This window comes from Phaeodactylibacter sp., assembly GCF_022763345.1.
In the GTDB taxonomy this organism is placed as follows: domain Bacteria; phylum Bacteroidota; class Bacteroidia; order Chitinophagales; family Saprospiraceae; genus Phaeodactylibacter.
This window is the reverse complement of sequence record NZ_JALEGS010000012.1, coordinates 57,672-145,930: the sequence shown is the minus strand read 5'-3', so window position 1 is coordinate 145,930 and position 88,259 is coordinate 57,672. Positions and strand designations below refer to the sequence as shown.

The following is an 88,259-nucleotide window of genomic DNA, read 5'->3' as shown; positions in this document are numbered from 1 at the left end:
TCCGCACCTATGAGAAGGGGTTGCCACTAACCGATATTGCCCAAATCGCAGAGCTGTCCGTCGAGCAGGTTGAGCAGATCATACAAACCTACGAAGCTGAGAAGTGAGTATCAGAGAAAGCTATGGGAATCGAAGAAGCTATCCTAAAGGAAGTGCGTGAGCAGAGCCTTGAGCAAGGCATCGATCAAGAAAAGCAGCTGTCTGTTATTAGAGGGTTCGAAAACGGAGTTGCTGTAGAGTTAATTGCAAAGATAGTAGACTTGTCATTAGATGAAGTCAAACATATCATTGCATCCTATATAAATAATGATACTGTAAATTGATCACTCTTTCGGGCTAGAAGAAGCTATTTTCAAGGAAGTGCAAAAAAAACCTACCACCCCTCCTTTTCCGCCTGCAAGACCACCTTCGTATCACCACCCAAATGAACAAAAGCGATAATCGAGCAATCGTCCGCTTTGTATTTTTCTTTAAGGGTAATGGCAAAAGACTGCTGCACAAAACTGCCGGTAGTGACCTCCTCCTGAATAAGATTGCCCGCCGCACTGGTGAGCACGTCCCTGAAAACATGCTTGTGCACGTAATTGGGGTCAGGCTCTGAGCTCTCCGGAGTAAGCTGAAGGTCGACCACATTATTCTCTATGAGCATTACGGTCAGGAAAACCGACTCTTCGACGCTAAGGTCGTCCATCATCTGCAGGGTAACGCAGGTTTCCAGTTCGCGAGTGGCTTCGTCGTAGTTATTTTTGATATCAATCAGGACGCGCGGGTCTTCCTGCAGTTCCTGTTCGATAGCGCCCGGCCAGCCATTACGGGGCAACTGTAAATTGAAGCCACCGGGAAATTTCTTGCGGTTGACCACTGCGGTGGGATACCCGAGGGGCTCCCCTACAAAACTCAAAATTTCTTCCCCTTTGACCGTACGCAAAGTATCGAAACTCTCCGGGTAAGGCGGCGCAAAAGAACCGGCATGAATGGAGACCGCAACCAATTGGTCGCCGTGCTGCCCTATGAGCTCTTCCAGCGCGGCACTACCTGCCGGGCAGTTCACGCAGCGAACGCCAGTAAATTCCTCAACCAACACCTGCCGCTGCTGATCGGTAATGGGTGCAGGTTCATCACAAATGCTCTCGACCTGCATGACCGGAGTGATGACCGGAGGAATTTCTTCACAGCCAAATGAAAGAACGACGATTGCGAGTAGGATGCTTAATCTTTTCATGTCTTCAATTTTTAAAAACTAGAGTTAACCGTAAAACGCACGCCGCTGAAAGCGGGTTCAAGGCGGCAAATCCCACCGGTACAGACCACACCTTCCACCTGCTTGATGTAGCTCAGGGAGAAACGGTTGGACCCGTGCGTATAAAATACATCAAAACGTGGATAATGCAAAGCTGCTTTCTCCCCACTGTCGTCAATTGGCGAAGCTTTGCCTGGGTCAATGTTGTACATATCAGAAACCGTGAAGGTCCAGCTGGGGGCAATACTAAACTCCACCAGCCCGAAGAGCCAGCTACCGTAGTCATGGCCCTCTCCTTTGTCGTCCTTACCGGCAATCATGTACTGCCCCTCAAAACGGATGGACTTGCGGCGGGAAAACTTGTAAAGAATATCGAAGTAAGGCGTGACCGTTTCCACGATCGGCGCATCCGGCTTGAACTCAAAGACTTCCTGATTGTACCGCTGTATTTGCAGGCCGGCCAGGAATTGCCAGGTGCGCTTGTACTTGTAAGTGAGTTCAGTATACAGCTCCCGATACAAAAGGTTGTTGTCCAGGTCGGTTATGTTGGAGGCGTTGACGTTGACCCCAAACTTGCGCTTATAATTGTAGCGTATATCCGCCTGCACCGCCATTTCGCCCAGGAACTGCGTGGCTGCATTGTAACGCGCCGTCATCCGGTAAGTATTGACCCGGGCCATTGGCGGAAGGAAATTCACCAAGCCCCGGTTGAGCTGTTCCTGCGGGCGTACCCGGAAGTCGAAATTCTCCGTGCGCTTGCCCTCCACAGAAATGCCCAGCCCGCTTTTGGCGTAGCTCAGACTGCTGTAGAATACGGTACCCGGGGCTTTGTAAAGCTTGTCGCCCACCACCACGCTTGAATCCGAAAGCACAAACTCTCCAAAGGGATCGCTCAGGTTATCCTCCGTCTTGTAGGCGGCCTCCACATACCAGGTCCACGGCCCGGCCGAAAGGGTGTTGTAAGCCGAGAAGGCATAAGTATTGTACACCGGCACAAAAGCATCCTCCTTGGTATAAGTGTTGACTGTAGCGACAATAGAGTTCATGGAGGCGTCATCAAGCGTCCGGTTGACCACGCCAAGGCCAGGTGCGATTGCCCAGAATTTCCCTTCTTCCCCAAAGCTCAGATAGCCATCGATGGCACCGCCTTTAATCACCGGCTCGTATATATCGAATTGCTGCTTCTGCCTTCCGGTGAAGCCTTTGATCTGCCAGTTTTCACCAAGGTCATAAGCCAGGCGGGCACCATAGAGGGCGTTGTCAATCAGCAGAGGGCGCTGCTCAAATGCCCGGAAGATGATCCCACTGCCGATCTGGTCGTAGAGGTAGCCCACCGAGATATCAAATTTGTCCACTTTCTTGTGCACGTACCACCGGCCAATACCCTCTCCGGTGAAGGACCCGGTAGGGTTAAGCAGGTTGGAATTGTTGAAGAGGTCGAAGCGAAGCCCAAAGTCGAAGCCCCAGTTGTTGTACGAAAGGTTGAGCCAGGCATCTGCTCCATACAGCTGCCGGTCGTACTGTGGGGTGTTGGCCGCTCCAATAAGGCTGTCGCGGATGAAGAAGTTGCCGTTAGCTTCAAGGTTGCCCGATAAGGTGCCTCCATTATTATTTTGGCTAAAGCCAGTCACAGCCCCGAAGACGATCAGTGCGCCAGCGGTGAGTGTTTTTCGAAAAATCTGCAATAGGTCCATTCGTTTCGTTGTGTACTGAGGGGTGTGTATTCCTAAAGTTGCGTTAAGGCCGGCCTTTGGGTATACCAGATGGTGGCCATTTGGTAGTTTTACGTCCGGATGAGACCAACCGTTTCCTAAAATTGGCAGCAAAAATCCTGCGAATTGCCGGAATAATGAAATTTTATGCAAAATTAGTCATTCGACGAACAAATATGAAGCCTCCGGCAGGCTGTGTAGTGGGACAAAAAGAAAGTGCACAACTTTCAGAAAGCTTTTGCCCCAACATCTTGCAAAACCCGCCCTTTGGTTGGTTTTGTAAGACATTGGCACAAAACCAGTTGTGCATTTTCTTTTTCGAGAAGCCCTATGCCACTCCCCCCGGAAGTTTTATCTTTGTCCACCATTTTGAAAAATATCAACTCCATGAAAAAAGCCTTGTTACTGACCATCGCCGCTTTATTTGCTTTCAGCCTGGCTACCTTTGCACAGGAAGGCAAAAGCATCCCTTCCGTCGAAGTGAAGACCCTCGACGGGCAAACCCTGGATATCAGGCAGTATGCTGAAGACGGCAAAATTACCATCCTGAGCTTTTGGGCCACCTGGTGCTCCCCCTGCAAAAAGGAACTCGATGCCATTGCTGATCTCTACGGCTTTTGGCAGGAAGAATATGATGCCGAGCTTGTCGCTATCACTATCGACACACAGCGTGCCCTGGCTAAGGTGAAGCCGATGGTGGAAGCCAAAGGCTGGACCTACACCATCCTTTCGGACCCCAATCAGCAACTGCGCAATGCGCTGAACTTCCAGACGATCCCGCAGACCTTTGTGCTCGACAAAGAGGGCAATATCGTCTACAACCACAACGGCTATGTGCCAGGCGATGAGTACGAGCTGGAAGACAAACTAAAAGAACTGACGGGCAAGTAATTACTGCTCCAACCGGAAGCGGATGTACTTGATGGTCTTTTGAGCCGCCAGGTGCATCCGCTCATAGTAGGTTTTGATTTCCAGCTCCGGCATAGGAAGTTCTTCGAGGCTGTAGATGTCGTCGCTGTGGTAGAGGACCTGTGCGCCCTCGTATTCCTGCAGGGTCTCGAGCGTGAACTCATACAAATTTGGCTCATCTGTTTTGAGGTGAATCAGCCCGTCTTTGCGCAACAGTTTTTTATAAACATCCAGAAAGCGAGGTGCGGTTAGTCGGCGGTTGGCTTTGCTCTTTTGCAGGAAAGGGTCAGGGAAGGTGATCCAGATTTCGCTGATTTCGCCAGGTTCAAAAAACAAGTGCAGCTGCTCAATCCGGGTACGCAGGAAAGCGACATTCTCCAATTCTTCCTCCAAAGCGATGCCCGCTCCTTTCCAAATTCTGGCTCCTTTGATATCTACACCGATAAAATTGCGGTTGGGGCTGATGCGGCCCATGCCCAGGGTGTACTCCCCGCGACCGCAGGCCAGCTCTACTACAATGGGGTTGTCGTTTTGGAAATGCTTGGCACACCACGCTCCCTTCAGGCTGACCGGTGCCCCGTTCAGGCCATGCAGTTGCGGCTCCTTCGGGTTGAAGTTTTCGTATACATTCGGGAAGGTCAGCAGCTCCGTAAATTTCTGGAGCTTATTTCTTTTGCTCATGCTTGAGATGGTGTGTTATCGCTTATTGCGGCAAAGATACGAAATCCGTTAAGGCAATAGCAAACGGTCCAATTCAAAATGATAGGCTTGGAATGCCGATAAGTTGTGGTGCCCGGCGCCCTGTATGAGGGCCAGGTCTGAAGGAGAACGGAGCAGCGGCTTTAGTTTGAGGGGCAGCCGAAGTGGAATGAGCCGGTCATGGGTTCCTGCCAGAATATGGATTGGGCACCTTGCTTCAGAGAGGTAACGGAAGGTTGGAAAGTGGTGGCGGAAGATGCCTCTGGGCAGTGGCAACATCACCTGATGCTGAATGACATTCGGCAGCACATCGTAGGGCGTTTCCAAAATGAGCGATTTCGGTGTATACCGGGAAGCCAGATAAGCCGCTACGCCACTGCCCAGGGACCGTCCGTAAAAAATCACTTGCTCGAGCCTGTGGTGCTGCTGTAGCCATTGCAGTGCCGCTTCTCCATCCTGATAAAGCCCGGTTTCCGATGGCTTTCCGGTACTTTTGCCATAGCCCCGGTAGTCGATCAGCAGCACATCATAGCCCCGGTCCGTAAAGGGGCGGTGCATATGCCCCCAACGGCTGAGGTTGCCCCGGTTGCCGTGGAAATAGAGTACCGCGCCCCGAGAGTCTCCCCTGGCCCGAAAAAAGAGCCCATTGATGGCCTCTCCATCAGCAGTGGGTATGCTCACTTCCTCATAGCTGGCCTCGAAAGTAAAGCGATAGCCGGAAGGCAGGGAGCGCGTCTGATAGATGAACCGTTCCTGCCCGGCCCACACCACGAGCACCACTATCAGATAAAGCGCAAGGCCCGCGGCAAAAATCACTGCTCCCGCTTTAATCCACTCCGCCATGCTTGCTGTATTTTGGGAAGAATCCCGTTTTACGAAACATATTGCTAAATTTCAGTATTTTCATGGGTAGGGCTCACCATACCCCTGCCAACCAGAGACCAAACAAGATTAAAGCTATGAAAAAAATAATCAGCCTGCTGCTCTTCCTGACTACTGGAATGGCCCTTTATGCACAAACGGTCACGCTGTCGGAGCCTATTGTGCTGCGCAATGATATTGCCTATCATCTTTTGGGAGAAATGGGCAGCCATACCCTGCTTTTCCGTGACCGTAGCACCACCTTTGAGGTGGTTGGGCTCAACAAAGCCATGAAGGAGTCCTGGACCAAAGAGCTGGAGTTAGACCGCCGCCTGCCCAAAGTAATTGATATTTTGCCTGAAGATGCGCACTTCACCTTGTTCTATCAGTTTAAAGACCGGACGCATACCAAGCTGAAGGCTCACCGTTACGGCCCCGGCGCCAACCTTTTGGATTCGGTTACAATCGTGGACCTGGGCTACCTGTTTTATACCCCAAAATTTATACCGGTTTATTCTGAGGACAAGAGCAAGACCCTCTTCTTTTTTACCGAAAAACAGGATATGATGCGTGCCGTTTGCTTTGATAACAACCGGTTGGAGCTGCTCTGGCAAACGGTGGTTACGCCTCAGGACTTTAACTTCTATCAAAACTTCCTGGAGGTCCTGGTCGACAATGACGGGGATATGACGATCGTGGCCGAGCGTGACAATTACCGCACCAAAAGGGAAGATCACCATTTTGAGTTTTATCACTACGACGGCAGGACCGACCGCCTGACCCGGTTTGACCTGACCATGCCGGAGAAGCTGACCTTCGATGTGATTTTCTCCATTGATCCGCTCAACAAAAGAATTGTAGGAGCAGGGCTTTATTCCGAAAAAAACCTGGGGCGCTCCGACGGGTTTTTCTACCTGAACATCAACCCTGACCGGCCCGAAGATTTCGTGAAGGCCAGCCATCCCTTTTCGGAGGAGTTTATCGTGAGCCTCCTGGGCAAAGAAGCAGATAAAACCAAAGGGGTTCCGGAGGGCCTGCTGCGTGATGTTGTACTGCGTAAAGACGGGGGCGTGCTCCTGATTGGAGAGCTTAGCCGGACCTTTGAACGGAATGGAGCTAACATGACCCGGAACTTTTACGATGGGACGGGGCGGTTTTCAGTAGACTATTACTACGATGAGATTTTTGTGTTGTCCATTCATCCGGATGGAGATTTGCACTGGTCAACGGTTATGCACAAAAAGCAATACTCACAGGATGATGATGGGATTTACTCCTCCTTCTTCGTTTTCAAGACCGCCAGCAGCCTGCGGTTTTTATTCAACGACGAAATAAAGTACGAAAATACCGTAAGCGAATACGTGCTGCGCGGCAACGGCCGTTTCGACCGTAACAGCCTCATGAGCACAGAAAACCTTAAATTGCGGCTCCGGTTCCGCGACGCCATGCAAGTCGATGCCAATACCCTCCTGATCCCGAGTGAGCGTCGCAACCGGCTCAAAATCGCCCGCCTGGAGTATAACTGACCGGGCGTATAACCAAATCAGACCCATGAATCAAGCCCAGCTTCAACAGATGGCACAGGCTGTACTGGACCAAAACTGGAACGGCCAATTTACCAAACCTGCCCCCAGCCTCTACCCGCACCAATGGAACTGGGATGCCGGTTTCATTGCCATTGGCAACGCTTACCATAATTTCGGGCGGGCAATGGCTGAAATGCGCCACCTTTTTAGTGCCCAGTGGAAGAATGGGCTCGTCCCGCAGATCGTTTTTGGTGATGACCCTGAGGCACGGTACTTCCCTGGGCCCGGCTTTTGGCAGGCCAGCCGGTCGGCTCAGGCGCCGGAGCAAATTCAAACTTCGGGTATCACTATGCCTCCGGTACACGGGTTTGTGCTTTGGAGAATGTACGAAGTGGCTGCCGATAAGGCACAGGCTAAAGCGTTCCTTAAGGAAATGTACCCCAAGGTGGTCGCCCTCCACCGCTACCTCTACGACTACCGCGACCCGGAGGAGGAAGGCCTGGTCTACATCCGCCATCCCTGGGAAGGGGGCACCGACAACAGCCCGATCTGGGACCGCGCCTTATCTCGTATGCAGATTGACCGGGATCAACTGCCTGCCTATGAGCGCAAAGACCTTCAAAATCCCAAAGCTGCCGAGCATCGCCCTACTCAGGAGGATTACGACCGCTATGTCTACCTCGTTGATCTCTTCCGGCAGCACGACTACGATGACCAGAAAATCTACGAAGAATGCCCGTTCCTCATACAGGACCCCCTGTTCAACGGTATCCTTTCCTGGTCCAACGAAGCCCTCATTCAGATTGGCAGTCTCATTGGGGAGGATATTACGGAACCCATGCAGTGGCACGAGCTTACCGTCTGGTCAATGAACGAAAAACTTTGGGACGAAGACCGGGGCATTTACAACGCCTTTGACCTGCGCGCCGGTGAAATCATCCCCGTCCATACGTCCTCAGGCCTCATCCCGCTATGCGGCGAGTTGCCTACACAGGAGCAGGCCGAGGCCATGTTGCGTACCCTGGAAAGCCCCGCTTTTGGCGGGAAGGACTCCGAGATTCTGCTCTGCCCCACCAACAGCCTGCAGGCCGAAGACATCAACTACAAAAAATACTGGCGAGGCCCGGTATGGATCAACCTCAACTGGCTGCTCTACCACGGCTTGATGCGGTACGATATGACCGATATGGCGGAGCGCATCCGGAAGCATAGCCTGGAGTTGCTCTCCAAGCACGGATTTTATGAATACTTCGACCCCCGTCGGTCTGCGGAAGGGGAAATCGGCTGTGGCACCGATCAGTTTTCATGGTCGGCTGCCCTGTGCCTCGACTTTTTGCAGGGTGAAATGTCCGGTTGAAATCCATCCCAATCCTTACTTCGTACACTTTATTGCTAATTCATCTGCTCAGGAGGCTGTTTATCGAAAAAAGCGTGCCTCTGTGCAGCTATTGTCAGATATTTGTCTCCATTACAACGGAAGACGATTTGAACAGGTTTGACTTTTCGGTTTATACTCACATAGTTTTGGACACCCGGCTGTGCAAGCAGCACCATACAACTGCGACACCATGAAAGCTTTATTATCACTCACACTGTTACTTTTTTCCATTGCAATTTTTGCCCAGGAGGGCAGCATCAAAGGCCAACTGCAGGATGAATCCGGGGAACCGGTCTCCTTTGCAAATGTGGTCCTGCATAACCCGGCTGACACCACCATCCTCAAAGTGGAAGTCAGCGATGAATCCGGGGTATTTCGTTTTCAGAATATGCCAGCTGGCACTTACCTCTTCAAAGCCTCTTATGTAGGCGCTGCCGATCTTTGGCTGCCGGAGGTCACCCTTGCCGCTGAGGAGCAAAAGGACCTGGGTGCCCTTCAATTCGGCAGTACTTCCATTGAACTGGCCGGCGCTACCGTAACGGCACAGCGCGCTATGGTGGAAATCAAGCCCGACCGCACGGTTTTTAACGTACAAGGGACTATCAACAGCACGGGTTCAGACGGGCTTTCGCTATTGCGCAAAGCGCCTGGCGTGACCGTAGACAATAACGACAACATCAACGTGCTCGGCCGCTCGGGCGTGCTCGTGTATGTAGATGGCAAACGCCTGCCGCTCGGTGGGCAAGACCTTAGCAACTTCCTGCAAAACCTTCCGGCGGATCAAATCGACCGTATTGATATCATTACCAATCCGGGCGCAAAGTACGAGGCAGAGGGCAATGCTGGTATCATCGACATCCGCATGAAAAAGGATGACAGCATCGGTGCCAATGGCTCCCTGAACGGCACTTTCAGCCAGGGCCGCTACAACAACTCCAATCTGAACGCCAGCGGCAATTTTCGCAACGGCAAGATGAACATCTTCGGTGGCGGCGGATACGGTGAAGGCGAGGGCTTCAACAAAATGAACTTTGTGAGCTTCCAAAACGGGCTGCGGCTGGATGAAGTCAACAACCATCGCAACGAACGCGAGTTTTTTAACTACCGCCTTGGAGCTGACTTCTTCCTGTCCGATAAGCACACCATCGGCTTTTTGACGGATGGGCGGGGTTTCAACGGCCAGAATAATGCCTTCAACCGCATTGAAATCTTCAACCTGGCTTCCAGCAATAACCTGCCGGATAGCATACTCGTAGCCCGCAATGCCTCTGAGGATACCCGTACTCAGAATACCTTCAACCTCAACTACCGCTACGATGGCGGCAACGAGCGCACCCTGAATATTGATGCAGACTACGGCCGCTTCCGCAATGAGAGCGAGCGCCTGCAGCCAAATCTTTACTTTGACGCGAATGAGGAGACCCTGCTCACGGAGATCATCAACAGCTTCGATACGCCGACCGATATTGACATCTACACTTTCAAGGTAGACTACGAGCAACCCCTTCTGGGCGGTAAGTTCAGCATGGGTACCAAGCTAAGCAAGGTGGTGTCCGACAATACCTTCCTGTTCTTTGATGTGAATGATGGCGTGCCGGTGCGCAACGACAATTCCTCCAACCGCTTTGAGTACGATGAGAATGTCTATGCAGGGTATATGAACTTTGCCCGGCAGTTGGGGGAAAAGTGGAACGTCTCGGCGGGTGTACGCGCTGAGCAGACCGATGCCACGGGCGACCTGCAAGCCTTCAAAGCCGAGCTACAGGAGCCACCCGTGGAGCTCAATTACCTCAACTGGTTCCCGAGCGCAGGCGTCACCTATCAGCTTTCGCAAAAAAACAGCCTGTCCCTCAACTACGGCCGCCGCATCAACCGGCCCGACTACAACGTGCTGAACCCGTTCAATAATCAGATCAGCCAGCTATCCTACGAGAAAGGCAACCCCTTCCTCCGACCGGAGATCGTCAACAATCTGGAGCTGGGCTACACCCTGGCTTACCGCTACAACTTCAAAGTGGCTTACAGCAAAACCACCGACCAAATCACCCGTCTGATGGCACCGGATGAGAATGACCCGCGGGCAGGCTTTATTACCTGGGACAACCTGGCGAGTCAGACCATCATCAGTGCCAACATCAGCGCACCGGTGCAAATCACGGAGAAGTGGAATGCCTATTTCAACGTTAGCGCGTCCCATCTCGATAATCAGGCGGACTATGGCAATGGAGCTGTCGTAGACCTGCAAGCCTTCACCTATAACATCTTCCAGCAGCATACCATCACCCTGCCCTGGGGCTTTCAGGGGGAAGTCTCGGGCTACTACAGCGGCCCCGGCGTTTGGGGCGGTGTTTTTGAATACGAAAGCAACTGGAGTCTCAACCTGGGGCTGCAGCGCAAATTCCTGGATGACAAGCTCAACGTGCGGGTAAGCGGGCAGGACCTGTTCTATGAAACCGGCTGGGACGGAGAGTCCAACTTCGCCGGGCTGATATCACAGGGCAGCGGACGTTGGGATAGCCGCCGCATCAGCATGAGCGTGAACTACCGGTTTGGCAACCAAAACATCAAATCGCGCAAGCGCAAGACCGGACTGGAGGATGAAGCCGGCCGCCTGGGCGGGAATTAATCGCCGGAAATCACGCTGGTAAGACCAAAATATTTGAAGGGAGTTGCAGATAGGTCCGCAACTCCCTTCCTGTTTGCTTGATTCCTGCGGTTAAGCTTCTTATTTTTGCGCCGTCAAAAAATACCCTGAATGGAAAATACACTCAAGATTTACAACAGCCTCTCCCGCGACAAGGAAGTGTTCACGCCCCTGAATGAAGGGCGTATCGGCATGTATGTATGCGGGCCCACCGTCTACAGCGATGTCCATTTGGGGAACTGCCGTACGTTCACCAGCTTCGATGTCATCTACCGTTACCTCATGTACCTGGGTTACAAGGTGCGCTATGTCCGTAACATCACCGATGTAGGCCACCTCGAAGGCGATAGCGATGAAATCGGTACCGAAGATAAAATCTCCAAGAAAGCGCGCCTGGAAGAACTGGAGCCCATGGAAATTGCTCAGAAGTACACCAACGGCTTCCACGAGATGATGCGCATCTTCAACACCCTGCCGCCGAGCATTGAACCACGGGCCACCGGGCATATCCCGGAGCAGATCAAGATGGTGCAGGACATCATCGATAACGGCTACGGGTACGAATCCAATGGGTCCATCTACTTTGATACCTTGAAGTTTATCGAAGAAACCAAAGCCTACGGCAAATTGTCCGGCCGCAAGATTGAAGACCTGATGGCCGAGAGCCGCGACAACCTCAAAAATCAAAGCGAGAAGCGCCACCCAGCTGACTTTGCGATCTGGATGAAAGCAGCACCTTCACACCTGATGCGCTGGAGTTCCCCATGGTCGGTGGGCTTCCCAGGCTGGCACCTAGAATGCTCAGCGATGAGCACGAAGTACCTGGGCGAGACCTTCGATATCCACGGTGGCGGTAATGACCTCAAATTCCCTCACCACGAGAATGAGATCGCTCAGAATATGGGCTCTTGCAACTGCAGCGGCGCCCGCTACTGGATGCACGCTAATATGCTGCTGATGAACGGCCGCAAGATGTCCAAGAGTGATGGCAATACCATCACGCCCATGCAACTCTTCACTGGCAACAGCCCACACATCAGCAAAGGGTACAGCCCGATGGTGGTGAAATTCTTTATGCTGCAGTCGCACTACCGCAGTACCCTTGACCTAACGGATGAGGCACTGCAAGCCGCCGAAAAAGGCTACAAGCGCCTGATGGAAGGGAATAAGCTGCTGCAGGGCATGAAGCATCCCGGCAACGGTAAGCCTGGTCCCCTCGACGAGGAGCTCAACAAACTTATCGATCAGGTGCATGCAGAGATGAACGACGACTTCAATACGCCCAAGGCCCTGGCGGTCTTATTTGAAATCGTGACCAAGGTCAACAGCCTCAACGCTGGCCACCTGCAACTGACGGACCTGACCGAGCTGACCCTCACCCGCCTGCAGGAGACCTTCCGCGGGTTTGTGGATGAAATATTTGCCCTCGAAGATGAAGGCTTAGCTGGCGAGAGTAACGGAGACAGCCCGATGGATGGCCTCATGGACCTGATCATCGATATCCGTGCCGAGGCGCGCGCCAATAAGGACTGGGGCACTTCTGATAAAATCCGCGATGTGCTGCAGGAAGTCGGCATCGTGCTCAAGGATAGCAAAGAAGGGACGAGCTGGACGAAAGCGTAGCACTTTTCCAGCCTAACTTTTACAACAGCGGCCCTGCAGCTTGATAAGCAACTGCAGGGCCGTTTAGTTTGATCAGGGTCAGGGTATGCCTTACTCCGGCACCTGATTCGGGTTCAGCAGGTCGTAGAACTGATCCAGCTTTGGCAGGATGATAATGCGGGTCCGGCGGTTCATTGACCGGCCTTCTGCCGTATCATTGGTCGCCAGTGCATTGAACTCACCCCGGCCAGCAGCGATTAAGCGGTTGGGGTCGATGCCATGATTGGTCTGCAGCGCACGCACCACAGAGGTGGAACGAAGCACGCTCAGGTCCCAGTTGTCCTTGATACAAGCCGTGTTGATCGGCTGGCTGTCGGTGTAGCCTTCCACCATCACCTCCAGGTTAGGGCGGGACTTGATGATCTTAGCAATTTTGCCCAGCACTTCATTCGCCCGGTCGGTGATTTGGGCACTGCCGCTTTTGTAGAGCATTTTATCGGAAAGGTTCACAAAGACCACGGTCTTGTCCACTTTCACTTCCACATCCTCGTCCTCAATGCCTTCGCTGAGTACGCCTTTAAGGTTGACCGCCAGAGCCAGGTTGATGGAGTCGGCACGCGTTTTGGCCGCTTGCAGCATCTGAATGTACTTATCTTTGGTTTGCAGCTGCGACAAGGTTTCCTTGATGTTGTCACTGGCTGACTGAGAAAGCGTAGTCAGATCGTCCACCTGATTCAGCTGAGCATCGCGTTGCTGACGCAGATCCGCTACCAGGTCCTTTAGGTCATTAACCTGTTCTTCCCGAAGCACCATATTACTCTCAGCGGCCTGCAGGCGGGCTTTGAGGTTCGCCTTCTCCCGGTCGCAGTCGGAAAGGCGCTTCATGTAGTCGTTAAGGCTTTCGCCCAAACGGGCCACATCCTTATTTGCAATCTCCAGTTCGGATTGGAGGGCCATGTGCTCTTTTTTGCTTACGCAGGAGACTGCCAGGACAGCAAGCGTGAACAGTAAGGGCCAATAGATTTTGGGTTTGTGATTCATAGACGGAAAATTTTTGCTCTAAATTAAGGGATTAATCCGGTTTGTAACAATTTATACTGACGTTGAAGAGGTTTGGAGCTACTGATGCTATCGTTCGGGGCATGCCCAAACCTCTTCAAGTACAGCATATAATGACCTAAGAGGTCTGCCCAAACCACTTTGCGTCATTTATAGACGCCCTTTCGGGAAATGGTAACCTAAACTATCCAGGTTAGCCTCTGTTTCTTTTTTGGAAATTGAATACTAGCTGCTGAATGCCCTTTAGAGCGCATTCGGCTTTCAACCGTTATAGCAACCGTGGAGAACAACCTCGACCGCCTTCAGGAATTGTACCGAAACGACAACCGTACACTGCGTATCAACAAAGCCCTGAGTGGTGAAAAGCCCTGCCGGCTTCAGCTTAACGGGCTGGTGGGGGCACAGACCGCCTTCCTCCTTACAGCGGTCTACCAAAACGACCCGCGTAACCATCTGCTGATCGCAAATGACAAGGAGGAGGCTGCTTATTTGCAAAACAGCCTTGATAACCTCCTGCAGGGCAAGGCTGTCCGCTTTTTTCCTGATTCCTTCAAGCGGCCCATGTACTTTGAGGAACTCAACAACACCAACGTCCTGCAGCGCACCGAGACCATCAATAAAATTGTCAATTCGCCGGCAGGTGGTGAAATCGTAGTGACTTACCCGGAAGCCCTCTTCGAACAAGTGGTGGCTCCGGAAGTGCTCAATCAGCGCCGGATTGATATTAAAAAAGAGGAAGAACTGGATGTGGAATTCCTCATCGAGGTGCTGGTGGAGTACGGTTTTGCACGGGAGGACTTCGTGTACGAGCCCGGGCAGTTTTCCATCCGGGGCGGCATCGTGGATATCTTCTCCTTTGGCAATGAATATCCCTACCGCATTGAGCTGTTTGATGAGGAAGTGGAGAGTATCCGGACCTTCAATCCGACCACACAGCTATCGGTACAGAATATCGGCGCAGTGACCATCATCCCCAACATCAACACCCGCTTTTCCCAGGAGCAGAAGGTGAGTATGCTGCGGATTCTGCAGCCCAATACCGCCGTTTGGGTAAAGGACTTTCAGCTGCTGGTGGACCGGCTGACGCAGTGCTTCGACAAGGCAGAAGAGTTTGCCAAGGGCATCGCGCTGTTGGAAGAGGAGGAGCTTAAGGAGATCTTCCGCGACCGTGCCTTCATCCGGCCGTTCGAGATTGTGGAGGATGTGAAGGACTACCACATCCTGGGCATGGCGGCCTCCGCACAGCCTATCGAATTTGACGAGCAGGTGGTCTTTTCCACCCGCCCGCAGCCGAGCTTTAATAAAAACTTCAAGCTGCTCATCGAAAACCTGGATGAGAACACCAGTACCGGGCTCCAGAACTACCTCTTCGCCGAGAACCCTAAGCAGATTGAACGCTTCTACTCCATCTTCGAAGATCTGGAAGCCAAGGTGGACCTCCACCCCATCCCCAGGTCCATCAACGAAGGCTTTATCGATATGGATTTGAAGGTCGCCTGCTATACCGACCATCAGATATTCCAGCGTTTCCACCGCTACCGCCTGCGCCGGGGCTTCACCCGCGATCAGGCGATCAACCTGCGGATGCTGCGGGAGTTGCAGCCGGGCGATTACGTCACCCACATCGACCATGGGGTGGGCAAATACTCCGGTCTGCAAAAGATCGACATCAACGGGCATGTGCAGGAGTCGGTCCGTTTGATTTACAAGAACAACGACATTCTCTACGTCAGCATTAACTCCCTGCACAAAATCTCCAAATATGTAGGCAAAGAAGGCACTGCCCCTAAGGTAGACAAGCTGGGCTCGGATGCCTGGAAGAACCTCAAGCGCCGCACCAAGAAGAAAGTCAAGGATATGGCCGGTGAGCTGATCAAGCTCTACGCCAAGCGCAAAGCCTCCGATGGGATCGCTTTCCCGAGCGATGGTTACCTGCAAAATGAGCTGGAAGCCTCCTTCATCTATGAAGATACGCCCGATCAGCTCAAGGCGACCAACGACATGAAGGAGGACATGATGAAAAGCTACCCCATGGACCGCCTCATTTGCGGGGACGTGGGCTTTGGGAAGACCGAAGTGGCCATCCGCGGTGCTTTCAAGGCAGTGGTCGGCGGCAAGCAGGTGGCGGTGCTCGTTCCCACAACGATCCTTGCCCTACAGCACTACCGTACGTTCAAAGAACGGCTGGAAGAATTTGGGGTGACGGTGGACTATGTGAATCGCTTTCGGACAACCAAAGAGAAGAATGCCATTTTCCAGCGGCTGAAAGACGGAGAGATCGACATCGTTATCGGCACCCATGCCATTCTGAATAAAAAGATTGGCTTCAAGGACCTCGGCCTGCTCATTATTGACGAAGAGCAGAAGTTTGGCGTAGCGGCCAAGGAAAAACTCCGCAATATCAAAGTCAATGTTGATACCCTCACACTGACGGCAACGCCCATACCCCGTACCCTGCAGTTTTCCCTGATGGCCGCCCGTGACCTGTCTATCATCCGTACCCCGCCGCCCAACCGGCAGCCTATTCATACGGAGGTGCGGGTATTTAGCGAAGAGGTGGTCAAGGAGGCGATCTACTATGAGGTCAACCGGGGTGGTCAGGTCTTCTTTGTGCACAACCGGGTGAAATCGCTGCCGGATATTACCGCCATGGTACGCCGCATGTGCCCGGATGTGGAAATCGCCAGCGCCCACGGGCAGATGGACCCCAAGGAGCTTGAAAAAACATTGCTCCACTTCATCGACGGGCGCTACGACGTGCTGGTTTGCACCAATATTATCGAGACCGGACTAGACATCCCGAATGCGAACACCATGATCATCAACAACGCTCAGCAATTTGGCATGAGCGACCTGCACCAGTTGCGGGGCCGTGTGGGGCGTTCCAATCAGAAGGCCTTCTGTTATCTCTTCAGCCCGCCTATGTCCACCATCACAAGTGATGCCCGAAAGCGCCTCAAAACGCTGGAGGAACACTCCGAGCTGGGCAGCGGCTTCAATATCGCCATGCGCGACCTCGATATCCGGGGCGCAGGTAATTTACTGGGCGGGGAGCAGAGTGGCTTCATTGCGGATATCGGGTATGAAACCTACCAGAAAATCCTTGAGGAGGCCATTCAGGAACTGAAGGAAAATGAGTTCAAGGAACTGTTTAAGGAAGAGCTTGACAAGAACCGGCAGTACGTGCGCGAGGTGCAGATCGATACCGATGTGGAAATGCTCATCCCTGATGAGTACATCAGCAGCATACAGGAGCGCCTCAACCTCTACACGCAGCTAGACGGGCTGGAGACGGAGGAGGAACTGCAAAAATTTGAGGAAGCCATGAAAGACCGCTTCGGCGCCCTGCCCGAACCTGTGTACGAGCTCTTTGACGGGCTGCGCCTGCGGTGGGTCTGCCGCCGTTTAGGCTTCGAGCGCCTCATTCTCAAAAATAATAAGTTGCGCTGCTACTTTGTGGAAAACCCGCAATCGCTCTTTTACGAAAGTGCGCAGTTCCAGGCTACGCTTATGTTTGTTCAGAAGGAAGGTGCTAAACGCGGGCTCAGTTTCAAGAAGACCAACCGGCACTTTATGCTGATCAAGGATGGTGTCCGCAGCCTACAGGACGCCCTGCGGGTGCTGCGTAAGGTGGATGAGAAAGTGGAGCAGGTGGCGGTGCCGGCGGGGGAGTGAATTTTAAAACACAAAACTAAGCGAAGTGCCCACAAAATAGTTCTGCGCTGTTAGGCACCATCTGCATCCGGAAAAAGGGTATCGCGGTTGCTGTCTAGGGCGCTTCCTTCCTGCCACCAAAGCACCCGCTCGCGCACCTGCACATCCAGATTGACAGCGTAACCGAAAGTTTGGAAGCCCATTTCAATGCTCAATCCCTGCTTCCTCAATTAAAAACAAGCCGTAGTTTCTTATCGTCTCTATGATCGGAATGCAGGTCCTGCCCTTGTCCGTCATGGAGTACTCCACTTTTGGAGGGACCACCGGGTAGACCTCCCGGTGGATGAAGCCTTCACTTTCAAGTTCCCTGAGCTGAGTGGTCAGCATCTTATCTGTGATGTGGGGTATGTCCCTCTTCAATTCGCTGTAGCGCATCACCCGGTCTTTCAATCTCCATAGGATGGGCATCTTCCAAGTGCCACCGATTTTGTCCATGGCAAACTCCACGGGGTTGTAGTAGAGCTTACCCTTGTAAAGAAATTCAGGCATAAGTCGTTGATTTTTATTATACTTTCTAAAAAGTGTGTATCGCTCAATTAGGTGAGTATATTGCCAAATATACGGTTTGTATCCACATTTGTGGAAAAAAGATAACAACATGAAATTTACGACAGGAATTTTTTTAGCCGCAGTCTTTACGTTTCTGGGGTGCGAATCCAAATCTCAAACCAGTACGGTTGCTGAAACGGCCAAAACGGAGGTGCAGCAACAGACGAAGCCAAAGGTCAAAGAAGACAAGCGGTATGTACACGCACATGGGATGCCTTACAAAGGCAAAATCCTAATGGTTGCCAGTAGTCCGGCGATATCGGAGCAAACCGGGTGGCCGATTGGTTTCTGGGCAGCGGAATTAACGCACCCGCTTCATGTATTTCAGGAAGCAGGTTATGAGGTGGAATTGGTTTCTACCGAAGGCGGCGAAGTAAAAATGGATGGGTATTCAGACCCTACGGATGCTAGTGGTTACGCTGCGCATGATGTGATCTCGTTAGGCTATATGCAGCAGGAATGGTTCAACGAAATGCTGAAGCAAACCCGAAAGCTAAGCGAGGTGAGTGCGGAGGGTTATGATGCCATCTTTTTAGTAGGTGGTCAAGGCCCTATGTACACGTTTCGTGGCAATCCCGAACTGGAAAAACTCTTCGTTTCTTTTTACGAGTCGGAAAAGCCCAGTGCAGCGGTCTGCCATTCCACGACTTTACTGCTTGAGGCAAAGACCTCAGATGGTGAGCTACTCGTTAAGGACAAAACCTGGACAGGCTTCGCTAACGCGGAAGAAGACTACGCAGATCAGGCTGTAGGTCAGAAAATCCAGCCCTATCGGATAGAAGACCAGGCAAGAAAGCTGGAAGGTACTACATTAAAGTAGCTGAACCCTTCGCTTCCTATGCGATTACAGATGGTCATTTGATAACCGGGCAGCAACAGAATTCAGGTGCTGCAGCCGCGCGCATGGTTGTGGACTTACTGAATAAAAAGTAACCGCTAATAGTGGGTGAGAAGCTCCGGCTTCTCACCCTATAATTGTGCTGCTGAATATGAAACGGTTACTTCTTTTGTGTTTCTTAAGTTTACTTGCTTTCTCAAAAATGGCTGGTCAAAGCCTGGAATTAATGCCCGGAACATCGCGCATTTTTGCTGATGCCCAATGGCTTAAAACCTTTGATGCCGAGAGAAAGTGGTCTTTGTTTAGCCGGTCGAGAGCCACAGTCGATTACGAAAACCATACCGATCTTTTCACCGGGGCTTACTTAAATTACACTACCCCATCAGGCTTGGGAGGAACCGTAGTAGGCCGTATTGCTACCTCAGGTGCAGGAGCTGACGCAGGAATTCATTATTTTAAAGCCGGAAAGTCATTCATGGTTTATGCGCTGGCATCTGTAGGGTTACAACAGGATTTTTCCTGCTCCTGGTTTTCTATCCTGAGATATACACCGGCATTCAATGATAACTGGAAGCTGTATTCCAGTCTGGAACTATTCTCAAACTTTAGCCGGGCCGGGCATATAGCGAGTGTGCAAAGAATCCGCGCAGGACTGGACCAAAGTGGGTATCAATTTGGGCTGGCGGTCAACCTATTGGGGTTGGGAAAAGTATATAAGACCACAGACACTAACCCGGGAGTATTTTTAAGAAAACAGTTTTAAGTATGAATATAGCAATTATAGGTACCGGAAATGTAGGGGGAGCGCTTGCCACCAAATGGGCAGCAAAAGGGCATACTATTAGCCTTGGTGTTCGGGACCTGCAAAACTTCAAGGGCAAAGCACTGCTGAAGCATAGCAATATAACTGCCATGCCGATAGCAGAAGCTGTCGCTAAATCAGCGGTTATCCTGATCGCTACTCCGGCAACTGCAGCTGTAGAGGTTGCCCGGTCTTTGGGGAACACCCAAGGCAAGATCATCATTGATACTATGAATATCGTCATGGGTCGGGGCCCAAAAGGGTTTTCCAATACCTCAGCGGCCCTCTTGGCTAATACGGCTGCTACGGATGTGGTAAAGTGCTTCAATACCACTGGCTACAACAACATAAAAGATCCGAGGTACGGAGGGACGGCATTAGATGCCTTTGTGGCGGGTGATAGTAAAGAAGGAAAGGAAGCAGCGATTTCCCTGGCGGGAGATGCTGGTTTTGCAGCTTGCTATGACATCGGTGGAAACGACAAATTTGACTTAATGGAACAGTTCGCTTTCTTTTGGATCAACCTGGCCATGATGCAGGGGCACGGAAGAGAAATTGGCTTTAAGTTATTAAAGCGATAAGGAAAATTGTCCAGACCACAGAAGCAGGTTTGGCCTATAGTTTACAGCGCTATCAGGGAATCAGTGTACACCATTAAGCATAAACGGTGCTATCCTTCCTAGCTATACTCTTCCAGTGCCTGGTCGATCTTCTTGTAATCTGCTGGTTTTTGGAAGTATTCGTAAATCAGCCCGGTATCTAAAGCTTCCTGAATTTCCTCGGTAATGGCATAACCGGATAGCATAAAATACTTTTTGTTCGAGAACTGCTTTTGTGCCTCCCGGATAAAGTCCAAGCCCGTCATTCCGGGCATATTCATATCGGTAATGACCCATTTGATTGCCGGGTCTTTTTCAAGTTCTAATAGTCCATCTTCCCCATGCTTTGCGGTAATGACTTCGTATTTTCTTCCAAGGATTTTCTTGAGAATTAAAAGGTTGATGGGCTCGTCATCTACACACAAGACTTTATTTCTATTTTGCATGGTTTTTTTCTTTAGGTAGGCTGATAGCTACTTGGGTTCCCTTATCCACTTCTGAGGTAATGGTGAGGCTTCCATCGTGTTCCTGAATAATGGAATGAGTAATGGATAACCCTAGTCCTGTTCCAACACCAGGGGGTTTCGTTGTGTAGAATGGGTCCATTACTTTGTTGAGGTTTTCCCGTCGTATTCCGCACCCGTTGTCGCCAATAATTATGGCAAGCTCGTTTTTCAAGAATTTTGTTTCGATGGTTATTTCGCCTTTTTCTGGAATAGCATCTATGGCATTGGCGAGGAGGTTAAGAATAGCCTGGTGAAGCTTTCCATTATTGCCCAGTACTCTAGCCGGACGGTCTGTATATTCTTTTGTAATCGTAATTCTGTCCTTGTATTTGTTCTGTAGCATCACAAGGCAGTCATCTATGATGAGATGGAGATCGCAAACCTCTGTGTTATCTTCGTTGCTTCTGCTGAAAAGGTTTAGGCTTTTTACAATTTTAGTGGCTCTGTCCGAGCCGGCTTTAATCCAGCCGAGGTATTCTTCGATTTCTGCTTTATCAATCACCTCATCTTCGTGGAGGTGATTATGAATAGCCGTATAGCCTCCTACGATGTAGTTTAAAGGGTTATTCAATTCATGCGCTACGCCGGCAGTCAGGATACCCAGGGAAGCCATTTTTTCGGATTGAATCAGCTGGGATTGTGCTTCTTTCAGTTTTTCCAGCGCTTGTTGCCGCTCAACGGCAAGCTGCATCTCTTTGGTTACATCCCAGTTGGTGCCAAAAACGGCAATGGTATTTCCCTTGTCATCCGTTTCGGCTTTACCCTTTCCACGAATATGGCGGATTTCGCCTGACTCCCGGTGGATAATTCGAAATAGAATGTCAAGATCTTTTTGTTCTGCAATGGTATCTTGTAAGGCTCTGACATTTCTTTCTTTATCTTCTGGGTGTAAGCTTGTTTCCCAGGCTTCATAGGCACCGGAGAACGCTTCTTTGTCGATGCCAAAAAGTTCATACATAATACTATCCCATTCCAGGGCATTTGTCAGTACATCATATCGCCATACTCCGGATTTAGCATGTTTTGCCGCTAACCAGTAGTGTTCCAGTTCTTTGGAAAGCTCAATGGCTTTTCGGGCACGCTCTTCCACCAGCTTCTCCAGGTTTTTATTGATCCGCTCCAGTTCCTTTTCGGCTTCCTTTTGTTTGGTAATATCCAAACCTATAGAATTCCAAACGACACTTCCATCGGTGTTTTTAACAGGCACGCCTCTCACATCAACCCATTTTATTCTTCCGTCAGGAAATTGGAGCCGGTGCTCAAACTTCCAAGGCGTAAGTTCCTTTGCGGATTTCTGAATAGAAGGTCTGATTTGTTTTAAATCCTCTTTATGGATTTTATCCCAAATCAACTGAATATTTGCTATAGCTTTATCCGGTGCTACTTCGTATAACTGATGGGCGCCCTTGCTCATGTAGAGCAGCTCATCGGTACCATCAGTATTTAATTTGTACTTAAATATTACTCCAGCAAGATTGTCCGCTATGTTTTGAAATTGGCGCTGGCTCGCTTTTAGAGCCACTTCGGCTTCCTTCTGCTCCGTGATATCGAACAAAACCCCATTGTGCACAATATTCCCCTCTTCGTCAGCTGAGCCCAGCGCATGGCCTGCTATCCACACTACTTGACCGTGCTTATTAAAGGCTCTGAAGGTTTTTGCCCATTTAGCCTTGTCCTGATTCGCCTCAAGGATAGAGTGCATAGTGCCATCAAAGTCTTCCGGGTGAATGCGGGAAAAGAGAAATGCAGGGTCTTTCATCTGTTCAGAAGCAAAACCAAGTATTTCGCTTGCCTTATCGCTCACGAAGGGCATGGAAAAAGTCCCGTCCTTGTGAAATACAAACTGGTAAATTGCTCCCGGTATGGAGTTCGTAATGTGCAGTAGTTGATTTTGCACCTTCTTTTTTTCCTCTTCTGTCTTGCGTCTTTCAGTAATGTCTATGGAAGATGTGGGGTAAATCTCATTACCATTTTCGTCATAATCCAGGCGGGAATACATCAACAGATCAAACTCACTTCCATCTTTACGTCTGGCTTTCAGCTCACAGATATATTTCCCTTTTTCCTTGAGGTTTTTTACGAGTCGTTCCGGGAAGGTCGGGTCAGCGCAAAGCTTTGCCGGAGAAGTTCCAATGATCTCTGAAGGGTCACTGTATCCAAACATTCTGGAATGGGCTTTATTAACGTAGATGAACTTGCCCTCGTGATCAACTATATCAAATCCATTCAGAGAGTGATCAATGGCTTTGGTCAGCAAATTTACTCTGCTGGTTGTCTTCTTCCGCTTTGTGATATCCTGAAAAACACCGGTCAGCTTTACGCATTTACCATCTGCCATTTCAGATTCACCCATGGCATGTACCCAGATTTGTTTGCCCTTAGCGGTTATAAAGCGTGCCTCAAAATTGAAGGGCTTACCGGTTTCGATAGACTCATTTACGATTTGAGCAACCCACTCACGATCATCAGGGTGGTAAAAGTTGAGGGCTTCTTTTGTTTCAAGCTCAACGCCTTCCGGCAGTTCATGGAGCTCGCGAGTGGTTTTAGTCTGATGAACTTTGCTAAAATCGCCTTTTAATTGCCAGCCGCCTACCTTGGCAATTTCACCAGTCCGCTTTAAAAAGTCCTCACTCTCCTCCAGTGCCTTTTTAGCCAGTTTTTCTTCCGTAATATCTTTTCCTGTTGAAATAAAGTAGTCGCCCATTGGGATGCTGGACATACTGAGGTACTGATTGGTAGGTGCAAAGTATTCCACCCACTTGTGCGGTTGGCCGGTATTGAAAATTTGCTGGACAATAGGCATGAATTGCTCCGTTGTCCCTTTGCCAAAGATTTCTTCGGCGGTTTTGCCTATGACCTTCTCTTTTTGCTTTCCCCAGCTGTCAAGTGCTGCGGGGTTTACATCTGCCAGCACCCATGTTTTTATGCTGCCATCCTTTTTTCTAACGACTCTCCAGAGGTGTACTTCATCGGCAAGGTGATTGAACAGTTTTTGGTACAACTCCTCTAGTTGGCCTAACTTTGATTCTACCACAACCAGGCGATCCTCAGACGCTTTCAACTTTCTTTGCAGGGCATCGAGGTTGCCATTAATATCACGTGTTTTCATCTGAGTTAATCATTATGATTATGTAGTACTTCTTGCTGTGAAGGCCGTGCGAAAAATAGCACCTCCCCAGCTTTCAAAGAAATACCCTCTTTCTTCCTACACGCCAGTGCAAAAGACAGTGGCTAAAGAGAAGAGGAGTGTTTTTGTGATAAATAGGCAGCAATGGATTCATTGAAAAGTGAATACTCTGTAACACTCCCAAAGAGGTTTCCCTGGGGCAGCAATCAAGCAAGTTTCAGAAAAGGGGCAGTTGTCTAAACCAACGGGTAGGTAATCCTAAACTGGCTTATACTCGTTGTCATGGTTGGTCATAATGAATGTAGGACCGGCAATATACTTTTTTCTGGCGTTGAGGACAAACATTTGCGTAAGTAAAGCTATGCTATTTGAAGCACTGCATTACCTTTCTTCCTGCCTGAATCCACATACCGATGTGCTTCCTGAATCTGTCCTATGGAGTAAACTTTATCTATGACAGGATCGTAATTTTCGTTGTCGAAGAGCTGAGACAAAAACTCCAGATACGCTTTCCGCTCATCGGCAACATCAGTCCCTTCTACCGTAAAAAACTTCCCACCAGGCTTTAACAGTGGCTTGCATATCTTTTTGCTGGTTTTTCCAACGGCATCCAAAATAATGTCGAACTTATCCGGTAGTTTTGTGAAGTCCTCCTGATCGTACTGAACGATATGGTCTGCTCCTAGTTGCTCTACAAGCCCTTTTCCTCTTGAGCTGCAAACTGCCGTTACGGTTGCACCATAATATTTGGCAATTTGAACAGCAGCAGTACCTACTGATCCTGTAGCACCATAGATCAGCACCTCAGGGTTGTTGATGGCATCAATTCTGCCTTTTCGTAAGAAATAGATAGCGGTCTGCCCACCAAAAGGGAGCGCTGCCGCTTCTTCAAAGGATGCCTTTTCAGGTTTAGTGGCGATTGCTTTATTTTCAGGGAGGCACACATATGCTGCATGGCACCCTTGCTGAAACCCGGTGGTTCCGTACACCTCCTGCCCGATTTTAAACTGAGTGACTGAAGCTCCAACCTCTTCGACTATGCCTGAAAAAACCGTTCCTAAAACGGGCTTTCTGGGCTTGGAGAACCCCAGCACCACACGCATAATTATTTTCATGATCCCCTTTACTCTAAGCCCTCTGATCCTAACATCTCCAGTGTTTACGGTCGAGGCAATTACCTTTACCAGAACCTCATATTTTTTTGGAACTGGCCTTGGGATGTCTTTGATTTCCAAGACTTCCGGTGGTCCGTATTTCGGGCAGATTACCGCTTTCATAGTTCTTTTTTGTTGATCCATTTTCAACTTCAGACGGTGTAAACTTAGTACCAGTAAGAGGCTCAGTTGTATGGTCTCGTATACCAGTTCTAGACGGTACAACTACCAAGCTCTGCAATTTTGATCTCCAAATCCATTTTCTCTGCCTAACACAGGATAAAACAGGACAAATCTTGTGTGGTCTGCAATTTATATCCCTAATGTCGGCAAATGCTTTACCTTATGATAAATTAGTGTCGCTTTAATGCAATGTTTGAGTGATTCGGTAGGAATTTCATCATCCAAGTGGAAGACTATTGCCCGGTTCCCCTCAAACTCAAAGGTATGCTCAAACCGTACCCTGAAAGTTTCCACCAATCTGCTGGTGCATTTAAAATACATGGCATATTGATCGGGCGTTTTGGGTTTCCAGTCCATCCTTAACGTACTTCCGATTTTGGTCAGGTAACTGGGCTCGCCCCACTTCAGGGTTTCTTCGAGTTCTTCAATGCCATCGGTGGCTTTAGCGGTTTCAATAACTAAGTGCCGGAGGAATAGCATTTTATCCCGAACTGGGGCGGGGTATTCATTGAAAACGAATTCAACCTTTGTATCTGTTTTAATCTTTAGTTCTTTCATTAGGGCGAACCTGAATATAATTAGGTGTACTTGCACGGGGTCAACTAAGTAGTGCCTAAGATACTTAAACCCAATATTTTTCAAGTCCAGTGAACCCTTTATTGATCACATAGGCTGCAAAAGCCTGGAATTTTCACCTGTCGTCACAACCACCCGGCAAGAACAAAAGCATTTTACGTTCAGTTAGATACACAAATAAAATACTATGGCTTGGTTAAAGCACACCTATGCAACGCAGCTTCCCCCAAATTTGTATGCTGAACAAGCACCGGTACCAATTAGTGATCCCCAAATGGCTTTGTTTAATGAGGCTTTGGCCAGGGAATTAGGTATAGCTGAATTGCTAAAGGAGGACGCAAAGGCCTTGGCTTATCTTTCAGGCAACGAAACTATACCAAATAGCCAGCCTATTGCTCAGGCTTACGCCGGGCATCAGTTTGGCCATTTCACCCGCCTTGGTGATGGCCGCGCTGTGCTGTTAGGCGAGGTGGAAACCCAGCGAGGCTTGTACGACCTGCAGCTCAAAGGCTCCGGGCAAACCCCTTACTCCAGAAGGGGAGACGGCAGGGCGACTTTTTACTCTATGCTGAGGGAGTACCTGATTAGTGAAGCCTTGCATGCGCTCCACATTCCAACAAGCAGAAGCCTGGCAGTGGTCAAAACAGCGGGCCCGGTCTACCGGGAGCGGATTCATCAGGGTGGCGTCCTGACCCGGGTCGCAGCAAGCCATATCCGGGTGGGCACTTTTGAGTATGCGCGCTTCCTGGGAGAAGCAGGGGATCTGCAGGCTTTGCTGGAGTATACCATCGAACGGCATTACCCGGCACTAAAGGACCACTTAAATCCTGCCCTGGGCTTGCTGGAAATCGTGATGCAAAAGCAAAGGGAATTGATCGTTAACTGGCTACGCGTTGGCTTTATCCATGGAGTTATGAATACCGACAACGTGGCTATTTCCGGTGAAACCATTGATTACGGCCCCTGCGCCTTTATGAATGTTTATCATCCCAGGACAGTATTCAGCTCTATCGATACAGATGGCCGGTACGCCTTCGCTAACCAGCCCAATATTGCCTACTGGAACCTAGGTGTTTTTGCCAATGCAATACTTCCTTTGATTGATGAGGAAGAAGCAACAGCCAGTGCTAAGGCAGAAGAGGTACTGGATCGGTTCCCGGAAGCCTTTACCGGGGCTTACTTTGAAATGATGGGTAATAAGCTGGGCATTGTGAATCAGGTGGAGGAAGATCGGGATTTAGTCAATTCTGGTTTGAAACTGCTGGCGAAATGGCGGGTGGACTACACCAACTTCTTTACTGAACTGAGGCGAGGGGGGGATTTGATCAATAAGCTGAGGGAGGAAGAGGCTTTCGAAAATTGGTATTCAAGATGGGAAAAAGCGCGGTTAAGAGGTACATCTTTGACTAAAAGCAATGCACTGATGGCGCAAACCAACCCAGTTGTTATTCCACGGAACCACTTGGTGGAAGAAGTGCTACAGTCCGCTGTTGCGGGAGATATGCAGCCTTTCCTTTCGTTCCTGCAGGAACTGTCATCACCTTATGATGACGGATTGTCCCTGCAAACGGTCCCTGCTGGCTTTGATGCCAGCTATCAGACCTTTTGCGGAACCTAATAAGCTCAGTACGAAACCAATTTAGCCTTACGGATGGAGTCTTTCTGAGCCGGCATTCGATTTAGGGCATGGCATCCACTAAAGAGAAACAACAAAAGCATCAGGTAATAATACCTCGCCTGCATTTTCCATCAATTTAAATTAGGGTCAATAACGATGATCCATTCCTACATTAAGTTGGTCGTCTAATCATTCAAAAGGGTCACTCCACTTTACCTCATTGGCAACAGTAGGGTCCGTAAGCGTCTTAAGAAAGGCCACCAAAGCCGCTTTTTCCGGAGCTGTGAAATTTAATCGTACCGGATTCCCATTCTCATCGGTTAGGGCAGGGGATAGCGTAGGATGTGCCTGAATCCCGCTACTGTAATGTTCTACCACTTCTTCTAACGTTTCAAACCGGCCATCGTGCATGTAGGGCGGTGTCAATTCGATATTCCGCAGGCTTGTCGTTTTAAACCGGCCGACAAAAATCGGGTTGGAAAACACACCGCCGGCACCTAAGTCCGTTGTAGACAGGGCATCAATCCCGTTATTTTGCGGTCCGGGGTTCGCACTAACAAAAGCTTCTGTGGTGTGGCATCCGAAACAGGCTCCACCACCATTGGGAATCGTTTGAAAGAATAGATTTTTACCCAAGTTTTCCTCCGCTGTGAAATTTGGGAAACTGGCACCGGGTGATGCAGACATAGCCCGGCCTTCATCATATTTGCTGGAGTAGCTTACTATACTTCTGATAAATTGGGATAAGGCTTTTGAGATTTTATCACCGTTGATTTCGGTAGAGCCAAATGCCTTTTCAAATAGTTCGGGATAATAATCCTGTTCCTGGACAGTACTTACCACTTGCTCCAGGGTCATGCCCATTTCAACAGGGTCCTGAAAAGGCATAAGCACCTGCTCTTCCAGCGAGCCCGCTCTTTCATCCCAAAAGAAACGGCCGCGTTGATAGAATCTGGAGTTGATAAGGGTCATGGAGTGGCGTCCGGTCAACCCTCCGTCAAAACCAACACTTAAGGTTGCATCATCTGAAAACCCCTTATCCTGCTTATGGCAGGAAGCGCAGGCGATCGTCCCGTTGGCGCTTAGCTTTTTGTCATAAAAAAGCACTCTGCCCAGCGTTGCCCCCTCATTAGTAATCGGGTTATCGGCAGGAGTATTATCCAGGCCGTTAACGGATGTGGGCAAGGGCTGACCGGGGAGGTCTGTGGTAAAATGATCTGGCAGGTTTGAATTCACATAATCGAAATGCGCTTCTGGCAAATTTAATGAGGTGCTGCTTGAAGTCGGCTCATTATCTGCTTTGTTGCAGGATGACAACCCCAATACTACAGTAAATATCAGGAGGGAATAGAATGCATGGTTCATAATTGTCTGATTGATATGCCCTTGGACTGTAGTTATGCTAAAGGGTTTAACGTAGGGGAACAGTCGGGTACAAGAGCCGGGAGATTAAGCCTTCAGCTTTCGAACCTCTACCTCCCGGTGATCCATTGGCAACCGTAGTCAATACATCCCCGTGGCTAATGCTCCCCTTCAATGCTTAGCGTGCATTCATCTAGTGGAAGGTTGGTACGGCGGCACAACCTTTGTACCCGTTTTCCCTGCGTGTCGAAGTGGTCAAATGAATCACTGCCCCATCATCCGGTTCCACAACTTACTGAATGCTTTATCCATATCTCTGGGCTGCTCGCGCCCCTGACGGGCATGCCATTCGCCATCCTCACCCTGCTCCAGAATAAAGTGAAAGACAAAGTCGGAAGGCGCTTCGAAAGACTGGTTTAGGGACCCGAAGCGGAGGTCGTTGTACTGCAGGGCCGTATCGCCCCGCTCAAATACGCAGTAGTAGCCGTCCGAGAACCACTGCAGTACCTCAAGGTCGCGGGAGCCCTCAGCGGGGTGTAGCAGCTCATGCCGTTTGGGAATGACCGTGAAGTTCCCAAACACCGCCTCCTCATCCAGGATAGAGTACAGGCTGTGGTAATAAGCGGTGTCGCCCTCCGCTATGCCCTGCCAAAGCAGGTTGTTGAGAATGGTCGGGGAGGTCATGTAACGCTCAAATGGGATGTCTTCCCGTTGGAGGGAAGCTTCGAAGGTCCGGTTGATGTGCCATTTGTTGGCAAAGGTGAAGACCAGGTACAGACTGCTCACGACCAGGCCGGCGGTATTGAGGCGGGTACGCAGCGCTTGCCGTTTTCTGCCTACAATAAACGCAGCAAGCAACAGTAGCAGGAAAGGGAAGGTATAAGCTGGATCTGCTACTGAAATATTGTTAAAGGCGACCCGGTAGTCCCAGAACGGCCGGAAAAGCTGCGTACCGTAGGTGGTGCAGGCATCCAGCAGGGGATGGGTGAAAATCGCCCAGAAGAACAACCAGCTCCAGTCGCGCCAGGTAGCCGTCCAGGGGTGGTTTGTGGTGCCCCGGACAGCCTGTACGCCCAAGCTGACCAAGGGAAAGAAAAGGATCGCTGCCGTGATGGCACCGGCCACTTTCAGAATTTCCAGCGGTGGGGCAGGCATCGTTACAGACCCCAGGGCAATCATGAGAAAAATAAGGGCGGTAGACAGCCCAAGTGCCTGCCCGATCCGCTGCCTTTTATAGATATGGTGCACCAGCCCTCCCAAAACAATGGGAGCCAGGGCAGCAAAGGCGAAGGAATGCGTGATCGCCCGGTGGAAAGCCAGCGCGCTGATCTCATCTGTGACCATATTGGCGAAGACATCAAGATCAGGGATGGTACCCCCGATGGCGCCCCAGAGCATTGCCCGGTTGCCGACTTTTTTGCCAAGCACCACCTCGCCTACGGCAGCGCCCAGCGTGATTTGTGTGAGTGAATCCATATCAGCAAACAGGAACTGCGCCGCAGCTCCTGTGTCGTATTTTTTGGTTATGCCTTACAAACACCCTGATGTGGCGTTAGTTGTTAAAACCAACGAAAGCCAAGGGTGAATACGATTTGCCCAAGGTTAGCCTGTTGCTCCACCAACTGCTCAGGCGCATCAAAAGTAAGGTAGGGCGTATACAGCGCTTCATTCATTTGACGGCGGTAGGCCATATCGAGGAAGAAGGTCTTTTTGTGCAGCCCCAATCCTGCGCTGATGATGCTGTTGGTGGTATCGTCGCCCTGTAACGGTGATTGCTGCAAGGTGTAACCGGCGCGCACCCTGAATTGGTCATAGGCATACTCACCGCCCAGGCGGAGGTTCCAGGCGCTTGTCAGCTCTTCAGCAATTGCAGCATTGACTTCCCTTTCAGCATCGCCAAAGCCGTCGTAGCGAAACTGGTTTTCGCCATAGTTCAGGTACTCAATCTCAGCAGAAATAAATCCGCCCCGTGGCACCCTCACCATCAGTTCCCGGTTACCATCGGCGGGCTTAAGGCTGCCATTATTGATGATAAAACCGGCACTGCCTATGAAGCGCCAGGGCGTCTGCAGGCGGTATTCAAAGCTGCCGTCTGGCGATTCGGATGAAAAGTCAAAGTCACCTTCTTGATCCGTGTAGCTGTAGCCCATACTCGCTGTATACACATCATCTAAGCGCATAAAGGTGGGAGAGTGCACGGCCATACCGAGGCGTAGCATCTGATTGGCCCGGTATATAGCGCCCAGTTTAAGATTAATGCCAGTGCCACTGGTAGACAAGTTTTCGTTATAGGTCAGCGCGTTGAAAAAAGGGATGTTACCCTCTTCTCCCATGCCCCGGTCTTCTTCCCGGTATTCCTTATCCACTTCATAGCGGACAATTGGCACACCAACTGTACCGCCAATCAGAAGGCGCTCTTTGTAATTGCCGGCGAAGGACAGCACGAACTCATTGATAGCCCCACTGGTGAAGACATCCTGCCGCTTGAAAACATCTGCATTGGGCGTGTTATCAAAATCAGAGGAGTAGAAGTCATCACCGCCAATTTGATACAGTGCCCCGACATCAAATGCAAGGCCTGACTCAAAGTCAGAAAACCCTGCTTGGCTGTTGGCTTGCTCCTGGAACCGGTTCACAATGGAGCCGGGCGAGGAGCCCTCAAAGTAAAAGTCCTGGTGGAAATTCGCCAGCCGGTTTACACCAATGGCGAAGTTGGTTGCCCGCCAGTCCCGGTTGGTATTGGCATTCGCGAAGACCACGCCGAAGGTATTCAGATTGAAATTGGCACGGTTCTCTTCAATACTCGTGCCGTCATCATCATTCAGTAGCCTGGAAGTGGTGCTGGCATTGAAGACCCCCGGGGAAATAACAAACTCTGAGCCCCGGTACCAGCCCAGGCCGGCAGGGTTGGTGCTCATGACCGAGAAATCAGAGCCCATAGCGCCCATTGCACTGCCGGCGCCTATGGAGCGTGCCGTACCGCCCACCTGAAAGTTGGAAAGGCGTAGCGCGTCCGAAAAGTTTTGTGCCCACATCGTTCCGCTAAAGCAGAAGAGAAGGGCTGCAAAAGCGATCGTATACTTCATTTAGGATAAGTTTTTATTGATCAACAAATAGAGAGGGGCGTAAGTGCGGTGCATAAGAAAAGGGGTGGGACCAGTCCATTGGTATGCTCCACCCCTTCTCTCGCTCGTCAAACGAAGTCAATATAATTCAGTCTAGTTGCCCCGGCTTCGGCTAGAGCTGGAAGACCGGCTGCTGCCGCTGCTTCGGCTGCTACTGCTACTCCGGCTTGGAGAAGAGTAGCTTCGGCTGCTACTGCTGCTGCTTCGGCTTGGCGAGGAGTAACTCCGGCTACTGCTCCGGCTTGGAGAAGAATAGCTTCGGCTGCTTCGTGAGCTGCTGTTACTGCGCGGCGTGTAAGAGCGTGAGCTCCGGTTGTTGCTTGGCGAGTAACTGCGGCTGCTGCGTGAATTGGAGTTGCTTCGGGGCGTATAACTTCTAGAAGAAGAGTTGCTGCGGTCGGAGCGTGGCGTGTAAGTACGGTTGCTCCGGCTGCTGCTATTGCCCCGATCGTAGCTTTGGCTGCTGCGTGGTGTAGAATAGGTCCGCGAGTTGCGGCTATTGCTTGAGCCACGGTCGTAGCTGCGCGGCGTACTGCCACTGCGGTCGTAAGTACCACTGCTGCGCGGTGCGTTGTAGTCGCGTGGCGTTGTGGTACGGTTTCTTGTAGAAGTCCGTGGTGCGTTGCTCCGGCTGCTTACGGCTCTAGAACGCTCGGGCGTTACAGTAGTCGTAGGAGACCGGTCGTAGGTGCGCGGACGCTCGTAGGTACGGCTGACTTTGGCTGCATTAGGATTCTGATCACTCCGGCGGTCGGGTGTGGTTTCCGCAGTGCGTGGAGATGCTCCAGCCCGGTTTACCGTTACATCTTTTGGTGTTGCGGTAGTCGGTGTGCGGTTATCCTGCTGCAATCCGATGTCCCGACGAGCCTGACTTGGCCGGTTCACAGAGCCATTGGTGCGTGGACCGTAATAAGTACCTCTGCCATCGTTATTATTATTGATGGTCACGTTATTAACGGTATTGTAGGCGAAGCCGTTGCCCCAGGTAGGTGGGCAGTAAACACCGCCGCCCCATGCGTAGGGATTATTCCAGCTGTTCCAGCCCCAGTCATTCCAACCCCAGGGAGAATTCCAGCGGTTGAAGCCCCAGGGAGAATTCCAGGCATTAAAGCCCCACGGGCTGCCCCAGCCCCAGGTATTGCCGAAACCAATACCAACGTTGATATTGATGCCGGGACCCCAGTTATTCCAGCGGTTCCATCTGTTCCAGCGATTCCACCTGTTCCAACGCCAGGGCGAATCATAGATCAGCAGTGTAGTGGCTGGGTTGAAGAAAGGATCAAAATAGGCGTAGTCTACATAAACCGGATCAAAGAATCCAAACCCATGGTAAGGACGGTGGAAGCGCCGAATCCGGGAGGAGTATTCATAGTCGTAGTACTCATCGTCGTAGTATTCGTCGTTATTCCGGTTGGAGTTGGAGGCATTACCATCATTAAAGCTGTTGCCATAATCATAGTAAGCGCCATCCGTATCCGGATTGTAGTAGAGATCGTCGTACTGCGCGCCTATATCGCCCATACCCCAGACCAGGAACAGGGCGATCAACAAAGGCGATATCTTATAGCTTTTCATAAAAATTGTTTTTAATGTAATTACCGTTGCGCTCTTATTTCTTACAACACGTAATTTATTACTTTTGTGCCTAATTTTTAGTTAAAGCCCCTTTAAAACCGCGTTTGCACCTTGTTAAATAAGGGCTTATCGCGAATTAACAACTGTTAAAACGGGCTTTTTCGGAACAAAACTACGGTATACAAACGGTTAAATCCTGTTAAAACAGCGGATAATAAGATAATTTTATGGCTAAAGCAATTACTCAGCGAAAAGACAACTACTCTCAGTGGTACCTCGATATTGTGAAGCGGGCAGGTCTGGCCGACCACTCTAAAGTGAAAGGCTGCATGGTGATTAAGCCCACCGGCTTCGCGATTTGGGAAAATATGAGAGATGAGCTCGACCGGATGTTCAAGGAGACCGGCCACGTGAACGCCTATTTCCCGCTGTTTATCCCCAAAAGTTTCCTCAGCCGTGAGGCACAGCACGTTGAAGGCTTTGCGAAGGAGTGTGCAGTAATTACCCACCACCGCCTGATGAATGACCCCGATGGCAACGGCGTGGTGGTCGATCCTGATGCGAAGTTGGAAGAAGAACTCATTGTAAGGCCTACTTCTGAGACCATCATCTGGGATACTTACAAGGACTGGATCAACTCCTATCGCGACCTGCCCCTGCTGATCAATCAGTGGGCTAATGTAGTGCGCTGGGAAATGCGGACCCGGCTCTTCCTTCGCACCACGGAGTTCCTATGGCAGGAAGGGCACACCGCTCACGCCACCCGCGAAGAAGCGATGGAAGAGGCCTTGCAAATGCAGCGGGTCTACGCCGAATTCGCGGAAGAATACATGGCCATGCCGGTCGTCAAGGGCATTAAGACCGCTAATGAGCGCTTTGCCGGGGCGGATGAGACCTTCACTATCGAGGCGCTTATGCAGGATGGGAAGGCGCTGCAGGCAGGTACCTCTCACTTCCTGGGGCAGAACTTTGCCAAAGCTTTTGATGTGAAATTTCTCAATAAGGAGAATCAGCAAGAGTACGTTTGGGCAACTTCATGGGGCGTTTCCACTCGTCTGCTCGGTGGCCTGATCATGACCCACTCCGATGACGATGGGCTGGTAATACCGCCAAAACTCGCACCTACTCAGGTGGTTATTGTGCCGATTCCAAAGCCTGGCCCGGAAATTGGAGAGGCTGCGGAAAAGGTGATGAAGGCGCTGCGCGGCCGTGGCATTCGCGTCAAGTTTGACGATGACGAAAAGAACCGGCCCGGCTTTAAGTTTGCCGAGCACGAGATGAAGGGCATTCCGGTCCGCATTGGCATCGGTAAGCGCGACCTGGAAAAAGGGCAGGTGGAAATTGCCCGCCGCGATACCAAGGAGAAGACCTTTGTGCCGATTGACGAGGCGGCGGCATACATCGAGAACCTGCTGGTCGAAATTCAAAACAACCTCTTCGAACGGGCGAAGCAGTTCCGAGACGACAACATCACGAAGGTGGACAACTTCGATGATTTCAAGGAAGCGGTTTCCGACAATGGCAACGCTGAGATCGAATCCTGGGGGGGTGGCTTTGTCTCTGCCCACTGGGACGGTACTACCGAAACAGAGCTAAAGATCAAGGAGCTGACCAAAGCTACGATCCGCTGTATCCCACTCGATAATGAAAAAGAAGAAGGACAGTGTGTCCTTACCGGCAAGCCTTCCGGGCAGCGGGTGCTGTTTGCCAAAGCGTATTAAGTAATACCGGGTGGCTCACTTATTGGGTCACCCTTCCCGTTTGAAAAAATGGAAAAATTACAAACAGCGATTACTCAGATGATCTCGCTTTCTGAACAAGAGGCGTTAGCCTTTATGTCGAGGTGTTATCGCAGGCAATTCAAGAGGAAGGCGGTATTAAGCGAGGATGAAAAAATCATCGATGAAGTCTATTTTATTGAACAAGGCATCATTAGGGTCAAGATAAATGACTTGAGCGGGGCAGAGCATACCGTTCACTTTGCAATAGAAAACCAGTTTATTGCCGATTACCGTGCATTCATTACGAGAGAAAAATCGAGTTACGAGCTGGAGGCGATAGAGGATACTGAAGTAATTGTTTTGCCTAAAGCGGGTATTGAATGGGGGTATCAATCCTTAAAGGAAGGCGAAAAACTAGGTCGGCTGATTGCGGAATATTACTTTACTTACCTTGATCGGCGCATTGAGCACCTCTACACGCTTTCGCCTTTACAGCGATATGACCTCATGAATCAAATTTTTCCAAACATTCATAATCGTGTGCCGCAGCATATGATTGCTTCCTACCTGGGCATCACGCCTATACACCTGAGCAGAATAAAGAAAAACAGGCTCTCCTGAAAGCATAAACAAATGTTATCGTTTGTAAGGCACTAAACGCTGCAACTTTGCCATGTATTAAAAAATAAAAAACATGGTAGAATTGATAGAATTTATGCATTGGGCAGTAGCCACTGTGCTACTAAGTCTTCCTGTGAATGCTCAGACCGAAAATGTCTTGTTTAAAGTTTTCGGAATTAATAAAAACACTGGCGGATTTATTTCTTCAGGGATTTTCACCAAAACCAACTTTCCAGGGGCCGGACTACAATTCAGAGGTAAATATACTGCTGTGACGCAAAGCCATATGGAGGTAATGCTAGAGAACGTGCCTGTTGGCACTTACGGCGCAGTTGTCTTCTATGATGAGAATGGTAACCGGGAACTCGACACCCATTCAGTAGGATTTCCTGTAGAGCCTATTGGCTTCGCCAATGGTGCTAGAATAAGTTTTGGACGCCCGACTTTGAAAACGCCACCTTCAATGCAGTTGAAGGTCAAACTGCAATTGTAAACATTCAACTCAGATTAAATGGAGTTTATTAGCACACTAAAAGCTAAAAATGAATTGTTGTTCATTTTCGGACTGGTCAACTTCATTTTTGCAAGCCTCTTTGTCCTACTCAGCCAGGCCACTTCCATAGAAGTGTTGGGCACGAATGCGTGGTACAAACCTTTAAAGTTTGCACTATCCATTGGCATCTTTAGCTGGACTATTGCTTGGTTTATGAGTTATCTGCCACAAGATAAGAGCATACAAATCATGAGTTGGCTAATTGTTCTGATGCTTGGCTTTGAAATTCTTTACATAGGCATTCAAGCAGGGAGAGGGCAATTATCACACTATAACTTATCTACTCCAATTTATGGAGGGCTTTACGTTTTGATGGCTTTTGCTGCAACAGTAGTCTCTTTCATTACACTGGTTTTGGCCATTCGTTTCTTCCAGGTACCACTGCCTGAGCTGCCAGATTACTACATCTGGTCTATTAGAGCAGGCCTGATTCTGTTCTTTATATTCTCGCTAGAAGGTTTTGTCATGGGAGCAAACCTCTCACATACCATAGGTGCTTCATCTAGCGGTAAGGTTATTCCTTTTTTGAATTGGAGCAGAGAATATGGCGACCCAAGAGTTGCGCATTTCGTTGGAATGCACGCACTACAAGTGCTACCAATTGCTTCCTGCTACATCTTGAAAGACATAAGACTAACCTTCGGACTAGTCATTTTATATACGCTTATGGCAGTTTATGTATTGATACAGGCTCTTTATGGCCACCCATTCTTAAAGTCTTAATAATTATGAAAAACAGAAACAAATCGATTACAAAAGCAACGACCAAGATATGCTTGCTGTGTTTCATTACTTTATCTGCTACGGGTTGTTATTCGGTCAAAAAATCTGTTGATCGAAGCTACCCCAACTCGAAAGAGATTCAATGGCCCGAGGACTACCAACCTGAAGAATCTAAATTTTTTGTTCACAATGAAATAGACATCAACGCTTCAGCTGAAATAGTTTGGTCTGTGCTCATCCAGGCAGACGAATGGGAAGACTATTATGAAGGAGCCAGCAATCTAAAGCTAATAGATAACACCGATGGGCGACTTGCCGAAAGTACTGTTTTTACATGGAAAACAATGGGGCTAGACTTCACCTCTACCATTAAAGAGTTTGAAGCGCCTTACAGACTTGGTTGGGAATCCAATAAAAAGAGCATTCGAGGATATCACGCCTGGCTCATTATTCCTACTGAAAATGGGTGTCAACTGATTACAAGCGAGGCTCAACATGGCTTTATGACTTTTCTCCAAAAAGTGTTCGTCCCCAATAAATTGGAACGCCTCCATAATGAATGGCTGACTCAAATAAAGTATAAATCTGAAAATGTAGAAAAATGAAAATAGCACAAAAAACTATCAAAAGGCTAAAATCCAACTACCATGAATGGGTGTTGGTCACCGGAGCGACTTCCGGTATTGGAAGAGAGCTTGCCCTTAAATTTGGTGAAGCTGGCTTCAAACTCATTATTACCGGTAGGAGAGGTATGGAACTGGAAGCGCTTAGTGCCCATCTTTCTGATGAATACAATACAGAAAGTATACCTGTACAAGGCGACCTTTCCATCATCGAAGATGTCAATAAACTCTTTTCGGAAGTCAGTCACCTAAACATCGGTATCGCTATACTAAATGCAGGTTTTGGTACCTCGGGTAAATTCAGAGCCTCTAATATTGAGCAGGAGGTTAATATGCTGGACCTCAATTGTAAAGCTGTATTGATCATGGCTCACCATTTTGCTAATAAGATGAAAGCCCAACCCAAAAAAGGTGCGATCGTGTTTATGAGCTCTATGGTTGCTTTTCAGGGGGTGCCCAATGCTGCGAACTACGCTGCTACTAAAGCGTACGTGCAATCCTTTAGTGAGGCATTGGCTGTCGAGCTTAAAAGCGAAGGGATAGATGTACTGTCTGCCGCTCCTGGTCCAGTAGCCAGTGGCTTTGCAGAACGTGCGGATATGAAAATGGATATGTCTCTCAGCCCTGAACAGATTGGGGTCCCCATTATCGAAGCCATAGGTAGTAGATCTACCGTCTTGCCTGGTTTTCTAACCAAGCTTTTAGTTTACAACCTCCGGATGACACCAAGATGGGCCAAGGTTCAGATTATGGGTAAAGTTATGGGAGGGTTTACTAAGCATCAGCGATCCCTGGTTCAGGGCACAATGTCAAAGAGTTAGACTAATGGCTAGCCAAGGCTGAAACGCCAGGTTGCCTGGGGTGCTTTTGAGGCTACTCTTCCTATGCATTTACGGTCTCCGGCCTTACCGGTCAAAGCCAACCGCCAACGAGGCAGATTGATTAGCTTCAAAATTCGCTCACCATTTTGGCTTTTAACTTGGCTATGTTTCATTTCAGGTTTCGCTCCGATTGCAAAAAAATAAATCTCTGCGTATTTCTCATGGATTAACCCAAAACGGGTTTCGTTTGCCATCCCCACATTTCTTTTTAATTTTAGCAATGGCATCATGAGTTTCTTACTGAAAAGTAAGGAGAATGGTATCCGCATCGCTAATTTTAGGACGTTCTTAATCTTCGATAAGGTACATTTATGTTCAACTGCTTTCCACCTTTTCCCCGTTGTTTTCCACTGATTTTGATGCTCAGTGTTTTGGTGAATTCATGTACCTCTGACCAGCAACCCCAGGTAAATGTCCAGAAAGGCAGCCGCATCGCCCTCATTGGCGGGAATATTTGTGCCCGCATGCTGCATTATGGTCATCTGGAAACGGCTTTCCACCTGCGGCACCCTGATAGCCTTTTGTTTATACGCAACCTCTGTGACGGCGGCGATATGCCGGGCTTCCGCCCTCACCCGGCCCGCAATACACCCTGGGCTTTCCCGGGTGCTGAAGCTTACTACGAAGAGTTGGCCAACCCATCCCACAGCGAGGGGCACTTCCCCTATCCTGATGAATGGCTCGATACCCTCAATGCTGACATCATCCTGGCATTCTGGGGGTATAATGCGGCACAGTTTGGTCCGGGCCGGTTGCCCACTTTCAAAGCGGAGCTTCGGGCCTTTATCCAGCATACGCTTGAGCAGGCTTATAACGATATCCGCCCGCCCCAACTGATCCTGGTGACGCCCACCGCTATTCAAGACCTCTCCGCTACCACGGATTTGCCGAAAGGCCACCAGCAAAATGCCATGCTGTCGCTGTATGCTAATGCTATCCAGGAGGTCGCAGTGGCAGAAGGCGTACCGGTCATCGACCTTTTTGAGCCTTCCAAAGCCTGGTATGCCGAAGGGCAGCCTCTGACCATCGACGGGCTGCAACTGAATGATGCAGGCAATCAGCGCGTAGCCAGCTACCTGGCCGATCAGCTTTTTGGCGAAAGCCCTAAAATCAGGATTGCAACCGGTGCTGTGCGGAAAGCCGTGCTGGACAAAAACTGGTTTTGGGCCAACGACTACAAAATTCCCAACAGCGTGCACGTATATGGCCGCCGCTACGAGCCCTACGGGCCGGACAATTACCCGGCAGAAATCCGGAAAATCCGTGCACTGACGGCAGTAAGGGACACCGCTATCTGGAAGCTCTTGCAGAGTGAGACCTATGACCTGAAGACCGCCGATGCCCACACCCCAAGCCTACCGCCTGTGGAGACCAATTTCGATCCGGCGGAAGGCCTGATTCCCTACCGGTACGGAGCTGAAGCCGAAGCTACACTAACAACAGCCCCTGGCTATAAAGTTGAGCTGTTCGCCTCTGAAAAGGAATTCGAAGACCTCGCTAACCCCGTACAATTGTCTTTCGACAATAAAGGTCGGCTGTGGGTTGCTGTGATGCCTTCCTACCCCCACTACAAGCCCGGCGATGAGCGCCCTAACGATAAAATCCTCATCCTGGAAGATACGGATGGGGATGGGAAAGCCGACCGGCAGACCACCTTTGCCGATGGGCTGCACCTGCCTATTGGGTTTGAAATCGCCCCGGAAGGTGTGTACGTTTCTCAAGGCAGCAGCCTGGTGTTGCTGACGGACACGGATGGGGATGACCGGGCAGATCGAGGGGAAATTTTGCTTAGCGGTTTTGACGACCACGATACACATCACGCCATTAGCGCGTTTTGTGCGGACCCCTCCGGCGCCATTTTCATGGGGGAGGGCACGTTTTTGCACACCAACGTAGAAACAGTGTACGGCACTGTCCGTGGCACAAATGGCGGCTTTTACCGGTACAATCCCGCCCGGCGTCACCTGGAGCGCACCGCGCAGCTGGCCATTCCCAATCCATGGGGTATAGCCTTTGATACCTGGGGACAGCCCTTCTTCGCCGAAACCTCCGGGCCTGACTTGCGGTGGATGTCACCGGGCACTATTGCACCGGTATATGGAAAAGCCAGCCCCAAGGCAGCTAATATCATTGAGGCGGCTCACCGGGTACGTCCCACCTCGGGCCTGGAATTTGTCTCCAGCCGCCATTTCCCAGATGAAGTGCAGGGCGATTTGCTCATCAACAACACCATTGGCTTTCTGGGCACCAAGCAGCACCAAATGCTGGAAGCCGGGACCGGGCACAGCAGCCGCCACCGGCAAGACCTGTTGCAGTCTTCTGATCCTCACTTCCGGCCTGTGGATATGGAATTTGCGCCCGATGGCTCCCTTTATCTCGTGGACTGGCATAACCGCCTTATCGGTCACATGCAGCACAATGCCCGCGATCCTCTGCGCGACCATGCCCACGGACGTATCTACCGGGTGACTTGCCCGGGCCGCCCCCTTGTCCGGCCTGCCAAAATCGCCGGAGCAGCTATTCCCACCTTATTGGATAACCTCAAGCTGCCGGAGTACCGCACCCGCTATCGGACCCGCCGAGAGCTTAGAGGCAGAAATGCCGACGCTGTCCTGCCCGCCCTGCGCAGATGGATAGCGAATTTGGACACATTGGATGCCGGGTACGAACGATATCTACTCGAAGCGCTTTGGGTCAGTTGGGGGCTCAATCAGGTAGAGGAGCCTTTGCTGCGGCAGTTGCTCAAGGCCAAAGATTACCGGGTGCGGGCAGCAGCGGTGCGCGTTTTGCGTTATACCGGGCATCAGGTAGCCGATCAGGCAGACTTGCTGTTAGCGGGTGCCGGTGACACCCATGGGCGGGTGCGCCTGGAGGCTGTCGTGGCTGCTTCCTGGCTGGAGCCTGCCGTTGCCCGGTCTGTGCTGGAACGTGCCGAACAGGAAGCCGTGGATGAGTGGATGAAACCAGTATACGCGGCCCTGCGAGAACGCCTCTACACCGATACGCCCGTTGTTGCATCAGCTGGCCTTGAAGCTATCCTTAGCCCCGGGCAACAGGTATACGAGCGCGAAGGCTCCTGCATCACCTGCCATCAGCCGGATGGAAAGGGGCTTACCGCATCCGGGTTCCCGCCCCTGGCCGGATCAGAATGGGTAACAGGCAGCAAGGAGCGCCTGATCAAACTGACGCTGAAAGGGCTGCACGGCCCCATTGAGGTCAATGGGCAAAACTACCCCGGGCAGGTACCTATGACCGCTTTTGAGGGCTTGTTGAGCGACAAGGAAATCGCAGATGTGCTATCTTACGTACGCAATGCCTTTGGCAACAGCGCAGGGCCCATTGCTCCGGCAGAAGTTAAAAGGGTACGCGCTGCGGTTGCGGATCAGGAAGGCTTTTACCGCCCGGCGGAATTGCTGGGACAACACCCAAAATAGAAACGACTATGAGGTATACACTGCTGTTGTTTTCCACCCTGCTGCTTTATAGTTGTGCCGGGGAGCAACCCCCCAAAGCGCCAGAAGGTCCGCCTCCTTCCTATGCGACTTACGGCCCGGCATCTGAAACAACGGAACGCCCAAAGGTCGTACTAGTGAGCGGGGATGAGGAGTACCGGTCGGAGGAGGCCCTGCCCCAACTGGCCAAAATTCTCGCACAGCGGCACGGCTTTGACTGTACGGTGCTCTTTGCGCAGCACCCAGAGCAGCCTGGTATCATCAACCCCAACTACGTTTACCACATTCCGGGGCTGGAGCAGCTGGAGGAGGCAGATTTGCTGGTGCTTTTCACTCGTTTCCGGGAGCTTCCCGATGAGCAGATGGGGTACTTCAAAGCCTATTTGGAGGCAGGGAAGCCGGTCATTGGGCTTCGTACCGCTACTCATGCGTTCCGGTTCAGGGATACACTCAGCCCCTGGAGGCACTGGGGCAATTATTATCAGGGGGAGAAGGAAGCCTGGCACGGTGGGTTCGGGCAACTGGTGCTGGGCACCAACTGGCACAGCCATCACGGGCACCACAAGCACCAAAGTACACGAGGGATCATTCCACGAGAGGCGGCGAAGCATCCCGTGCTCAATGGCATTCAGTCGGGTGAAATATGGGGCCCTACAGATGTGTATGGTTTGTCCGGGCCATTGGACAGTACAGCCACGCCCCTGGTTTACGGGCAGGTGACAGATAATACCAAGAGTTACGATGAGTCTGATGTGATGTACGGCATGCGGGAAGACCAATGGGCGATTGCCTCTACCAATCCGGCGAGCGAGCGTTTCTACAATCCCAATCAGCCGATGATGCCGGTAGCTTGGCTGAAGCCCTATCAATTACCAGGCGGGCAAGCCGGAAAAGCCTTCGCCTGCACGATGGGTGCCTCTACAGATTTGCTCGACGAGGAGTTTCGCCTCCTGTTGGTGAATGCTGCTTTTTACCTGACCGGGCAGTCGGTGCCGGAAGCCGCGAATGTGGATACCATAGGCGATTACCAGCCCACAGCTTTCCAATTTCACGATGATGCGTACTGGCAGGAGCGGCAGCTTAGAGTGCCCGCTTCAATGCCATAGCGTAGCCCAGGTGGAGGGCTTCGTGCAATGCGTTGAACGAAGCCGCTTCCTCAATATTAGTGAGTTCTACTCCGTAGCTGGTGGGATAGGATTCGAAGGTCTGGAACAAGCCCGCCTCGAAGTCGGCCTCAAACTGATCAAGGGTAGTGACCGCTAGTTTTTTCAACCCTTCCAGTTCAGCTGTGGTATGCACTTTTTCGGGTTTAGTGCCCTTGCGGAAGGCTGCGAGGACTTCGTCTTCTACTTTGGGGTTTAGCCCGGATAAGCTGTAGGTGAGCAACTGCTGTGTGGCAATGATGTGCCCGAAATTCCAGATCAGGTTATTGTTGAAGCCTTCCGGTATGTGGTTTACGGCTTCCAGGCTCATGCCGGAAAGCAGCCGGATGAAGTTGGCCCGGGTCTGTCGGGTGGTGGACAAATTCATAATAGGTGGTTTGTTTTTTGTTAAGGGCTTCTCGAAAAATAAAATGCACAACTGGTTTTGTTCCAACGTTGCACAAAACCAACCAGAGGGCGAGTTTTGTGCAATGTTGGGGCAAAAGCTTTTTGAAAGTTGTGTATTTTATTTTTGCCCCACTACTAAAGGCTTCTCGAAAAAAGAAAATACGCAACTGGTTTTTTTCCACTACTAATGAGCTTCCCGCCAGTTCTGCCCTTCCCCCATTTCTACCAGGATCGGCACATTAAGGTTAGGGATGGCGTTGACCATATGCTCTTCAATGATCGGCTTGATGGTGTCGAGCTCCGACTTGTGGGCATCAAAGACCAGTTCGTCATGTACCTGCAGGATCATCTTTGACTTGAATTGCTCTTTTTCGAAAATATCATTGATGCGCACCATGGCAATCTTGATCATATCCGCAGCTGTACCCTGTACCGGGGTGTTGATGGCGTTGCGCTCGGCGTGGCTGCGGAGTACCCCATTTCGGGAGTCGATATCGCGCAGGTAGCGGCGGCGGCCCATCAGGGTCTTGACATAGCCGTCCTTTCGGGCTTTTTCCACAATGCCGTCCATGTAGCCCTTCAGGTCCGGGTAGCGGCTGAAGTACTGATCGATCAGTTCCTTGGCTTCGCTGCGCTTGATGCCCAATTGCTGAGACAGGTTCGTAGCGCCCGCCCCGTAGATGAGTGCGAAATTGACGGTCTTGGCCCGGTAGCGTTGTTCCCTTGTGACCTCCTCGTAGGGTACGTCAAATACGCGGGCAGCAGTGGCAGAGTGGACGTCTTTACCCGACTTAAAGGCTTCCAGCATGGCTTCTTCCCCGCTCATCTCCGCGATTAGGCGCAGCTCGATCTGAGAATAGTCGGCGGCAAGGAGGACGTGGTCTTCATCGCGCGGGATAAAAGCCTCCCGCACCCGGGCCCCCTGCGGTGTCCGAATTGGTATATTCTGTAGGTTAGGGTTATTGGAGCTAAGCCGGCCAGTAGCGGTCAGCGCCTGATTAAAAGAGCTATGGATGCGCCCGGTAAGCGGATTGATGAGCTTAGGCAGGGCGTCGACGTAGGTGGACCGCAGCTTGGTCAGGCCCCGGTAGTCCAGGATTTTCTGAACGATGGGGTACTCTCCGGCCAGTTCTGCCAATTTCTCCTCACTGGTGGAGTACTGTCCAGACTTGGTTTTTTTGAAACGGTAGGGCAGCTCCATTTTCTCAAAGAGGACTTCCCCGACCTGACGGGGGGAGGCCACGTTAAATGCCGTGCCTGCATCTTCGTGGATTTCCTTTTCCAGCTGATCGATTTCCTTAGCCAATTCTTTAGAATAAGACTTGAGGTAATCGGCATTGAGCCGTATGCCCTCGTGCTCGATATTGACCAGGGCGCGCACCAGGGGCGCTTCAATTTCTTCGTATAGTTTTTGGAAGCCTTCTTCCTCCAGTTTAGGCGCGAGGTATTCTCTGAGCTGAAGCGTGATGTCGGCATCTTCGGCCGCGTAATCTTTCACTTCCTCCGGCGGCAGGTCGCGCATGGTCTTTTGCTTCTTGCCCTTTTTGCCAATGAGGCTTTCGATCTCAATCGGCTGGTACTTGAGGTAGGTCTCCGAGAGGTAGTCCATATTGTGGCGCAGCTCGGGCTCCAGCAGGTAGTGGGCGATCATAGTGTCGAAGTAGGGGCCTTTGACTTCCACGCCATAGCGGCGAAGCATTAGGGCGTCGTACTTGAGGTTTTGGGCGACCTTTTCGATGTTCTCGTCCTCCATCACCGCTTTGAACTGCTGCACGAGGCGGGTCGCTTCTTCATAGCCTGAGGGCACGGGCACGTAGTAGGCTTCGTGGGCCTTTACGGCAAAGGACATGCCCACCAATTCTGCCTGTGTGGCGTCGATGCCGGTCGTTTCCGTATCGAAACAAATGCGCTTGGCTTCCATCAGGAGCTGAAGGAGCTCAGCCCGTTTTTCTTCGCTATCTACCAGGTGGTAAGCATGCTTGGTATTGCCAATATTTTTGTCGGCTACAGAATGAGCTGGCGGTGCTTTGACCTCCGATTTGGTTTCGCTCTGCTGATTGAAGAGGTCGCCCTGTGCATTTTCCTGCGGCACTTTGTCCTCTCCCAGTATCTGCCTGGCCAGGCTTCGGAATTCCAGTTCTTTGAACAGCTCGGCGAGGCGGTCGTTGTCCTGCCCCTCAATTTTGTAGGCCTCCGCATCAAACTGAATGGGCACCTGGGTTTCGATCACGGCCAGCTTTTTGGACAGCAAGGCTTGTTCCCGGTGTTCTTCCAGGCGTTCCTTTTGTTTGCCTTTGAGCTGGTCTGTGCTGTCCAGCAGGGTTTCCATGGAACCAAATTGTGCCAGCAATTTGGAGGCGGTCTTTGGGCCAATGCCCGGTACGCCCGGAATATTGTCCACGGCATCGCCCTGCAGCCCCAGCATATCGATGACCTGCTCAACCCGCTCCACATCCCACTTCTTGAGAATCTCCGGTACGCCCATGATGTCCACGCCATTGCCCTGACGAGAGGGTTTGTACAGGAAGACATTATCAGATACAAGCTGCCCAAAGTCCTTATCCGGCGTCACCATGTAGACTTTGAAGCCCTCCTTTTCGGCCTGCTTGGCAAGGGTGCCGATCACATCATCTGCTTCGTACCCATCTACGGTGACGATAGGGATGTTAAAGGCTTTTACGATGGCTTCGATGTACGGAATGGCGACGACGATATCCTCCGGCTGTTCCTCCCGGTTGGCCTTGTAGGGCTCATACATCTCATGCCGGAAAGTGGGGGTGGATAAATCAAAGGCAACAGCAATGTGGGTCGGCTTCTGATCGCGCATGAGGTCCCAAAGCGTCCGGGTGAAGCCCATAACGGCCGAGGTGTTGACCCCCTTGGAATTGATCAGTGGGCGGTTGATGAATGCAAAGTGTGCCCGGTAGACCAGGGCGTGACCATCCAGTAAGAAGAGTTTTTTTTCGTCTGCCATTCGTTTTCGTCTGCGTTTTTAGCTTTTCAGTTTCCCTACGCCTCCTCCAGTGCCTTGAGTTGTTCCTCCCGCTTGGTGCGTTTGGCTTCTTTGCTGGAAAGATAGGAATAAATGGCCGGAATCACGTAGAGTGTCAGCACCGTTGAAAAGACCAGCCCGCCGATGACGGCGATACCCATAGAGACCCGGCTTTCAGACCCGGCACCCAGCGCCAGGGCAATCGGCAATACGCCCAATATGGTGGACAGGCTCGTCATGAGGATGGGTCGGAAACGTGCTTCGGCAGCCTCCTTGATGGCTTCCAGGCGGCTCAGCCCGGCTTCTTTCCGCTGATTGGCGAATTCCACAATCAGGATGCCGTTTTTGGCTACCAGACCAATGAGCATGATAATGCCGATCTGACTGAATATGTTCAGGGTTTGCCCGTAGAGCATCAGGGATAAAACAGCGCCTGCCAGCGCGAGGGGCACGGTGAACATGATGATAAACGGATCGATAAAGCTCTCAAACTGGGCTGCTAAAACCAGGTAGATAAGCACCAATGCCAGCGCAAAAGCGAAGACCAGGCTGGAGGAGCTTTCCGCAAAATCGCGGGACGTACCAGTCAGGGTGGTGTAAAAGCCATCGTCCAGTGTTTCCGCTGCGATGCGGTTCATGGCTTCGATACCGTTGCCCAGGGTATTGTCGCCCGACAGGCCAGCGGATACAGTAGCAGAAGCAAAGCGGTTGAAGCGGAACAGCGTCGGTGGAGTGATTTGCTCTTCCAGGGTGACCAGATTGTCCAGCTGCACCATATTTCCGGCGTCATTACGTACATAAAGGGAGCGTAAATCAACGGGTTCGTCTCGTCCTTCGCGCTGTATCTGCCCAATGACCTGATACTGTTTGCCATTCATAATGAAATACCCGAAGCGCTGCCCGCTGAGCCCCAGTTGGAGGGTCTGCGCAATATCCAGTACAGAAACACCCAGGTCACGGGCTTTCTGCCGGTTGATTTCGATGTTCAGCTCCGGTTTGTTGAACTTCAGGTCGACATCCACAAAGCTGAAGGTCGGGTCTTGCTTGACTTTCTCCACAAAGCGAGGCAGGGTCTCTTTGAGCTTTTCGAAATTTGGGGCCTGCAGTACGTACTGTACTGGTAGCCCTCCCCGGCCGTTGCCGATGCTCTGCTCTTCACTGAGATACGTCAGGGCTCCGGTCAATTCGCTGACTTCAGGTCGTATCGCATTGAGAATTTCCGTCTGACTGCGTTCCCTTTTTTGAGGATCTTCCAGGACGGCAAAGGCAAAAGCAGAATTTACGGAAGTGGAAGCACCAAAGCCGGGGGAGGTTACGGAAATCACCCCTTCGCTCTCGGGTATGGCCTCGACCATTGTTTCGACCAGGTCATTGGTATAGGCATCCATGTATTCAAAGGTGGAGCCTTCCGGGGCACGGGCAAAAGCCCGGATACGGCTTCGGTCCTCCAAGGGTGCCAGTTCCTGAGGCAGCCCGCCCCCGATGGCATAGATGGCCCAGCCTGAGATTGCCATGATGACCAGTGCCAGCCAGCGGACCTGCATGAAACCATTCAGGGTACTGCGGTAGCCTTTGGTCAGGGCAACGAAAAAGGGCTCGGTGACCCGGTAAAACCAGGGCTGCCGTTCGCGCTTTTTCAGGATACTGCTCGACAGCATGGGCGTAAGGGTGAGGGCCACAAAGGAGGAGATGACCACGGCTCCGGCGATGACGATGCCGAACTCCCGGAACAGGCGCCCGGTAAGGCCCTGCAAGAAGATGACCGGCATAAAAACGGCAACCAGCGCTACGGTAGTGGCAATAACAGCAAAGAAAATTTCTTCACTGCCTTTCATAGCTGCTTCAAGGGGCGTCATGCCATTTTCCACTTTCGTGTAAATATTTTCAAGGACGACCACAGCGTCATCCACCACCAGCCCGATGGCGAGCACGATGCCCAGTAGTGTGAGCACGTTGATGGAGAAATTGGCGGCATACATCACAAAGAAGGCACCGATAAGGGCAATGGGGATAACAATGACCGGGATAATGGTAGTCCGCCAGTCACGCAGGAATAAAAAGATAATCATGACCACCAGCCCGAATGCGACATAGATGGTCTGCTCCACTTCATCGATGGAGTCACGGATAAACTGCGTTTTATCGAAGCCAATACCCAGTTGGATGTCAGCGGGCAGGTCTTTTTTGATTTGCTCGAGGCGTTCGTAGAAGGCATCGGCAATTTCGATATTGTTGGCCCCAGGTTGGGGTACGATGGCGTTGCCCACCATAGGCACGCCGTCCCGCTTGAGTACGGTACGCAAGTTTTCCGGGCCCAGCTCAGCGTAGCCGATATCGCGGAAGCGGACAATACGGCCGTTTTCTTCTTTCAGGATGAGGTTATTGAATTCATCAGGGGTGGTGAGCCTGCCTTGTGTTCGTACGGTGAGCTCGGTGTTGGCTCCTTCTACCCGGCCGGAGGGGAGTTCTATATTTTCACGTTGTAAGGCTTGCTGTACATCCAAAGGGGTAAGCCCATAGGCCGCCAGCCGTTCTGCCTCAATCCACAGGCGCATGGCATATTTCTTCTGGCCCCAGATGCGTATTTCACTCACACCATTAATAGTCTGAAGGCGCTCCTTGAAGACATTCTCCGCGATATCGGTGAGCTCAAGCAGGGAGCGTTGGTCGCTTTGTATATTGAGGAAAATGATGGGATCAGAATCGGCATCAGCTTTAGAGACTACGGGCGGATCGGTATCAGGGGGCAGCTCGCCCACAACCTGAGAGACCTTGTCGCGCACATCGTTGGCAGCGGTTTCCAAGTCTACCTCTAGATCAAATTCTACAGTCAGTGTGCTTCGTCCGTCCCGGCTAACGGAAGTAATGGAGCGAATGCCGGCAATACCATTCACGGCTTCTTCCACCGGCTCAGTGATTTGAGACTCAATGATATCTGCGTTGGCCCCTACGTAGTTGGTGGTAACGGTAATGATGGGAGGGTCCACACTTGGGTACTCGCGTACGCCCAGGTAGGTCAGCCCGATAAGGCCGAAGAGCACGATGACGATAGACAAGACGGATGCCAGTACCGGGCGCTTTATACTTAGGGATGACAGGCTCATAGGTGTGGTTAATTTAGCTTGGAAATACGGACAGGGTCGCCTGGCTTGATTTGCAGCAGCCCAGTGGTGATGATGGTGTCGCCCACGTTAAGCCCTTCCAAAATTTGAATATTACGCTCCTGTCGTATTCCTGTATTTACAATAACGGGCTGCGCTTTGCCATTTTCGTAGCGGAAGACTTTTTTATCATTTAGTTCAGGGATGATAGCCTGAGTGGGGACCAGGATGGTGCCTGCAAATTCCTCCAGCTCCACTTGCACATCAGCAAAAGCGCCGGGCAGGATGTGACCGCCGGGGTTGGGTGCCTGTGCCTTAAATCGAAGGGTGCGGGTCTCCGGGTCAATATTCGGCTCTTTGGCGATGACGGTAGCCTGAAAGCTATTTTCTTTACCATCAAGGCGGAAATTCACCTGGCCTCCGGTTTCAATCGCCCGGCTGTACTTTTCTGGTACGTCAAACTCCAGCTTGATGGGGTTGATGCTCACCAGGCTAACGATGGGCGTGCCCGGAGAAAGGTAGCTGCCTTCAGAAACCATGCGCAGGCCGAGGCGTCCCGCGAAAGGTGCGCGGACCACTCGTTTTCTCAACTGTGCATCGACCAGTGCAATATCGGCTTCTGTTTTTTCGACTTCGGCGGCTGCCACTTCGTACTCCTGCAAGCTTACACCTTCTTTGTCGTAGAGGGCTTTGAGGCGCTCGGCGATTTTTTCGTTAAGCCGCCGTTGGACGACGAGTCGTTTGCGTTCGGCCTGCAGCTCGTCGTCATCCAATTGCACCAGCACCTGCCCGGCTTTTGCATAGTCTCCTTCCCGGAAGTTAATGCTGATGATCTTGCCAGCCACCTCTGAAGTGATGGCGACTTCTTCGTTGGGTACGGTAGAACCGTTGACGGAAATGGCATCGCGCAGCGAGGTTGCCTGCGTGACAATCGCTTCAACCGGAGTTTGAGGAGGGGCTTCCGGTTGGGCTGCATTTTCGGCAGCAGCGGCGTTTCGAGGTTGATCTTTACCCAGGATGTCGTCCTGGAAGAAGAAAAACAAGGCGGCTAACAGGGCAATGGCCAGCAGGGCCGCAATGCGGGTGGCTTTTCTTGACATAGAAACAGGGCATTCTTAGGAGTGTGCCTTTCCGACACAATGTGTTAAGTTGTTTTAGGTTAACCCATTCCCTGAGGTATTAGTTGTGGAGGGGGATAGATTACGCCAGATTCTCATACAGGCTGGATGTAAGCGGGCGGTACTTGCTCCGTAAGCCACACGCCGTTATCCGAACGAAAAAACGAATACCCGTCTGCAAACATACGGGCCGAATCGACCTTCAGTAGCGCTAATTTGCCGTGCCGGGCGCCCACTTTTGAGGCGGTCTCTATGTCCGGTGACAAATGCACATGATGCCGCTGTTGCTTCAGCAGCCCTTTTTCATAGATGCTGCTAAGGAAACGGGTGGCCGTTCCGTGAAAAAGCACTTCGGGCGGTTCCTGAGGTGCATACTCCAGCTGCACGGCAATGGAATGCCCCTGATTGGCCCGTATGCGTGTTCCATCCGGGGAAAAGGCAAAGCGCTGTTTATCATTTTGAGCAACTACCGCTTCCAGGGTAGGCCGGTCGAGGGATTGCCCGTTTCTTCGGAAGGCGGCGAGCAGAGCGTCCACCCCACACCAGCCCTGAGGGTCCAGTTCAAGGTGGTAAAGCTCCGGTTTGTGGCGTAGGAGCAGGCTTAGTTTTTTGCTGATTTGCTTGTAGTCCTGAGGTGTCATGGCCGGGTTTCCTGGTTTTTTACGAAAGTTAAGGTTTGGTCGGTGAGGTTGAAGCCGGTGAGTGTATCCCGGCCATGCTTATTGAATACGCAGCCGGTATCGATATTGATCACTTGCTTTTCGGGCAGACTTTGGAGCTGCAGTTCGGTAGCCTCTGTATTTTGCGGCGTATGTCCGTGTAAGAGGATGCGCCCATCGAGCCAGTCGTAGTTGATGTCCCGATAAAAGCCACGGATCCAAAGCATGGCATTCAGGTCTTGCAAAGGCTCCGGCGCTTTGAAGTTCAGGCCGGCATGGACCAAAAGGTAAGGGCCCACCTCAAGGTAAAGGTGCAGCCGGTGCATGAAATCAAGATACAGCTTGGGGATATGCATGGGGTTGGCATTTTCGGGCAGGCTAAAGCTTTGGAGGGTGGTGTTACCGCCATTTTTTTGCCATAAATCAGCCATGCCAAAAGCAGCAGGGTTTAGGCATTCCAGCAGCATTTCCTCGTGGTTGCCCATCAGGCACTGTACCCGGTAGCCATCTTTTTGCAGGGCCAGGATTTTATCGATTACGCCTTTGCTGTCCGGCCCGCGGTCGATATAATCCCCGAGGAGGAATAGCTCATCGGAGGGGCTAAGCTGGATTTCGTTCAGCAGGGCATCGAAGGTTTTGGCACAGCCGTGGATGTCGCTTACAGCAAATTGGGGCATTATTTTCTTACTTTTGGAAAGGAACCGCCCACGAGGGTGAAATCGTTCCCAACATGATTAGACTTTTTTGGAATTTGCTGTTGGAGCGAATTTCAAAAATAGTCTTAGAAAAGCAGTTTTATGACCGATATACAATTGCTACACACACCACTTCAGCCGCAGCAGTGCATTAATTTTGTAGGTAGCCACAGCGCCGGCGCTATTGATGTATTTATTGGTACGGTGCGCGATAACACGCAAGGCAAGCGCGTGCTCCGCCTCGACTTTGAGGCCTACGAGCCTATGGCTATTAAGGAAATGCAGAAAATTGCCGATCAGGCCAAAGCGCGGTGGCCGGTGGAGAAAATCGCCTTTCACCACCGGGTGGGCACATTGGAGCTGGGCGAGATTGCCGTGATCATTGCCGTTTCCACCCCTCACCGCAAAGCCTCCTTCGAAGCCTGCGAATTCGCCATTGATACCCTAAAGCAAACGGTGCCTATCTGGAAGAAGGAAATCTTTGAAGACGGGGAAGTGTGGGTGGCAGCGCACCCCTGAATTACTTTACAATTTCAAATTCTGTACGCCGGTTCAGGGCACGGCCTTCGGGCGTCTCATTGGTGGCAATGGGCCGGCTTTCCCCGTAGCCTTTGTAGCCCAGGCGGATGGGGTTGATACCATGGGAAGCCAGGTAGTCGCGTACGGCTTTGGCCCGGGCTTCGGACAGGGCGAGGTTGTCCGCTTCCTCCCCCACATTATCGGTATGGCCATTGATGATAATGCCCCGTTCCGGGTTGTCCTCCAGAAAAGACTTGAGCTGGTTGAGCTCTGGGATAGACTCCTGCTTGAGCTCTGCGGAGCCGGAAGCAAAGAATACGTTGCGGAGCACCACAGGCGCGCTGGGTTTTTCCACTGAGATATCCGTTTCCGGCACGGGGCGCAGTTCGATAATGAGTTGGTAAGGCTCCGTCAGGTCTGTCAGCTCGCTAAGGGCGAAGTTTTCCGAATGGAAGAGGTAGCCTTCCTTGCTCACATTGAGGGCATAGTCCTGCCCCATGGGCAAGACCACGAGGAACTGCCCGCGCTCATCGGTTAGCCCCTGTTGGTGTGTTTTTTGAGTATTGAGGCGGACAAACTCCAGCTTCGCCCGGAGCGGTCGCTTAGACACTGCGTCCCTTACGGTAGCTTCCACATAAGTGGCAGGCTGTGGGCGGGCATCCGGATAAAGGCCGAAGGTGTAGAGGTCGGCATTGCCCATTTCCTGGGTGCGGGCTGTGGGGCCGAGCTGGTCCGTATCGAAGTAGGCGGTTTTGCCATCGAGGCTTACAATCAGCGCCCCTTCGTTATTAGCGGTGTTGATGGGATAACCCAGGTTGTAGGGGCGGCTCCAGGAGCCATCGGGTTTGAGGCGGGCCAGGAATAGGTCGTACTGCCCCATGCCCGGGTGGCCTTTAGACATGAAGTAGAGGGTTTGGCCATCGGGGTGGAAGAAGGGCGCCTGTTCGTTGAGGGGCGTGTTGATCATATCCCCCAGGTTTTGCGGATCGCGCCAGGAGCCATTAGGATTGCGGCGGGTAACCCAGAGGTCGAGCCGGCCGAAGCCCCCTTCCCGGTCGCTTACAAACAGCAGCAGGTTGCCATCGGCAGAAAGGGCGGGCTGAGATTCGAATCCTCCGGTATTGACAGGAGCGGGCAGGCGTTCGGGATCCTGCCAGGTGCCGTTTTCCTGACGGGCATAGTAGAGGTCAAAATTGCCACTGCGATCGTTGCGGGCAAAGGCCATGGCGCGCCCATCGGCGGAGAGGCTGGGGCTGCTGTCGTTGAAAGGCGTATTGAGGGCGTCGAGGGGCTGGCCAGGGCCCCAGGTGGAGTCCTGCCGCTGACTGATGAAGATGTCTTCGTTGCGGGGTGTGGTGCGGGTGGTGTACACCAGGAATTCGCCATTGGCATTCATGGAAGGCAGGTACTCGGGCCGGTCGGTATTGATGGTAGCGGGCAGGGGTTGTGGGGCGAAGGGTACAGGGTTTTGAATCGCTTCTGCGGCGAACTCCGCGCTTCGGAGCAGCTGCCGGGCTTCGGTCATGCGCTTTTGGGGTACCTTGCCGGTAGCGAAGTAGGCTTTCAGGTGGATTTGAGCTTCTGCATATTTTTGTTGTTCAAACTCGGCTTGCGCCAACAGGTAGTAGGCCAGTGGAGCGTAGGTGCTGTCGAGGCGCAGTGCCGTTTCAAAGCCCGATTCTGCTTTTGCGAAAGCGCGCTGCCTAAGGTGGAGGTCGGCCTGCATGAGGTGGCCATCGATAAAGGAAGGCTCCTTTTCCAGGAGTTTGTCGAGTACTTCAATTGCAGCGGTATTTTGACCGGCATTGATGTGGCTTTGAGCAGATTCGTACTGTTTTTCCGCTTTTTTATTCAGGTCTTTAACGGTCAGGTAGTCTTGCCCGTAGAGGGAGAAAGTCAACAGCAGCGGCAAGGCAGCGACAAGTAGGCGCATAGAAATATGGTTTTTGCTCTACTTATTAACGTTGTAAAAGAAGGTATGGTGCGGTTGCCTGGCGATATTAGGGCAACAGCCCGGCTTTTTCAATCACCTGGTGCAATTCCTGATACGTCTGGTCTGTCAGCGGCACAAGCGGGATACGGGTCTCCTTGCTGCAAATGCCGATCATTTCCAATGCTCCTTTGATGCCGGAAGGGTTGCCATCCACGTAGAGATAAGGATGGATGTCATGAAGGCGGTCGTTCCACTTCCGGGCGGCTTGCAGTTCACCAGCTCTCGCGTGGCGCACCATGTTGGAAAAGGCATTGGGAAAAGCATTGGCAATTACCGAGATCACCCCGGTCGCCCCGCAGGCGATCATGGGAAGGGTCAGGGGGTCTTCGCCCGACCATACCTGGAAATGCGCCGGTTTATCCTTGAGAATGGAAATGGCTTGCGCCAAATCGCCGGAAGCCTCTTTCACCGCCAGAAAACGGTCGCTGCTGTGGGCAAGGCGGAGGGTGGTTTCCGCCTCAATATTGGAGCAAGTCCGCCCCGGTACATTATAAATGATAACCGGCACAGGTGAAGCCTCCGCCACAGCCATATAGTGCTGATAGATACCCTCCTGAGAAGGCTTGCTGTAAGCCGGGCTGCTCGACATGATAGCGGCGATGCCTTCAAAGTCGTATATTTTGAGGGCATTGACCAGTTTTTCGGTGTAATTGCTGCCAAAGAGGCCTGCGACTACAGGCACACGCCCCTTGACTTCGCGGACGGTAAAGGACAAGACCTCCCGGCATTCTTCTGAGCTTTGTGTGATGGCCTCTCCGGTCGTGCCCAGAGAAACGATGAAGTCGACACCACCCTGAATGGTATGCTCAATCAGGCGGGACAAGGCGGGAAAATCAATAGCTTTATTGCGAAAAGGCGTAACAAGGGCAACGCCCGTGCCACTAAGTTGCGGTTGCGGCTTCATAGGGCGTATTGGTTTTGCCGAGCAGGTTTTCCATTTGAGTGATAAATGCGGGCAGGCCGGCTTTTTCCGGCACCTCGATCATGAGGTCGTAAGCGTAGGTATGGTCTGTGGAAGGACCGACCCGCAGCTTGGCTTTAGAGAGTGCGGCAACGTACTCGCTCCAGAGGGTGCTCTGCAGCCCGAGAAAGAAAAGCAGGTCGAAGGATTGGCTCATAAATTCCCGTACTTCCTCACCTCTGGGGCAGTAGCGCCAGTCCTGGTCTTTGGGTGAGAAAGTGCGGAACGGGAATTCCTCGCCCTCCTGATGCTGACTGAGGTAACCCAGCAGCCGAACCTGTTTGCCCTTTTTACGGAGCTCGTCGGCGTATTTCAGGATGCGCTTGCGGTGGTCAGGCTCATTGGCATCAAATAGGATACCAATAGATTTCGCTCCTTTCCAGGTCACGGCACTGCGGTCTTTGGAAGGTTTGCGGTTATTCAGTTCATTATGCAAAGCCTTGAAGTGAAACTTCAGGCGCAGGTTTTTCAGCATACCCATAGAGGTTTATTTGTGGTGGGTAGTCGTTGGCTGCTATTTGGCATCTTCTGTAGCCACCCGTTCATAAACACCAATCTGACTGTACTTGTTGATGCGGGCGTCGATCCGGTCTTCAGGTGTCATATCCTGCACCTCAGCGATCGCTTTTTTGATTTGGCGCTTGAGGAGTTTAGCCATTTCTTCGGGAGCAGAGTGTGCGCCACCGAGGGGCTCTTTGATGATGCCATCGATGATCCCGAATTCGTACATGTGGTCGGCGGTGAGCTTTAGGGCTTCGGCAGCCTGTTCCTTATAGTCCCAGCTGCGCCACAGGATGGAAGAGCAGGACTCCGGAGAAATCACAGAGTACCAGGTATTTTCCAGCATATAGACCCGGTCGCCCAGCCCGATGCCGATAGCGCCTCCCGAGGCACCTTCGCCAATGACCGCGCAAACCACAGGTACTTTCAGCTGAGCCATTTCAAAGAGGTTGCGGGCGATGGCTTCCGCCTGTCCGCGCTCTTCAGCTTCCAGTCCCGGGAAGGCACCCGGAGTATCAATCAGGCAGACTACGGGGTAACCGAAGCGCTCAGCCAGCTTCATGAGCCGCAGGGCTTTGCGGTAGCCCTCCGGGTTGGCCATGCCGAAGTTGCGGTACTGCCGCATTTTGGTATTCACCCCCTTTTGATGTCCGAGGATAACCACCGTTTGCCCGTCGAGTGAGCCCAGCCCGCCCACGATCGCCTTGTCATCGGCGTAGTAGCGGTCGCCGTGGAGCTCGACAAACTTTCGGCACATCTGCTCAATGTAATATAAGGTGTAAGGCCGCTCCGGGTGGCGGGAGAGTTGTACCTTCTGCCAGCCAGTGAGGTTGCTGTAGATTTCTTTGCGTTTATTTTTGATCTTGTTTTCCAGCTCGCGCGTCATTTCAGAAACGTCGACATCGCCTTCTTTTCCGACCTGCTTGATTTTTTCGAGCTGTTCGTAGAGGCTTTCTAAGGGCTTTTCAAATTCGAGGAAAACCATAGTCCTAGTTTTTGTTAGAGTGGGGTACGAGCTGTGCTTTCGATGAGGCGATTCGTACCTGTAAGTCACTCCTTTGGCGTATTGATCAACTAAAGTGGTATTCGTCTGGGGTTTAGAGAACCACAAAAGTAGCAATAAGGGTAGAGAGTCGGAGGGTGAAATATTTTTTTTCACTTTTTTTTAGCGAAAGGTTGCATCGAATTAAAAACGCGTTTATATTTGCACTCGCAATGACGCAATAGCGGCGTTGGTTGGTAAAAAACGAGAGCCAAAAGCGGCTTTTAGCTAAGAAATAAAGGTCCGGTAGTTCAGTTGGTTAGAATACATGCCTGTCACGCATGGGGTCGCGGGTTCGAGTCCCGTCCGGACCGCTGAGTAATTTTCACGAAAAGCTGCATTCACGCTGAATGCGGCTTTTTTATTGGCGTTCAGCCCGTTTTCCCTGCCTCCTGTTCCTGCCTTTTCTTGCTTCAAAGCGCCTATTTTTGCCCCTTTTTTTCTATTATTGTTCTACAAAAATCAGGTATAGTGAATTGTAGAACTATGTTGAGCTACAGTGCTCGGAAAGATGGGACGAAAGCCATCAAACTGTACATCTTCCACGATGGTGAAAAGCGCTACATCTCTACTGGCTTGTACGTGCTGCCCGATCAGTTGAACTCAAAGGGGCAGGTCGTCAAATCTCACCCGCTGGCCAGGCAGTACAACGCGAAAATAGCAGGGCTCCAAAATGAAATACAAGCCTTCCTGCTGGATGGGGGCAAGCTATCGGATTATGGGAAGAAAGAACCGAAGTCTTCCAGCCTGTTAGGCTACCTGGAGGACTTCATAGCTACAGATCAGTCGCTGAAAGCCTCTACACTTGGCGTGTACAGGTCTGTGCTCAAGCGACTGCGCGAATACGAGAAGTATATGGGCCTTAAAGACCTTAGATTCTCTGATATCGACCGGGACTGGTACTACTCGTTCTCGAAATATAATCTACAGAATGGATGTTCAAACGCTGGTCTTGGCAAATACATCAAGACGATCAAGGCTGTAATGAGATCGGCACACGAACAGGGTTTGCATGATAATGCCGAATATCAAAAGGCTTACTTTGTTACGCATCGGTCATCAACCAGTCACAAAATATTCCTCACAGAAGGCGAGATCGCACAAATAGAAAAACTAGACTTGTCTTACAACCCTTCACTGGAAAAAGAGAAAGACCGATGGCTGGTTGCCTATTATTTCTTAATGCGGTTTTCTGATGTGGTTAGAATCAACCGCACGAACATCGTACAGAAGGAAGATCAGCTATTCCTACAGTACAAGAGCGAGAAGACAGATATCCGGGCTACCGTGCCGGTATCTACCAAAGCTGCCCGCCTCCTGGAGAAATACAACTATGATCTGAGCTTCACAAGTAATCAGCAGGCTAACAGGGAGCTGAAAAGGATTGCCAGCATGGCCGGCATTAATTGGATAGTCTCCCAGGGGAAGCAGAGCGGGCCGAAAAGCCAGTTCGTGACCTTCCATACAGCCCGGCGTAGTGCGGCGACTAACCTGCATCTTCAAGGTGCCAGTCTGAAAACTATAGCCGATATTGGTGGCTGGAAGAAATTGAGCACTGTGGAAATTTACCTACGGGCCAGTGGGATGGATAGTGCGAAATTGGCAAAAAAACTAGGGTTTTTTGATTAAATTGCGGAATCAGATATACGAGTTTAAATGCTAGTTCCACTAAAACAAGGCTTGAAACTGCTTTTTTCCCATCGGTATCAAATAATGTTCAATTAGTTTAAATGCTAGTTCCACTAAAACAAGGCTTGAAACTTGTTCTTCGCGGCATTGATCGTAATCACAATCGCTGTTTAAATGCTAGTTCCACTAAAACAAGGCTTGAAACGTGTTCGATTTTTCCTAAATGAACGGTTGAAACCAGGTTTAAATGCTAGTTCCACTAAAACAAGGCTTGAAACAACTTTCAAAATCAAGATTATACTAGCCCTGCCGGGGTTTAAATGCTAGTTCCACTAAAACAAGGCTTGAAACTGAAAAATTTGAAATCAACCCCCACTGACATGGTATGTTTAAATGCTAGTTCCACTAAAACAAGGATAGAAAAAGCCCCAGGCAATCGCCCAGGGCCAACAAACATACATATGAAAAAAACTATACACTCCAGCCTGGTGGCTTGACTTTCTTCGCCTTGCCCATGTACAGGGCTTTGCTCACACTTCGGCTTCCCTGACAACTCCATTTCAACCTGCTCCACCAATTCGGGCTCTTCGTCCAGTGTGGCGCGATCTTGATCTTCGCGCTCCTGGCACAGTAGCTGTTGCCTTTGTCGGTTCCCGGGCGGATGGCGCTGCCTGGCTTTCCGAACCGGCACAAGAGCTTACCGGTAGCCGTGTAGACTGCCGTTCGCTTTGTGCCGTTCAGACCTTCATGCAGATAGAAGGTGCGGCTTCGGATTGTGATTTTGTACCAGCCGCGCATCATATCCCAAGCAACGTGAAAATAGACGGCTTCTCCGGCTTCCGCGCCGTCACCGTTTCATCTGTCCGCGCCGTGTCCACACCGATCAGGTCATACCGGTCCGGGCTCTCCGTCCAGCGCAACAGATTCTCATAGGTGGGCTTCAGTCGCTTTTTGTTGGAGTACAGCATATCTATGAAGGCACCGCTCGGGTTTTGGATGAGGGGCTGTATCATTTGCCCCAACTTACGGACCTGGGCTTCGCTGAGCTTCACGCCATCCTTTTCGGCTGCTTTGAGCTGGTTGCGGATATACCCGATATAGCTCTTGTTGGATGCCTTTTCCTCCAGGTCAGCGTACTCTTTTTTGAGCTGCTCCCGCTCGGTGGCGCTCATGTCCTTTTTCTGCGTATTCCGGATATCATTGATCTCTTGCTCGATCACCGCTACCGGGCTACGGCGGGAGCTGGCAGGCTTGCTCTCGGGCTTTTTCTTTGGTGCCGGTTCGTTTTTCTTGGCGGCTGGTTTGCTGGTGCTGGCCGATTTCGCTGCAGCTGGCTTTTTGTTATCAGATTTTGATGAGGCCTGTGCAGTTTTTGATGTTTTTGGCTTCGGTTTCGGCTTACTCTTGGGCTTCGTTGTGCTTGCCTTTGGCTTGGATGCCGGCTTATGTTTGTCCTCCTTATGCTTTTCTACTGTGCTTTGCTCAGTGCATTTACGGGCGAAGCTGGCAGCATTCATAATGAACACTGGGTGTCCTTTGTCATCAAAGATAATGTGCTCACCAGGTTTTGCTGTTACCTTACGGCTGGCGTTGCCGGTTCCTTTCAGGCTTACCTCGGTCGGTTCCTTGACGGTGACGTGGTAGTGCTGGCAGTGCAGGACCACAGGTTGGAGTTCTGCCACCGGTACCGCCTTCTTCCAAGAATAAGTATCAGGCTTTGCCTTCTTCTTTGGTGCCGGTTTTTTCTTATCAGTAGCGGGCTTCTTTTTCAAGTCAGTCGGCATACCTCCCATGTCCATTTCAAAGGTATAGCCTTCTGATTCCAGCCGCTCCAGATATTTGCGCTGGTCTTCATAGGACATTTGCCCGCCTTCCATGTCCTCAAACATCTGCTCTACTATTTCACGAGCAGCCTTGGGAAGCTTCTCTGTTGTTTCGAACAGGTCTGAAGCTTCATTCGCCGGCGCTTTGGCAGTTCCGGCAGGTTTTGAGGCAGCCTTTGGCGCAGGCTTTTTTTTGGGGAAGTCGCGCTGAAGGGCAGCAAGGATCTGCTCGTCGTAGTCCTTCCACTCTGCCAGGGCTTCTTTGTACTCTGGCATATTCGGCTGAAGGGCGTACATAATGTCCTCGAATTCCTCCATGGCTTCAAAGTTCTCTTTGAACTTCGTAGGCAGGCCTTCGATCTTCTTGCCGATCTCCTGCACGTATGCTTTGGCTTTACTCTCGTGTTTCATAGCTCTCGTTTTATGCTGCCAACTGCAGCAGTTTTAGTTTCTTCTTCTTTTTGGCTTTCGCGAGTTTGAGTTTAGCCTGAGCTCTGGTACCAGGTTTTGGGTTCGCTTCCTGGGCGGGCTTACTATGCTGTTCGATCAACTTTGCCTCTGCCTCTGGGATTTGATCGATTACGTAAGCTTTGAAGGCTTCTGCGGGCGTAACAGCTTGGTCTTCGAATAATGCAGCGCCTCCGGAGTTGCGCAGGGATTGATTGTAGGAAAGGATTGATTGTTTGAACTTACGCTGCCCCATTGAGATCAACCGGCTAAGGTATACTGCCTCCTTGCTGTACTGTTTTTCGGCAAAAAGCGCACCTTGGTTGATGTACTGGTCAAAGGGGAGCCCGGACGCCTTTTGGTCGTTCAGGTACAAAATAGCTTCATTCACCTGTTTGATCAGGCTGCCTTCCTTTAATGTGTTGTTGCTCATCAGGGCAGGGATGGCATAGACGATGACGCGGCGGGCTTGTTTCAGACCATCACGCTCAGTCGCTTTTAGGGCTGCTTTGTCCAAGACAATACCAGCCAATACGCTTTCAACTAACTCCTTTCCGGCACTCGTGAAGTAGCCTTCGTCGTAGTATTCCGGGACAGACTGCTGCGTAACCAGGTTGCATTGGATAAGCATATCGAGCATTTCCTTCTGCGCGTTGCGGTCGCTGTAGAAATCGGACATCCGCTCGTAGTTATTCAGCATAATGGGTATCCTCGCCGAGCAAAATTCATTTTCGCGCAAAGCATTACTGCGCTCGATGGCTTTATCCACCTGGCGTTTGCCTTTCATGTCCGATTGGTTGTACTTCGCCAGTTCCTGGGTTTGGAATGCCGGGAATCCGTAGTCAATCCGGACCAGGAAGGGCAGCCCAAATTGATTGAGCGAGTCAGGGGCGATACCGAAGGCGGGCAGTTCTTCTCTCAGGGCATCAACGTAAGCTTCGTACTTCTCCGGATGCTCCCGCTCTGCTAATTTCAGGCTCATCGTCCGGTTGTTGCCAGAAACAACAATCCATTCCCCGCCAACTTGCTCCCCGGCAACAATCGGCGTGCCGCTGGGTGTCCGGCTGGTGGTGATCAACTGGAAGGGGTCAAGATTTTTAGCCATCTCCTGCACCCGGGCCTGCGCGGCCTTATCGTCTTCGTAGTTGCGGTCGTTGATGTTCTCGCCCTGGGCATTCGTAGGATAGCCTGGCGTACTGGCAAAGGTCTTATGGCTATGGCTGGCAAGGGTATTGTCCAGCTCGACCAAAGCGAATTGTGCGCGGCGCTTTTCGCCGTTGGGCAGGCTCAAAGTAATTTCTTTGCCTTTTACGACTGGCATTGTGCGGTTGATAGCATCCTGGGCTGTCATTGGAATGTTCGTTTCTTTGGTAGGCTTTTCCTCTAAAATATACTTCTCATACCCTTCCTTCAATGTCTGCACCGGTGGCGTGGTCTTCCAAAAATCAGCCGACATGTAGTCGTTGGCAAAGCACCCTTTTTCCTCAGCGTACTCCTCAATAGAGGCTCTAACTTGGTCGTCAGGCGTTTCCAAGTAAGCAGCCAGCAAAAACCCGAGGGTATTGACTTTTCTCTCCACCAGGCTCCAGCCACTCTTTGCCGTTATGCCAAAATTTCGACTGGTCCCCTTCAGGTCGATCATCGTGTCACTGTCATACTGCCCTTTTAGGTTGCCCAAAGCTTTGGTATAATTGCCCGCTGTGTAACTGTAATCCTTTTCGACAAAAGCCCGGTAAAGCGAAGTCGCAGCCGCCTTTACGATTTCCCGGTCTTTGGTGAACTTATCAAACATCTTTTCAGCATCTGCCTGAATCTCCCTGTCAACAAGTTCTCCAACCAGATTAGCGGGCATTTTGCCATCTAGCGCCAAACTAATCAGCCTATTCAGGGTCGGGCCTTGCCCCCTGATTTCGTAGCTCAGGTTCATTACGCTGATCTGGGATTTGATTTCCTCGGTAAATGCCTCGGGGCTGACACGGAAATATCCGTAACAACCTCCAAAATATTTGCGCAGAGCGTACTCGACGACTTCTGAAACATTAAGGGTAGTGGGGTTTGTAGACGCACCAATGCTTGTAGGATTCATTTTGCCGTACTCCAGGTACTTGCCGATGAATTGAGAAAACGTAGGTGCTTCCCAAAAATCAGGGTCAGACATGGACTTTGCGTAGATGTTTGCTTGGCGTACCCAATACTTGAAAACCTCAATAACGTGATTGACGACAAAATCCCTGGTTCGGTTTTCGCGGAGCATCAACGCACCAGAGTTATGTTGCATAGCAGACCGTATGGGCTGATGTACGGCACTGAACAAGTAGGATTCGACGTACTTTAAAGGCAGGATGGTGCCTCTTTCAATCCGGGCATCATCCTTAAAATGCTGCCTTGTGTATTCATCGGCGGCTTTCAGGTGCTCGTAAATCCTGGCGGCTGTTTCTGATTGCGGATTTGGTAGTTCTACCGCATCCGACATGATATGGTAAAAGCGCTCCATTTCCGGGTTGCTATACACACCTCCGCGCTTGGGCTCGGGGATCCAGTCCAGGTCAAATTTTAGGATTTCCAACTCGTCGCCGGGCTCTGTTGCAGGCTGAACTTCTTGGGTTGCCACTTGAACTGGTGGCTGTGCTTCCGTTTCTACAGGTTCAGCCGCTTCCTCCACCTTGTCAATCGCCACCAAAATCGTATTTACGCCAGTAGGGCGGAAAGCAGACTGAAAAGCGCCGGGCTCGTTATCCTGAACGAATGCGCCGATCTCATCCAGCCATTCTGAGAACTCCCGGACTTTCTGCCGGGTGCCTTGCTTGTTGTTGGCCATAATAGCGACGAGCTTTCCGTCCGGATTGAGCAGGCTGTAGGCGTGGCGCACGTGGTCGATGTCTGCGAGGTTTTCAAAAGGCGGGTTCATCAGGATGCGGTCGAACTTACGCTCGTTGTATTCCAGGAAATCGCCTTGCACGACTTGCTCATAGCCTTTTTTGCGCAGGGCTTCTACCAGTGGCCAGTATTGCTCAATCAGAGTAATGTCGATGCCGGGGTTTTCTTCGGTGGCAACATCCGCCAAATGGCCGAGGCCTGCGGAGGGCTCACAGACCCTATCGCCTTCCTGTATATCGAGCAGGTCTACCATCGTTTCAGCCAGTGGGCGGGGCGTTGGGAAGAACCCTTCGATCTTTTTACCGACAAACTCCCGCTCCAGGCCGCGTATCTCTTTTTCGCGCTGCTCTTCGGGTGAAAGCACGTCTACCTTTTTGAACTGGATGTACTCGCGCAGGGCGGTTTTTAGGGTGGGAAGATTGACCAGCCCCATCCGCTGTATTCGGTCTAGGCGTAATATTTCGTCTTTGATATAAGACTGGTCGTACCGGTCGGGTACCCGCTCCACAATGCGGCGCAGATCGTCAATCTCGCTTCGGTAGCCCACTTTTACTAGGTGGTCACCTTGGCGCTTGGCCTGCATCATTAATTTGCCGATACGCTTCATGCGCATGGCAATGCCTTTGGTGTTTTTGATGGTGGCGAAGATGCGGTCAAGGCGCTCAAAGTGATAAGTGGGGATGGGGTATTTGACGTACTCTACACTCTTGTTATCGTCCTTGGCATCCTGCCATAGGTCGTACCGGATGTCCTCTTTGCGCATACGCTCGTAATGCGCCCGGTTGAGCAAGGATTGCAGCTCGGTCAGCTGTACCATACTGTCCACCAGGCTGAGGTATTTGATATTGCCGTCCTCAATGCCCTGGGCGATGTTGCGCATGACTTTGGCGAACCAAATTTTGCCTTCGGCATCGGCTTCGGCGCTTTGGGCCATCCGGACGCGGCGGGCCGTATTCGTCTTTCTGTCGGCAGACAAGCTTTCGCGCCCTTCCGCTTCCATCTTATCGGCAGATGCGCGGAACCGGTCGGCAACGGTCATCTGCTTATTCTGTATTTTTTCCTCTATCTGTTCGCCACGGTCTACATCGCCTTTTTGCAAGGCCATAAATTGTTCAGCTGCAGTTTTTTCTTTGAACTGAAACCCTGGGATTGCCCCGCCTCCCTGGTAGCTGCTGTACCATCCGCCAAGGCGTTTGGCTTTGCCCTTCAGCTCGTTGAAAACTTCCCGGTCTACGCGGTCAGAAAGCTCAACTACGAATAAGTCATAGCCTTTCTTGGTGTGCTTGGTTTCTTTCAGCTCCATGCCTACGCCGTCCAGGTTGACCTGGCTGACCGTAGCCCGGCGCTTGGCTTCCTCCTTTTGCTTTTCAAGGGTTTGGTCGGCAATGAGCTGTTCCAAACGCTGATTTTGCTCCTCTGTTAGTGCAGATCGCCCTTTCCAGCGTATGAAGGTTTGAAATTCGCTTAGCGTTTCCGGGTTTTCCAGGGCTTTCCGGCGCTCCTCGATGGCAGTTTTGCGGCGCTCGATGTATTCATCCAGTTCTTCCTGTGTCTGCCCTTCTACTTTTTTCTTTAGGGCATCTTTCATGCTCTCCCCGCCGAACGGATTGTAAGATACGGAGCCGGAAAGATTGAATGACATCAGGAAATCATCATAAGCCCGGTCAACCGCCTCTGCTTTTTTGGCATCGCTGTACATCCGGTACATCGACTTTAGCTCTTTGAGGGTGTACCGTTTGTTGATTTCTGCCTTCAGCTGCTCCTCATGCGCTACCGCCTGGGCAAAAAGCTCTTTGATACGGCCGATATCGGTGATTTCGCCGTTCCTGATTTGCTCGTCCGCTTGTTGCAGTTGCTCCAGTGTCATAGATGCTGCTATTTTGCCCGTAGATGAATCAAATTTCCTGGCACCACCTTTTCTCCAGGAAGCGCAAAAAAATGATGGTGAGTATTAGAATGACCATCCATTGGAACCATTTGCTATTGATGGCGGTAAAAAGCACATCCAAGCCGGTTACTGCTGCTTTGCCAGTTGCTTCTGCTGCTGCCATGCTAGAAGTATTTTTTAAGGTTGATAATCAGCATGAGCCCGGCGAAGATGGCCAGGCCAGTCAGCCATAGTTTTAAGTCCTCCTGTTTCATGTTATTGTTTTTTTTTAAGCAGGCAGAGCCAAAGCCCTGCCCGCTTTTGAAGCTACGCTCACACTCCTGCAATCAGCAGTGTGAGCGTTTGATTACTGTAGCGCCGGGTCTTCCTGGTCAGGCTGTGCCGTGTCCGGATTTTCGCCGTCCGGGGTGTTGGGCTTGCGCTGCTCGGTCAGGCGGTCGATGGCCACGCTGAAGTTGAGCAGGTGCTTGATGGCGTCGCGCAGATCGGTGTTGCCGACCTTCTCGATCAGGATTTGGTCGAGCTGGGCGAGTTCTTCGTCCGTCAGGTCGTCCCACTCTTTGCCGAGCTGCCCGGCTTTGTTGATGAATTGCACGAGGCTGGCACCGGCGGCAGGGCCCAGGCGTACCAGGTCAACCAGGTCTTCCCCGTTTACCTTGCGGTCATCGAGGTAGATGGCGTCGTACAGTTTCCAGAGGTCTTCGGCGGTATCTGCGCCTGCTGTGAAGGCGTCGATGCCGTACTGATTTAGTGTTTCCATAGCTTCATATTGAATTAAGATTGAAAAATAGCTGCCGTTCGGCCCGGGGGCTTCCCGGCAGCGGATTGAACAACACTCTCTTTAGTCTATGCTCTCCACTTGGACGAACATAGGGCTGTCCTCCAGGAAGCACTTCGCTTCGATGCCGTACACGCTGTAGCCTTGCCGCTTGGCGAACATCTTCGCAAAGTGCATACACGCCCAGCCGCCTTCCTGATGGTCGGCAGGTGGGGCCAGGAGCACACCGCGCCGGCCGTCGGGCCAGTGGGAGCGCAGGAACTCGATGAGCTCCTTCTCGATCTGTGCGCTGGATTTGTCGGTTTTGATGTACACCAAGACGTCGCGCAGGTAGAGGCTTTTCCATTCGTAGGCAGCCGCCTGGGGGTCGTCCAGATCGACCAGTATTGGGTCGAGAAAAGACAAAATACCAAGCGCTGCCTCTTGCGCCGGGGTCATCACTGCCCATTTCACATGGAAAATCTCGCCGGGCTGCGTCTGAAGGCTCAGGTTGCGCAAGGGCATTTCCGGCTCCGGTGTCGGCTCGTCGGGTTCGTCTCCTGGCTCGTCTGGCTCGTCGCCGGGGTTGTCCGGGTTGTCGCCGGGCAGGTCATCTTCCGCGTATTTGTCGAGGCGGATGAGCCCGCGCCCGTAGTCGTTGTCCTTCCCGGGTGCACCAAGGTCGGTTGCGCCGGAGGTCAGGACGTGCTCCAGGTCTGCCATATTTTTGATCTCCGGGAATACACCGAGCAGGAGCGCCGTACAGCCGACTGCGAACGGTGTGGAGTAGCTTGTGCCGCTGCCGGTGCGCATTTCTTCCTCTCCTGGCCCGCAGCCAAGGTTGGACACGCCGTAGCTCATGTAGTCCACGCCTTGTCCTCGTGAGCTGAAGGGAGCCACGCGGTCATTACGGTCTACCGCGCCGATAGCAAACAGGATTTCGCCCAGCTCGTCCGGGCCGATGTTGCCGGGGAAGTTCACGCCGTTGTTGCCGCTGTTGCCAGCTGCCGCAAATGCGAAATGCCCTTGCGCCCGGAAGTCCTTGAAGATATCCGCAATCTCCTGATTGAAGCCGCCACCGCCGTACGAATTAGTGATAATTACGGCATGGCCCTGGTTTTGCAGGTTGTTGGCGATGTCCCAGGCGTGTTCCAAAGCGGTGGCAATCCAGGAGTACATTCCGGAACCGCCACGGTTGAGTAGCTTTTCGCCTGACCAGCTCCACCAGTCCTCCGGAACACCTGGGTACCGCAGCGGGCCGATGGGGTTTTCATTGAACCCAAGCACCTGGCTGGCGCAGAAGGAGAAATGCCCATGCTCGTCCCAGGGGTTGTTGTCGGTGGTGTGGTCACGTCCGAGATCGCGGAAGTTTTTGGCGATGTACTTATTCCGGGATTTTGCGCCGGTGTCCAGGACGATGATGTGGACCTTGCGGCGGATGCCGTGCTTTTGCAGCACATTTTCCACGAATGCGCCGATCTGTGCTTTCTCGATCGGGTAGTTCGTTGTGCTGCTTGCGTAGGCCGCACTGACGGGCAGGGTCGGCTCGGGTGGCAGTACCACGTCGAAACCTTCCTCCAATTGCCGTTTGTAGTGCTCCAGGGCTTGCTTTTCCAGCAAGCGTTGAATGTGTTTCATAGCTTCAGTTTTGTTCCCGCCTTCGCCTGTTGGCTTCGGCGGGCAGGGAATAAGTTATTGGGTGATGGTGTCATTCGGAAGTTCCGGGTCGGGGACGGGCCATCTTCGCCGGGTGAGGATTTTTACGACCTTTGCGCCAGGCACCGGGGGCTCCAGCATAAGTGTGAAGTCTTCCGGCTTGGGTACTCGGTCGAATACCAGGTACACGAAAGCATCCTCCATGTGATGCGTGACGGTGATGGTCTTTTCCTCGAAATTTCCGAATGAGATGGGGTGGCTGGTTTCGTAGCTCCACAGCACGTCGGCTACATAGAGCTCGCTGCCTTCGGCTACGTCGATGGTGTTGGAATAGGAAACCGGCACCGATTGCGGCTCCTGGTCCTGCTTCATGGCGCAGTCGGTAACGCCCATAGCGATCAGGGCAAGACCAACCACGAATGTGAGTTTGCGTTGCATAACTTCAGTGGTTTTGTTAGTCTTTTCCTGATTTTCCTGTGCTGTGCGCCTATCGGGCGTCTTTCTTCGTTAGAAGTACGCTGTACGTCAAATGAAACCCTGCGGCGTGTACCCATATCAGTGCCAGCCAGACTATTGCCCAGCTGCCGATGTTTTCCCAGCGCTCCGTGGAGAACTGGTAAAGGTTGGATGCGGCAAGAACCAAAGCCAGGCGTTGGAAGGATAAGTACCCTGTCTGGAAAAGGTGCCAGCCGTCTGTGAGCCATACGAAGATGGTGGTGGAGCCCGGAAACTTCGGGCCCTGGTTGACATCTCCGTTTTTGTATTTATTCCGCCACGACACAGCCGGATTCCAATACTGGCTGCCCTTTGGGAAGATGGACTTCGAATAATGAAACTGTAGCTTGTCCATTGCTCCGTTGAAGGCACCGGCTATGGCGTAGGATAGTATGGCGGCTATTGCTGTCCAGATCATAGCTATTGCCCTTCTATTGCTTGAACTCTTGTGTTCAAATCATCGACTGCTGCCTGTATGCTGGTCAAATTGGTATTTACGGTTGAGATATCAGTTTGAGCCGTACTTAGGTCAGATTGCAAAGCAGTAATCTGATCGCTCAAAGCAGTAATCTGTGCCTCTATGCCGCCAAGATCGTAGGGGAAGGCATAGACGCCTTGTTTTTGACGCATGTAGGCGTTGACTGGGCCCTGCCAAATCTTGAGGGTCTTTAGGATGTACTCTACCTGGCTTTGGATGGTTTGGACACCATTCAGATTGATAACCGACTGGCTGTTGTTCAGGGTAGCCGTAGCGACCATATCTACGAAGTAATCCCGTGAGTTCGATGGTGCAGTAAGGTAGCGGTCGAAGAACGGGCGAACGGAGATACTGTAGTCCGATGTGTCGGCCACTTCATCAAGCGCGACTTCGTACAATACATCTCCGATGATGCCCCGGAAGGCAGCGTCCTTGAATAGAGAATCCCGGATTTCTGGTTGTGCTGTTGTAGGCTGCGCAATACTCAAAAATGGCATTGCCATTGCAATAAGGAGAATTAAGTGTTTCATAGCTTAAAGTTCAGTAAGTGATAGGTTAAGGTTGTCAAGGATATAGTTGATGCCGATGGTCGCGGTATTGCGGAGCGAGATTACATCGTTGGTATTGAGCGTGACTACGGCGCTGCCCGATAGCATCCGCAAGTCATCGTCTGCTCCAGAGGTTTCTACCAAACCGGTGCTGTTGGCCCGGTCGATGTTGACCGCGTTGACATAAGGACGAATATCCACTCGCCAGGTGCCTGCGCTGCCTGCGTTGAAATTGACGTTGGCGTTGTACTGCAGTAGGAATCGTTTGCTTTGTGTTCCTGTATAAGTCAGTGTGCTATCGGTGGCAGTGAAGCCTTCCAGCTCCGCGCTCTCCAGTTTTGTGATGTGCTGAAAGGCCACGCCTGCATCCAGGGTGTCTGCGTCGTTCTCGAAGAGGCTACCGGTGTAGATTGTCACTATATCCGATAGGCTAAACTCGCCGGTGCTGTTGCGCAGGTAAGTTTCGCCTGCCTGCATACGGATGCCCATTGTGTCGCCTGCCTCATAGCGGTTGATGAGCAGCGGTATAGAGGTATTAGGCGATAGGACGAACTGATAGTCTACCTTGCTGCCGTTCAGGTCCTGGAAGCGGATGATCCCGGCGGTGTCGATCACCCAGGCGTTGTTTTGGGCGTCGATCGTAACGGGGCCTTTGGGCAGTTGGGAAGCAAGGCTTTGGTCTTGGTCTTGCCAGGTAAGCCCGTCTTTGGTTACTTTTAAGCAGTTGCAATCGGTATTCCAGTAATATCTTATGCCTGAGGATGCTGCTGGTTCTTGGGCTGTTGTGGATTCTTGGAAAGGTGCTGGATCTGCGTTTGAGTAAAATATGCCGTGGCTGCCAGGCACGTTTTTTGTAAAGTTCGTACCTGCTGTCGTGTTGAAAAGCATGCAAGCAACTGGTACTAAATCTTGCATAAGGTCAGAAGCTGCTTCAGTGGCTCCATCTTTCCTAAGGTCCGAGTTAGCAATAACTACGTGAGCGCCCCCTACTTCTACACCTCGATTGATATAATTTGGAGTTGATAGCCCATTTAGGTAAACATTTGCATTGCGCTTGACTACTACTCCTCTGCCCCACCCAGAAATTACGTTAGTTCCTGCAATGTAAATGCTAGAGCTTTGTATCCATAAACCAGTATCGAAACCGGGCGTCCCTTTATAAGTAGTTTTATAATTCGAGATAGTTCCAGTGCAGCTTGATAAAAACAACCCTGATGCATCGAAACTATCTAATGTAATACTGCTTGAGCTAATACCAGAGCAGTCTATAAATAACATGCCTGAGCCAGGCGGCAAGGATGCATTTGGGTCAGTTAAAGCATTGAATATTTCAAAAATTGGAGGCGGGCTACATGCTTTTGCAGTAAAAAACCTATCAGAGAAATTATCGTGGTTTACCAGCAAAGTATCTCCCCCAGTGGTGATTTTCACATTTCCCCAATTACCTCCGACCAGGTTAACTTTATCGTACAAAATAGTCTTTGACCCATCTTGATTATTCTCTATGTCAATGATTATAAATTTATTACCGTCCAGGCTATCATATACGCTAGTGTAGAAACTGGCATATTCCAGAGCCTGGTTCAATGTCTCATAGTCGCATGAGCCATCATTGCAAACTGAAATTGTATCTGATTCTAATAGGTATTCAATGGAATTTACCGGCTCTGGCTCCCACCGCTCTGTTGCAGAGTTCCACCTGATAACTTCATTATTGTTAGCCCCTTCCTGTATTAAGCCAGAAGGCGACAAGTTCTTAGCATTCCAACTAACTACCGCCGCCTGCAGCTGCGCCGTACTGCCCGTGCTCCCAAATGGCACCGCAGGAATTGTCCTGCGCCCATCAGGGTCGAACACCATCACCTGCCCCGCCGGGCTACCATTCGTTGGGCCGATCTCCACTACGCGAAGGTCGGCAGAGGAGAAGAACGCATTCCATACCGAATCTACCCGGTAGAGCTGCTCCGTGCCAGTGAATAGCCGGAATGTGGTGTCGATCTGGTTTGCAAGGTAGCCAAAGCCTGTCTGGTCTGCGGAGAACGACACTGAGGCGATATAGGTGGAATCGTTCACGCTGGCCCAGCTCGGGGTATTGTCGCTGGCCATCCGGAATTGTGCCTGGACGGATAGCGCTAGACATAGGAAAAGCAGGGAAAGGATGTAGTGTTTCATAGCTATTGCAGTGGTTTTACCCCTCGTTCAAATTGAATTTATCGTGCTTCGATGTAGAAGCCGGTCGCGCCAAAGCCGTTGAGGCCCGGCACGGTAATAGTGGTCAAGCTGCCCGAGACGGCTTGCGTGTGGACGGTGCTGGTCGTTTGCTGGTCCACCAAAGCACTGTTGTTGGCATCGTAGAGTTGGACGGACACCCGCCTGGCTGCGCCGTTAGCACTGTTGTCTATCCGGAAGATCATCTCCTGGGAGGCGTTCAGGGTTGTGTTGTCTCCGAAGATGCTGACCTCATGCACGTGGGTGTCTTTTAGGACCGTGATCTGATAGTCGCCCGCTGCGGCATTGACAAGCTGTGCTCCGCTGCCCCCTTCGTAAGTGTAGTTGACTGTCACCCCGTTTAGGGCCAGGGTGTCATAGACGATGCCGGTGTAAGTCAAGCCTCCGCCTGCGTCCGCCGTTGCTCTCACCCTGGCGTTGTAGGTGTCAATCGCTGCCTGGATTTGTGCAGTACTACCGGTACTGCCGAACGGGTTCTGCGGGATTGTCTCGCGCCCATCGGGGTTGAAGACCATGACCTGCCCCGTTGGTGCGCCGTTGGTGGTCGTGTACTGGTTGGAAACCTCGATCACGGTCAGGTCTGCGCTGGAGAAGGTCGTGTTGGCAACCGCGCTCACCCGGTACAACTGCTCGGTGCCGGTGAATAGCCGGAAGGTATCAGCGATGGCATTGGCCAGGTAGCCGAAGCCCGTCTGATCAGACTGGAAATTCACCGTAGCAGTGTAGGTGGAATCATCAACGACCGTCCAGCTGGGGATGCCGTTGGAAACCATGCGGAATTGCCCAAAGGCAGTTACCGCAAGGCATAGGAATAGTGCTGAAAGTAGGTGTTTCATAGCTTTATATTTCGAGTTCAGTATTTGTAGGCTGCTTATCGCAGTTCTACATAAAAACCTGTTGCACCAAAGCCGTTGAGCCCAGGAATCGTGATGGTGGTCACGTTACCGGCTACAGCCTGGGTATGGACGGTTGCCGTCACCTGCTGGTCTACGAGTGCGCCGTTGTTGGCATCATACAACTGCACCAGGAAGCGCCGGTCTTGGCTGTTCGCGCTGTTGTTTACCCGGATAATCATTTCCTGGCTGGCATTCAGTGTGGTGTTGTTTCCGAAAACGGTCGCATTCGCCACGTGTGCGCCTGCCTGTGCGGTAAGGGTGTATTCTCCCGGAGCCGGGTTGCTCAGGACGGAAGCGTTGCCGCCAAAGCGGTCGGATTCCACCGTCACGGTGCCGCTGCTCAGGCTATCACGGGAGAAGGAACCACCACCGGCAGAGCCAGCGATCACATAGGGGTCAGCAACTGTTCCGGAGCCGGTCACGGTGATGTTCGCGCCTGCGTTCACCTTCGTTTCAGAGCCGTCGGCTGCGCTGCCACCGGTAGCCGCGATCACGTAGGGGTCGGCAGTAGTGCCGGAGCCGGTCACAGTCACGTTGCTGCCTGCATTTACTTTCGTCTCGGAGCCGTCAGGGCTCACAGACAGATTGAGACGGCGGATGATCTCCTGTAGCAGCTCTTTCAAGCCTACAGGGGCATCGAGGCCGTTGACGAAAAAGCGCTGATTTTCGTAAGCCGCCTGGTTGCGGTCGCTGATCAGCAGGGTCGTAATTTGTTCGATTGTCTTACTCATCGTTATTAATTGTTTATGTCGCGGTTGTGCCGCTCCTGGTCTTGCAAAAGTTCTTGTCGGTGACGTTCTTCTTTTCGGCGTTCATCGTTTCTTATCGAAATCACTTTGTAAGTGTGGTAAGCAATCGAGCTTATCACCATGCACAAAGAAAGAATCGCGCCCAGGACTGCCTCTTGGTTTTCAAATATCCAGTAGAGCGCTGTGCCTGCGTAGCCTATTTTTGTGCTACCGTGGTCAAAAAAGTCGAATATCTTCATTCTCAAAGGCATTGCCGGGGGGCGTTATTTCCTTACTGCGATGACTGCAATGACGATCACCAATATGACGAAAGCGATTGCGATGCCGCCGAGTATAGTTTCCATCGTGTAATCCTCCTGCTGGAAGTCTGCCGGGCTCAGCCATTCGGGCAGATTGTCCCACCTGGCTTTGCTTTTGAAAGTCAGCGCATCTATGCCAGACTGGAAAAACCGGTACATCTCGGTCCCCAGGTTGGCAATAGCCGTTACCGGGTCTGCTGCCATTCCTCCGCCACCTGCGCTTGCTGCCGCTGTTGGGTCCATCAGCTTCGGATTACCATTATCAAAATCACCAGTGCTGCGAGCAGCAATAAGCCGCCGCCGAGTATCACTGGCGTGAATTTTTCCAGTTCTGCATCTTGCCTTTCCCGGTCGTTCAGCGGGTCGAATATATCCTCGACTGAAGCGCCGCTTTCCTGGCAGGGGTCATAGCCATAGCTCAGTATTATCAGTGCATCATCTACGTAGTTGCCAGAGCATAGGAATTCTTCTCGGGTAAAGCTGATGTTGTTATTGCAGAGGGCTTTGCATTGCCGCTCCACATCAGGCTGCTGCCCAAACCAGCTCTTGCACCGGTTGCGGCATTCTTGCCTCCTGCACCATTTTCCGCCTACGCAAAATGCCATGCTATGCCTTTTTGATGACCACCACCATAAGGGCGATGAGCAGGATTAACAATAGGATGTAGCCAATCTTCACCCGGCAAATCCAGTCGGGCAGCACATCGGCACAGCCGAAGTAAGCACCCAGGGGGTTGCCCAGGCGAAAACCGGGGCGGGCGGGCAGGTTGACTTGTGCATCAGGCTTGCCGTCGCCGTCCTCATCCGTAAAGCCATTGCCTGCGTCGATGTCAAATACTGCCCGATAAGCATCTTCGATTTCGCTTATCAGTTCGTCCGTACCTAGCTCCTTACCTTCGATCTTTTTCACCATCACGGCATTCTCCGCATCATCTTCGACACGACGCAGAAAGACGTAAGCCGGGAAGATGTCAATACCGAACTGGCTGGGCGATACAATGCAATCATTGATCTGGCTCATTTCGCAAGCCATGCCCGGCCACGTCTGATCAGTGTAGAGGCTTTCTCTCAGGGCATCCTGAAAAGCGTTGTTGGCATTCTGTTCGCCTTCATGGTAAAATAGTACCGGGAATATCATGCTGCGATGTTTCGTACGCTGTTTTCAATTTCATTCACGTCCAAGTTGCTCCCTGGGCAGCTTTTCGAGCTATGCTCGTTATGGCCCGTAATGCGCAACTCCCGGCCGAGCCGGTCTTGCAGGTATCGTATCAGCTTCACCGCCGCGCCGATTTGCTCGGGGGGCGGTTGCTGTATGTCGTAGTTGCCGGTCAGGCAAATGCCCACACTTCGGGTGTTCTCTCCGCTCGTATGGTTGCTGACCGTTTTCAAAAGCTGGGTCTGCTCGATGCTGCCATCCTTGCCGATCACATAGTGATAGCCAATGCCTGGCCAGCCGTTTTCCTCCACATGGTACTTGGCATAAGCCTGGGAAGTACCCGAAGTCGTGAGGCTGTGGTGAATCACTACACTGTCAATCTGCGACAAGTCGCGGGTGTCGTAGGTTTTCCACCAGTGGCGCTTCAGCCGGTAGACCACATTTATGATGGGAATACCGTAAGCCCTGGGGCGGACCAACTGACCGATCAGATAGAGCATCAATAGCGTTACCATAGCGATCATCAGGTATTTCTGCCATTGCTTCATACTACTTTCCTGATTTGGGTTTGTAGCAATACTGCATAATCCTTTATCAGGCTTGCCCGGTCGGTGCCGTTCACTACCCGTCGGGCGTTGTAGTAGTCCGTCTGCACCATATTGATGTAGCGGCTCAGAGCCCGGCGGGTGAACTCTCCGTTCATCATACCGTACACCAGGATGTCCGCCGCATAGCGGGGCTCCAGTGCCAGATCAGGGTTGCCCACCAGGTCAACGCCCAGGAACTCGCTCATCTTCTTGTAATTGCTCTCCCAGGTCAGCTGCACAAAGCCCCGGCCGTAATAGCCAGAAGACCAGTACCGGTCCTGTAACTGCCGCAGCCACGTTTGGCTGCTGCCTGCCCGGCGCTCCCGCACCGGCTTCAGCTTGCTTTCATGCCAGGCGGTTGCCAGGATGTATACAAGCTTTCGGTAATCCCCATCACCGTATTCCCGGAAAGCCCGGAGAATTTGCTCGACGCTGTCCCGCTGCACACCATCCAGCTTTTGCCAGGCTTCTTCCGCCGCATTTATCCAGATGTCTTTACGCATGAACAGCTTGTTGTCAAGTTGCCGGGCTTTCGCTACTGCAGTTGTTGAAACTAGCAGTAAGATGAGCACGAACACTCCGATGATGGTATATTTTTTCCAGTTCTCCATAAGCGAAAACAGCCACACAGCCAGGGGCTATGTAGCTGCTTTTATTGCTTAAATGACGTTGCTACGTTATAAGGGCCCCAGCTCCTCACTCGCTTCCTTTTTTCCGCCGCATCCGCAGTCATGTTTGCGGGTTGCGAAATAGATCACTGCCCCAAGGAGGGCAAGCCCGATAAGGATAGCAGGGCCGAATTTCCAAATCAATCCCATAGTGTTGTCCTATTTATCTACCGCGCTGGTAGGTTGAGTATTGAAGTGCCAGCCCGATCAGGGCAATGACAATCGTAATCAAGGGGGCGTACTTCCGAATCCATGCCATAACGGTTACTTTGCGGCCGCTCGGACATATAGCCGGTAGCGGCCCAGGTTTGCCAGGAACGTCTCATTGACGTTGCGCTTTCGGGCATCGACGAAGTAAGGCTTTCCGCCTGTGATGGGGAAGAAGCCAGACTTGACCGCTGTATCCAGCGAACTGCCGGAGAGGTTGCCGGTGCCTTCGCTGCCGGCCACAACGCTGTTGTCAGACAGGTCCAGCACACGGATATCCAGCGGGTCACTGGTCGCGTTTGGGTCAGCGGCTTCCACCACAGCCATCGCCTCCAGGGTGTGGCTGTCGTCCAGCCCAAGCTCCGCCAGGGTAGGCACATACACGCTTCGGATGCCGCCAGCTCCCGGGTTCGTACTGAACCAGGCTTCACCGGCAAGGGTGAAGATATAGCTGGGTACCGGTGCGTACTGCGTGTGGATTGCAAGGGTGGTTTGCTTGCCGATTGCAACACGCAGCGTTTTCAGATAATCCACCAAGCCCACCACCTTGTTGCTGGACAATTGGACCTGGGGGATGTAGCCGCCGTTGAGTTGTTGCTTAATTCCCTGCATTATGCTGCTTTTTTCACGACTTGAATCAGCAGGCTTTTGCTTTGCATTACGGCGTTGTCGCCGCCTCCCGCCGTTACCAGCCGGATATCATGCGCGTAAGCCTCGCCGGGAGTGATTGCGAAAGCAGCTGAGCTTTTCACGATCACATCCTGAGAAGAAGAAGTCAGCGTTGCTGCCACTTCGCTGGCTGCGACCTCCTTGCCGGAAGCCTGCACCAGTCGCACCCGTACATCTTTGTCCGGGGCGTTCGTCCGGGCATTGACGATAAGGATGCCCTTCATCTCGTAGTTGGCGGCATCGAAGCCGAGTTCTTCAAGGGTAGGCACATGCAGCACCTTAGCAGGGGGTGCCTGCTCAGAGAAGGCGTAAGTATCGACTGTGACAGCCGAGCTTCCAACGCTATCGCTGATGTGCACGACGTCTACTACGTCGCCGGGGTTGCCGGTGGTTGCGCTGGTGAGGGTCTTCACGTAATCGACCAAGCCGACTACTTTGCCATCAGACAACTGCACCTGCGGTTCATATCCACCTGGAACTTTGCTCTGGATCGTATCCATGTTGTGTTGTGGTTAATCAGCACCGCATGTACCCGGCAACCGGGATTTCCCAATGCGGGAGTGCTGAGGTTGAATTAATGTAAGCCTTGATCTCCCTTGCGAAGTGCTTCACGTAATTGCTTCGGGGCTCTACGTTGATAGACTTGAAAAAGCCATCTACGAAGTTCCGCTGGGCTTCATCATCGGGGTCCATCCCGAGATATTGCTGCCTGGCGGCACCGTATGCGCCCCAATCCGTTGACAAGAAGCTGCCCGACCAGCTGAGAAAATCTGAAGGCACAGATATGCAGCCGCCGCCAGTAATAGGGTTGCTCCCTCCATCGTTTCGGCGATAGAAGACCAAGCCGAGCCCAAGCAGGGCAATGACTACTGCGATAATGATGCCTACGGTCTTATTCATCAGGTCAGGATTTTCGCATACACGGTCATGATCAACACGCCTGCAGCCAGGAGTACAAGCCCAAGAATGACTGCACTCTCGACGTCGAATGCGATGTTGACGGTAATACCGTTTCGGATAAGTTCAAGAATCTCGCCCATCAGGCTTTGATTTTGCGTGAGTAATGAAGGCTTCGCTTACTGCGCAGCTTTCTTTTCCTCTACTTTGTCAGCGATGTACATCGCCGTAAGGGTTCCCAGGACAATAGCCAGGAATACCGGCACGAATGCCTTGAAAATGGTACTTGCGCTCATTTCGCTTAGATTTTGATGATTTTGAATTTCCACAGCGCGAACGCCAGGGCAAGAATGCCCACCACGATGCCTATGGTTTTCCAAGTTTGCTTCTTCTCCGCCTGCTCATCCTTAGTCATAGGGTCAGGCACGGGGCCAGCGGCGGTGTTATCCAGCTTAGCCTGCGCAATTGCACGCCCATCGTCGGTCGGCAGACCACTCTGGTAGGCGTAAGCATTATTGCTGTTCTGATTCAGAGCGTCGATGTACTGGTTTTTCAGCGCGACCTCTTGTTGCAATCTGTCCATGCCTATTTTTTCAGTATGACGATAAGCAGTATCGCCACGACGACGACCACTGCGAGGATGATGTAAATTGACGGGCCGGAGGGCTGTTGCTGCGGTTGCGGTTGCACCACCGTAGTGCCGCCTTGAGGGCACTTTTCGGGGTTGAACAAGCAAGCAACGTTCACAGCTGTCTGCGCAACATCCTTATAGTTGTTGCCCAGCCAATTGAGGAAGCCCCTGCCCCGGTTTGCAGTCGGGGCAGGGCTCATCGCATTAGGATTTTGAAGGTCCAATGCGCCGCTTGTGTCAACAATTAAGCTCATCCTTCCGGCTTCGGGTTATTGCTTACGGCCCAACTCAGCTACCTGGTAGAAGCCCCAGGTGACTGTGATACCAGGCTCCTGCATGTAGACGAAGGCAGTCCGGTTCGTGATGATGATGTCGTTCGCAAAGGTGTTGATGTTGAGCTGGTACTGCCCCTCATGCACGCCCATATCCGGGAAGATCGTCTTCAGCAGGCGGGGCTTGGAGCCCTTGCTTGCGTCATAGATTTCGATCGGGCGGGCATACTGCTCAAGCGCGTTGGTGGCGCAGCAGTTGTTGTTTTCGTTGCCATGCTCCGTGATGCGCATTTTCAGCATATCAAGGTAGGAGCTGTTGTGCACCATATCGTTCAGGATGAACTGATAGTGCGAAGTCAGGCCAGAGATTTCCACGTCAGGGCCAACAAACTGGGTATAGCCCAGCTGGTAGCCTTGCGAGCCGTCAAACAGGATAACCTGCTGCGGTTCGGTGGCGTCCTTGGTGGAAACCTTGATAGCGAAATAAGGGTCAGTCTGTACAGACTGGATTACCCGGTTGTCAGCGCGTTCGCTGACGTTGACAGTCGGGCGGCCGATCATATTGCTCTGCGCCTCAACGGTCTTCTGCTGGGAAGCACCGTTGTTGGCAGGAGCAGCAGCGGCGAGATTAGCCGGAAGTTTCGTGCGTCGAACCATTTTTCTTGTGGTTGGTGAACAGTCGATTATTGACATAATTATTAGTCCACAATATCACGAAACGGGCGGCACGCCTACAACACTTTCACGGCAACGGTAGTCGTGCGGTTTCCATCAGTCCTGACGTGCACGGTAGGGCTCACGCGGGCGTGGGTCGGGATGCCCGCATGACAAAAAAAGCCCTGAGCGGAAATGCCCAGGGCCATCCTCATGCCACCCAAAAGGTGCACAGAAGAAAATCAGGTATGCTTTCTACTCCTCCTCCGATTGCCGGTCATTGAGGAGCTTTCGGTATTGCTTCACGATTGCCCGGTGTGCCGGGCTGCTCGGGTTGAGTTCTTTGTTTGGGTCTTTTTCTTCTTCCTGGCTTCGCTTAATCAGGAATATATCTTCGCCATCCAGCACTGAATGCCGAAGCAGATACTTCGTGCCACGGTAGGTCATATCTTCATACCCGATCAGCCTTTCCTTTTTCTCAGCTGGTGGCAGCGCCCGCTCTTTGACGTCAGCCGGTAGATTTTGAAGGTAGGCGATGGTCAGGCGCACCAAGTCGTGCATATTGGTCACTGGAGACACCGCAATGCGGGGCAGCTCGAACACTTCGCCGTCGATGCTGATACTGGCCTGCTCTATGAACATACGCGCATGGGGGTTGACGTTGCGGCCATCCGGGAAAAAGGTCCGGTTGTATTCGGCTCGTAGTTGTTCAGCTTTCGTCATGTTGTTCCGTCTTTTTGATGTAAGCATTTCCGTTCAGCCTTTTCAGGCGTAGACTGGCCCAAATGGATTCCTCGGTTTTCTTCTTCGCTTCATCGTACCGGGCAACGATTTCTTCCGCCGCAGCCTTGATTAGTTCGTCATCCATTTCTACGCGCGATACGATGCGGAACCCGAACTCCTTCTGTACGTCGCCCCAAAAGTCTTTGACCTGTATAACGCCGTCTACCCTTTTTCGGGTAGATGAGACAGTTTTTTCCTTAAAGGAGAGTGCCATATCCTGTACGGTTTTGCACACAAGATATAAACAAAATAGTTACATTGTGGTGCATAATGATACATTAATAATTTATTTGTTTATGCTTTTCAAGTTGTACGGTACTGCCTTGTGCCAAACAGTGCTGAACGAGCTTGGTAAAGACCAGATGTCTGTACCGGCTTTGGTGCACTCAATAGCGGGCAGAGAGCTGGACAGCAGAGAGAAGCATAACCTGGAAAGGCGCATACGCCGAGCCCTGGAAAGCCTGGAAAGCGAAGGGCTGGTCCGGAAAGACTGGATTATAGAGCCGCGCCCGTTACAGGTGTTCAAACTCACAACTCATGCTCAAAGGACTGCAAATGCTTAATGCCCTGAAGGGGCTGACGGGCGACCCCAGCAAGATGATTCAGCAGGTGGTACAAATGATTACCCCGCCGATGCTGGGCTTTTTGGAAAAGTACAATAAGCCGATAAGCGAAGGCGGGCTGCTCAACAGGGAGGATGTAAACTGCATCTTCGCCATTATGCCGATGCGTACCGATGTGGATGGCACTGAGGTACAGGTAATGGTGCCCCACATCCTGACGGTCGGCTACGATGCCCAACTGGCACGGTACACAATCAATGCTAAGCACAGCTTAGACGAACTACTCAAAAAAGCAGAGCAAGATGGAGCCCTCAACGAAGGAAAAGACGAAGAAGAATAGCCCGGAAACCGAAGCAGCAAAAGCGGGCAGCAATATGCCGCCGCCGGAGGATTTCTTCGCTATGAAGACCGAGATTGACGACGATATGCGGGATTTCCTTTCGCACATGAAACGGGAAAAGGAAGTCATCGATGTACCGGAGATTGAAATACCTGATGAGCCATATGTTGACCCTGATATAGATATTTCAGATGAAGACAAAGGCCACCTGCGCGACCTGAACTATACCCAGGAGCACAAATTCTGGGCGGAGCTGATGCTGATTCAGCTGGACAAATCTATGGCTTGGATTGGCGGGATAATCGCCAAGGAAGACCCCAGCAAATACCGGATGCGCAAAAAGAAGTCGGAGGAAGACGACTATGAAGTAGCCCTGACCGCTGCGCTCATCAATAAGTACCAGGTGAAATTCAGCCTGGAGTTTGCCTTAGCCTTCCTGCTCCTGGGCAAGTACGGTATGATGGCGACCAAGGTACAGGCGGACGTCCGGGCGAAGAAGAAAGCAGAAGCAGAAGAAGCCAAAAAACAGCAAGATGCAGCGAGACGCCCAAATCACAATAGTGATCGGTAGGAACGGTACTGGAAAGTCTACCTTCTGTGAGAAGATCGTAAAAGGCATTGGGGCAAGAGCCCTGGCGGTCACCTACAACGGTATGCCCAAAATCTGGCGCCCTTATCCGGAAGTAGATATCACGCACCAAAAGAAGATGACTTTCCCAAAGGGCATCCGGCAGGTGATTGCCGGCCGGTATGAGGAAGGGCGGAATAAGAACCGGGTGTTTGAGCACATCTACCGCAACTACAGGGACGGGATGATTATTTTCGATGACTGCCGGGGCTACATCAATAGCGCTGTGGACGACAATAAGTATTTTCGGCAAATGCTGCTGGATTTCCGGCACCGGATGTTGGATATTATATTTGTGGTGCACTCACCAGCTGATGTGCCGCCTCGGGTGTGGGGCTTTACCTCCACCGTATGGGTTGGCGCTACCGATGCCCTGGTGAATAAGAGCCAGGTGCGCACCTCTAGTGCCGACCGCATTATTGAGATGCAGGAGTATGTCAATGGGGTGTTCCGTGCTGCGAAAGCCAGGGGTGATAACAGCCACTATGGGCTATTTAAGCGGGTAGACCTGTAAAGGAATTTTCATTTGGTTTTTTGGGGTTTGTGCCTCGGGCGGTTGTCCGGGGCATTTTTTTTTGAGGAAAGCACCTAACTCGCAATACCCGCAACCATCTGCATTCGTGTACAAAGGGGGCTGCGGGTATTACTTGCGTTAGGTGCCATTTGACCGCGCTATAAACCTGTAATGAGTAGGTTTGCTATTAATGCTTATCCCAATCCCAGGTCTGTAACGAACAGACCATAGACCTTCAACGATCCATCCTTCAGTAGCCCAATCTTTTCGTTGTCCGCCGCGTCCGGATGAAATGTGAGCGATTTCAACTTTTAAATTAGATACTGGAGAAGATTTCTTCAAAGATTGCCATCTCATAACTATTGATTTGAGCCGTCACAATACGGTGTGTTCTGAAAAATCGTTTTAACCCCTTGTGGGTAGCTGCCATACGTTAGGTGAACATCTTAATCTGCCTACCTTGATCTGGTCTGATTTCGGCTATCTTTTGCTTTCTGATCAATTCTTGACCTTTCCCTGATTCCTGCGGTGTGTACTTATTGATATTGCGCAAAGCGCTTCTGTATATCCTTGCGCCTATCTTTATTTCCTGCACCCAGTAGACCAGGAAGTGATCTTCATACAAATAGTATCTCTCGTTATCATCTGCAAACCGGCTCCATTGCTCCCGGTACAACTTTGTACCCATTGGGTAGCGTTGCTGGCTCCCTTCCGGCGCTTCCATACTTTTAAGCTCTAACACTCCACCTTTAGGATGTACTGTCTTTAGCTTTTTGCGTTCTTTTGGCTTCCGGTTCCTGTAGGGAATGACTAGCCCTTTTTGTTTTCTAGGTGCTTTATACCTTACCTTCTCTGCTCCGAATGTGATATTTTCCATGCCTTATTTAGCTTTATGCTCAAAATAAATCCTAACCCCCGCCTTCACCACTAATTCATCTTCCTCATCAATCTCATAGCAGCCGGGGCAGTAGTGTCTCTCGTTAATCTTCTCCCAGCCTTGGTTTTCGGCCAGCTCCCAGGCAGCTTCTTTGCTGTCCCAGGCTGTGTCTTCCTGATCCTGAAAGGCAGTAATCTCGCAACGGTCGCAGCGGATGGTGTACATGGTTATTTGCTCGATCATCTATTCATCCATTTATCTAGTAATTCTTTGCGAAGGGTTTCAATGTTCTCATCGCCTGTTCCACCGATAACAATGATTGTTCCACCAGCAAGGAACACACTAAACGTATCTAGCTTGTCATCAATAGGCGTAACAGCCGCGATCGCTTCCCGCTTGATGAAAAATCCTAAAATTTCGATAATCATAAATCCCTTTGCTTTACACCATGCCAGGTAATTAAACGATATATCTGTTCGTCAGTCTTACCCTGCTGGATGAGTTGAATAATGTTTGGGCGCTCTCCCTGAGCGTCGGTTTTAGACATGCAATCGCAAAGCATTTCCACAATCCTATCCACACGAATGGAAATATCCATCTGCTTTTCGACTTTAAACAATTCATACATTTCTGATGTAGTGCGGCTTTTTCTTTGCTCAGGCGCATTATCTATCCACTTTACACGCCCTTTGCTTTCAATTCGTGTAAACCGCCTCACATAATGGTTCGCGGCATGGATTTCGATTTCCTGGGTAATCCACTCCGCAAAAGCAATGGCTTCTCCGCCTGCTTTATAAGTCTGTTGTGTGTGCTCCAATTGCACATATACTCCGGTTAAGCTGTATGTGGCATCCTGCTCTATCTGTATCTCGACAGGCACTTCTTTCTTTCGAAACATCCTCCAAATCTGCCGCCAAGTGACGGGGAAAACGCCACTAATGACGGTAATTCTCGGAGTGAAAAAACTATTGTACATAAGTTTTACATTAAGCCCTATGGGCAGTCCAATCAATCACATAGTTTTTTTTTAGAAACAAACTTGCTTATAGCTCAAATAAAAAAGGCAGAAACTAAACGTGGTATAATTCAAAAACTATCCTCAGCAACCATGTCCGTTTTAATTCAAAGCCTATCTACAGCAACGAAAGTCTGCGCAATTCAAAATTTTCATACAGGACCAATTGATCTATAAATTCAAAACAACACACCAGGAACAATCCTTCCTATAATTCGAATAAATACGTCAGCAACAACCAATTTTGTAACTCAGAGAAATCAAGCAGAAACGACTTCCGATTCAATTCAAATGCTGTGTCCAGAAACCAATGTCGTGCTAATTCAAAGCAAATAATCAGTAACAACAAGATACGCAATTCAAAACAACAAAGCAGTAACTAATTTTGTACCAATTCAAAAAATAATTACAGCAACAATCCGCCGTTCAATTCAAATGTACTGACCAGAAACAATCGCACCGTCAATTCAAACCCTTTTTTCAGAAACTAGGCCCAAACTAATTCAAACGAATTCTCCAGTAACAAGGCGACCATTAATTCAGACTTTCAGAACAGTAACAACCTTTCCGCTAATTCAAACGAATTTAACAGAACCAAGAGCCAAAACAATTCAAACCCTCCAATCACCAACAACGTAGCACTCAATTCAAAAACTTATACCAGAAACAATTAGTTTTTTTAACTCATAGCAAGCGGACAGTAACAATAATCTCCCCAATTCAAAGCTAAACTACAGGAACAACAATAAAGGCAATTCAAAACCAACCAGCAGTAACTACCGATTACACAATTCAAAACCTTTTGTCAGGTCCAATCTTCTTCTTAATTCAAACCTACACAATAGAAACAAGGAATGCTCCAATTCAAATGCAAATGCCAGAAACGATTTAAGGCATAATTCAAAACGCTGTACCAGAAACAACCGTACGCTCAATTCAAAACCAAAGTGCAGAAACAACCAGGACGCCAATTCAAATACGAAAAACAGAAACCAACAAAAACACAATTCAAAAAATCATTCCAGTGCCTAAGTCATTCCAAATTACTTCTTCTCATCCCGTGCCAGCACATCGTCCAGCGTGATCAATTGGCTATGTCCAAGATACTCAATCGGGTACGGATTCCGGCAATACAAGCCTTTGTAATCACGCCATTCTTTGTAGATCAGATGGAGGAGTGTCCGGGCTACCCGCCAGCGGGCTCCGCTGTTGCTCCAGGCTCTCAGGCTTTGCGTGTTGCGGCCCTTCATGTAATACTCGCCTGCCTTCATTTTAGTGCCTTTGGCATCCTCAGCTGTGGCGATGAATACGCGGTCTTCGTTCTTCGCTTTTTCCTCGATGCGCTCCCGCTGCCGCTGATAGAACTCATAAAACCAGCCTTTGGCCCGGATGAGGCTATCGGTGATGATGTACAGGCGTTGTTGCAGTGCGGTATTGTAGCCGAATGGGCGGTAGGCGTCCGGGTCACCAGTGTACTGCTCGGCGTGTATCTTCCGGATGGCATTGAGGTTGCGCTTGCAGACGAACAAGCCGTATTTGCTGCCACATCCGGCGTAAATCACCAGCTTGCTCGGGGTATCGAATCGGGCGATGTCTTTCACTTTTGCCATGACCAGGGCCAATTGGTAGGCGGTGAAGCCTTTAATGCCACATAGCCTTTGCGCCATCGGGTGCTGGGAGGCTATCCGGGTAAGCCTTGTCTTCGCTTTAGCAAAGCCTTCCAGGAACTCGTCGCGCTGCTTTTCAAGTTCTTCGCAGGTGTAGGGGTGCACGTGCCCGTAAGCTTTTTGAAAGCCGTAGAGCTTATTGCTTGACCGTACACGCTGTTTCAGCAGGTCGTCTACCATTCCACCGGCATACATCAGTTTGATGTCTTCCGGGGTGACGGTTTCCGGGGCTTCCATGTAAGGTTTTTGGCCGGCGGATTTGATTTCTTGTTCTTCCAGACGGTGTCCTGCCAGCTTATGCTGGGTGGTGGGACGGTCGGTTACTACGTTTGCGTCGTTCAATTCCATAGTGTAATTGGTTTAGCCCATTAGGGCATAGGTGAAAAAAATAAACTATGAGGCGCGTAATTAATGACTAAAACCTCATTCTTGTAATTCTTGATATTGCGGCGATTGCAGATGGGTATGACCTGAAATCCTCTACGTTTTGCTTCATCGAGTATGAAGGGATGGTCAAACTCGCTCATTGCGGCCTTGATGCCTTCATTACTCATTATCTCAAAGCAATCATAGGTGTCTTGCTCAGTCCATTTCGGAACTCGATAGTAGTGCTCAGTTCCTAGATACACGGGGTCGAGATATACGAATGCTTCTTCTTTTTTCAGGACTGTGGGATAGAATGATATTTTTCCAATTACATTCCGGAAGTCCTCATTCATAATCTTTGCATCTCCAAGGTTTAGGTGGGTTTGCTTTATCCTGGCGATCAGCTTTTCTTTTGAATCACCTACACCAAACCGGATGGAATCGCCTTTGCCCAGGTAAGTAAAATTGGACAGCAAAAGGAACCGTACTGCTTTGAGCACTGGATCCGCCGGTATCTCTTTTCTCCAATGCTTTAGCAAGCTGCTAGAAATCGGCGTATGTGTAAGCACCTCGATCAACTCATCCGGATTGCTTGAAACGACCAAGAACAAGTTGGTGACGTCATCATCCAGGTCGTTGATTACGTTGAACTTTGAGCGTGGCGTGTTGAAGAACATGCCACCGGCTCCAAAGAACAGCGTTATCCTTAGCCGGTGCGGAGGGAAATACTGGTATAGCTTTTTCGCCACCTTCTTTTTGTTTCCAAGTCTTGATAATAGCATTGGTCGGTTTCTAAAGCCAGGCAGCCACCGCCACCCGGCATGAAAAAATAGAGTTACTTCCCCCGATTAATCCGCCGGGAGCGCCGGGCCATCTTATTGCGCTTGCGGCGCTTCCTGACCTGCCTGGCTTTCATCCGGGCAGTGTTTTCGGTTTTGCGGCGGACTTTGGGGCCGTAGAGCTCAGGGCTCAATGCTTTCATGCCGTCCACAATATTGTTACCGATGGACGATGACGTGTCCGTTTCGTGCATTTTATTGGTCATGCTATTAGAGATTTGATCAGGTTAGCAATCGGGTTCCTACGTAGTTTTTCACGGTATTCTAGCGTGCTCCATCCGTAGTAATAGCAGGCCAAAGCAAACTCTTGATCTGATCGGCAATGCACTTTTAGGCTATGGATGTAATCTTTCATATCGCATTCATCAATGCGCTCTACCGCTTTGAAAGCTTCTACCATAGCGAAGTTTTCCAATTCCTTAGCCCGGTCTTCCTCTATCCCAAAGGCTTCGTACATCGTACTGGCTTCCTCATTCAATTTGATGTGTTCCATAGTGTATTCGATTAAGTGTTTAGTGAATCCAAATAGTGGCGGATGGACTTGCCTCTGATCTCGTTGATAGCAATCTCCTTTTCGATCGTTGACCAGCTGCGGGACTGTACCCAGGCGATGTCGCTCCAGTAGTCTTCATCGCGTATGGCTTTCCAGTCGGCCAGGGACAGGTCGCGGGAGAGCTCGAACAGACGCTTTTCCAGCCTTGCCAGATAGTTTGCCCGTCCGTCTTCCCGCCTGGTCCGGCGATCGAACTGGACAAGTGCCTCCGCGTAGTAGTCGGTGTCCATCCTACAGCTTGATTTCGTCCGGATGGTCAATGGCCCGCTGCCGGCCGCGGCGGTGCTTCTCCCGGTACTTGCGCATTTCGCGCCGGTCGGCTATCCAGTGCCGGATAAGCGCCGGGGCGGCTACGATCAGGAAGGCGATCAGCCCCAGGGCGATCCAGAATTTGTCGAACTCGGTTAGGTTGTTCATAATGCTATTGTTGTTTGGTGATGGTTTCAGTTTCAAGTTCGACCAGATACTTCGTCTTGCAGGCTGGGCAGGTTACACTTACTTTCCGTACGCGGCGGGTAGTCGTATTTTCATGCTCTCGGT

88 protein-coding genes, 1 tRNA gene, 1 pseudogene and 1 CRISPR repeat array (1 of these 91 only partly in view) are annotated in these 88,259 nt (G+C 51.2%); of the genes and pseudogenes, 26 read left to right on the top strand and 64 right to left on the bottom strand.

Features of this window, described 5'->3' with window-relative positions:
• The first annotated feature begins 122 nt into the window (after positions 1 to 122).
• Positions 123 to 323 (top strand): hypothetical protein, encoded by a 201-nt coding sequence (locus MRY86_RS02925; protein ID WP_293569196.1) that lies wholly within the window; start codon positions 123 to 125, stop codon positions 321 to 323.
• 50 nt (positions 324 to 373) lie between these two features.
• Here the strand turns inward: MRY86_RS02925 and MRY86_RS02920 are convergent, their stop codons facing one another.
• Both MRY86_RS02920 and MRY86_RS02915 read right to left on the bottom strand, forming a co-directional pair.
• The gene (locus MRY86_RS02920) at positions 374 to 1,222 is read right to left on the bottom strand and encodes an Omp28 family outer membrane lipoprotein (protein ID WP_293569194.1); all 849 of its coding nucleotides are present in this window, start codon (positions 1,220 to 1,222) and stop codon (positions 374 to 376) included.
• A gap of 11 nt (positions 1,223 to 1,233) precedes the next feature.
• Positions 1,234 to 2,934 carry a DUF6029 family protein gene (locus tag MRY86_RS02915; protein WP_293569192.1) on the bottom strand — a complete coding sequence of 567 codons (1,701 nt, stop codon included), beginning with the start codon at positions 2,932 to 2,934 and terminating at the stop codon, positions 1,234 to 1,236.
• Positions 2,935 to 3,339: 405 nt separating this feature from the next.
• Here MRY86_RS02915 and MRY86_RS02910 point away from each other — a divergent pair, with 405 nt between their 5' ends.
• Positions 3,340 to 3,843 carry a TlpA disulfide reductase family protein gene (locus tag MRY86_RS02910; protein ID WP_293569190.1) on the top strand — a complete coding sequence of 168 codons (504 nt, stop codon included), beginning with the start codon at positions 3,340 to 3,342 and terminating at the stop codon, positions 3,841 to 3,843.
• On the opposite strand, the gene trmB is transcribed toward MRY86_RS02910, so the two are convergent.
• Both trmB and MRY86_RS02900 read right to left on the bottom strand, forming a co-directional pair.
• Complete coding sequence (gene trmB / locus MRY86_RS02905; RefSeq protein WP_293569188.1) at positions 3,844 to 4,542, bottom strand: tRNA (guanosine(46)-N7)-methyltransferase TrmB; 699 nt, start codon at positions 4,540 to 4,542, stop codon at positions 3,844 to 3,846. It abuts the gene before it with no gap.
• A 48-nt stretch (positions 4,543 to 4,590) separates the two neighbouring features.
• Entirely contained in the window at positions 4,591 to 5,403 is an 813-nt protein-coding gene (locus MRY86_RS02900) for an alpha/beta hydrolase (RefSeq protein ID WP_293569186.1), read from the bottom strand.
• Positions 5,404 to 5,519: 116 nt separating this feature from the next.
• Between MRY86_RS02900 and MRY86_RS02895 the strand changes: the two genes are divergently transcribed.
• From MRY86_RS02895 to cysS, 4 genes are all read left to right on the top strand, one after another.
• Positions 5,520 to 6,947 carry a hypothetical protein gene (locus MRY86_RS02895; protein WP_293569184.1) on the top strand — a complete coding sequence of 476 codons (1,428 nt, stop codon included), beginning with the start codon at positions 5,520 to 5,522 and terminating at the stop codon, positions 6,945 to 6,947.
• 25 nt (positions 6,948 to 6,972) lie between these two features.
• Complete coding sequence (locus tag MRY86_RS02890; RefSeq protein ID WP_293569182.1) at positions 6,973 to 8,304, top strand: trehalase family glycosidase; 1,332 nt, start codon at positions 6,973 to 6,975, stop codon at positions 8,302 to 8,304.
• Between the two features lie 211 nt (positions 8,305 to 8,515).
• A complete protein-coding gene (locus MRY86_RS02885) occupies positions 8,516 to 10,951 on the top strand; it encodes a TonB-dependent receptor (RefSeq protein WP_293569180.1) in 2,436 nt (811 codons plus the stop codon).
• Between the two features lie 129 nt (positions 10,952 to 11,080).
• The gene (gene cysS / locus MRY86_RS02880) at positions 11,081 to 12,592 is read left to right on the top strand and encodes a cysteine--tRNA ligase (protein ID WP_293569178.1); all 1,512 of its coding nucleotides are present in this window, start codon (positions 11,081 to 11,083) and stop codon (positions 12,590 to 12,592) included.
• Between the two features lie 90 nt (positions 12,593 to 12,682).
• Here the strand turns inward: cysS and MRY86_RS02875 are convergent, their stop codons facing one another.
• On the bottom strand, positions 12,683 to 13,612 hold the full coding sequence (locus tag MRY86_RS02875) for an OmpA family protein (protein WP_293569176.1): 930 nt from the start codon (positions 13,610 to 13,612) through the stop codon (positions 12,683 to 12,685).
• Positions 13,613 to 13,909: 297 nt separating this feature from the next.
• Here MRY86_RS02875 and mfd point away from each other — a divergent pair, with 297 nt between their 5' ends.
• On the top strand, positions 13,910 to 17,305 hold the full coding sequence (mfd, locus tag MRY86_RS02870) for a transcription-repair coupling factor (protein WP_293569174.1): 3,396 nt from the start codon (positions 13,910 to 13,912) through the stop codon (positions 17,303 to 17,305).
• 50 nt (positions 17,306 to 17,355) lie between these two features.
• On the opposite strand, the gene MRY86_RS02865 is transcribed toward mfd, so the two are convergent.
• The gene (locus MRY86_RS02865) at positions 17,356 to 17,499 is read right to left on the bottom strand and encodes a hypothetical protein (protein WP_293569172.1); all 144 of its coding nucleotides are present in this window, start codon (positions 17,497 to 17,499) and stop codon (positions 17,356 to 17,358) included.
• Complete coding sequence (locus MRY86_RS02860) at positions 17,489 to 17,833, bottom strand: helix-turn-helix domain-containing protein (protein WP_293569170.1); 345 nt, start codon at positions 17,831 to 17,833, stop codon at positions 17,489 to 17,491. Before MRY86_RS02860 ends, MRY86_RS02865 begins: the two co-directional genes overlap by 11 nt.
• A gap of 271 nt (positions 17,834 to 18,104) precedes the next feature.
• On the opposite strand from MRY86_RS02860, the pseudogene MRY86_RS02855 reads away from it, so the two are divergent.
• The 3 genes and pseudogenes from MRY86_RS02855 to MRY86_RS02845 all read left to right on the top strand — a co-directional run bounded on the left by MRY86_RS02855 (position 18,105) and on the right by MRY86_RS02845 (position 20,114).
• A pseudogene (locus MRY86_RS02855) lies at positions 18,105 to 18,826 on the top strand (type 1 glutamine amidotransferase domain-containing protein).
• A 56-nt stretch (positions 18,827 to 18,882) separates the two neighbouring features.
• Positions 18,883 to 19,494, top strand: a complete 612-nt coding sequence (locus MRY86_RS02850; protein ID WP_293569166.1) for a hypothetical protein — start codon at positions 18,883 to 18,885, stop codon at positions 19,492 to 19,494.
• Positions 19,495 to 19,496: 2 nt separating this feature from the next.
• Complete coding sequence (locus MRY86_RS02845) at positions 19,497 to 20,114, top strand: NAD(P)-binding domain-containing protein (RefSeq protein ID WP_293569164.1); 618 nt, start codon at positions 19,497 to 19,499, stop codon at positions 20,112 to 20,114.
• A gap of 98 nt (positions 20,115 to 20,212) precedes the next feature.
• On the opposite strand, the gene MRY86_RS02840 is transcribed toward MRY86_RS02845, so the two are convergent.
• From MRY86_RS02840 to MRY86_RS02825, 4 genes are all read right to left on the bottom strand, one after another.
• Positions 20,213 to 20,578, bottom strand: coding sequence for a response regulator (locus MRY86_RS02840; protein WP_293569162.1), 366 nt, complete (start codon positions 20,576 to 20,578; stop codon positions 20,213 to 20,215).
• On the bottom strand, positions 20,568 to 23,747 hold the full coding sequence (locus MRY86_RS02835) for a PAS domain-containing protein (protein WP_293569160.1): 3,180 nt from the start codon (positions 23,745 to 23,747) through the stop codon (positions 20,568 to 20,570). Before MRY86_RS02835 ends, MRY86_RS02840 begins: the two co-directional genes overlap by 11 nt.
• Positions 23,748 to 24,124: 377 nt before the next feature.
• A complete protein-coding gene (locus tag MRY86_RS02830) occupies positions 24,125 to 25,042 on the bottom strand; it encodes an NAD(P)-dependent alcohol dehydrogenase (RefSeq protein ID WP_293569158.1) in 918 nt (305 codons plus the stop codon).
• A 189-nt stretch (positions 25,043 to 25,231) separates the two neighbouring features.
• On the bottom strand, positions 25,232 to 25,660 hold the full coding sequence (locus MRY86_RS02825) for a DUF1801 domain-containing protein (RefSeq protein WP_293569156.1): 429 nt from the start codon (positions 25,658 to 25,660) through the stop codon (positions 25,232 to 25,234).
• A gap of 205 nt (positions 25,661 to 25,865) precedes the next feature.
• Here MRY86_RS02825 and MRY86_RS02820 point away from each other — a divergent pair, with 205 nt between their 5' ends.
• Complete coding sequence (locus MRY86_RS02820; RefSeq protein WP_293569154.1) at positions 25,866 to 27,296, top strand: protein adenylyltransferase SelO; 1,431 nt, start codon at positions 25,866 to 25,868, stop codon at positions 27,294 to 27,296.
• Positions 27,297 to 27,485: 189 nt separating this feature from the next.
• On the opposite strand, the gene MRY86_RS02815 is transcribed toward MRY86_RS02820, so the two are convergent.
• From MRY86_RS02815 to MRY86_RS02800, 4 genes are all read right to left on the bottom strand, one after another.
• Positions 27,486 to 28,661 (bottom strand): cytochrome c peroxidase, encoded by a 1,176-nt coding sequence (locus tag MRY86_RS02815; protein ID WP_293569152.1) that lies wholly within the window; start codon positions 28,659 to 28,661, stop codon positions 27,486 to 27,488.
• A gap of 261 nt (positions 28,662 to 28,922) precedes the next feature.
• Complete coding sequence (locus MRY86_RS02810) at positions 28,923 to 30,134, bottom strand: metal-dependent hydrolase (protein ID WP_293569150.1); 1,212 nt, start codon at positions 30,132 to 30,134, stop codon at positions 28,923 to 28,925.
• Between the two features lie 83 nt (positions 30,135 to 30,217).
• On the bottom strand, positions 30,218 to 31,744 hold the full coding sequence (locus tag MRY86_RS02805; protein WP_293569148.1) for a hypothetical protein: 1,527 nt from the start codon (positions 31,742 to 31,744) through the stop codon (positions 30,218 to 30,220).
• Between the two features lie 132 nt (positions 31,745 to 31,876).
• Complete coding sequence (locus MRY86_RS02800) at positions 31,877 to 33,358, bottom strand: hypothetical protein (RefSeq protein ID WP_293569146.1); 1,482 nt, start codon at positions 33,356 to 33,358, stop codon at positions 31,877 to 31,879.
• A 227-nt stretch (positions 33,359 to 33,585) separates the two neighbouring features.
• Between MRY86_RS02800 and proS the strand changes: the two genes are divergently transcribed.
• The 6 genes from proS (at position 33,586) to MRY86_RS02770 (ending at position 38,420) form a co-directional block, all read left to right on the top strand.
• Complete coding sequence (gene proS / locus MRY86_RS02795; protein ID WP_293569144.1) at positions 33,586 to 35,079, top strand: proline--tRNA ligase; 1,494 nt, start codon at positions 33,586 to 33,588, stop codon at positions 35,077 to 35,079.
• Between the two features lie 48 nt (positions 35,080 to 35,127).
• Positions 35,128 to 35,700 carry a Crp/Fnr family transcriptional regulator gene (locus MRY86_RS02790; RefSeq protein WP_293569142.1) on the top strand — a complete coding sequence of 191 codons (573 nt, stop codon included), beginning with the start codon at positions 35,128 to 35,130 and terminating at the stop codon, positions 35,698 to 35,700.
• A gap of 73 nt (positions 35,701 to 35,773) precedes the next feature.
• Positions 35,774 to 36,193: a DUF2141 domain-containing protein gene (locus MRY86_RS02785; RefSeq protein ID WP_293569140.1), complete on the top strand. Its 420-nt coding sequence runs from the start codon at positions 35,774 to 35,776 to the stop codon at positions 36,191 to 36,193.
• An 18-nt stretch (positions 36,194 to 36,211) separates the two neighbouring features.
• On the top strand, positions 36,212 to 36,976 hold the full coding sequence (locus tag MRY86_RS02780) for a hypothetical protein (RefSeq protein WP_293569138.1): 765 nt from the start codon (positions 36,212 to 36,214) through the stop codon (positions 36,974 to 36,976).
• 5 nt (positions 36,977 to 36,981) lie between these two features.
• Positions 36,982 to 37,581, top strand: a complete 600-nt coding sequence (locus MRY86_RS02775; protein WP_293569136.1) for an SRPBCC family protein — start codon at positions 36,982 to 36,984, stop codon at positions 37,579 to 37,581.
• Positions 37,578 to 38,420: an SDR family NAD(P)-dependent oxidoreductase gene (locus MRY86_RS02770; protein WP_293569135.1), complete on the top strand. Its 843-nt coding sequence runs from the start codon at positions 37,578 to 37,580 to the stop codon at positions 38,418 to 38,420. Before MRY86_RS02775 ends, MRY86_RS02770 begins: the two co-directional genes overlap by 4 nt.
• 8 nt (positions 38,421 to 38,428) lie before the next feature.
• On the opposite strand, the gene MRY86_RS02765 is transcribed toward MRY86_RS02770, so the two are convergent.
• On the bottom strand, positions 38,429 to 38,710 hold the full coding sequence (locus MRY86_RS02765) for a hypothetical protein (protein WP_293569133.1): 282 nt from the start codon (positions 38,708 to 38,710) through the stop codon (positions 38,429 to 38,431).
• A 129-nt stretch (positions 38,711 to 38,839) separates the two neighbouring features.
• Here MRY86_RS02765 and MRY86_RS02760 point away from each other — a divergent pair, with 129 nt between their 5' ends.
• Together MRY86_RS02760 and MRY86_RS02755 are read left to right on the top strand one after the other, a co-directional pair.
• Positions 38,840 to 41,914 (top strand): PVC-type heme-binding CxxCH protein, encoded by a 3,075-nt coding sequence (locus tag MRY86_RS02760; protein ID WP_293569131.1) that lies wholly within the window; start codon positions 38,840 to 38,842, stop codon positions 41,912 to 41,914.
• An 8-nt stretch (positions 41,915 to 41,922) separates the two neighbouring features.
• On the top strand, positions 41,923 to 43,038 hold the full coding sequence (locus MRY86_RS02755) for a ThuA domain-containing protein (protein WP_293569129.1): 1,116 nt from the start codon (positions 41,923 to 41,925) through the stop codon (positions 43,036 to 43,038).
• Here MRY86_RS02755 and MRY86_RS02750 read toward each other — a convergent pair.
• The 6 genes from MRY86_RS02750 to MRY86_RS02725 all read right to left on the bottom strand — a co-directional run bounded on the left by MRY86_RS02750 (position 43,013) and on the right by MRY86_RS02725 (position 52,029).
• Positions 43,013 to 43,462, bottom strand: coding sequence for a DinB family protein (locus tag MRY86_RS02750; protein ID WP_293569127.1), 450 nt, complete (start codon positions 43,460 to 43,462; stop codon positions 43,013 to 43,015). The genes MRY86_RS02755 and MRY86_RS02750 overlap by 26 nt on opposite strands.
• Before the next feature lie 204 nt (positions 43,463 to 43,666).
• Positions 43,667 to 46,456 carry a DNA polymerase I gene (gene polA, locus MRY86_RS02745; RefSeq protein WP_293569125.1) on the bottom strand — a complete coding sequence of 930 codons (2,790 nt, stop codon included), beginning with the start codon at positions 46,454 to 46,456 and terminating at the stop codon, positions 43,667 to 43,669.
• Between the two features lie 35 nt (positions 46,457 to 46,491).
• On the bottom strand, positions 46,492 to 49,578 hold the full coding sequence (locus tag MRY86_RS02740) for an efflux RND transporter permease subunit (RefSeq protein ID WP_293569123.1): 3,087 nt from the start codon (positions 49,576 to 49,578) through the stop codon (positions 46,492 to 46,494).
• Between the two features lie 8 nt (positions 49,579 to 49,586).
• A complete protein-coding gene (locus tag MRY86_RS02735) occupies positions 49,587 to 50,675 on the bottom strand; it encodes an efflux RND transporter periplasmic adaptor subunit (RefSeq protein WP_293569121.1) in 1,089 nt (362 codons plus the stop codon).
• 113 nt (positions 50,676 to 50,788) lie between these two features.
• A complete protein-coding gene (locus tag MRY86_RS02730; RefSeq protein ID WP_293569119.1) occupies positions 50,789 to 51,334 on the bottom strand; it encodes an RNA 2'-phosphotransferase in 546 nt (181 codons plus the stop codon).
• Positions 51,331 to 52,029 (bottom strand): metallophosphoesterase family protein, encoded by a 699-nt coding sequence (locus tag MRY86_RS02725; protein WP_293569117.1) that lies wholly within the window; start codon positions 52,027 to 52,029, stop codon positions 51,331 to 51,333. Before MRY86_RS02725 ends, MRY86_RS02730 begins: the two co-directional genes overlap by 4 nt.
• Before the next feature lie 120 nt (positions 52,030 to 52,149).
• Between MRY86_RS02725 and MRY86_RS02720 the strand changes: the two genes are divergently transcribed.
• On the top strand, positions 52,150 to 52,566 hold the full coding sequence (locus tag MRY86_RS02720; RefSeq protein ID WP_044218283.1) for a molybdenum cofactor biosynthesis protein MoaE: 417 nt from the start codon (positions 52,150 to 52,152) through the stop codon (positions 52,564 to 52,566).
• Position 52,567: 1 nt separating this feature from the next.
• On the opposite strand, the gene MRY86_RS02715 is transcribed toward MRY86_RS02720, so the two are convergent.
• From MRY86_RS02715 to MRY86_RS02700, 4 genes are all read right to left on the bottom strand, one after another.
• Positions 52,568 to 54,499: an OmpA family protein gene (locus MRY86_RS02715; protein WP_293569114.1), complete on the bottom strand. Its 1,932-nt coding sequence runs from the start codon at positions 54,497 to 54,499 to the stop codon at positions 52,568 to 52,570.
• A gap of 67 nt (positions 54,500 to 54,566) precedes the next feature.
• The gene (gene dapA / locus MRY86_RS02710) at positions 54,567 to 55,463 is read right to left on the bottom strand and encodes a 4-hydroxy-tetrahydrodipicolinate synthase (RefSeq protein WP_293569112.1); all 897 of its coding nucleotides are present in this window, start codon (positions 55,461 to 55,463) and stop codon (positions 54,567 to 54,569) included.
• Positions 55,441 to 55,995, bottom strand: a complete 555-nt coding sequence (locus tag MRY86_RS02705; protein WP_293569110.1) for a hypothetical protein — start codon at positions 55,993 to 55,995, stop codon at positions 55,441 to 55,443. The genes dapA and MRY86_RS02705 overlap by 23 nt, the downstream gene beginning before the upstream one ends.
• Positions 55,996 to 56,034: 39 nt before the next feature.
• Positions 56,035 to 57,006: an acetyl-CoA carboxylase carboxyltransferase subunit alpha gene (locus tag MRY86_RS02700; RefSeq protein ID WP_293569108.1), complete on the bottom strand. Its 972-nt coding sequence runs from the start codon at positions 57,004 to 57,006 to the stop codon at positions 56,035 to 56,037.
• 297 nt (positions 57,007 to 57,303) lie between these two features.
• Here MRY86_RS02700 and MRY86_RS02695 point away from each other — a divergent pair.
• Positions 57,304 to 57,377, top strand: a tRNA-Asp gene (locus MRY86_RS02695).
• 157 nt (positions 57,378 to 57,534) lie between these two features.
• The gene (locus MRY86_RS02690) at positions 57,535 to 58,692 is read left to right on the top strand and encodes a site-specific integrase (RefSeq protein ID WP_293570995.1); all 1,158 of its coding nucleotides are present in this window, start codon (positions 57,535 to 57,537) and stop codon (positions 58,690 to 58,692) included.
• Positions 58,693 to 58,713: 21 nt separating this feature from the next.
• Positions 58,714 to 59,116: direct repeats of the CRISPR family, unit length 37 nt; unit sequence GTTTAAATGCTAGTTCCACTAAAACAAGGCTTGAAAC.
• 47 nt (positions 59,117 to 59,163) lie between these two features.
• On the opposite strand, the gene MRY86_RS02685 is transcribed toward MRY86_RS02690, so the two are convergent.
• The 27 genes from MRY86_RS02685 to MRY86_RS02555 all read right to left on the bottom strand — a co-directional run bounded on the left by MRY86_RS02685 (position 59,164) and on the right by MRY86_RS02555 (position 80,571).
• Complete coding sequence (locus MRY86_RS02685) at positions 59,164 to 59,493, bottom strand: hypothetical protein (RefSeq protein WP_293569104.1); 330 nt, start codon at positions 59,491 to 59,493, stop codon at positions 59,164 to 59,166.
• The gene (locus MRY86_RS02680) at positions 59,490 to 60,926 is read right to left on the bottom strand and encodes a hypothetical protein (protein ID WP_293569102.1); all 1,437 of its coding nucleotides are present in this window, start codon (positions 60,924 to 60,926) and stop codon (positions 59,490 to 59,492) included. The genes MRY86_RS02685 and MRY86_RS02680 overlap by 4 nt, the downstream gene beginning before the upstream one ends.
• Positions 60,927 to 60,936: 10 nt before the next feature.
• Positions 60,937 to 65,706, bottom strand: coding sequence for a methyltransferase (locus tag MRY86_RS02675; RefSeq protein WP_293569100.1), 4,770 nt, complete (start codon positions 65,704 to 65,706; stop codon positions 60,937 to 60,939).
• A gap of 28 nt (positions 65,707 to 65,734) precedes the next feature.
• Positions 65,735 to 65,890: a hypothetical protein gene (locus MRY86_RS02670; protein WP_293569098.1), complete on the bottom strand. Its 156-nt coding sequence runs from the start codon at positions 65,888 to 65,890 to the stop codon at positions 65,735 to 65,737.
• A 183-nt stretch (positions 65,891 to 66,073) separates the two neighbouring features.
• Positions 66,074 to 66,487: a hypothetical protein gene (locus MRY86_RS02665; protein ID WP_293569096.1), complete on the bottom strand. Its 414-nt coding sequence runs from the start codon at positions 66,485 to 66,487 to the stop codon at positions 66,074 to 66,076.
• Positions 66,488 to 66,568: 81 nt separating this feature from the next.
• Positions 66,569 to 68,122, bottom strand: coding sequence for a S8 family serine peptidase (locus MRY86_RS02660; protein WP_293569094.1), 1,554 nt, complete (start codon positions 68,120 to 68,122; stop codon positions 66,569 to 66,571).
• 54 nt (positions 68,123 to 68,176) lie between these two features.
• Complete coding sequence (locus tag MRY86_RS02655; protein ID WP_293569092.1) at positions 68,177 to 68,578, bottom strand: hypothetical protein; 402 nt, start codon at positions 68,576 to 68,578, stop codon at positions 68,177 to 68,179.
• A 49-nt stretch (positions 68,579 to 68,627) separates the two neighbouring features.
• Positions 68,628 to 69,053 carry a hypothetical protein gene (locus MRY86_RS02650; RefSeq protein ID WP_293569090.1) on the bottom strand — a complete coding sequence of 142 codons (426 nt, stop codon included), beginning with the start codon at positions 69,051 to 69,053 and terminating at the stop codon, positions 68,628 to 68,630.
• A gap of 2 nt (positions 69,054 to 69,055) precedes the next feature.
• On the bottom strand, positions 69,056 to 69,643 hold the full coding sequence (locus tag MRY86_RS02645) for a hypothetical protein (RefSeq protein ID WP_293569088.1): 588 nt from the start codon (positions 69,641 to 69,643) through the stop codon (positions 69,056 to 69,058).
• A 3-nt stretch (positions 69,644 to 69,646) separates the two neighbouring features.
• Positions 69,647 to 71,833 carry a hypothetical protein gene (locus MRY86_RS02640; protein WP_293569086.1) on the bottom strand — a complete coding sequence of 729 codons (2,187 nt, stop codon included), beginning with the start codon at positions 71,831 to 71,833 and terminating at the stop codon, positions 69,647 to 69,649.
• Between the two features lie 38 nt (positions 71,834 to 71,871).
• Positions 71,872 to 72,726: a hypothetical protein gene (locus tag MRY86_RS02635; protein WP_293569084.1), complete on the bottom strand. Its 855-nt coding sequence runs from the start codon at positions 72,724 to 72,726 to the stop codon at positions 71,872 to 71,874.
• 35 nt (positions 72,727 to 72,761) lie between these two features.
• Positions 72,762 to 73,517: a hypothetical protein gene (locus MRY86_RS02630; RefSeq protein ID WP_293569082.1), complete on the bottom strand. Its 756-nt coding sequence runs from the start codon at positions 73,515 to 73,517 to the stop codon at positions 72,762 to 72,764.
• Positions 73,518 to 73,522: 5 nt separating this feature from the next.
• The gene (locus MRY86_RS02625; RefSeq protein ID WP_293569080.1) at positions 73,523 to 73,774 is read right to left on the bottom strand and encodes a hypothetical protein; all 252 of its coding nucleotides are present in this window, start codon (positions 73,772 to 73,774) and stop codon (positions 73,523 to 73,525) included.
• 24 nt (positions 73,775 to 73,798) lie between these two features.
• Entirely contained in the window at positions 73,799 to 74,077 is a 279-nt protein-coding gene (locus MRY86_RS02620) for a hypothetical protein (protein WP_293569078.1), read from the bottom strand.
• Complete coding sequence (locus tag MRY86_RS02615) at positions 74,077 to 74,439, bottom strand: hypothetical protein (RefSeq protein ID WP_293569076.1); 363 nt, start codon at positions 74,437 to 74,439, stop codon at positions 74,077 to 74,079. The genes MRY86_RS02620 and MRY86_RS02615 overlap by 1 nt, the downstream gene beginning before the upstream one ends.
• 1 nt (position 74,440) lies before the next feature.
• Positions 74,441 to 74,971: a hypothetical protein gene (locus MRY86_RS02610; protein ID WP_293569074.1), complete on the bottom strand. Its 531-nt coding sequence runs from the start codon at positions 74,969 to 74,971 to the stop codon at positions 74,441 to 74,443.
• Complete coding sequence (locus tag MRY86_RS02605; RefSeq protein WP_293569072.1) at positions 74,968 to 75,537, bottom strand: peptidoglycan recognition family protein; 570 nt, start codon at positions 75,535 to 75,537, stop codon at positions 74,968 to 74,970. The genes MRY86_RS02610 and MRY86_RS02605 overlap by 4 nt, the downstream gene beginning before the upstream one ends.
• Positions 75,534 to 76,079 (bottom strand): glycoside hydrolase family 19 protein, encoded by a 546-nt coding sequence (locus MRY86_RS02600; RefSeq protein WP_293569070.1) that lies wholly within the window; start codon positions 76,077 to 76,079, stop codon positions 75,534 to 75,536. Before MRY86_RS02600 ends, MRY86_RS02605 begins: the two co-directional genes overlap by 4 nt.
• Before the next feature lie 429 nt (positions 76,080 to 76,508).
• A complete protein-coding gene (locus MRY86_RS02595; protein ID WP_293569068.1) occupies positions 76,509 to 77,063 on the bottom strand; it encodes a hypothetical protein in 555 nt (184 codons plus the stop codon).
• On the bottom strand, positions 77,063 to 77,620 hold the full coding sequence (locus tag MRY86_RS02590; RefSeq protein WP_293569066.1) for a hypothetical protein: 558 nt from the start codon (positions 77,618 to 77,620) through the stop codon (positions 77,063 to 77,065). The genes MRY86_RS02595 and MRY86_RS02590 overlap by 1 nt, the downstream gene beginning before the upstream one ends.
• 16 nt (positions 77,621 to 77,636) lie before the next feature.
• A complete protein-coding gene (locus MRY86_RS02585; RefSeq protein WP_293569064.1) occupies positions 77,637 to 78,020 on the bottom strand; it encodes a hypothetical protein in 384 nt (127 codons plus the stop codon).
• Positions 78,020 to 78,160, bottom strand: coding sequence for a hypothetical protein (locus MRY86_RS02580; protein ID WP_293569062.1), 141 nt, complete (start codon positions 78,158 to 78,160; stop codon positions 78,020 to 78,022). Before MRY86_RS02580 ends, MRY86_RS02585 begins: the two co-directional genes overlap by 1 nt.
• Before the next feature lie 158 nt (positions 78,161 to 78,318).
• Entirely contained in the window at positions 78,319 to 78,600 is a 282-nt protein-coding gene (locus MRY86_RS02575; RefSeq protein WP_293569060.1) for a hypothetical protein, read from the bottom strand.
• Positions 78,601 to 78,602: 2 nt separating this feature from the next.
• Entirely contained in the window at positions 78,603 to 78,902 is a 300-nt protein-coding gene (locus tag MRY86_RS02570; RefSeq protein WP_293569058.1) for a hypothetical protein, read from the bottom strand.
• Between the two features lie 15 nt (positions 78,903 to 78,917).
• Complete coding sequence (locus tag MRY86_RS02565) at positions 78,918 to 79,577, bottom strand: hypothetical protein (protein WP_293569056.1); 660 nt, start codon at positions 79,575 to 79,577, stop codon at positions 78,918 to 78,920.
• A gap of 252 nt (positions 79,578 to 79,829) precedes the next feature.
• Complete coding sequence (locus tag MRY86_RS02560) at positions 79,830 to 80,297, bottom strand: hypothetical protein (RefSeq protein ID WP_293569054.1); 468 nt, start codon at positions 80,295 to 80,297, stop codon at positions 79,830 to 79,832.
• Positions 80,284 to 80,571 (bottom strand): hypothetical protein, encoded by a 288-nt coding sequence (locus MRY86_RS02555; protein WP_293569052.1) that lies wholly within the window; start codon positions 80,569 to 80,571, stop codon positions 80,284 to 80,286. The genes MRY86_RS02560 and MRY86_RS02555 overlap by 14 nt, the downstream gene beginning before the upstream one ends.
• An 82-nt stretch (positions 80,572 to 80,653) precedes the next feature.
• Between MRY86_RS02555 and MRY86_RS02550 the strand changes: the two genes are divergently transcribed.
• The 4 genes from MRY86_RS02550 to MRY86_RS02535 are packed head-to-tail and all read left to right on the top strand — an operon-like array spanning position 80,654 to position 82,402.
• Positions 80,654 to 80,920 carry a hypothetical protein gene (locus MRY86_RS02550; RefSeq protein WP_293569050.1) on the top strand — a complete coding sequence of 89 codons (267 nt, stop codon included), beginning with the start codon at positions 80,654 to 80,656 and terminating at the stop codon, positions 80,918 to 80,920.
• Complete coding sequence (locus MRY86_RS02545) at positions 80,895 to 81,260, top strand: hypothetical protein (protein WP_293569048.1); 366 nt, start codon at positions 80,895 to 80,897, stop codon at positions 81,258 to 81,260. The genes MRY86_RS02550 and MRY86_RS02545 overlap by 26 nt, the downstream gene beginning before the upstream one ends.
• The gene (locus tag MRY86_RS02540; protein ID WP_293569046.1) at positions 81,223 to 81,831 is read left to right on the top strand and encodes a hypothetical protein; all 609 of its coding nucleotides are present in this window, start codon (positions 81,223 to 81,225) and stop codon (positions 81,829 to 81,831) included. The genes MRY86_RS02545 and MRY86_RS02540 overlap by 38 nt, the downstream gene beginning before the upstream one ends.
• Positions 81,794 to 82,402, top strand: coding sequence for an ATP-binding protein (locus tag MRY86_RS02535; protein ID WP_293569044.1), 609 nt, complete (start codon positions 81,794 to 81,796; stop codon positions 82,400 to 82,402). Before MRY86_RS02540 ends, MRY86_RS02535 begins: the two co-directional genes overlap by 38 nt.
• 433 nt (positions 82,403 to 82,835) lie before the next feature.
• Here the strand turns inward: MRY86_RS02535 and MRY86_RS02530 are convergent, their stop codons facing one another.
• The 11 genes from MRY86_RS02530 to MRY86_RS02480 form a co-directional block, all read right to left on the bottom strand.
• A complete protein-coding gene (locus MRY86_RS02530) occupies positions 82,836 to 83,279 on the bottom strand; it encodes a hypothetical protein (protein WP_293569042.1) in 444 nt (147 codons plus the stop codon).
• Between the two features lie 3 nt (positions 83,280 to 83,282).
• Complete coding sequence (locus MRY86_RS02525; RefSeq protein ID WP_293569040.1) at positions 83,283 to 83,522, bottom strand: hypothetical protein; 240 nt, start codon at positions 83,520 to 83,522, stop codon at positions 83,283 to 83,285.
• A complete protein-coding gene (locus MRY86_RS02520; RefSeq protein ID WP_293569039.1) occupies positions 83,519 to 83,707 on the bottom strand; it encodes a hypothetical protein in 189 nt (62 codons plus the stop codon). Before MRY86_RS02520 ends, MRY86_RS02525 begins: the two co-directional genes overlap by 4 nt.
• Positions 83,704 to 84,291, bottom strand: coding sequence for a hypothetical protein (locus MRY86_RS02515; protein WP_293569037.1), 588 nt, complete (start codon positions 84,289 to 84,291; stop codon positions 83,704 to 83,706). Before MRY86_RS02515 ends, MRY86_RS02520 begins: the two co-directional genes overlap by 4 nt.
• A 1,046-nt stretch (positions 84,292 to 85,337) precedes the next feature.
• On the bottom strand, positions 85,338 to 86,309 hold the full coding sequence (locus MRY86_RS02510) for a hypothetical protein (RefSeq protein WP_293569035.1): 972 nt from the start codon (positions 86,307 to 86,309) through the stop codon (positions 85,338 to 85,340).
• A 20-nt stretch (positions 86,310 to 86,329) separates the two neighbouring features.
• Positions 86,330 to 87,109 (bottom strand): DNA adenine methylase, encoded by a 780-nt coding sequence (locus tag MRY86_RS02505; RefSeq protein WP_293569033.1) that lies wholly within the window; start codon positions 87,107 to 87,109, stop codon positions 86,330 to 86,332.
• 53 nt (positions 87,110 to 87,162) lie between these two features.
• Positions 87,163 to 87,372 carry a hypothetical protein gene (locus tag MRY86_RS02500; RefSeq protein ID WP_293569031.1) on the bottom strand — a complete coding sequence of 70 codons (210 nt, stop codon included), beginning with the start codon at positions 87,370 to 87,372 and terminating at the stop codon, positions 87,163 to 87,165.
• Positions 87,369 to 87,659 carry a hypothetical protein gene (locus tag MRY86_RS02495; RefSeq protein WP_293569029.1) on the bottom strand — a complete coding sequence of 97 codons (291 nt, stop codon included), beginning with the start codon at positions 87,657 to 87,659 and terminating at the stop codon, positions 87,369 to 87,371. Before MRY86_RS02495 ends, MRY86_RS02500 begins: the two co-directional genes overlap by 4 nt.
• 11 nt (positions 87,660 to 87,670) lie before the next feature.
• Complete coding sequence (locus tag MRY86_RS02490) at positions 87,671 to 87,949, bottom strand: hypothetical protein (RefSeq protein WP_293569027.1); 279 nt, start codon at positions 87,947 to 87,949, stop codon at positions 87,671 to 87,673.
• Position 87,950: 1 nt separating this feature from the next.
• Entirely contained in the window at positions 87,951 to 88,136 is a 186-nt protein-coding gene (locus tag MRY86_RS02485) for a hypothetical protein (RefSeq protein WP_293569025.1), read from the bottom strand.
• 4 nt (positions 88,137 to 88,140) lie between these two features.
• A protein-coding gene (locus MRY86_RS02480; RefSeq protein WP_293569023.1) for a hypothetical protein crosses the window boundary here: on the bottom strand, positions 88,141 to 88,259 show its final stretch. 214 nt of this gene lie beyond the right edge of the window; 119 of the gene's 333 nt are visible here — the last part of the coding sequence; the start codon falls outside the window, past its right edge; the stop codon is at positions 88,141 to 88,143.

What these genes read in the sequence shown, in the direction of transcription:
- MRY86_RS02575 (WP_293569060.1), bottom strand. Translation starts at nt 78,600, where the DNA reads ATGGACAGATTGCAACAAGAGGTCGCGCTGAAAAACCAGTACATCGAC.
- MRY86_RS02895 (WP_293569184.1), top strand. Translation starts at nt 5,520, where the DNA reads ATGAAAAAAATAATCAGCCTGCTGCTCTTCCTGACTACTGGAATGGCC.
- cysS (WP_293569178.1), top strand. Translation starts at nt 11,081, where the DNA reads ATGGAAAATACACTCAAGATTTACAACAGCCTCTCCCGCGACAAGGAA.
- MRY86_RS02730 (WP_293569119.1), bottom strand. Translation starts at nt 51,334, where the DNA reads ATGACACCTCAGGACTACAAGCAAATCAGCAAAAAACTAAGCCTGCTC.
- MRY86_RS02910 (WP_293569190.1), top strand. Translation starts at nt 3,340, where the DNA reads ATGAAAAAAGCCTTGTTACTGACCATCGCCGCTTTATTTGCTTTCAGC.
- MRY86_RS02600 (WP_293569070.1), bottom strand. Translation starts at nt 76,079, where the DNA reads ATGCGTAAAGACATCTGGATAAATGCGGCGGAAGAAGCCTGGCAAAAG.
- MRY86_RS02580 (WP_293569062.1), bottom strand. Translation starts at nt 78,160, where the DNA reads ATGGGCGAGATTCTTGAACTTATCCGAAACGGTATTACCGTCAACATC.
- MRY86_RS02755 (WP_293569129.1), top strand. Translation starts at nt 41,923, where the DNA reads ATGAGGTATACACTGCTGTTGTTTTCCACCCTGCTGCTTTATAGTTGT.
- MRY86_RS02750 (WP_293569127.1), bottom strand. Translation starts at nt 43,462, where the DNA reads ATGAATTTGTCCACCACCCGACAGACCCGGGCCAACTTCATCCGGCTG.
- MRY86_RS02845 (WP_293569164.1), top strand. Translation starts at nt 19,497, where the DNA reads ATGAATATAGCAATTATAGGTACCGGAAATGTAGGGGGAGCGCTTGCC.
- MRY86_RS02700 (WP_293569108.1), bottom strand. Translation starts at nt 57,006, where the DNA reads ATGGTTTTCCTCGAATTTGAAAAGCCCTTAGAAAGCCTCTACGAACAG.
- MRY86_RS02725 (WP_293569117.1), bottom strand. Translation starts at nt 52,029, where the DNA reads ATGCCCCAATTTGCTGTAAGCGACATCCACGGCTGTGCCAAAACCTTC.
- MRY86_RS02705 (WP_293569110.1), bottom strand. Translation starts at nt 55,995, where the DNA reads ATGCTGAAAAACCTGCGCCTGAAGTTTCACTTCAAGGCTTTGCATAAT.
- MRY86_RS02805 (WP_293569148.1), bottom strand. Translation starts at nt 31,744, where the DNA reads ATGAAGTATACGATCGCTTTTGCAGCCCTTCTCTTCTGCTTTAGCGGA.
- MRY86_RS02590 (WP_293569066.1), bottom strand. Translation starts at nt 77,620, where the DNA reads ATGGATACGATCCAGAGCAAAGTTCCAGGTGGATATGAACCGCAGGTG.
- MRY86_RS02790 (WP_293569142.1), top strand. Translation starts at nt 35,128, where the DNA reads ATGGAAAAATTACAAACAGCGATTACTCAGATGATCTCGCTTTCTGAA.
- MRY86_RS02555 (WP_293569052.1), bottom strand. Translation starts at nt 80,571, where the DNA reads ATGGCACTCTCCTTTAAGGAAAAAACTGTCTCATCTACCCGAAAAAGG.
- MRY86_RS02665 (WP_293569096.1), bottom strand. Translation starts at nt 66,487, where the DNA reads ATGGAAACACTAAATCAGTACGGCATCGACGCCTTCACAGCAGGCGCA.
- MRY86_RS02650 (WP_293569090.1), bottom strand. Translation starts at nt 69,053, where the DNA reads ATGATCTGGACAGCAATAGCCGCCATACTATCCTACGCCATAGCCGGT.
- MRY86_RS02490 (WP_293569027.1), bottom strand. Translation starts at nt 87,949, where the DNA reads ATGGACACCGACTACTACGCGGAGGCACTTGTCCAGTTCGATCGCCGG.
- MRY86_RS02625 (WP_293569080.1), bottom strand. Translation starts at nt 73,774, where the DNA reads ATGAAGATATTCGACTTTTTTGACCACGGTAGCACAAAAATAGGCTAC.
- MRY86_RS02920 (WP_293569194.1), bottom strand. Translation starts at nt 1,222, where the DNA reads ATGAAAAGATTAAGCATCCTACTCGCAATCGTCGTTCTTTCATTTGGC.
- MRY86_RS02735 (WP_293569121.1), bottom strand. Translation starts at nt 50,675, where the DNA reads ATGTCAAGAAAAGCCACCCGCATTGCGGCCCTGCTGGCCATTGCCCTG.
- MRY86_RS02605 (WP_293569072.1), bottom strand. Translation starts at nt 75,537, where the DNA reads ATGAAGCAATGGCAGAAATACCTGATGATCGCTATGGTAACGCTATTG.
- MRY86_RS02615 (WP_293569076.1), bottom strand. Translation starts at nt 74,439, where the DNA reads ATGGCATTTTGCGTAGGCGGAAAATGGTGCAGGAGGCAAGAATGCCGC.
- MRY86_RS02900 (WP_293569186.1), bottom strand. Translation starts at nt 5,403, where the DNA reads ATGGCGGAGTGGATTAAAGCGGGAGCAGTGATTTTTGCCGCGGGCCTT.
- MRY86_RS02620 (WP_293569078.1), bottom strand. Translation starts at nt 74,077, where the DNA reads ATGGACCCAACAGCGGCAGCAAGCGCAGGTGGCGGAGGAATGGCAGCA.
- MRY86_RS02570 (WP_293569058.1), bottom strand. Translation starts at nt 78,902, where the DNA reads ATGAGCTTAATTGTTGACACAAGCGGCGCATTGGACCTTCAAAATCCT.
- MRY86_RS02640 (WP_293569086.1), bottom strand. Translation starts at nt 71,833, where the DNA reads ATGAAACACTACATCCTTTCCCTGCTTTTCCTATGTCTAGCGCTATCC.
- MRY86_RS02495 (WP_293569029.1), bottom strand. Translation starts at nt 87,659, where the DNA reads ATGGAACACATCAAATTGAATGAGGAAGCCAGTACGATGTACGAAGCC.
- MRY86_RS02525 (WP_293569040.1), bottom strand. Translation starts at nt 83,522, where the DNA reads ATGATCGAGCAAATAACCATGTACACCATCCGCTGCGACCGTTGCGAG.
- MRY86_RS02655 (WP_293569092.1), bottom strand. Translation starts at nt 68,578, where the DNA reads ATGCAACGCAAACTCACATTCGTGGTTGGTCTTGCCCTGATCGCTATG.
- MRY86_RS02875 (WP_293569176.1), bottom strand. Translation starts at nt 13,612, where the DNA reads ATGAATCACAAACCCAAAATCTATTGGCCCTTACTGTTCACGCTTGCT.
- MRY86_RS02820 (WP_293569154.1), top strand. Translation starts at nt 25,866, where the DNA reads ATGGCTTGGTTAAAGCACACCTATGCAACGCAGCTTCCCCCAAATTTG.
- MRY86_RS02635 (WP_293569084.1), bottom strand. Translation starts at nt 72,726, where the DNA reads ATGAAACACCTACTTTCAGCACTATTCCTATGCCTTGCGGTAACTGCC.
- MRY86_RS02545 (WP_293569048.1), top strand. Translation starts at nt 80,895, where the DNA reads ATGCTCAAAGGACTGCAAATGCTTAATGCCCTGAAGGGGCTGACGGGC.
- MRY86_RS02740 (WP_293569123.1), bottom strand. Translation starts at nt 49,578, where the DNA reads ATGAGCCTGTCATCCCTAAGTATAAAGCGCCCGGTACTGGCATCCGTC.
- MRY86_RS02595 (WP_293569068.1), bottom strand. Translation starts at nt 77,063, where the DNA reads ATGCAGGGAATTAAGCAACAACTCAACGGCGGCTACATCCCCCAGGTC.
- MRY86_RS02505 (WP_293569033.1), bottom strand. Translation starts at nt 87,109, where the DNA reads ATGCTATTATCAAGACTTGGAAACAAAAAGAAGGTGGCGAAAAAGCTA.
- MRY86_RS02540 (WP_293569046.1), top strand. Translation starts at nt 81,223, where the DNA reads ATGGAGCCCTCAACGAAGGAAAAGACGAAGAAGAATAGCCCGGAAACC.
- MRY86_RS02770 (WP_293569135.1), top strand. Translation starts at nt 37,578, where the DNA reads ATGAAAATAGCACAAAAAACTATCAAAAGGCTAAAATCCAACTACCAT.
- polA (WP_293569125.1), bottom strand. Translation starts at nt 46,456, where the DNA reads ATGGCAGACGAAAAAAAACTCTTCTTACTGGATGGTCACGCCCTGGTC.
- MRY86_RS02550 (WP_293569050.1), top strand. Translation starts at nt 80,654, where the DNA reads ATGCTTTTCAAGTTGTACGGTACTGCCTTGTGCCAAACAGTGCTGAAC.
- MRY86_RS02645 (WP_293569088.1), bottom strand. Translation starts at nt 69,643, where the DNA reads ATGAAACACTTAATTCTCCTTATTGCAATGGCAATGCCATTTTTGAGT.
- MRY86_RS02925 (WP_293569196.1), top strand. Translation starts at nt 123, where the DNA reads ATGGGAATCGAAGAAGCTATCCTAAAGGAAGTGCGTGAGCAGAGCCTT.
- dapA (WP_293569112.1), bottom strand. Translation starts at nt 55,463, where the DNA reads ATGAAGCCGCAACCGCAACTTAGTGGCACGGGCGTTGCCCTTGTTACG.
- MRY86_RS02610 (WP_293569074.1), bottom strand. Translation starts at nt 74,971, where the DNA reads ATGATATTCCCGGTACTATTTTACCATGAAGGCGAACAGAATGCCAAC.
- MRY86_RS02885 (WP_293569180.1), top strand. Translation starts at nt 8,516, where the DNA reads ATGAAAGCTTTATTATCACTCACACTGTTACTTTTTTCCATTGCAATT.
- MRY86_RS02560 (WP_293569054.1), bottom strand. Translation starts at nt 80,297, where the DNA reads ATGACGAAAGCTGAACAACTACGAGCCGAATACAACCGGACCTTTTTC.
- MRY86_RS02500 (WP_293569031.1), bottom strand. Translation starts at nt 87,372, where the DNA reads ATGACCAATAAAATGCACGAAACGGACACGTCATCGTCCATCGGTAAC.
- MRY86_RS02715 (WP_293569114.1), bottom strand. Translation starts at nt 54,499, where the DNA reads ATGCGCCTACTTGTCGCTGCCTTGCCGCTGCTGTTGACTTTCTCCCTC.
- MRY86_RS02765 (WP_293569133.1), bottom strand. Translation starts at nt 38,710, where the DNA reads ATGATGCCATTGCTAAAATTAAAAAGAAATGTGGGGATGGCAAACGAA.
- MRY86_RS02810 (WP_293569150.1), bottom strand. Translation starts at nt 30,134, where the DNA reads ATGGATTCACTCACACAAATCACGCTGGGCGCTGCCGTAGGCGAGGTG.
- MRY86_RS02675 (WP_293569100.1), bottom strand. Translation starts at nt 65,706, where the DNA reads ATGACACTGGAGCAACTGCAACAAGCGGACGAGCAAATCAGGAACGGC.
- MRY86_RS02585 (WP_293569064.1), bottom strand. Translation starts at nt 78,020, where the DNA reads ATGAATAAGACCGTAGGCATCATTATCGCAGTAGTCATTGCCCTGCTT.
- MRY86_RS02520 (WP_293569039.1), bottom strand. Translation starts at nt 83,707, where the DNA reads ATGATTATCGAAATTTTAGGATTTTTCATCAAGCGGGAAGCGATCGCG.
- MRY86_RS02915 (WP_293569192.1), bottom strand. Translation starts at nt 2,934, where the DNA reads ATGGACCTATTGCAGATTTTTCGAAAAACACTCACCGCTGGCGCACTG.
- MRY86_RS02785 (WP_293569140.1), top strand. Translation starts at nt 35,774, where the DNA reads ATGGTAGAATTGATAGAATTTATGCATTGGGCAGTAGCCACTGTGCTA.
- MRY86_RS02760 (WP_293569131.1), top strand. Translation starts at nt 38,840, where the DNA reads ATGCTCAGTGTTTTGGTGAATTCATGTACCTCTGACCAGCAACCCCAG.
- trmB (WP_293569188.1), bottom strand. Translation starts at nt 4,542, where the DNA reads ATGAGCAAAAGAAATAAGCTCCAGAAATTTACGGAGCTGCTGACCTTC.
- MRY86_RS02720 (WP_044218283.1), top strand. Translation starts at nt 52,150, where the DNA reads ATGACCGATATACAATTGCTACACACACCACTTCAGCCGCAGCAGTGC.
- MRY86_RS02510 (WP_293569035.1), bottom strand. Translation starts at nt 86,309, where the DNA reads ATGGAATTGAACGACGCAAACGTAGTAACCGACCGTCCCACCACCCAG.
- MRY86_RS02840 (WP_293569162.1), bottom strand. Translation starts at nt 20,578, where the DNA reads ATGCAAAATAGAAATAAAGTCTTGTGTGTAGATGACGAGCCCATCAAC.
- MRY86_RS02685 (WP_293569104.1), bottom strand. Translation starts at nt 59,493, where the DNA reads ATGATGCGCGGCTGGTACAAAATCACAATCCGAAGCCGCACCTTCTAT.
- MRY86_RS02815 (WP_293569152.1), bottom strand. Translation starts at nt 28,661, where the DNA reads ATGAACCATGCATTCTATTCCCTCCTGATATTTACTGTAGTATTGGGG.
- MRY86_RS02670 (WP_293569098.1), bottom strand. Translation starts at nt 65,890, where the DNA reads ATGGCAGCAGCAGAAGCAACTGGCAAAGCAGCAGTAACCGGCTTGGAT.
- MRY86_RS02830 (WP_293569158.1), bottom strand. Translation starts at nt 25,042, where the DNA reads ATGAAAGCGGTAATCTGCCCGAAATACGGACCACCGGAAGTCTTGGAA.
- MRY86_RS02565 (WP_293569056.1), bottom strand. Translation starts at nt 79,577, where the DNA reads ATGGTTCGACGCACGAAACTTCCGGCTAATCTCGCCGCTGCTGCTCCT.
- MRY86_RS02660 (WP_293569094.1), bottom strand. Translation starts at nt 68,122, where the DNA reads ATGAAACACATTCAACGCTTGCTGGAAAAGCAAGCCCTGGAGCACTAC.
- MRY86_RS02680 (WP_293569102.1), bottom strand. Translation starts at nt 60,926, where the DNA reads ATGAAACACGAGAGTAAAGCCAAAGCATACGTGCAGGAGATCGGCAAG.
- MRY86_RS02825 (WP_293569156.1), bottom strand. Translation starts at nt 25,660, where the DNA reads ATGAAAGAACTAAAGATTAAAACAGATACAAAGGTTGAATTCGTTTTC.
- MRY86_RS02630 (WP_293569082.1), bottom strand. Translation starts at nt 73,517, where the DNA reads ATGAGTAAGACAATCGAACAAATTACGACCCTGCTGATCAGCGACCGC.
- MRY86_RS02485 (WP_293569025.1), bottom strand. Translation starts at nt 88,136, where the DNA reads ATGAACAACCTAACCGAGTTCGACAAATTCTGGATCGCCCTGGGGCTG.
- proS (WP_293569144.1), top strand. Translation starts at nt 33,586, where the DNA reads ATGGCTAAAGCAATTACTCAGCGAAAAGACAACTACTCTCAGTGGTAC.
- MRY86_RS02530 (WP_293569042.1), bottom strand. Translation starts at nt 83,279, where the DNA reads ATGGAAAATATCACATTCGGAGCAGAGAAGGTAAGGTATAAAGCACCT.
- MRY86_RS02890 (WP_293569182.1), top strand. Translation starts at nt 6,973, where the DNA reads ATGAATCAAGCCCAGCTTCAACAGATGGCACAGGCTGTACTGGACCAA.
- MRY86_RS02850 (WP_293569166.1), top strand. Translation starts at nt 18,883, where the DNA reads ATGAAACGGTTACTTCTTTTGTGTTTCTTAAGTTTACTTGCTTTCTCA.
- MRY86_RS02775 (WP_293569136.1), top strand. Translation starts at nt 36,982, where the DNA reads ATGAAAAACAGAAACAAATCGATTACAAAAGCAACGACCAAGATATGC.
- MRY86_RS02780 (WP_293569138.1), top strand. Translation starts at nt 36,212, where the DNA reads ATGGAGTTTATTAGCACACTAAAAGCTAAAAATGAATTGTTGTTCATT.
- MRY86_RS02535 (WP_293569044.1), top strand. Translation starts at nt 81,794, where the DNA reads ATGCAGCGAGACGCCCAAATCACAATAGTGATCGGTAGGAACGGTACT.
- MRY86_RS02800 (WP_293569146.1), bottom strand. Translation starts at nt 33,358, where the DNA reads ATGAAAAGCTATAAGATATCGCCTTTGTTGATCGCCCTGTTCCTGGTC.
- MRY86_RS02860 (WP_293569170.1), bottom strand. Translation starts at nt 17,833, where the DNA reads ATGCCTGAATTTCTTTACAAGGGTAAGCTCTACTACAACCCCGTGGAG.
- MRY86_RS02835 (WP_293569160.1), bottom strand. Translation starts at nt 23,747, where the DNA reads ATGAAAACACGTGATATTAATGGCAACCTCGATGCCCTGCAAAGAAAG.